This window comes from Pseudomonas syringae pv. coryli str. NCPPB 4273, from assembly GCF_000972175.1.
GTDB classification, from domain to species: Bacteria; Pseudomonadota; Gammaproteobacteria; order Pseudomonadales; family Pseudomonadaceae; genus Aquipseudomonas; species Aquipseudomonas syringae.
Genome location: NZ_AWQP01000019.1, coordinates 1 through 115,343, shown reverse-complemented (window position 1 = coordinate 115,343; position 115,343 = coordinate 1). Strand labels below are relative to the sequence as shown.

Genomic DNA, 115,343 nt, shown 5'->3' with positions numbered 1-115,343 from the left:
CGTGATGATCCACGCTTCCTCGGCCTGGCTGTACAGCCCGAAGGCGGCCAGCTCGGCATCGTCGGCGTGCGGTGCGATGACCATGACACGCTGTTTTCGCGCATCCGGCTGACGAAACAGCCAGAGCCGCGGCGTGCCGGCCAGACGGCAGCAACGCCCGCGCAGTTTCAGCACACCTGCGGCCAGCGGCTCGCCCAGCCCGGTCAGGTTCAGATAACGCACACCGCTGACGCCGCGCTCGAATGCCTGCTGGTCGTTGAGGCCCTGACCTTGCAGCTCGACCACAGGGTCGAGAAAACGCCCGAGCCAGGTGCTTTTGACCGTCAGCGCCAATATCAGCGTCTCGTCGCCGTTCAGTTGCACAGCGGGGTCGATCAGCAACGTGCCGCCATCCAGGCGCACGCCCGGCACTTCGCTGTCGGCAGCGAAGGTGTACTGATAGTCGTCAGACGGCGAATAGAACAGATGATCGGCGAACCAGGCCTCATGAGCGACCCAGGCACACACGGCCAGCAGCGGCGCCAGCCACCAGGCCACCAGCACGCCCACCGCGATCAACAGGAGCAGCCCACCCAGCAACGCCAGCCGCTTGTTACGGCGATGGCGTTTGAGCAATTGCTGCTTGCGACTCAAATCTGGAACACCGGAACGGGGTTGCACCATCGGTCCTTGTACTCGCGGTCGGCACGACCGAAGGAAAAACGCAGTGATTTGCCCAGCGCGCGGGCGTTCTCCCAGGCGGACTGGGTATTGACGAAGCTGAGCACGCTGCCCGGGCTGAAATCACGGGTTTCGGGATCGACACCGCCGTTGACGTACTCGATGCTGACCCACTGCGGCGCTTCGACGCGATACACCAGTTGAATGGCAATCGGCGCATCGTTGAGAAACACCACCGAACCGATCAGCAGCTCGCGCAACAGTTCGATGACTTCGGCCTTGTGCCGGGCACCGGTCGCTTCGAAGCCCCAGCGACGCTGAAACAGATCGCAGTACATACTCGCCAGTTCGGTGCTGCTGAACTCGCTGACAGGCCTTACCGTACCGCCGGCCTCTTCGAGCAAGCGAAGCTCACGACGCTGGTTGTAACGAAATTTCTTGGACAGTTCTTCAGGGGTACGCGCCATCGCCAGGGATTCGGTCTGTGGCTTGAAGGTACTGACGCGGCCTTCGTTGAGCGAGGACACATAGCGGGCCCGATGCCGGACCGGCACCTGGATATCATCGGCCACCGGCAGAATCAGCTCGGCATTACCCAGGTCGAACAACCCTTTCTTGCCGTGGCGCTTGAGCTCGTCCTTGGACAGCGCCAGCGAGCGCCCCCAGGTGGCAATCGCCGCCTTCACTTCGCCGCCCTGCTCCCAGGCCAGATAACGCACAGCGATGCCGGAAAAGGCCGACAGGCGCGCGACCACCAGCGGATGAGTGGCGACGCTGCCGCCAAACCGCTGCCAGGCCTGCTCGTAGGCAGCCGCATCGATCTGCACCCAGCCACGCTCGCGCCAGCCCTTGAATCGATTGAGCATCAGGCCCCCGCTGTCAGGCTGGAGACTTGTGGCAGACGCCAGAAGACATTGCGCACAGCGTGATCGGAAAAACGTTCGCGCAAGCGCAACAGCATGCGCTCGGCACAATCCTGACGTTGTTCGGCATCGAGGCCGGCCATGTGCACCAGGCCGTGTGCCAGGCTGTGCACATCACCCAGCGGGAACAGCAGGCCAACGTCTTCGACCACTTCCTTGGCGCCGCCGCATGAGGTTGCAACCAGCGGCACACCGGCGACCATCGCTTCCAGCAGGACCATGCCGAACGGTTCGTGGTCCGAGCTCAGGGCGAACACGTCGAAGGCCTTGAAGTAGCGGCGCGCGTCAGGCACTTGCCCAAGGAACAGCACCTGCGGGCCGATGCCCAGTTCCAGCGCCAGCGCCTTGAGGTCTTCTTCCAGACGCCCCTTGCCGAGAATCACCAGTTGGCTGTTCTCGGGAAGATCGGGCAGCGCTTCGGCAAAACCGCGCAACAGCGTGGCCTGATCCTTGTCGGGATGCAGACGACCGACATTGGCGACGATCCAGGCCGACGCCGACAGGCCCAGCTCTGCGCGGGCATCTTCAGCGGAAAACTGACTGCCCTGCAGTTGCTCGACATCGATCCGGTTGTACAGGGTCTGAATGCGCTCGGCCGGCCACTTGGGCAGGCTGCTGCGCATGTCGTCGCGAACCGCGTCGGAAACACCGAGCAGGCTCAGGCGCTTGCGAAACAGGTTGGCGAACAGCTTGCGACTGCGCCGGTGGTAATCGCCGAACGCATGATGCACACCGATCACCGGCAGCTTCGTTGCCAGCAGGGCGATGTACACCGGTTTGAAGCGGTGCGCGATGCAAAAGCTGAACGAACGCGTCGCGGCGATCTTGCGCAGGTCACGGATGGCGCCCAGCTTCAGGCCACGAATGGCACTGGAGCTGTACTCCATGAACAGCACTTCGTCCGAACCGCAGTCAGCGACGACATCCGGATCGGCGGCACCGGTCAGAAACACCGTCGTGACCCGATAGCCCTTGCCGGCGAACAGGCTGGCGTATTGCCGCGCGCAGTCCAGAAACGGCCCGTCATAGCCGTGGCAGAACTGCAGTACGTGACGTTCAACCGAGCGTGTCATAAGCCTCGACGCCCTCTTTGACCACCAGGATGTCTTCCATGATCAGGTACTCGAGGTCCGAGCCGAAGAACATGTTCAGCGCGTCGGTCGGCGAGCAGATCATCGGTTCGCCACGGCGGTTCAGCGAGGTGTTCAGGGACACGCCATTGCCGGTTAGGTTTTCCAGCGCTTTCATCATGTCGTAGTAACGCGGGTTGTATTCGCGCTTGAGCACCTGGGCACGGGAGGTGCCGTCTTCATGGACGACTTCCGGAACGCGGGTTTTCCACTCTTCGGCCACTTCGAAGGTGAAGGTCATGAACGGCGCCGGGTGATCGATCTTGATCATCTGCGGGGCGACGGTGTCGAGCATCGACGGGCAGAAAGGCCTCCAGCGCTCGCGAAACTTGATCTGATGGTTGATGCGGTCGGCAACACCGGTGACGCTCGGGCAACCGATGATGGAACGACCGCCCAGCGCGCGCGGACCGAATTCCATGCGCCCCTGGAACCAGGCAACCGGGTTGCCCTTGACCATGATCTCGGCAATCCGCTCCGGCGTGTTGTCGATCTGGCGCCAGACCGGCTTGCTCGGGTGACGGGCACAGGCCGCGATCACGTCTTCGTTGCTGTACGCAGGGCCGAGGTAGACGTGTTCCATCTTCTCGACCGGCACACCGCGGGCGTGCGAAACATAGGCCGCAGCGCCCACCGCCGTACCGGCATCGCCGGACGCAGGCTGCACGAACAGCTCCTTGACTTCAGGACGGGCGATGATGCGCTGGTTCAGTTTGACGTTCAGCGCACAGCCACCGGCGAAAGCGATCTTGCCGGTTTCCTTGAGGATGTCACCCAGGTAGTGATCCATCATCTGCAGCGCGAGCTTTTCGAACAGCGCCTGCATACTCGCGGCGTAGTGAATGTAGGGTTCATCGGCCACGTCGCCAACGCGTTTCGGGCCGAGCCATTCGATCAGCTTCGGCGAGAAATAGAAGCCCTTGCCGTTCTCTTTATAGCGACGCAGGCCGATGACGTTGGCCAGCTCGGTATTGATGACCAGCTCGCCATTCTCGAAGGTCGCCAGACGCGAAAAGTCGTATTTGCTGGCATCGCCGTACGGCGCCATGCCCATGACCTTGAATTCGCCGTCGAGCATCTCGAAACCGAGGAACTCGGTAATCGCGCCGTACAGGCCGCCCAGCGAGTCCGGATCGAAGAATTCCTTGATCTTGTGGATCTTGCCGTTTTCGCCATAGCCGAAGAAGGTCGTGGCGTACTCACCTTTGCCGTCGATGCCCATGATCGCGGTTTTCTCGGTGAAACCGGAGCAGTGATAGGCGCTGGAAGCGTGGGCCAGGTGGTGCTCGACCGGCTCGATCTTGATCTTCTTCGGATCGAAGCCCAGTTGCTCGAGGCACCAGACAATCTTGTTGCGGTAGCGCTTGTAACGGCGATTGCCCATCAGCAGCGCATCGAGGGCGCGATCCGGCGCGTACCAGTAACGCTTGGCGTAATGCCAGCGGGCCTTGCCGAACAGGCTGATCGGGGCGAACGGAATCGCGACCACGTCAACGTCCGAAGGCTTGATGCCTGCCTGTTCCAGACAGAACTTCGCCGACTCGTAGGGCATGCGGTTCTTTGCGTGCTTGTCACGAACGAAGCGCTCTTCTTCGGCCGCTGCTATCAGCTTGCCGTCGATATAAAGCGCTGCGGAAGGATCATGGCTAAGGGCGCCGGACAGGCCAAGGATCGTCAATGCCACTAGTGTCTAGCCTCTTTAGTCTGCATGCAGGCGCAGGGCGCCCGAGAAAAGGTGTGCCCCCGCACAGCGGGCTGAGGGCAGCTAAAGGGCGGGATTATAACGTAATGACCAAGGATTGGCTCGACGCGCTGAAATGTCACTCAAGGCGGCCCGCCAGACGGTGTACGAAACGTCTCTTTCGCCACGCTGCATATTTATCTAAGGCGTCGCTGCCCGTCGCATCTGATTAATTGAGGCCTTTAGTCGCTGCCCCCGAGGCCGTCGATCAAACCTCAGCGCCTGGCGCAATGGAAAGCCTGTCATGACACAAACATCACCCTCTCTGAATTTCAACCTTTCAACGCCGAGCCCGGTACCGATGACGCCCAGCGATACCTGGCCTGGCGCGTCCGCAGCGCTGAAAAGGCTCGACGAACTGCGCACCCTTCTGGCCAGGGAACTGGACGCGCTGCCACGGGCTGGCGAGGCCTTGTTGAGCGCCCTCGACGGCGCTGACGTGTCCGAGCGCGAACTGGAAATTTTCAGTCTGTTGCAGCAGATCGACGACTACTGGACGGACCCGGGCGAAACCGCTGAAAGCCGCCGCGACCGCCTCGTACCGGCCTTGCAACGGGCCATGCTTGACGAAGCCCGCGTCAGGATTCACGAGCGCGACCTCGACAGTGGCTACCTGGCCTGCCTGCCCGACTCGCCCGAGCAGACCCAAGGCCCGGCGCTCACCTACTCGACGGTGCGGGTGCAGCTGCATGATGACGAACAGATTGAAATGGCCGGCGTGCTGGTGATTTCCCAGGATCAGGGGCGCACGTTATTGATGCTGCCAGGGCTCGGCATCACCGGTTTTGCCACGCCGGCCATAATGGTCGCAACCCTTGCGCAGTGGCTCAACACGCCAACGTTGCGCGATGCACTGCTCAGCAATGCGCAACGACAGCATCAGGACCGGCTGGCCAAGATAGTTCAGGACGCCGACCTGTACCTGGAGCCCTTCACGGCTGCCGATGTGCAACTGCAGCCCGTTACCACGGCACCGTTCATTCACGCGTTCGACCGGTTGCTGAACAAGCAGCGCAACGACATCCGTTACGCCTGTGAACAACCCGGCATAGCGGATCGGTTCAAGCGTCAGTCGCTGATCCAGCAGGCCATCGACATGCCTGGCCTGTTAGGCCCCGCCGCCATGCTCGAGCTGCGGGAACTGACCAACAGACAACGTCAGTACCAGCGCAACTTGCCCGAGTGGATGAAGATCGCCAGCGCGGCGGATCTGCAGACCTATGCCCGGCACCTGCAACGCTACGACGCGGCGCATACTGCGATGCTGAGTGTTCTGGGCAGCGCGGCATCGCCGGAGCGGTTTGCCGAAATGCAGTTGCGCACGCGCCTGGCCAATGACCTGAGCCATGATCTGGACCCGCGGGCCTTGATCATCGACACCCGTCGCACGCTGCCAGCGACGAGCGAGACCTACCGCGTGACGCTGCCGCTGACCGAACTGGCGCTCTATGGTCTGCATCCGGGCGACGAGGCAGCAGGCTCGGACTTCCTCGACCAGACGCTCATCACCCTTGATGGCCAACCGCTGGACGCCGCCTACTCGGCCTTGAACCCGGCCTACCTTGCCGGAGTGATTGACCAACTCGACCTGCGCGCGGTGTTTGGCAAGTTTCAACGCGAGGCCTATCAGCAGCCACACAACCAGCAGATGCTGCGCGCACTGGCGCGGACCCGACTGACCACGCTTGGCTGGGCGGCGAAGATGCAGGGGCATATCCAGCCCGATGATTTTGCCATTGTCGCAGCGCTGACCGGCACGGCGGCGAGTGCGCCTGATCCCACGGTGCGCGTGCAGCAGATCAAACTGAACGACCGCAACGTAATGGCCAGAGTGCTGGTGTTTCGCAAGCAGGACGCTCAAGGCCGGACGCAGCGGCTGATCATGTTCGCCAGCGAGGCGCCTGGGCAGCACTATTTCAAGGCCTTCGACACCGACACCCAACTGCTGCACGAGGTGGTTAGCTGGACAGCATCGCCGGCAATGACGGCCTGGCTGCTCGATCAGGTAGAGGTCGATGCCCGCCCGGAACTAGAAGCGCAACTCACGGCCCTTCGCGAGAAACCCCAGCCTGCAAAGAACTTTCTGCAATTCATCGATCACCCCGATTGCGAGACGGCGTTGCGCAGTTTTACCGACGAGCAGACCCGCGTGTTGCTCTCCGAGCAGGCCCGCCATACCCCGGACTGGTACCTGCGCGCCAGCCGTGCCCAGCGTCGGGAATTACTGGCCCTTGAACACGCCATCGGTGGCGCGCTCGGCAACTATCAGGCCCAGCCGCACACCAGGGTTCAGTCGTTCCAAGACTACGTACACCAGCGTGCCAGCCAGCAGATCGGCAAACTGCTGGGCGTCCCTGCCGGCACGGTAGACCCTGACCTGATCGTGATCACCAGCGAGCGCGAAACGCTGACCTACACCACCATGCTGCTCCAAGGCTACAACGACAGCATCGACCCCTTGCGCACGTCAGCAGCCACCGACGCCACGTTCAGCGGCCCGCCAGGTATCGACCTGAGCGCGCTGTCACCTGCAGCTGTCGCAGGCTCGGTACGCGGCCAGTGGCTGGCGGACGAGTACATTGCGCTGATCAGAAACACCCTGCTGAACAGCAAAAACGATGGCTATGCCTACCGTCGCCAGTGCAGCGTGATGATCACCCAATTGCAGATGAAGGCCGCTGCACTGCGCAGCCTGCTGAAAGGTCATGTCGAGCCCGCGCAGTATGTCTGGCTCAAGCAATCACTGGATAACGCGCACCTGAGCGACTCGGCCTCACGCGAGCGTTTCCCCCTTTACCCCCTGCAAATACATGTGGATAAACCGCTGATCGCCTCGGGACTGACCGATGTCAATCAACTGGTTATCCCCAGCCCGCTGCTGACCCACATCGAAACCGTTCAGGGTTGCCTGATCATTTTGCCGACGCAGATCCGGCACGCCGCGCTGCTCTATACGCCGCAGGCACCTGACGGCCTCGAATTCCGTCTGTTCAGCGACTTCGTGAGCTCGCTGAACAGCGAAGGGATGATCGATTACTACAAGGATCGCTGCCGCATCAAGGCGCGCCGGACCCTGTCGTTCTTCCTGCGGGACATGCAGAAAGGCAACGCCAACAAGCCTCCGGTCATCCCCAGGGCATTCATTTCAGACGTTGCCGATACCTGCTTCAACCGGCCACTGGAGCGCAGGTTGCGTGATGTGGAAGAAACCACCACCGGCCGCCACGACATGCTGGCCAAGCTGATCTGGGTCAGTGTCGAAATCATTGCCACGGCCCTGACCCTGCCCTTCCCGCCGGCAAGCTTTGCGGTGGGCAGTCTGCTTTCATTGCATGACAGCGGGCAGGCACTTGCCGCGCTGAGTGCAGGCGACCGGGAGCGCGCCACGAACTACATGCTGTCGGCACTGTTCAACGGCCTCGGTGCAGGCAGCGATTTGCTGCTGGGCCTGAAAGGACTGGGCGTTTTGCACCAGCTTGAGAACGGCCAGCATTCGACCCCGGTGTTGCGCTCGTTCCAGCGCCAGCCTTCCCTGCCGCGTTACGAGGATCTGTACCCGGTAGAGCTGCAAGAGCAGGTATTTCTGCTCGGCAAGCCCAACGTCCACGGGCATGCGGCGGTGTTCCATGCGCCCCATGTCGCTTCGGCACCACCGCTGGCAACCGGTCAGTTCGCGGCGCGCGAGGTCGGTGGCGCCTGGCAGCCGCTTCCTCCACTGCACCCGGCAGCGCAGCGCGCGCCGTCAGCTTTACGCGTTGACCTGGCGGTCGACATTTCGCTGGATAACGTGCCGCGTATCGCCGATGGTCACGCGAAAGGCGTGCATGCGATCAATGGAAAACACTATATCCAGCTGTCAGACCGGGCCTTCGAGGTTCAGTACGACGCACACTGGCGCTGCTGGCAGATCATCGACCCGGCCAATCCGTTCGCCTTCTTCGGCAAACAGCCGGTTCGCCTGAATGATCAGGGCCAGTGGCTGCTCGTCGAACGGCAGCGCCTGCGCGGCGGCGGGCTGGACACGCCGGGCACTTATCGACCGCTACCTGAGGAAGCCAGCGCAAGCTCAAGCTCGCTGAACACCTTGAGCGACTATGAGATGCCGAGCGGCATGCGCGCGCACCTGGACATCGTCATCAACAAGGAAGTCTTCGACCCGACCGGCGCAGGCCTTGAAGTCTATTTCGAAACGTATTTCACCGAGGTGCGCCAGACCTTCACGGCGCGTAGGGAAAATCTCTATCAGGACGCCCAGGCCTTTTTTGCCCGCTTCACGCCTCCACCCAGGCCGACCCTGCCCGCCTACAGCCTGCCCGGCAGCGTCGACACACTGATCGAGCACATCTTCAGCCACACTAACGGGCTGGTGTTCAGCGAGGCCCCGAAGTCGGTGGCCAGCAAGCGTCTGCTGCTGCTCAACATGCCCGTGCTCGCAGAGCAGCGTGTCGAGGTGCTTTACATCGAGCACCTGCTGATCGACAAACACCTGCGCAAGCTGGCCCGGTATCGCCAACTGGGCAAAAAGAGTCGCTCCGGCTCTCATGAACTCAAGTATTACCTGCAAGAGACCAATCGCGGCGCCCTGAACAACGCCAGCAGCGAATTCGATTACTACCACCTGATCAAAACAGCCCACCGTTACGGGATCGAGGTGCGCCCGTTCAGTTCATCGATCAGCTATCCGTTTCTCGGCCATCCGGTGCTGGCGGCTGCCGATGACCCGACAGCGGCCATGAAAATGAGCAATTTCTTCGGTCACAAGCTCATCAGCCACGATATCGAGCCGGCCTCTGCCAAGCGCTGGGTAGCGCTGCTCGACCAGAAGCTGGCCACGACCCACGATCAGCTGCCCGGCATCGCTGAAATGCAGGGGGCCGTCAGTGTGCATATCCAGGACATCCCCGCCGGCCGGCCAACCCGCATCAGGCAAGGCGCGGGTGGGGCGCATGAACACACGCCGATTCACTGCGACTTCAGCGTAGCGTTTGCCGATCCGGCACTGCCCGCCAAGCCACTGCCCCCTGCCACTGCGCTGGATAACCTGTTGATCCGCGAGCTGGGCGACCCGGCCGCGATTGCCGAGGGTGAGCGCTGGGCCGGCGAGTATGGGTTTGTCCTGGACGACAACGATACCTGGCTGCGCGTGGAGCCCGATGACTGGAACGTTGACCGGCCGATGACGGCCATCCAGCAATCGCTGACCGATGCCACCTACGAAATGCCGCTGGAGACCCGAACAACGCTGCATAGCCTGGCGAACTTCGAAAAGAAGGGCCTCGATATGGAGTATTTTTTTGAAGACATCGAACTCGACACTGTGCGCAATACATTCGACCTGCTGCGCAGGAATCTGCAACAGGACGCCGCCCGGATCAGTGCCGCTCAACTGCCGCCTCGCCCGACATTGCCAGCCGTCGAACCGCAGACAAGCACTGCCGGGCTGCTTGAAACCCTGTATCGCCATACCGGAGGCCTGGTTATTGGCGAGTCGCACGCTTCGCTCGCCAGCAAAAAGCTGATCATCGACAACCTGCCGTTGCTGTCACAGCAGAACGTCAAAACGCTGTACATGGAGCACCTGCTGAGCGATCTGCATCAGGCGGACCTGGATCGTTTCCTCGAAACCGGGCAGATGAGCAAAACCCTGCTGCATGACCTGAAAACCCTGGACCGCGGGCATCACACCGACCCGGACGGGGTCTACACCTTCGAGCGGCTGATCATCAAGGCGCGGCAGCAGGGCCTGGAGATTCGTGCCATCGATTGCGCAGGCAGTTACCACCTCAAAGGCATCGCCGAGGATGAGTCCCTGATCCGCCAGCAAATGATGAATTACTTTGCCTCACGCACGATCCGCAGGCATCAGGAGGTGATGGGCTCGCACAAGTGGATCGCGCTGGTCGGCAACAGCCATTCCAACACCTACCAGGGCGTCGTGCCGGGCATGGCCGAACTGCAAGGCGGGATCGGCCTGCGGGTCGTCGATGTGGCACCGGGGCATTCGAGGGGAGTAACGCTGGATCCGGGGGAGCTCGTCTCGGGCGGCATAGCGGATGACAAGGTGTACATCAAAGCTGATTATCGGGTGGAGATGGAGGTGTTGCGGTCACAGCCGGTCAGGCTGCCGAGCATCGAAAACCGCCTTTCCAGGCCGGGAATGTTTCTGGTGCAGGAGGGTGAAGGCAACCTGCCAACCATCATTCATCGCGCACGCGACACCTGGGTTCACCACACACCGGTGCTGCGCAATGAAGAGGGCAAGCTGTACATCGAGCGTCTGCGCTGGCCGCGCATCCACCTCAAACCCTTCGACGACATCGATGCACTGGTGGCAGCACTCGAAGCGATGAACCTCAAACGCATCACTTGAGCATTGGCGCGAGAGTCAGCCACTACCGATGATCGTTCCCATGCTCCGCGTGGGAATGCCTTTCGTGACGCTCTGCGTCACCCAGAGGACGCGGAGCGTCCGGAACGGCATGCCAACGCGGAGCATTGGCACGATAATCTACACCTACCGATGAGCGCTCCGCGCTGGCACGAGGGTCAGCCGGGCTCAGTCCGTCGCAAGCTTCGGCAAGCGCTGTTCCAGCAACTGGTGCAGCGCGCTCTGCGCTGGCCAGTTGCGCATGAAGCGGGCACGGTCTCGGGCGTAGGCGGCAGCGAATGACGACTGCGAGCTGTGCTGCTGCATGGCGTCCAGGTCGATCATCGCCCAGCGATCGACGTGCCAGAACAGGTTATGCCCCTTGAAATCACCATGGCTGATGCGTGCCTGGATAAGCTGCGCAAAAAGCCGATCCAGCGCCAACAGTTCGACCTCTGGCGCATCACCACTTTCCACATACGCAGCGAAGCGTTCGATGATGTCCGGCCCATCGATGAACTCGGTCACCAGCCAGGCCTTGCTGCGCAAGCCAAGAAAGCGCTTTTCCTGCACGGCCAGCGGTTTGGGTGTGGCGATACCGAGGAACATCAGCCGGTTGCCTTCGCGCCACGAATGCCAGGCCCGGCTGGGGCGCCAGAAGCGCTTGAGCCAGTGGCTGAAATTCTTGATGTTGTAGCGCTTGATGACCAGCGGACGACCATTGACCTCAACCCGCCCGACACTCGCAGCGCCACCGGTCTTGTACAGATGGCCCTTGTCGAGCAAGGCATCCGCCTGACTCAGCACCGGCAGCATCGCGGGTTCTTCCTCACGACGAATGGCGCGGAACACCGAAGCGCTGTCCTCGACACTGAACAGACTGCAGTCGCGCACGGTTTTGCTCATGAAGTCCTTGAGCCGCCAGCTGCGAACCTTGTCGATCTGCTTTTGCAGCGCTTCCATCGGCAAACCATGCTCGGCATTGCTCAACAGGTAATGCACCAACAGCTCTTCAGTAAACGGTTCAAAAGACCTGGGCAACTGGGCAAAGAACACGCCGAGGTTTTCCAGCACTTTTTGCCGGGACAACGGCGTACCGGCCTGTTCAGCACGAATACCGGCGCCATCGATCAGGTACAGCTGCCCCTTGTGGCGCAGCAGGTTGTCCAGGTGCAGGTCTTCCTGCCACAGGCCCTTTGCGTGCTGCAGGGCAATGGCCGATAGTGCCTCGCCGAGCACCGCTTGCTGCTCGTCTGCCAGCGGTGCCAGGTGCTGAACAGCGTTCCACGCATCGCCCAGGCTTGGCGCCTGTTCCAGAAACTCGAACAACAGCCAGCCACCCTCGCCGTCCTGCAGACCGTCGGCCAGCAGCAGCGGTGTGGTCAGGCCCTGTTCGGCAAGCAGCCTTACCCCGGCCAGCTCACGCTGAAAGTGTCGGGCCGCCTTGTCGCCCACCAGCAGTTTTGCCAGCACCGTTCGGCCTCGCCAGACACCGGCCCCGACATAGCGTTGCCCCGGCAAGACACGCAGCAGGGTCAGCAATTGCAGTTCAGCCGATCCGGCAGCATCGGCCAGCGTCAGGCTCATCGGCAACTCGGGGGTACGTCCGGCGGTCTTGAGTTCAGACAGGCGCATCAACGGGTCTCTTTATCATCGCGGTGTTGAAGGTCTCGTTTGTGAGCGCCGCGCTTGCCAAGGCGCGCACTCCAGGCGTCGACCAGCAGGCTGTTCGGCGTGGCGTGCAGGTAAGCCGCCAGCAACTCGCGCCGATCGGTTTCATTCCACATGGGCGCACGGCGCAGCAGCGGTTCGAGGTCGCGGGCAAGGTCACGCTTGCCGAAGATCACCGGGCGGGTTTTTTCCAGGTCGATCAGTTGCGCCTGATACCCCGTACCGGCTGCCTGAAGAAAAATATGTTTGGGGTAGAAGCAGCCATGCACCTGTCCGGCGCCGTGCAGCGTGCGCGCCAGCTGGCCGCAGGCGTGCAGTATTGCCTGACGCTGAGGAGCGTCCATCTGGTTCCACTGCTGCAACAGTTCGTCGAGATCGGTCCAGCCGTCCAGCGCACGCGTCATCAGGATCGCCCGGCGTTCGCCGTCGACCTTGCGCTCGCCATAGAACACCGCCTGCAACGCCGGGATGCCCAGCTTGCGATAGCGACTGATGTTACGAAACTCGCGCGAAAACGACGGTTCGCCAAACGGGTGATGCAACGTGTGAGTCAGGTAATTGCTCTGACGCTTGAGGTAAAAACCCTGACCGTCCAGGTCGAGGCGGAACACACTGCTCCAGCCACCGCGCCCGGTATTGGGTTCATCGACCGCATCGAGTCGGATGTTCCAAAGCGATTCAAAATCAGCCAGGTTGTGACGCGCCAGTAAAGGCTGGTCGGCACTGGCAATAAAAACGCTCATTCACGGCCCTCGAAAAAGCTGACGATATGTCGAATACGTTTTTTGTCGGAGGCGTTCAAACGCGTTCGCTGGCGGTATTGCAGGTAGAAGCGCAGGCGCTGGGTGGCCGACAAATGATACTTCGCGACCTTGTCCAGGCAGGCCAGATCCTTGGTGATCCGATAGCGCAGCATGAAGCTCCACCAGAATGCACCATTGGGGCAATCGATGAAAAACAGCTTGCCTTCGTTATCCACCAACAGGTTGCGCCATTTCAAATCGTTATGCGTGAAATGGTTGTCGTGCATGATCCGGGTAAAGGCAGCCAGCTGGCGACTGACTGCATCGACCCAGTGGCGGTCGGCCAGTCGCGGATCCTTGCGTTGCGCCAGTGCCGACAAGTCTTCGGTGTTCGGCAAGCCACGCGTGATCAATGCGCCGCGATCATACGCCGCGCCATTACGCTCCAGCCCCCAGGCCACGACTTCTGCGGTGGGGATGCCCCATTTGGCAAAGCGCTTGAGGTTCTGCCACTCGGACTTGACCCTCGGCTTGCCCATGTAGCGACGCAGGCCCTTGCCCGCACCCACGTAGCGTTTGACGTAGTAATAAACCCCGGCGCGCTCGACGCGGATCACGTCGGACAGCGGATCGCGGGTCAACTGCTGCCCCTGCAAGGCAAATACGGCATCCAGGCTGCCAAATTCCGGCTCCAGGAACGCGTACTCGGGCTCGAGCTTCCAGCCCGCCATCAGAGTGCGTCTCCGTAGCGCACTTTACGCTGATACAACTTGTCGGCTTTTTTATCCAGCCAGGTCAGCAGCGTCGCTTCCTTGAGCAGGATTTCGCGCAACGGCTTCTGGAAATAGCCCTGGAGAAAACGCAGTTTGTCGCGGCGGGTCAGGCCGATGTCCAACGCTGAAAAATACAGCGCGGCCAGGTCCTTGTTGCGCCAGCGTGGCGTGATCGCACGGCGGGTCTGGGCACGGTGCAGGTCGATGACCGAGAGTTTGAAATCGTCAGCGGTCACCGGTTTGTCGGTGTGCAGCAAAAAATGGCAGATGTAGCAGTCGCGATGATTGACACCGGCGCGGTGCATCATGCCGACCATGCGGGCGACTTCGGCAATGAAGGCTCTCTTCAGACGCGGCTCGGGCGGCTCGTTGCGCCAGTTGAGGCTGACGTCTTCAAGGCTGGTGGTCGGTGCGAGTTCTTCGGTGACGATGAACGAGTGCTGCGCGGCAGGGTTGCTGCCACGCTCACCATAGGCCACGGCGGTCATGGTCGGGACGCCGACTTCATGCAGACGCTCGATGGCGTCCCATTCCTTGCCCGCGCCGAGTACCGGCAGCTTGGCGGTTGCCAGATTCTTGGCGATCTCGCCCCAGCCAATGCCGCGGTGGATCTTGACGAAGTAACCGCGCCCGTCGACCTCGGTGCGCAGCGTGCGGCGCCCTTCCAGCTCGCGGTAGACCTCACCGCTCAGGCCTTCGACCTCGACGAACGCATCGCGCCCCGCCCACAGGCTCTTGAACGGCTCAGCAAGGAACAGCTTCATCAATAGTGCTCCGCCAGAATCACATCCGCAGCGTGTTGCGGCATGCTGTAAAGGTCTGCCGTGTCGGCAAAGGTCAGGCCATTGCGCGACCACGCGCTGCGGGCGGCATCGTCCTCAAGCATCTGCGCTAGGTAGCGATTGAGCTGCGCCTGCTCGAACGGCTCATCCAGCACACGCCCGCAATCGGCCTCGGCAATATAGTGAGCGTAACCACAGACCGCACTGACCAGGACCGGCAAACCGGCAACCAGCGCTTCGAGCAGCACGGTCCCGGTGTTTTCGTTGTAGGCCGGATGAATCAGCAGGTCGGCGCCCAGCAGAAAACGCGGAATATCGCTGCGCCCTTTCATGAAGGTCACCTGATCACCCAGGCCGAGCGCCGCGCTCTGCAATTGGAATACTTTGGGGTCGTCCTGACCGATTACAAACAGCCGCGTGCGCTTCTTCAGTTCAGCGGGCAGAGCCGCAAGCGCCTTGAGGCTGCGATCCACGCCCTTGGTCTTGAAACCGGAGCCGATCTGCACCAATAACAGGTCATCGTCGCCAAGGCCGAATTCCTTGCGAAAGCCTGCACGGATCTCAGGCGCATCCGGCGGCGCGCGGCGATCCTGGGAAATGCCCGGCGGCAGCAAATGGAAGCGCGACGGCGGGGTGTCGTAATGCTTGATGAACAGCGGCTGCTGCACTTCGGAAATCATCAGCACCTGGGTTTTCGAGTCTTTGGCGAACACCGCGCGCTCGTAGTCGGCAAAGTGGCGATAACGGCCCCACTTGCGATACAGCGGGCTGCGCAGGTTCTGCGCCTTGTCCTCGAAACAGCCGTCGGCGGCGTAATACACATCCAGACCGGGCATCTTGTTGAAACCGATCAGGCGGTCCACCGGGCGCTTGGCCAGGTCCGCTTCCATCCAGGCGCTGAGCTTTTCGTTGCGCCGATGATTGAAGAACGCCTTGACCGGCGCCACCAGCACCTCGAAACCGGGCGGCACATCGCCTTCCCAGATCAGGGTATAGACGCGGATCTGATGGCCGCGCTGCTGGCACTCCAGCGCGATGCGCATGAAGTCGCGTTGCAGGCCGCCGAACGGGAAGTATTTGTAGAGTACAAAAGCCAGTTGCATCAGCCAGGTTCCTTTGCCAGCAACAGCGCGCCCAATTGGCTCGCTACTCGCTCGGGATTCAAGCGAGTGAAGCACATTGGCCACTCGCGCTTAAGGTCGAACCGGCGCTGATCGTCGGCGGTCGGTTGGTACGTGCATTTCTTTTGCAGGCACGGCGTGCAGCCCGGGTAGTCGCTGGCCAGATGCACCTGCGACTTGCCGTAGGCCCCGGTCAGGCCCGGATTGGTCGGGCCGAACAGGGAAATGGTCGGCACATCCAGTGCTGCGGCCAGGTGCCCGATGCCGGTGTCTACCGCGACGCACGCCTGCGCGCTGGCCAGCACCCGCGCAACCCCTGCCAGATTGAGCTTTGGCAGCACGTGCGCACTGCTCAGCCCCTCGGCAATACGCTCGGCGCGAGCTTTCTCTGCCGGATTGCCCCACGGCAACTGCACCTGCAGACCGCGCGCAGCCATCAATTCGGCCAGTTGCCGCCAGTACAGCTCGGGCCAGTGCTTGGTGTCCCAGGTCGTGCCATGCAGGAACAGCACGAACGGGGCCTGCAAACTGTCATCCAGGGTCGCCAGTGGCTTGAGACCGTAATCGCCCATGCCGGACGGCTGTGGATAACCCAGCGCCTGAGCGAACAGCTGACGCAGCCGCTCGACCGCATGCTGCCCGCGTGCCACTGGAAAAGCGCGATCGTAAAAGCGACTGGCGACCGGCTCGCGTGCCGAATCGCGGTCCAGACCGGCCACCGGCGCATCGACATAGCGTGTCAGCCAGGCACTTTTGAACAGGCCCTGCGCATCGATCACCAGATCATAGCGCTGTTCGCGCACCTGCTGTTTGAAGCGTCGCCATTCCCTGGACCTGAAGGTCTGCCAGAGGTGCTTGCGCCAGCGGCGAATCGCCACCGGGATGACCCTGTCGACCGCCGGATGCCAGGCGGGAATTTCCGCGAAGCCTTCCTCGACCACCCAGTCGAAGCGAATGCCGGGCAGCGCGCGCGCCGCATCGGTCAGCGCGGGCAAGGCATGGATCACATCACCCAGTGAAGACGTCTTGATCAGCAGTACCCGCAAAATCAGGCAACCTCCACCGGCGTGCTACTCAGACGGGTCAGCGCCTGAGTCACGGCGTCCGGCTCAAGCAGACGCATGCAGTTGTAATGGCCGAAACGGCAGGTGCGCTCGAAGCACGGGCTGCACTCGATGCCCAGACGCACCACCTCCACTGCGTCGGCCAGCGGCGGCGTGAAGCCCGGCGAGGTCGAACCGTAGACAGCCACCAGCGGACGGTTCAGCGCTGCGGCCACATGCATCAGGCCGGAATCGTTGGACACCACCGCGTCGGCGCACGACAGCAGGTCAATGGCTTCGGCCAGCGTGGTCTCGCCACTGAGGTTGACGGACTCCTCGCGCAGGCCGGGAATCAGCTCCTGGCGAATGCTCTCACCGACCGGGTGATCCTTTTTCGAGCCGAACAGCCAGACCTGCCAGCCTTCGCGAATGCTCGCGTCGGCAACCTGTGCGTAATGTTCGGCGGGCCAGCGCTTGGACTCGCCGAACTCCGCGCCGGGGCACAGCGCCAGTACCGGGCGATCCAGCGTGAGGCCGAATTTGCTCAGTGCAGCATCGCGCGTGGTCGGGTCGATGCGTAGGCTCGGTCGCGGGTAAGGACGCGGCAACTCGGCGCCCTTGTCGAAGGCCAGGGCCATGAAACGTTCGATCATCAGCGGGTAGCGCTGCTTGTCGAGGGTTCGCACGTCGTTGAGCAAGCCGTAACGAAACTCGCCGCGCCAACCGGTGCGCTTCGGGATACCGGCGAAAAACGGCACCAGCGCGGATTTCAGCGAGTTGGGCAGCAGGATAGCCTGATCGTATTGGCCAGCCAGAGACTTGCCGATCCGGCGACGGGTCGCCAGTTCCAGGGCACCGTGACCCAGCGGAAAACTGAGCGCAGCGCGAACCTCCGGCATGCGCTCCAGTATCGGACGGCTCCACTCAGGGGCCAGCACGTCGATTTCGCACTCGGGATGACGCTGTTTCAGACACTGGAACTGCGTTTGTGCCATCACCATGTCACCGACCCAGCTAGGCCCAACGATCAGAATTTTCATGTTCTATCCAAAAACGACCAGAAACGATCAGGGAGGCCGATCAGACTGCGTGACGTTCCCACACAACCTGTCGCCTCCCTGTCATAGCTTTATAGAGTGTTGCAGCGGAATGTGGCGTTGCCGTGAGGCTCAGCTCAACCCCATCTGCGTCCAGATCCGCATCACCTCACGCCGCTGGGCATGAAACTGATCGCCGCTGACCACGCCCGCTTGCTTCTGCAAGGCCTGGCGATGTGCCGCCGAGCGATACGCCTTATAGGCTTCGCGCAACAGGCCGGCATCCGTATCCGGCAGCAGCCCGGCCTCTTCCAGCCCTTCGAGAATCCGGATGTTATCGGTGTATTGCAGCAGCGCGGGATGCTCTCTGGACCACGCCAAGGCGGCGTATTGCACCATAAATTCGATATCGACGATACCTCCGGCGTCCTGCTTGAGGTCGAATGGCACCGCCGCCTCGAAGGCATTGGCCGCCCTGCCGGCCGCTGTCGCACGGGTACCAAGGTTGTCACGCATCTTGGCGCGCATTTCGCTGACTTCGGCGCGCAGCTTGTCCAGATCGCGTTCGCGCCCCAGTACATCGGCACGGACCTTCTCGAATTGCTCGCCGACATCCCGGCTGCCGGTCATGACCCGCGCACGGACCAGTGCCTGATGCTCCCAGGTCCAGGCTTCATTGGCCTGATAACGGGCGAAAGCGCCCAGAGAGCTGACCAAAAGGCCAGACGCTCCCGAAGGCCGCAGGCGCATGTCGACGTCATACAGCTGACCGGAGTTGGTTTGTGTGGTCAGCAAATGGATCACCCGCTGCCCCAGCCGGGTGAAGAACTGCGCAGTGTCGATCGGTTTGGCACCGTCGGTCTCGGCCTCCAGATCGCCATCATGAATGAACACCAGATCCAGATCGGAGCCGTGCCCCAGCTCGATACCGCCGACCTTGCCGTAGCCGACGATCACGAAGCCCGGATCGCACAACGTGCCGTCCGGACGCAAAGGCGTACCGTGGCGGGCCACGCTGTAGCGCCAGGCCAGCGCGAGCACCTGATCGAGAATCGCCTCGGCCAGCCAGGTCAGGTAATCACTGACTTTCATCAACGGCAGGCTGCCGGATATCTCGGACGCCGCGACGCGCAGGCTGTGCGCCAGCTTGAAATGCCGCAGGGCTTCCATCTGTTGCTCGAGATCGTCCTCAGGGATACGAATCAGCCGCTCGCGCAGCTCGGCCGCCAGTTCCGGGGCCAGCGGCGGATTGAACAGGCGCCCCTCGTTAAGCAACTCATCGAGCAGCAACGGGAAACGCGCGATCTGTTCGGCAATCCACGGGCTGGCGGCGCACAGGGTCAGCAGCTGTCGCAGCGCGTCGGGGTTTTCCGTGAGCAGCACCAGGTACGCCGAGCGCCGCGCGACGGCCTCGACCAAGGGCAGCACACGCTCCAGGACCAGGTCGGGCTTCTCATGTTCCACCGCCTGAGCCAGCAGACGAGGGATGAACGCGTCCAGCCGCTCACGGCTCAGACGCTGCATCGAACGCAGGTTGGGGCTGCTGCGCAGGTTGGCCAGATGTTTCAGCGCCTTCTCGGCATCGACGAAGCCGGCCTGCAACAGTTGGCGACCTGCGGCTTCTTCGTCCTGGGACTCTTCCCACAACGGCAGCCATTCGCCTCCCACCACCACTTCGCCATCTTCATCTTGCTCGTCGTCCGGATCAGCATCGGGGTCAGCAATGACCTGGCGGAAGTGCCAGGCCACACGGCCACGCCAGTACATGAGCCGTTCGTGAAAGGCAGCCCAGTCAGCGAAGCCCATGATCAGGGCAACGCGCGCCTGATCCTGTTCGTTGTCCGGGAGCATCTGCGTCTGACGGTCGGCGATCGCCTGAATGGCGTGCTCGGTATAACGCAGAAACTCGTAGCCCTCGCGCAACTCTTCGGTCACCGCCGAGGGCAGATAACCCTGCCCCTCGAGGGTTTTCAGCACTTTGAACAGCGGCCGCTGCTGCAGACTCAGGTCGCGGCCGCCGTGAATCAGTTGAAAGGCCTGGGCAATGAACTCCACCTCGCGAATGCCACCGGCACCCAGCTTGATGTTTTCCGCCATGCCCTTGCGCTTCACTTCCTGCTGAATGAGCTGCTTCATGGTGCGCAGCGCTTCGATGGCCGAGAAATCCAGATAGCGGCGATACACGAACGGACGCAGCATCGCCAGCAATTCGGCACCGGCCGCCTGATCGCCACCGACCACGCGCGCCTTGATCATCGCGTAACGTTCCCAGTCCCGGCCTTGGTCCTGGTAATACTGCTCCAGCGCATTGAAGCTGAGCACCAGTGCCCCGGAAGAACCGTAAGGGCGCAGGCGCATGTCGACCCGAAACACGAAACCGTCGACGGTCACCGGGTCGAGCGCCTTGATCAGCCGTTGGCCCAGACGAATGAAAAACTCCTGATTGTCCAGCGCACGCTTGGTGCCGACGGTTTCGCCGCCCTCCGGGTAGCCGAAGATCAGGTCTATGTCAGAGGACAGGTTCAGTTCCACCGCGCCAAGCTTGCCCATGCCCAGGATGACCATGTGCTGGGGCTGCCCGGAATGACGACCGGTCGGGGTGCCGAACTGCTGGCAATGCCGGGCGTACAACCAGTGGTAAGCCAGATCGATCGACGCATCGGCCATGTCCGACAGGTCACGGCAGGTTTCGATCAGGTTTGCCTGACGGGTCAGGTCGCGCCAGATAATCCGGACTTGCTGGCGTGCGCGCTGTCGACGTAGATTACGCCCCAGCTCATCCTCGCTGGCGGTGCTCGACAACGCGTCGGCAAGCTGACCGCGCAATTGGCCGGCAGCGAAGCTACGCTCCAGCTCGCCCGAATCGGCCAGTTGCAGAAGCATCTGCGGATCACGGCAGACTTGTTCGGTTACAAAATCACTGGCGGCGCAGACCCGGTCGAAGGCTGCCTGTCGCGCCTCGGGCCAAGCGTTGAAAGAAGCCAGCGCGTCCTCGGACAGGGCAGTCAGCGCAGCCTGAAACATCTGGCGGGCGCGGGTGATCGATGGCAGCAGAATGGCCGGAAATTCGGCCAGTAAAGGTAGGCTCATGGTCTATCCTTGATCGGCGTGCAGACGCCCGTCCGTCGTTACGGCGAGACGCGTCTGCCAGCACCGCTTGTCGAACAAAGGTTATAAATTGCTGGAAAAATCAAATTAGAAGCATAAAAATCCGCTTTTTCCCTGCAAGATATTCAATAGCGATCAACAGTAACGTTTTAAGCTACACGACAACAGGAGCGATTGAGTCGCTTCTCTGTAGTTTTACTACTGGGTCCGATACTCGGAGGGCTGAAATCGTCGTCGACTTGTAGTAAAACTACACGCCGCCGGATCCCACCCTCCGGAAATCCAAGAATTTATGTCGTCTGCCCACAAGGCCAGTCGCAAACTCAGGCAACCGATTCTGGAAGCCTTTCCGCCCTGGAGCAAGCCATGCAAGACCTCGATCCCGTCGAAACCCAGGAATGGCTGGACGCCCTGGAATCGGTTCTCGACAAAGAAGGCGAAGACCGCGCTCACTACCTGATGACCCGTTTGGGCGAGCTGGCCACCCGTAGTGGTTCGCAGCTGCCGTACGCCATCACCACGCCATATCGCAATACCATTCCTGTCACCCACGAAGCACGCATGCCTGGCGACCTGTTCATGGAACGCCGCATTCGCTCGCTGGTGCGCTGGAACGCATTGGCCATGGTTGTCAAAACCAACATCGGCGACCCGGATCTGGGCGGCCACATCTCCAGCTTCGCCTCCAGCGCCACGCTGTACGACATCGGCTTCAACTACTTCTTCCAGGCCCCGACCGACGAACACGGCGGCGACCTGATCTACTTCCAGGGTCACGCATCGCCAGGCGTTTACGCCCGTGCGTTCATGGAAGGCCGCATCACCGAAGAGCAAATGACCAACTTCCGTCAGGAAGTCGACGGCAATGGCCTGTCGTCTTACCCACACCCGTGGCTGATGAAAGATTTCTGGCAGTTCCCGACCGTATCGATGGGCCTTGGCCCGATCCAGGCGATCTACCAGGCGCGCTTCATGAAGTACCTGGAGCACCGCGGCTACATCCCGGAAGGCAAGCAGAAAGTCTGGTGCTTCCTGGGTGACGGCGAGACCGACGAGCCGGAATCCCTGGGCGCCATTGCCCTGGCCGGTCGCGAGAAGCTCGACAACCTGATCTTCGTCGTCAACTGCAACCTGCAGCGCCTCGACGGTCCGGTTCGCGGCAACGCCAAGATCATCCAGGAACTCGAAGGCGTGTTCCGTGGCGCCCAATGGAACGTCACCAAAGTCATCTGGGGCCGTTTCTGGGACCCACTGCTGGCCAAGGACGTCGACGGTATCCTGCAACGTCGTATGGACGAAGTCATCGACGGCGAATACCAGAACTACAAGGCCAAGGACGGCGCGTTCGTCCGCGAGCACTTCTTCAACTCGCCTGAACTCAAGGCCATGGTTGCCGATCTGTCCGACGACGAGATCTGGAAACTCAACCGTGGCGGCCACGACCCGTACAAGGTCTATGCGGCCTACCACGAAGCCGTCAACCACAAGGGTCAACCGACCGTGGTTCTGGCCAAGACCATCAAGGGTTATGGCACTGGCGCCGGCGAAGCGAAAAACACTGCGCACAACACCAAAAAGGTCGATGTCGACAGCCTGCGTCACTTCCGTGACCGTTTCGACATCCCGGTCAAGGACTCCGAACTCGAAGCCCTGCCGTTCTACAAGCCGGAAGAAGGCAGTGCCGAAGCCCGTTACCTGAGCGAGCGTCGTGCTGCGCTGGGTGGTTTCGTACCGCAGCGTCGTGCGCAGAGCTTCAGCCTGCCGACCCCGCCACTCGAGACCCTCAAGGCCATCCTGGATGGCTCGGGCGATCGCGAAATTTCCACCACCATGGCCTTCGTGCGCATCCTGACGCAACTGGTCAAGGACAAGGAAATCGGTCAGCGCATCGTGCCGATCATCCCGGACGAAGCGCGTACCTTCGGTATGGAAGGCATGTTCCGCCAACTGGGCATCTACTCGTCGGTCGGCCAGCTCTACGAGCCAGTCGATAAAGAACAGGTGATGTTCTATCGCGAAGACAAGAAAGGCCAGATCCTCGAAGAAGGCATCAACGAAGCGGGCGCCATGTCCTCCTTCATCGCTGCCGGTACTTCGTATTCCAGCCACAACCAGCCGATGATTCCGTTCTACATCTTCTACTCGATGTTCGGTTTCCAGCGTATCGGCGACCTGGCCTGGGCCGCTGGCGACAGCCGCACCCGTGGCTTCCTGGTTGGCGGCACCGCCGGCCGTACCACGCTGAACGGTGAAGGCCTGCAGCACGAAGACGGTCACAGCCACATCCTGGCATCGACCATCCCGAACTGCCGCACCTTCGACCCGACTTACGGTTACGAACTGGCAGTGATCATCCAGGACGGCATGCGCCGGATGTTCGAAGAGCAGCAGGACGTTTTCTACTACCTGACCGTGATGAACGAGTCCTACGCCCAGCCAGCCATGCCGGCCGGTGTGGAAGAAGGCATCGTCAAGGGCATGTACCTGCTCGAAGAAGACACCAAGGAAGCGGCGCACCACGTCCAGCTGCTGGGCTCGGGCACCATCCTGCGTGAAGTTCGCGAAGCGGCGAAGATTCTCCGTGACGAGTTCAACATCGGTGCCGACGTGTGGAGCGTTACCAGCTTCAACGAGCTGCGTCGCGACGGTCTGGCTGCAGAGCGCAACAACCGTCTGCACCCTGGCCAGAAGCCGCAGCTGAGCTATGTCGAGGAGTGCCTGAACGGTCGCAAAGGTCCGGTCATCGCATCCACGGATTACATGAAGCTGTTCGCTGATCAGATTCGTCAGTGGGTTCCAACCAAGGAATACAAAGTCCTAGGCACCGACGGTTTCGGCCGTAGCGACAGCCGCAAGAAGCTGCGTCACTTCTTTGAAGTCGATCGCCACTTCGTGGTGCTGGCAGCCCTGGAAGCCTTGGCTGATCGTGGCGATATCGAACCTAAAGTCGTGGCTGAAGCCATCGCCAAGTTCGGTATCGATCCTGAAAAACGCAATCCACTGGACTGCTAAGAGTCTGCTTCAAGAGCGCTGATCAGAGCGTGAACAGCCGAGGATGCGGAATTTACTCGACGTAAATGAGCATCCAACGCTGTTTCGTTGTAACTGAGCCAGCGTATTCGTGAGTGAACAGGTTCTCCTAAGGAGAGACATAGTGAGTGAGTTAATTCGTGTACCCGACATCGGCAACGGTGAAGGCGAAGTCATTGAATTGATGGTCAAGGTCGGTGATCGCATCGAAGCCGACCAGAGCGTTCTGACGCTTGAGTCGGACAAGGCGAGCATGGAAATCCCTGCTCCCAAGGCTGGTGTCATCAAGACCATGAAGGTCAAGCTGGGCGACCGCCTGAAAGAAGGCGACGAGCTGTTCGAACTGGAAGTGGAAGGTGAGGCGGCTGCGGCCCCGGCACCTGCTGCCGAACCTGCCGCTGCCCCTGCTGCTGCGGAAAAGCCGGCTGAAGCGGCACCTGCACCTGCGGCCGCCGCCGAGCCTGCTCCGGCAGCCAGCGCCAGCGTTCAGGATATCCACGTACCGGACATCGGTTCGTCGGGCAAGGCCAAGATCATCGAACTGATGGTCAAGGTCGGTGACAGCATCCAGGCCGATCAGTCGCTGATCACCCTGGAATCCGACAAGGCCAGCATGGAGATCCCGTCTCCGGCAGCAGGCGTTGTCGAGAGCATCGAAGTCAAGCTGGACCAGGAAGTCGGTACCGGCGACCTGATCCTGAAACTGAAAGTCGAAGGCGCCGCGCCTGCCGCTGCTCCGGCCCCTGCTGCCAGCGCACCCGCCGCTGCGCCGGCCAAGGCTGAGGCCGCAGCTCCTGCTGCCCCTGCTCCCAAGGCAGAAGCAGCACCCGCGCCGGCTGCTCCAGCGGCTCCGGCCAAAGACGGTGCCAAGGTTCATGCAGGCCCGGCCGTTCGTCAGCTGGCCCGCGAATTCGGCGTCGAGCTGAGCGCGGTCAGCTCCACCGGCCCGCACGGCCGTGTGCTGAAAGAAGACGTTCAGGCTTACGTCAAAACCATGATGCAGAAGGCCAAGGAAGCTCCAGCTGGCGGCGCAAGCGGCGGCTCGGGCATCCCGCCGATTCCGGAAGTCGATTTCAGCCGTTTCGGCGAGATCGAAGAAGTACCGATGACGCGACTGATGCAACTCGGCGCTTCCGGTCTGCACCGCAGTTGGCTGAACATTCCGCACGTCACGCAATTCGACCAGGCCGACATTACCGACCTGGAAGCTTTCCGTGTGGCGCAGAAAGGCGCTGCCGAGAAGGCTGGCGTCAAGCTGACCGTTCTGCCACTGCTGCTCAAATCCTGCGCCCACCTGCTCAAGGAGCTGCCGGACTTCAACGCGTCGCTGGCACCTAGCGGCAAGGCCGTGATCCGCAAGAAGTACGTGCACATCGGCTTTGCCGTGGACACCCCGGACGGCCTGCTGGTCCCGGTCATCCGCGACGTCGACCAGAAGAGCCTGTTGCAACTGGCCGCCGAAGCCGCCGCCCTGGCGGAAAAGGCGCGCAACAAGAAACTGACTGCGAACGACATGCAGGGCGCGTGCTTCACCATCTCCAGCCTCGGCCACATTGGCGGCACCGGCTTCACGCCGATCGTCAACGCGCCGGAAGTGGCGATCCTCGGTGTTTCCAAGGCAACCATCCAGCCCGTCTGGGACGGTAAAGCCTTCCAGCCGAAACTGATGCTGCCGCTGTCGCTGTCCTACGATCACCGCGTGATCAACGGCGCAGCTGCTGCCCGCTTCACCAAGCGCTTGAGCGAATTGCTGGCGGATATCCGCACAATCCTGCTGTAAGCCCTGCAGGCCCGTCCCCGGACGGGCCTTGCTGTACACCTTTGCGAGCTGCCACGCTCGAACCTCAACCCCGCCCTCCAGCGGGGATTTTTTTGTCTGGCTATCGTGCCCATGCTCCGCGCTCATTGCTGGATCCTGTGGGAGTGACCGGGGCGGCGATCCGCATTGCTCACGAACCATCTTCTGGGACTGTAAGAGCCCCTTCGCGAGCAAGCTCGCTCCCACGACCTTTATCGTCGGTGCCAGGTCTGACTGGCGGGTGATACACTACGCGACATTTTTGTTTTGCAGGTTCACCGTCGTGACTAACACCGCTTTCAATTCTCTGCCTCTGTCCGCTGCCATGCTGGCTAACCTGGAGTCGCTTGGTTATGCCGAAATGACACCGATTCAGGCGCAGAGCCTGCCGGTGATCCTCAAGGGCATGGACCTGATCGCGCAAGCCAAGACCGGCAGCGGCAAGACCGCTGCGTTCGGCATCGGCCTGCTCAACCCGATCAACCCGCGTTTCTTCGGTTGCCAGGCACTGGTCATGTGCCCGACCCGCGAACTGGCGGATCAGGTGGCCAAGGAAATCCGCCGTCTGGCGCGCTCCGAGGACAACATCAAGGTCCTGACCCTGTGTGGCGGCGTTTCGTTCGGCCCGCAGATCGGCTCGCTGGAGCATGGCGCGCACATCATCGTCGGTACCCCGGGTCGCATACAGCAGCATTTGCGCAAGGGCTCGCTGGTCCTGGACGGCCTTAACACGCTGATTCTCGATGAAGCTGACCGCATGCTGGACATGGGTTTCTACGACGCCATCGCCGACATCATCGAGCAGACCCCGCAGCGCCGTCAGACCCTGCTGTTCTCGGCGACCTACCCGGTTGGCATCAAGCAGTTGTCCTCGAAATTCATGCGTGATCCACAGACCGTGAAGGTCGAGGCACTGCACGCCGACAGCCAGATCGAGCAGATTTTCTACGAGATCTCCCCGGAGCAGCGCCTGGAAGCCGTGGTCAAGGTACTCGGCCATTTCCGTCCGACGTCCTGCGTGGCGTTCTGCTTCACCAAGCAGCAGGTGCAGGAAGTGGTCGATCACCTGACCGCCAAGGGCATGTCTGCCGTCGGCCTGCATGGCGATCTGGAACAGCGTGACCGTGATCAGGTGCTGGCGATGTTCGCCAACCGCAGCACCTCGGTACTGGTCGCCACCGACGTGGCCGCGCGCGGTCTGGATATCGACGCGCTGGACATGGTGATCAACGTCGAACTGGCGCGTGATTCGGAAATCCACATCCACCGCGTCGGCCGTACCGGCCGCGCGGGCGAGAAAGGCATCGCGGTCAGCCTGGTGGCTCCGTCGGAAAGCCAGCGCGCCCGTGCCATCGAAGAATTGCAGAAAGCGCCGTTGAACTGGCAGCAATACGACAGACTGAGCATCAAGGAAGGCGGCAAGCTGCTGCCCGCCATGACCACGCTGTGCATCGGCTCGGGCCGCAAGGACAAGCTGCGTCCAGGCGACGTCCTCGGCGCATTGACCGGCGAGGCAGGCATCCCGGGCACTCAGGTCGGCAAGATCGCGATTTTCGACTTCCAGGCCTACGTTGCCGTCGAGCGCAGCATGGCCAAACAGGCCCTGGAGCGTTTGAACAACGGCAAGATCAAGGGCAAGTCGCTGCGCGTGCGGATTTTGTAAAGTTTATCGTTGACCCTGATAGTCCCTACACTCCACGCCGAGCGTCATATACAGGCCCCGAAGGTCCTGAAAACGCGGTTTTCAGGCTTCTGCCCGCAGGGCGTAGGAGCGAACTTGTTCGCGAAGACGGTAGTTCAGACGATAAATTTTCGGAGAACCTACCGGCCCTTTCGCGAACAAGTTCGCTCCCACGGCCTTCGGCCAGAAAAAAAGGCTTGTGCATAGCTTGGCGCGGAGCATGGGAACGATCGTGACCTGAAGATCGAGGAACCACGCTGTGCCCGTTACTGACGTTGTAATCATTGGCGCCGGCGCTGCCGGTCTGATGTGTGCGTTCACCGCTGCCGCTCGCGGGCGCAAGGTGATGTTGATCGACCACGCCAACAAACCCGGCAAGAAGATCCTGATGTCCGGTGGCGGGCGGTGCAACTTCACCAATATGTACACCGAGCAGGCCAACTTCCTGTCGCAGAACCCGCATTTCTGCAAATCGGCCCTGGCCCGCTACACCCAATGGGATTTCATCGCGATGGTCGCCAAGCATGGCGTGCCTTATCACGAGAAAAAACTCGGCCAGCTGTTTTGCGACAACAAGTCCAGCGACATTCTGGAAATGCTTCTGGAAGAGTGCCGCCAGGCCGGTGTCAGCCTGCACATGGACACCTCCGTACAGCAGATCGAAAAGACCGACGCCGGCTACAGCCTGCAGACCACGCTGGGCACCCTGAACTGCCAGTCGCTGGTGATTGCCACGGGCGGGCTGTCGATTCCGACGCTGGGCGCCACCGGTTTTGGCTATCAGGTCGGCAAGCAGTTCGGCCACACGCTGCTGCCGACCCGCGCCGGGCTGGTGCCGTTCACCATCACCGATCAGCTCAAGGAGCTGTGCACCGAGCTGTCAGGCACCTCGGTGGATTGTCTGGTGAGCTGCAACGACACCAGCTTCCGCGAAAACATTCTGTTCACCCACCGCGGCCTCAGTGGCCCGGCGATCCTGCAGATCTCCTCGTTCTGGCAGCCCGGTGACACCGTGGAGATCAACCTGCTGCCCGATCATGACGTGCCTGCCTGGCTCAACCAGCAGCAGGCCGAGCGCCCCAACAGTGAACTGAAAACCCTGCTGGGCGAGATGTTCACCAAGAAGATGGCCAACCTGATCGCCGAACACTGGTTCGTTTCCAGACCGATGAAGCAGTACACCCACGCCGAACTGGCCGAGATCGCCGAAAAGCTGGCGAGCTGGCAGGTGGTCCCGGCGGGCACCGAGGGTTATCGCACGGCCGAAGTGACGCTGGGCGGTATCGACACCCGCGAAGTGTCATCCAAGACCATGGAGTCGCTGAAAGCCCCCGGCCTATATTTCGTGGGCGAAGTGCTGGACGTGAGCGGTCATCTGGGCGGTTTCAACTTTCAGTGGGCGTGGGCGTCGGCCTATGCTGCTGCACACTACGTGTGACGTAGTCGCTGATACGCAACATCTCGACACGGCAAACCGGTATAAATTTTGCGAGGCGGATGTACAGCCAGTCATTTGGTCTGTACATATCCTCCTGCACGATCGATCAATTGCGAACAGGGCCGTCAAGCTAACCCATGGCATCGAAATCTCTCCGTCATACATTCCGTCGATTGTGGGCGCTGGATAAATTCAGCTATAGCGTTCGAGTCTTTATCGCACTGACCGGCAGCATGGCGCTGTGCTGGTATCAAAATGAAATGGCGTTACTGATCCCGCTGTTTCTGGGGATTATTGCCTGCGCCCTGGCCGAGACCGACGACAGCTGGCAGGGCCGACTCAACGCACTGGCCGTGACACTGGTGTGTTTCAGCATCGCCGCCCTCGCCGTCGAACTGCTCTTCCCCTACCCCATTCTGTTTGTCTGTTCACTGGCGCTGGCCAGCTTCTGCCTGACCATGCTGGGTGCGCTGGGTGAACGCTATGGCGCGATTGCCTACGGCACGTTGATCCTTTCGGTCTACACCATGATCGGCGTCGATCAGCGTGGCGGTGAAGTGCTGGACTTCTGGCATGAACCGATGCTGCTGGTGGCGGGCGCAGCCTGGTACGGCCTGCTGTCGGTGCTGTGGCAGATGCTGTTTGCCAACCAGCCGGTGCAACAGGCGCTGGCGCGACTGTTTCGTGAGCTGGGCCAGTACCTGAAACTCAAGTCGACCCTGTTCGAACCGATTCGCACGCTCAACGTGGAGGCCCGCCGTCTGGAACTGGCGCAGCAGAACGGCAAAGTGGTCGCCGCGCTGAACTCCACCAAGGAAATCATCCTGCACCGCGTCGGCAGCGGCCGCCCCGGTTCCAAGGTCAGCCGCTACCTGAAGCTGTACTTCATCGCCCAGGACATCCACGAGCGCGCCAGCTCGTCGCATTACCCCTACAACTCACTGGCCGATGCGTTTTTCCACAGCGACGTGCTGTTCCGCTGCCAGCGCCTGCTGCGCCAACAGGGCGCTGCCTGCCAGGCGCTGTCAGAATCCATCCAGCTGCGGCAGCCGTTCGTGTATGACCCAAGCTTCGCCGAAGCCATGGAAGACCTGCACGCGTCCCTTGAGCACCTGCGCATCCAGAGCAACCCTGCTTGGCGCGGCCTGCTGCGTTCGCTGCGCGCGCTGGCCGCCAACCTCGGCACCCTGGATCGTCTGATCAGCGACGCCAGCAACCCGGACGCCGTGGCCGATGCCACCGACAGCAGCCTGCTGGACCGCTCGCCGCGCAACCTCAAGGATGTCTGGACACGCCTGCGCCTGCAGATGACCCCGACTTCGCTGCTGTTTCGTCACGCGCTACGACTGCCGCTGGCATTGACCATCGGTTACGCGATGGTGCACCTGATCCACCCGTCACAGGGCTACTGGATCATTCTGACCACGGTGTTCGTCTGCCAGCCCAGCTACGGCGCCACCCGGCTCAAGCTCGGCCAGCGGATCATCGGCACCGCGATTGGCCTGACGGTCGGCTGGGTGCTGTTCGATCTGGTCACCAGCCCGATTCTGCAATCGATGTGCGCCGTGCTGGCCGGGGTGGTGTTCTTCGTCAATCGCACCACGCGCTACACCCTGTCGACCGCCGCCATCACGGTGATGGTGCTGTTCTGCTTCAATCAGGTCGGCGACGGTTACGGCCTGTTCCTGCCCCGGCTGTTCGATACGTTGCTGGGCAGCCTTATCGCCGGCCTCGCAGTGTTCCTGTTTCTGCCGGACTGGCAGGGACGGCGCCTGAACAAGGTGCTGGCCAACACCCTGACCTGCAACAGCATCTACCTGCGGCAGATCATGCAACAGTACGCCAAGGGCAAGAGTGACGACCTGGCCTACCGACTGGCGCGGCGCAACGCCCACAATGCTGACGCCGCGCTGTCGACCACGCTGGCCAACATGCTCATGGAGCCCGGCCACTTCCGCAAGGAGGCCGACGTCGGCTTTCGCTTTCTGGTGCTGTCACACACGCTGCTCAGCTACCTTTCAGGCCTCGGCGCGCACCGTGATACGCAGTTGCCGAGCGATGTCCGCGAACACCTGATCGATAACGTCGGTGCCACACTGGCCGCCAGCATCGACGAGATCGCTGCAGGGCTGGCCGAGAAGAAGCCGGTTGCGGTACAGAGCGATGTCGAGGAAGAGCTGGCCGCACAACTGGAGCAACTGCCCGAAGACATGGACGAAAGTCAGCGACTGGTGCAGGCCCAACTGGCGCTGATCTGCCGCCAGCTGGCCCCGCTGCGTACCCTCGCCGCGCACTTGATCAAAGCTCCGGAGACTGCTGCAACCCATGCAGTCTGAGCAGTTCATCGTAGGTGCCATCCGCTTTCATGGCGGTAATTTCGCGATCGAAGTCGGCGACGATCTTGTCGTGGTGGGGATTTTTCAGGCTGACCAGAATATGCAGGCTGTTCTCGCTCAACGAGCCCGGTAGAAACTCGACCCGGTCACGCACCTCGTCCGGCTCCATCGCCAGGTTGTAACGGGCCACGTATTCGTCTTCCAGGGTCAGGTCGACACGCTCGGCGGCAAGCATGCGTATGGCGGTGGAGAAGTTTTGCACCGGGACTTTCTGCAGCTCGGTGTCGTTGTCAAACGCAGGGGCATAAGCGTAACCCCGGACCACTGCGATGACGTACCTGTGCAATTGCTCATGGGTCAGGGTGCCAATCGGCGAGTCCTTGCGCTTGATGAAGCGCACCCGATTGAGCAGGTATTGTGCAGAAAACTGGCCAACTTTCGTACGCTCCTCGCTGAACCAGGCATTGATCAATACATCATGACGCCCCTGGCTCAAGCCCAGCATCGCTCGCGCCCATGGCACTTGCTCGTACAGCGTGGTGTACCCGGCACGGCGTAGCGCCGTATTGACGATATCGGTCGCCAACCCGCCGTTGAGCAGCAGCGCGTCGGTAAAGGGAGGCCAGGGGTCGGCTACAAGACGCAGCTTTTCAGCTGCGTTGGCCTGCGCCATTAGCAGAACGACCAGCAACCCCACCGCTCGAAGCGACTGCGACATGCTCAGGTTCCTGAAAGGGGCGGCATACCCAATTTAATCCTATCGGCAGGGAAACGCTCGCGCGTTAAAGCGCCTGCCGTTTTTAATTGAAGACCTCAAGCAGGCAGTAGACAAGCCGGGCAAGCAACATGCTCAACCGGCGCAGCATTCATAACGTTGACGGCGTTTATTGGGAATGTCGCCGGATACGTTTAGACTTCGCTTCTGGTTTCCCTGCGAGTCTGCGACATGTCTATCAAATGGATCTGCAAACATCACACCGAGCTGAGCATCCAGCAGCTCTATGCCGTGCTGCAACTGCGTGCCGAGGTGTTTGTGGTCGAGCAGCAATGCGTGTATCTGGACGTCGACGGACAGGACCTGACGGGCGACACCTGCCACCTGATGGCGTGGCAGGAAGACAAGCTGGTCGCCTACCTGCGTTTGCTCGACCCCATCCAGCAAGGCGGCGACGTGACCATCGGCCGCGTGGTGACAGCGCCTTCGATTCGCAGCAGGGGCATCGGCCATGAACTGATGGAGCAGGCCCTGGAGAACGCCGAACGCAAATGGCCCGACCAGCCCATCTATCTATCGGCCCAGGCGCATCTGCAAGGCTATTACAGCCGCTACGGCTTCAATCCGGTGGGCGAGGTCTACCTGGAAGACGACATTCCGCATATCGGCATGCGTCGCGATCTGGACTGAAAACCGCTCAGGGGTACTCCAGCACAGCCTTGATGCGCGGCAGATTGTCGGCGATCCAACCCTTGTCAACGGCGCCCCAGTCACGGATCCGGTAGCTGCCGGCGTGATTGCGGCCGCCTTCGAGCTGCTCGAAGTCACACACAATGTCCAGATCGGCAAGCGCACTGATAGTGTCCTGCGCGGTACGACGCGGCATGCCGGTTGCCGCCATCAGTTCAGGGACACTGCTGGCGACCTGTGAATCGATCAGGTACGCCACGTACAGGCGGCGATAGAAACTGCTTTTGGTCTTGCTGACCTGCATCGTCGAATCCTTTTTCAGTGCCTGGCTCAGCATGGCGCTCGTGCGGCCTGCAGATCGCGGTACGTCAGGTACACGCGCAAATCGAATTCCAGTTGGTGATAACCGGGCAACATGTGCTCGCACAACTGGTAGAACGCCTTGTTGTGGTCCGACTCACGAAAATGAGCCAGTTCGTGCACCACGATCATTTTCAGAAACTCCGGCGGCGCTTCCTTGAACAGCGCGGCCACACGAATCTCGTTACTGGCCTTGAGCTTGCCACCCTGCACTCTGGATATCTTGGTGTGCAGGCCCAGCGCGCGATGGGTCAGGTCCAGGCGATTGTCGAAAAGAACCTTCTTGATGGCTGGCGCGTTGCGCAGGTGATCCTGCTTGAGCGCCAGCGCATAGGCGTAAAGGGCCTTGTCGCTCTGGACCTGATGCCGCGCGGGGTAGCGCTGCTGTAGATAATCCGCCAGACGATCCTCGGCAATCAGCTGCTGCACCTGATCCTGCAGGGCCTGCGGATAGGCCTGCAGGTATTTGAGCGGAGCATGGCTGGACGCAGTCATGGGGCCTTTGCATGAGATCGAAAAACGCCATTCTACAACAATCTGCTCTGCCTCAAGCCCGCCACGTCAAAGTGCCCGGGAAAGCGCAACGCGTCCTCCGGCACCATCGGATGAGCGATCAGAAAGCCCTGTATGACCTGACAGCCGTTGTCGGCCAGCCATTGATACTGCTCGGCTGTCTCGACGCCTTCGGCAATGACCAGCATATCGAGGTTGCGGCTCAGGTCGATGATACTGCTGGCCATCGCCGCCTCGCGCTTTGATCCGACGATGTTGGCCACAAAACGCCTGTCCAGCTTCAAGGTGTCGAGTTGCAGATTGCGCAGGTGCGACAGCGAGCATTCGCCCGTACCGAAGTCGTCGAGCGCAATGCGCACACCGACGTCATGCAGCAACTTCAGCTGTTTATGGCTGTGTGTCAGGTTGTTGACCAAAGCGGTTTCAGTGATTTCCACCTCGATCTGCCCCGGCTTCAGCTCGAAGCGATCCATGGCGCGTTTCAATTCCGAAGCCAGATTGGGCAGACAGAATTGCGTGGGACTGACGCAGACACTCAGCACCATGTCAGGCGCGAAGATCCGGCTCCATGCCTGACGCTGCTCGGCGCCCTGATCAAATATCCAGCTGCCGAGCCGGTTGATCAGTCGGGTCTCTTCCAGCAGCGGAATGAACAGCGCAGGCGGCACCTCTCCGACCGCAGGATGCTGCCAGCGCAGCAAAGCCTCGAAACCCCGCAAGCGACCATCCGCCACGTGAATCTGGGGCTGGTACACCACTGAAAAATCCCGGCCGTCGATGGCCGTACGCACGCTTTCCTCAAGCATCAGTCGCGAGCGGGCGCGCCCGTTCATGTTCTGATCATAGAACCGATATTGCTGCCGTCCGGCACGCTTGGCTTCGTACATGGCGATATCTGCCGCGCGCAGCAGACCGTCCAGATTCGAGCCGCAGTCCGGAAAGGTTGCAATGCCGACGCTGGCACCCAGCGTGATCTCGACGCCGTCGACCTGACGTCTTCCGGATACGCGCTCAATGAGCTTTTCGGCGATCTTGGCCGCCTGTTCGGGGTAATCGAGCCCGTCGATCACCACCGTGAACTCGTCGCCGCCGATGCGCGCCAGCACATCGTAGGGGCGCATGCTGTCCTTGAACTGCTCGGCGACCCAGAGCAATACCTGATCACCCGCTTCATGGCCCAGCGCATCATTGATCTGCTTGAAGCCATCCAGATCCATGAACAGCACGACCAGGTATTTATCGGCCCGCTCGTTGCGCAACAGCATGCTTTCAACGGCCTGATAAAGCCCTCGGCGATTGAGCAGGCCTGTCAATGCATCGGTGACGGCCTGTTTTTCAAGTTGCTGATAAAGATCACGGACCACCGACATATCGAGAACCGTCAGCACCATTGCTTTCTGTTCGGCAGGCAGCGCCGCGCAGGACAACGCCACTGGCAGTTGCGTGCCTTGCGCCGTACGCAGAATGGCGTCGTGCACCCGATAGGTGTCGGACTTGCGATAGTGCTGATAGAAACCAGAATCCAGCCAGTGGCCCACCTTCGGCTCGATGATGTAGTCCAGCACCTGGGTGCCGCGAAGGTGATCGACCGAGGTGTTCAATAACTGGCAGATAGCCGGGTTGGCAAAGCTGATAGTGCCCGCTTCGTCAACGACCAGAATACCTTCGGCGACGTTGGCCAGCACCGATGCATTGAACGCACGAGCCGATTCCAGCTCCAGCGACAGCTGTTGCAGCGCACGGCGATTGCGCTGCTGTTCAAGCAGGGTCTGCACCTTGGGCTTGAGCACATTAGGGTCGAAGGGTTTGAACAGATAATCCGTCGCACCATTCGCATAGCCCTTCTGCACCGCATCCTGGGTCTGCTCATTGGCGGTGAGAAATATAATCGGCGTCAGGCGGGTACGCTGACTGCCGCGCATCAGCCGCGCGACCTCGAAACCGTCCATGCCCGGCATTTGCACATCCAGCAAAACCAGGTCGACTTCCTGCTCGAGAAGTACGGTCAATGCTTCAATTCCGGAACTTGCAGTCACGATGTGCCAGTCCGTTCTTTGCAGAACAGCGCACATCGTCACCAGATTCTCCGGGTAATCATCTACAACAAGTAAAACTGAAGAGCCATCATCTGGCTGGGTTGGCACGCGTTCCATGCTGCTTCTCTTTGTGGGCATGACGCCTGAGACTCAGGACGACCGTCATACTTTGGAATAACTCTAGCCTCGTCTCGCCAAAAGCAGAAGCAAGGCGCCTCTTCCCTACTGTCAAAGTTCGATCTAGCCGACTAACGGTCATTCTCTACACCCCTTGCAGGCTCTGCCCTGCAGAAGAAGTGACAGCACTTTGACGCCATCCGTTCGACATTTTTTTATTAACAAATTGTCCTACGAGCCGTATAAAAGTCGGCTGAAGCCTCGCGCCAGAGGCTTTTCCATGAGCGATACAAAGACATTTACGGACGGAGACAAAATGGTAGATCTTGGATCGTGGAATCTCAGCATCCCGGTGGGGTCACCCCCCAAGACCATCGAAACCGCTCAGTTAGTAAAAGGCTACGACGGTAAATATTTCAAATCCAAAACCGACTCCATTGTGTTCTGGTCGCCCGTCACCGGCACTAAAACCGAGAACGCCAAATATTCCCGTAGCGAACTTCGGGAAACGTGGTCCGACGGTTCGCTGCATAACTGGGTATATCCGGATGCCGACAACTATCTGAACGCCAAACTGGAAGTCGATCAGGTACCTTCCACCGGCAAGGTGGTCATCGGACAAATACACGCATACGAGAGCACAGAGCCGCTCCTGAAAGTCGAGTTTCAATACAAGGAAGACACCAAGACCGGCGATATCGTTGCAAAAGTTCGCAACCGCTATGACGATGACGAAAGCAAGGTTTACACCATCGTAGAAGGGGTGAAGCTGAATGAGACATTCAATTACGTCATTCACCTGAGCAAAGGCGGCAAACTGTCCGTCAGCGCCAAGGATCAGGACTGGAGCACGCGCATCAGCGAGACCTGGCGGGACAAGCCTCTGTACTTCAAGGCGGGGGTGTATACCCAAGACAATACCGGATACACCTCGGAGGGCGGCAAGGCGACGTTCTACAACCTCGACATCGATCACAACCAGAGCTGACCGGCACGCTGCTCCCGGCGCACATACAGAACGGCCCGCGCTTCACGAAGAAGAACGGGCCGTTTGTGTTTCAGTCAGACCTCTCAGCGGTTGGCTTTGAAATCCTGCTCGGCTGCCAGGAAACGGGTCTGCATGGATGCAGAAGCAGGCTTGCCGATCAGGCTGAACACCACGATGGCGATGCTGGCCAGAATGAACCCGGGGATGATTTCATACAGCCCCATCGTACTGAACTGTTTCCAGAGCACCACGGTGGCCGCACCCACAATGACCCCGGCCAGAGCGCCGTTACGGGTCATGCCCTTCCACAGCACCGAAATCAGCACCACAGGGCCGAAAGCTGCGCCGAAACCGGCCCAGGCGTAACTCACCAGGCCCAGCACGCGGTTTTCGGGATTGGCCGCCAACAGAATGGCAATGATCGCGATCAGCAGCACCATTGCCCGACCGACCCAGACCAGCTCGATCTGCGAAGCGCTTTTGCGCAGATAAGCCTTGTAGAAGTCCTCGGTCAACGCGCTGGAGCACACCAGCAACTGGCAGCTCAGCGTACTCATCACCGCAGCCAGAATGGCCGACAGCAGCACGCCCGCAACCCATGGGTTGAACAGCAGCTTGGCCAGCTCGATGAACACCCGCTCCGGGTTTTCAGTCACCGGCCCGGCAACATCCGGGTGCGCCGAGAAATAGGCGATGCCGAAGAAACCCACCGCCACGGTGCCGCCCAGGCACAGGATCATCCAGGCCATGGAGATGCGTCGGGCGCTGGCAATCGACTTGACCGAATCGGCCGCCATGAAGCGTGCCAGGATATGTGGCTGACCGAAATAGCCCAGGCCCCAGCCGAGCAGGGAAATGATGCCGATGAAAGTCGTGTTCTTGAACATGTCGAAGCTGGTCGGATCTTTCGCTTCAATGGCCAGAAAGGTGGTATCGACGCCGCCCGTTGCCAGCAGGACGATGATCGGCGTGAGGATCAGCGCGAAGATCATCAGCGTGGCCTGCACGGTGTCTGTCCAGCTCACTGCGAGGAAACCACCGACGAAAGTGTAGGCGATGGTCGCCGCAGCACCGGCCCACAGGGCGGTTTCGTAGGACATGCCGAAGGTGCTTTCAAACAGACGCGCCCCCGCAACGATGCCCGAGGCGCAATAGATGGTGAAGAACACCAGAATCACGATGGCCGAGATGATGCGCAGCAGGCCGCTGCTGTCTTCGAAACGGCTGCTGAAGTAATCCGGCAGGGTCAGCGCGTCGCCGTTGTGCTCTGTCTGCACACGCAGACGGCCAGCCACGAACAGCCAGTTCAGGTAGGCGCCGATGATCAGGCCGATGGCGATCCAGCTTTCCGACAGGCCGGACATGTAGATGGCACCGGGCAAGCCCATCAACAGCCAGCCGCTCATGTCAGAGGCACCTGCTGAAAGAGCGGTGACCACGCTGCCAAGACTGCGTCCGCCGAGGATGTAATCTGAAAGGTTGTTGGTAGAGCGATAGGCCATCAGGCCGATCAATACCATTGCCGCTATATAGATCACGAACGTGATCAAGGTAGGGTTGCTGACACTCATGAGTTCTGCCTTGGCATTATTTTTATGTTGGCACCCGATGCCAAAGGGAATGGCGACCGATATTCGGCACATCCCTGCTTTTGCACCCGACACCGCGTTGACTGATCGCTCCGCAAGGATTGGCAATCAATGACTGGCGGTTGCACCGCAGGAACGAATCCTATTAAACAAAGCAAACAAGGTGCAACCCATTTCATCCTGCAAGTTGCACCTGTTACAAAAAACCTGACGCAGATGCATTTACGCGCCATTTTAGGGCGTTTTCGATGCAATCTACAAAAAATCGCGCACCAGCATTGAGCGTAGCGCTGTTTTTATGAGCTGCTCGCCAGGAGCGTCACAAAATATTCTCCAAATCGGGTTGCACCCGGTTGCACCTCACCCCGTCCCGAGGCTAATCTGCGCCAAAGCCGATGCCACCTCCGCGTGGCTATAAAGAGGACAACACATGGCCACCACCACTCTTGGCGTCAAACTTGACGACCCTACCCGCGAGCGATTGAAAGCCGCAGCCCACTCCATCGACCGTACACCGCACTGGTTGATCAAGCAGGCGATTTTCAATTACCTGGAAAAGCTCGAGAGTGGTGCAACCCTGTTGGAGCTCAATGGGTCTGCCGGGAAGGAAAACGATGACCGCGGCGAGCTGGCAGAAGACGCGGGGCTGCAATGCTTCCTGGATTTTGCCGAGAGCATTCAACCGCAATCCGTATTACGTGCAGCCATTACTTCCGCCTACCGTCGCCCCGAGCAGGAAGTGGTGCCGATGCTGCTCGAGCAGGCGCGCCTGAGCGCCCCGGTTGCCGAAGCCACCAACAAGATGGCCGCGTCGATTGCAGAGAAACTGCGTAACCAGAAAAGCGCGGGCGGTCGCGCAGGCATCGTTCAAGGCCTGTTGCAGGAGTTTTCACTGTCCTCTCAGGAGGGCGTTGCGCTGATGTGCCTGGCCGAAGCGCTGCTGCGTATTCCGGACAAGGGCACCCGCGATGCGTTGATTCGCGACAAGATAAGCAACGGCAACTGGCAGCCGCACCTGGGCAACAGCCCGTCGCTGTTCGTCAACGCCGCCACCTGGGGCCTGCTGCTCACCGGCAGACTGGTTGCCACTCACAATGAGGCGGGCCTTACGTCCTCGTTGAGCCGCATCATCGGCAAAAGCGGCGAACCGATGATCCGCAAGGGCGTCGACATGGCCATGCGCCTGATGGGCGAGCAGTTCGTCACCGGCGAAACCATCGGTGAAGCCCTGGCCAATGCCAGCCGCTTCGAAGCCAAGGGCTTCCGCTATTCCTACGACATGCTGGGTGAAGCGGCGCTGACCGAACATGACGCGCAGAAGTACCTGGCGTCCTACGAGCAGGCCATCCACTCCATCGGCAAGGCCTCCCACGGTCGCGGCATCTACGAAGGCCCGGGGATTTCCATCAAGCTGTCGGCACTGCATCCACGCTATAGCCGCGCCCAGTACGAGCGGGTGATGGATGAGCTGTACCCGCGCCTGCTGTCGCTGACCCTGCTGGCCAAGCAATACGACATCGGTCTGAACATCGACGCCGAAGAAGCCGATCGCCTGGAGCTGTCGCTGGATCTGCTCGAGCGCCTGTGTTTCGAACCACAGCTCACCGGCTGGAACGGCATCGGCTTCGTGATTCAGGCGTATCAGAAGCGCTGCCCTTACGTGATCGATTACGTGATCGACCTGGCACGCCGCAGCCGCCATCGTCTGATGATCCGCCTGGTCAAGGGCGCTTACTGGGACAGCGAGATCAAGCGCGCCCAGGTCGAAGGCCTGGAAGGCTATCCGGTGTACACGCGCAAGGTGTACACCGACGTGTCCTACATCGCCTGCGCCCGCAAACTGCTCGCGGCACCGGAAGTCATCTATCCACAATTCGCTACGCACAACGCCCATACCCTGGCGGCCATCTACCAGATTGCCGGTCAGAATTATTACCCCGGCCAGTATGAATTCCAGTGCCTGCACGGCATGGGCGAGCCGTTGTACGAGCAGGTCGTGGGCAAAGTCGCCGACGGCAAACTGAATCGTCCTTGCCGCGTGTACGCCCCGGTCGGCACCCATGAAACACTGCTGGCCTATCTGGTGCGTCGCCTGCTGGAAAACGGCGCCAACACCTCGTTCGTCAACCGGATTGCCGACCACTCGATCTCGATTCAGGAGCTCGTCGCAGATCCGGTCAGCCAGATCGAACGCATGGCAACCCAGGAAGGCGGTTTCGGCCTGCCGCATCAGCGCATTCCGCTGCCGCGTGATCTGTACGGAACCGAACGCGCCAACTCCAGCGGCATCGACATGGCCAACGAGCATCGTCTTGCTTCGCTGTCTTCGGCCCTGCTGGCTACCGCGCACAACGACTGGAAAGCCGCCCCTATGCTGGGCTGCCCGGCCAGCGCTGGCACGCTGAGTGCTGCGCTCAACCCATCGGACCTGCGTGACGTGGTCGGTCATGTACAGGAAGCGTCCCTGCCAGATGTCGATAACGCCATCCAGTGCGCCTTGAGCGCCGGTCCGATCTGGCAGGCCACTCCGCCTGTCGAGCGCGCTGCGATTCTGGAGCGTGCCGCTGACTTGATGGAGGCTGAAATCCAGCCGCTGATGGGCCTGCTGGTCCGTGAAGCGGGCAAGACCTTCGCCAACGCCATCGCCGAAGTGCGCGAAGCCGTGGACTTCCTGCGTTACTACGCCGTGCAGGCGCGCAATGACTTCACCAACGACGGCCATCGTCCGCTGGGGCCGGTGGTCTGCATCAGCCCGTGGAACTTCCCGCTGGCAATTTTCAGTGGTCAGGTGGCTGCTGCACTGGCTGCGGGTAACCCGGTGCTGGCCAAACCTGCCGAGCAGACACCGCTGATCGCCGCACAGGCCGTGCGCCTGCTGCTTGAAGCGGGCATTCCGGAAGGCGTGGTGCAATTGCTGCCGGGTCGCGGCGAAACCGTAGGTGCCGGGCTGGTCGGCGACGAGCGTGTCAAAGGTGTCATGTTCACCGGTTCCACCGAAGTCGCCCGCCTGCTGCAGCGCAACGTGGCAGGTCGCCTCGACTCACAGGGTCGCCCCATTCCGCTGATCGCCGAAACCGGTGGCCAGAACGCGATGATTGTCGACTCTTCGGCGCTGACCGAGCAGGTGGTGATCGACGTGGTGTCCTCGGCATTCGACAGCGCCGGTCAACGCTGCTCGGCACTGCGCGTGCTGTGCCTGCAGGAAGATTCTGCCGACCGCGTCATCGAAATGCTCAAGGGCGCGATGGCCGAGAACCGCCTCGGCAATCCGGAGCGCCTGTCCGTGGACATCGGCCCGGTGATCGACGCAGAGGCCAAGGCCGGTATCGAAAAACACATCCAGGCCATGCGCGACAAGGGCCGCACCGTCTATCAGGTAGCCATCGCCGACAGCGCCGAACTCAAGCGTGGCACTTATGTGATGCCGACCTTGATCGAACTGGAAAGCTTCGATGAGCTGCAACGCGAAATCTTCGGTCCGGTACTGCACGTGGTGCGCTACAAGCGCAAGGAACTCGGCCTGCTGATCGATCAGATCAACGCTTCCGGTTATGGCCTGACCCTGGGCGTGCACACCCGCATCGACGAGACCATCGCCAAGGTCATCGATAACGTCAATGCCGGCAACGTCTACGTCAACCGCAACATCGTCGGCGCCGTGGTGGGTGTTCAGCCATTCGGCGGCGAAGGCCTGTCCGGCACCGGCCCCAAAGCCGGTGGCCCGCTGTACCTGTATCGCCTGCTGTCGACGCGCCCGCAGGACGCTATCGAGAAATCGTTCGTCCGCAGCGATGCGCTGTCTGCACCGGATACGCGCCTGCGTGAAGTCCTCGGCAAGCCGTTACAGGCACTCAAGGCCTGGGCTGCCAGCAATCAGCAAAGCGATCTGGACGCACTGTGCAGTCAATACGCCGAGCAATCACAAAGCGGCATCACCCGCCAGCTGGCTGGCCCGACCGGCGAACGCAACAGCTATGCGATCCTGCCGCGTGAACACGTACTTTGCCTGGCTGACGACGAGAACGATCTGCTGATTCAACTGGCGGCCGTACTGGCGGTCGGCAGCTCTGCCGTGTGGTCGGAAACCGACATCAGCAAACCGCTCCGGGCTCGCCTGCCAAAGGACGTTCAAGCGCGCATCAAGCTGGTACCTGACTGGGCCAAGGACGAAGTCACCTTCGACGCCGTCCTGCACCACGGCGACTCCGATCAGCTACGTGCCATCTGCCAGCAGATCGCACAACGCAGCGGTGCCATCGTCGGCGTCAACGGGCTGTCCCACGGCGAAACCAACGTGCCACTGGAACGCCTGGTGATCGAGCGGGCATTGAGCGTCAACACCGCGGCGGCGGGTGGCAATGCGAGCCTGATGACGATCGGCTGATGCCGTGCGTTAACAGATGACGCGGAGCGTCACGAACGGCATTCCCACGCTGGAGCGTGCGGAACGAGAGGTGTCTGAAAGACACCGACCGTTCCCATGCTCTGCAATGAATATCGTGCCACTCAGCGATGGCACGCAGTTATGGACGCTCTGCGTCAACAATCTTCAAACTGTCGAGAAAGACAAACGTAACCGAGGCGAACCTGCAGTCGTGCAAGATCCAGCAACTGAGGCACTCATGATCAACATTAAATACAGTACGTATAGACCGCCGCTACCACAGCCACGAACATTTCCTATGAACAATACCTGGTCCTGACTCGAGATACTCCCCCCCGCTTATAGCCATGAGGGGGAATTTTTCAAAAACGGCATACATAGCTGCACCTCGCCATGCGGCACTTTCCGGCTTAGGATCAAGCGTCATACCAATCAGTACTCCCTTGGGCGCTTTTTCAGTAATACTCTTTTTAAGCTTCTCATAAAACCCTGACTCATTAACTCTGCTACCTGACAGCACCAGGTTTTTATAAAGCAATGAGCGAATACCAACATCAGTTCTTTGCACAGCCAGCACAATCGTATCGGCCAAGATATTAATAGAATCGTCAGACAGTGCGAGCTGAGGATCGAACGAGCTTCCCCAATTATTTTTGGTCAATTTCAGTGCCGCCGAAGGAAGTAGTACATCCTGAAAAACAGGGTCAACCGTGATGATAGCCGTTTTTTTATCCGTCCTTATTGCGACCCCGTTCACCTCCGGAACCGCTTTACCCTCCAGCGTCGTTTTTGTACGATCCAATGAAAAAAGAATTGCAGAAGCAGCCGACTTCAGAAAAACCCCCTGCAGCCTATATTTGTCGTCGTCAAAGCTTAGATCAAGAAGTTTTTCCTTGCCCGCCTTCGGCATCTTAGATGGGACAACATATATAACCGTCACCTCGTCACTGTCTGACCACTTAAACTTATCCAGCAGTACCGTATCCAACAGCGCTGAAAGTGCCCCCCACTCGACAACCTCTCCCTCTCCATTGAAAAGCTTTTCCGGCACCGGGAGGTCAACACTGGGCACAGCCTCTCCCCTCCAACCTGCCTGAATAGTAGCCGGACTTATATCCATTACAATAACCTTTGAGTCCATAACCCTTCTCCTTGATAGTCGTAGCTCATTAACTTACGCCTATACTCTGAAATAAAAATCGGGCAGGAGAACCTGATAAAAATACCAGTAGTTAGATTTTTTCCGACAACAGATGCGTGGAAAGCTGACGGCCGATTTCCAGGCGTGTCCTTTTTACACCCCCATCACGCTCGTCAATCCTCCTGTTCATCGCGTACGCCCGGCTCTAGACTCGGAAGATTCCAAAAACCAGGTACGCCATCATGTCCGAGTCGCTGCTCAGTTCCCGAAATCTGGCTTTCGAGCTGTATGAAGTGCTGGACGCCGAAGGTCTGACGCGTCGCGAGCGCTTTGCCGAGCATTCGCGGGAAACCTTTGATGCGGCGCTGGGGACGGCGCGCGCCATTGCGGAAAAGTACTTTGCACCGCACAACCGCAAGGCCGACGAAAACGAGCCACGCTATGAAAAGGGCGAAGCCATCCTGATACCGGAAGTCAAACCCGCGATAGACGCGTTTCTCGAGGCCGGCTTTCTCAATGCATCACGCGATTTCGACGCAGGCGGCATGCAGTTGCCTACGCTGCTGTCGCAAGCCTGTTTTGCCCACTTTCAGGCGGCCAATGTCGGCACCACGTCGTATCCGTTCCTGACGATGGGCGCGGCCAATCTGATTGAGAGTTTTGCCGACGACGAGCAGAAGCAGCGTTTTCTGCAACCCATGATCGAAGGACGCTTCTTCGGCACCATGGCGCTGACCGAGCCGCATGCCGGTTCATCGCTGTCAGATATCCGCACACGCGCCGAGCCGGCAGGCGACGGCACTTATCGGTTGCGTGGCAACAAGATATTCATTTCCTGCGGTGATCATTCGCTGTCGGAGAACATCGTGCACATGGTCCTGGCAAAACTGCCGGATGCGCCAGCCGGGGTCAAAGGTATCTCGCTGTTCATCGTGCCCAAGTTTCTGGTCAACGATGACGGCAGCCTCGGCAAACGCAATGATGTACTGCTGGCGGGTCTGTTTCACAAGATGGGCTGGAAAGGCACCACCTCCACCGCGCTGAATTTCGGCGATAACGGTGAGTGTGTCGGCTATCTGGTGGGCAAGCCTCATCATGGCCTGAATTACATGTTCCAGATGATGAACGAAGCGCGTATCGGCGTGGGGCTTGGTGCGGCGATGCTGGGTTATTCCGGCTACCTTTATTCACTGGAGTACGCCCGCGAGCGGCCGCAAGGGCGCTTGCCGGACAGCAAAAGCCCGGACAGCAAACCGGTCCCCATCATTGAGCATGCTGACGTGCGGCGCATGCTGCTGACCCAGAAAGCTTACGTAGAAGGCGCGTTTGACCTGTGCCTGTACGCCTCGCGGCTGTTCGATGACACACAGACCGGCGAAAGCGAAGACGATCGCAAGCACGCGCATGAATTGCTGGACCTGCTGACCCCGGTGGTCAAGTCATGGCCGTCGGAGTTCTGCCTGAAGGCCAACGAACTGGCGATCCAGGTCCTGGGCGGCCACGGTTACACCCGCGAATACCCGGTCGAGCAGTATTACCGGGATAACCGCCTCAATGCGATCCATGAAGGCACTCACGGCATCCAGTCGCTCGACCTGCTTGGCCGCAAGCTGGCGCAGAATGGCGGCACCGGCCTCAAGCAACTGCTGCGCCTGATCTCGGCGACCTGCGAACGCGCCCAGACTCATCAGGCACTCGACGAACTGCGCCAGCCTCTGCAGCAACTGGTCGCACGCGTGCAGGCCGTCACCCTCGGGCTGCTCACCGATCTGGCACAGGGCAAAATCACCAGCACGCTGGCCAACTCGGCGCTGTACCTCAAGGCATTCGGCCATACGGTAGTAGGTTGGCGATGGCTTGAGCAGGCGGTCCGCGCAGAAGAAGGCTTGAGTGGCGGCAATCAGGCCGACGGCGACTTTTACCGCGGCAAACTGCAGGCAGCCCGGTACTTCCTGACGTGGGAAGTACCGGGCTGCCATCACGAACTGGCGATTCTGGAAAGCCGTGATGACACCTGCCTGGCAATGCGCAACGACTGGTTCTGATAAAAACCTGAATAGCGCTTGATCAGTGAAAGCCGAACAGATCCGCCAGTGGCTCCTGCGGGAAAAACCGGTCGACCAGTGGCTTGGCATCGTTACCCAGCTTGAGTGCGTACTGCTCTCGGCTGAAGGGCTCGCCCGTGCGCATGTCGTAAAGCGCGCGTCCTTGAGCAGGACGATCCACCTCCTGCATCTGGATTTTCATGATGCGGTAAAACTCGCCGCTCACCTCTTCGATGCTGTCGATCTGAAAGTAGCAGCCGGGCAAAAAGATTGATTCGGCTTCCTCGGGCGAGGCTGAAAACGGTGCAATCGGTGTGGCCCGCAGGTATCGGCCCTTGGGCAGAACGAAGACTACCGAGGTGTCATCGAAGGTTACCGGCCCGATCATGGCGTTAGCGGGTGCACCAGCCCGGCTGCTGGCGAAGGCGCTGACCACATAGGGATTTTCGCTGAACGAGGTGACATCGGTATTGACCAGCACATCACCGACCTTGATCTGCCCGCTGCGGAACACGGCACCCGAAGTCCCGCGATCACCACTGCCGCCGCGGTACAACTCGACATCATTGTTGTACCCCACCACCTGGATGTCATCGGCCAGTCGTTCGATGAGTCGTACCTGATTGGCCCTTTTGCTCTCGCCCGTGCGCAGGAACTGATTGAATTCAGCGTCATCCTGGGTGTAGAGCATGATATTTCTGCCGTAATAGTCGTCCTCACCGAGCTTGAAAACCCGGTGTTTGCCATGCCAAGGGTCTTTGTACACCTCGTCGCCGTCGGGTGATGAGTCCGACATAGGGGCCTCCTCAGGGCCTGGCTCCCAAATCGTCATCACGTCTTTCTGCCGAGCCAACGCCACTTCGGCATAGTGCTGCTCATTGAACAGATCGGTTTGCAGATACCTGTCCCAAAAGGCCGAGTGTATGGTCACATAAGGCTTGCCCGTCGCGGCGGATGCACTGCTTGACGGCACCGGCACATCCATCGGGGCACCGCCCTGCAGACCGGGCGAGTCAAGTAACGCCCACTCCCCGTCGGCACTCAGACGCACCGGCTTGCTGCCTGCGAATGCAAACGGGTTGTCCGGGTTGACGATAAACCAGCACTGCTGCTGCTCATTGAACATCACGCGATAGGGCAGTTGCGCTAGCTTGATCCAGGTTTCGCCATTGCCCAGCGTGTAGATACCGCGAAACCTGCCCTCCGCAGCTGAAGGCGTCAGGCTGTCGAGCAGCAGGTTGCCTTCCATATTGTCCAGTGGATGGGCCGGCGCGCTGCTGCTTTCCAGCACCTCGCTGGAGATCGGCAGCCCTTCGGTTGCAGCCACCGGCACAGGCTGAGGGACGGCACGTATGGACATCAACAGAGGCAGATTGAACAGCAGATAAATGATGTTGATGATCGCGCCCAGCACGCCCGCCTTGCGCTGCGCAGCGGTCTTGCCATTGACCGCCTGGTCGATGTTCAAACCGGTATTGGCGAGACTTGCGCCAACCAGCGTCAAGGCGATCGGCCAGCCCAACGGCGCAAGCCCGCCAAACGCCTGCATGAACGCGCCCAGGTAGCCGATCCACATCTGTTTGCGCAGATCCGCATTGGATGTCAGCAGTTCACGCGCATCAGCGGTCATTCCCTGTCGGGCGACGTCTCGCAGATACACGAAGGGATCACCCGCGATAGGCGCCTGCACCAGATTGACGAGTCGAACATCGGCGCGCCAATCTTGCTCGAGCAACTGGCTCACCGCGCGAAAGAATCGATCGCTATCCTTGGTCCGGGACGCCTCACCACGCAGAAACTGACGTGTTATCGCCTTGTCGGCGTGCTCGCCCATGAACCGGGCCTTGAGCCAGCGGTACACCGCACGTTCGCTATCGAACGCCATGAACGGCTGCTCGGCATCGGGCCAGTAGATGATCTCGCGGCCAGCGGCGGTGACGATACGCAAAATGTCATGGGCCTTGATGCCGTCGATATCCAGCGTGTGTACCGTGACACCGGGAGTCGCAGGAAGCGGACCCTGCAACGCCTTCAGCGTAGGGGTCTGCAAAGGATCGGCAGTGACGACGCACGTGACGTGCTTGAAATCATCGGCTGAAAGCTGGCCCTTGCGCAGGCAGTGACTGGCCGCAACCAGATAGCGTGCCTTGGCCAGGGTGCAAAAGTTCTCGCTATGCAGGCTCCAGAAACGCTCCATACGGCGGGTGTACAGCGCGCTGAAATCAAGCGTCCACATGTCTCTGAGCACGTCCTGAGGAAGCATGGGCACCTCGTTGCGCTCGTCGAAAACCCCATGATCCGGGCCATCGGTATAGAAACCGCCGTACAGGGAAAGCTCGTCGCTGGCTTCCTGATCGTGGGCGCTGAAGTGCCGCATGAGCAGCTCGATCAAGGTCATCGACTGCACCGGCGTTCCGGAATGCTGCCAGCCGGTAAACGTGCGCGGACTGCTGCTGGCACTGCTGAAACGATGCCAATACACCTGCTCCGGGGCAAACACACGCTGGGTGTGCTGCAGAATGATCCTGCTGGCGGCGGTATGGGCCAGATCGTAGAGATCGGGATAATCGAGAACGAACTGCTGCGCACGTTCGCGCAACAGTTGCTGGTCGGTTTGGGGTGTTTCCAGGGGGTTAGGTGTCATGACGTCTTCCTGTATGAGAGAAGTCATGCACGTAATCATTCATCAGAGCGTTGGTGGCGCTAACTATCTATACCCTTCATCTGACGTTGAATGCATGCAGCGGCTCAGCCGACGAGCCGCTGCAAACATCGAAGGCTACCAACCGTTCGCAGCGCCTGCAGTGATTATTGCCTTGGCCTTGAAGGGGAAATAGAAGTCCACTGCATCATTCAGATAGGCGTTGTATATCGGAGACACGACTTCACCAGGTGCAAGATAGGAGCGCTCCAGCAGGTCGAAGCAGTCAGGCCGCAGCGTTCTCAGCACATCTGACATCAATTTAGGGCCGGTCAGGTACGAAATCCGCGTCATATAAGGCGTCATTCTTGTTTTCGATGCAGCTTGCGAAGCTTCATCGGTACGGTCGATGTAAGGTCTGCGAGTGCTGAAGAAGGACTTGTTCGTCTGCTTCTCACTGTCAAAACGTATTTTAATTTCTTTGAGCATCCGCTTTAAAACCGGATTGTCCGGGTGACTGGCGAAGTGGCTATTGTTTGGCCCGGTGTAGCTCAATTGCCGAGCGTCTACGCGCCCTCCTAACAGTACGTCATTCGGACCGGCCTTCAATGGGACCTCCGCGAAAGGGACATTGATCGTATCGTCGCAGTCGAGATAGATGCCGCCATACTCGTCAATCAACCGATAACGCAGAATATCCGAAGCAGCCGCGTAATTACGGTTATCCGAATACCTGAAATAGTTGAATGCCTCGGCATTTTTACCCGTCAGGAACTCGGAATAGAACGGTTCTTCCTTGAGAAAGGAAATGTGCATTTGCGGGTGTTCAAAAAAGTGATCGAACAGTTGCTCATACGCCGCCGGATCATCGATATCAATATGCAGTTGAAAGCGTAAATCCGGACTGGTGCGCATGTTGTGCAGCATGTTGTCCAGAAGATCTGCACCCGGCATTCGCTCCCCCATCCAGATGTGATGAACCATGCGACTGACGGGTTTGGCGTCTGCAGGCAGCCTCGGGACACGAGGAAAAGAATAGAGCTCAAAACGATGGCTCTGGGGCAGTTTTGCCTCCACTTTCAAGAATGCGTCTTTTGAACCGCGGTTCCACACCCCGTCGCGATCCCGCCACACCAGACCGACTTTGTCAGATGGGTCAGTTCGCCAGCAGCGACTGTCGGGGTCGTAATAGACATTTGTCTTTGCCCCCTTGAGATGAATGAAATATTTCTCTACGACCGTCCCTTTCGACTGGCTCAGGACTTCCTCAATGAGGATTCCGTCCAGAGGCAACTCCACCTGCACCTTGGGGCCCCAGCGCTGAATCTCGACGGCTGGCTCGTCAGGCACGACTGCCACCACGGCGCTGTCTGCCTCACTGGCCGGCGGCAATCGCGAGCCGTCGAAGCTTTCCCCGCCACGCAACCCGAGCTTGAGGTCCAGGTCCCAATAGCCGGTGTCGATAGTCTTCACATAGGGCCCCCAGACACGCGGATCAGAATCAGAGCGAATCCGGTACTGCTTTTCCTGTGGCACCCACTCGACCCGAAACGCCTGATCATGCAGCTCGATGTAACTTTTGCCTTGCAGCGGATAAATACCCGCCACTTCGCCCGAGGCCAGTCCTGGCAGGTCTTGAGCCACTTCGAGCGCGCGCAACAGACGGCGCATTTTGGCATCGAGCGAACGCAAGGCCGGTGGTTCTTCCCTGAACACCGGAATCGGCTCGACCTCGACAGCAGGGTCGATCGGGGTGGTTGGGCCAGGAACCTCATAACCGTCTCCCGCCTCGTCAATCAGCCCGGTTTCGGTGCCCGCCTCGACCGCAGCGCCCTCCTCGGCAAGGATCGGCAACGCGTTCAATACCCCGAAGGCAATCCGCCCAAGCCCCGCCTGGCGCTCGTCCAGCGTGCGGCCATTGACAGCCGCATCGACGCCCAGCCCGACCAGCGCGAGAGACAGCCCCGCGATGACCGGAATCAGCTCAGGAAAGACGATCGCGACGCCGCCCAGGACAGACACGCACTCACTCAGCCCGCTGCTGACTTCCTCTTTCCAGTAATCGCCATGGCTGCGTATTTTTTGCAGCGCGTCCGCTTCAGACTTCGCCTTGACCCGATACTTGAAGTGCGAGAACGGCCAGGGCTGCAGCGGCTCGCCGAACTGCACCAGTTTGCGCGGGTTCCACGCGCCGGTCGCTGAGTCCAGCAGTTTCGGGTAGACAGCGAAGCCTCTGAGGGCGGTGGCAACGCCACTGTAGAAAAAGCCATCGACGTCATCCGCAGCACTGAAATGCCCCTCGAGAGACCGGCGTTTGCCTGGATCCTTGCACATCAGCGCGATCCAGTCCTTGAGCGCGTCGGCGTTGGCGAAGGTATGAATCGGTGACGAGTTGCCGGGGATATAGAGCAGCACGGTCGGCGAATCGGCACTGCGTATGACCATGATGTCGGCCGCGCTGTAGCCGTGCACCTGCAATTCGGAAATCGTCACCCGAGTGGAAATCGGCGCGGCGACAAAAGTGTCGAAACTCAGCTGTTTCCAACCCTGATCAGCGGGCAGCCCGAGCGCCTCCAGCACCATGTCCTTGTGCTCGGCCTTGAGCGTATTTTCCTCGGCTTGCAGCCAGGCCGCCCTGAACAGACCGGCCTTGAGCATCAGGTTGTAGTCTTCTGCGTGCGCCTGCCAGAACTGTTTCAGGTAGGCGAGATAGCCGGCTTGCAGGTTGTGATCCCAGATGTATTGCTTGAACGCCTCGGCCGTCAGGCGCAGTTGCGTCGTCGAATCGTAGTGCTGCGGATCGGATTTCCGGTACACCGCCTCATAAGCGACGCAGTCATAGGGCGGTAGTTTTTCATCCACGACCTGACAGTCGAGACCGTCCTCATGATGGGGCTGCAAATGCCCGAGGTGATCAAACCAGTCACCATTGCCCTTTTGCTGCCAGTTGCGCAGCAGCGCCTCGGTCAGCGTCATCGAGTGAGCGACATTGGCGCGGTGAGGGGCGGGGTAGAGCTTCGGGTCTTCGATATACAGCGTCGCGATCAAGGTGTCGTCCGGATCGATCTCGATACCCCACCTTGACTGGCATTCCTGTGCCACATCCCGCGCAGCAAGGGCGGCAGGTGACTGCAGGTTGATCGGGTGAAGCCGGAAGTGATCGCTGACCGAAAAGTCCTCGCGCTCACGCGTCAAGGACTCTGCGTCAGAGTCATCATCGCCATCCCTGTCGCCATCGTCGAAGTTGTAATGTGCTGCAAAATCATCGTCCATGATGAAGAACCTTCTTGGTGATTGGAGCCCTGACAGTAGGGAGCAAGAAGGCCTGGTCTGCGGTATATAACTATGTGTCAGCCGCTGGATTGCAACCAATCGTGAGCCCGGGAGCGCCGATCTGCGTCAATCGCTCGAAATTGCTCTTTGACAGCCAAGCAATTCAACAGGTTAAATCCCTTGGCACGCGGACTGCATGGTCAGCTTTCGCCCTTCCCGCTTCAATTCAGTTTTCTACGGAGTACCGCCTTTGGACGCCACCACCATCAACAGCCTGTTCCTGATCGGCGCGTTGCTGGTAGCCGCGAGCATCCTGGTCAGTTCTCTTTCGTCGCGCCTCGGCATTCCGATCCTGGTCATCATCCTCGCAGTGGGCATGGTGGCTGGCGTCGATGGCGGCGGGATCATCTTTGACAACTATGCGACCGCCTACCTGGTGGGCAACCTTGCGCTGGCGGTGATCCTGCTCGACGGCGGGCTGCGAACGCGGGTGGCCAGTTTCCGGGTTGCGCTGTGGCCAGCCTTGTCGCTGGCGACGGTGGGCGTGCTGATCACCACCGTACTGACCGGCATGATGGCGGCGTGGCTGTTCAATCTCAGCGTTATCCAGGGCCTGTTGATCGGCGCGATCGTCGGCTCCACAGACGCTGCGGCGGTGTTCTCGCTGCTGGGCGGCAAAGGCTTGAACGAGCGCGTTACCGCCAGCCTCGAGATCGAGTCGGGCAGCAACGACCCCATGGCCGTGTTCCTGACCGTCACCCTGATCGGCATGCTCGCCAGTGGGCAGACCGGGTTGCACTGGGGACTGCTGGGGCACCTGATCCAGGAATTCGGTATCGGCAGCTTCATCGGTCTGGGCGGCGGCTGGATCCTGCTGCAGCTGGTCAACCGCATCAATCTGGCGGCAGGTCTCTACCCGATTCTGGTGATTGCCGGTGGCCTGGCGATCTTCGCCCTGACCAACGCCATCCACGGCAGCGGTTTTCTCGCGGTCTACCTGTGTGGCCTGGTGCTCGGCAACCGGCCGATTCGCAGTCGCCACGGCATCCTGCACATGCTCGATGGCATGGCCTGGCTGGCGCAGATCGGCATGTTTCTGGTGCTGGGCCTGCTGGTCACGCCGCACGATCTGCTGCCGATTGCGATACCGGCGCTGGGTCTGGCGCTGTGGATGATTCTGGTGGCACGCCCGCTGTCGGTGATGGTCGGCCTGTTGCCGTTCAAGGCCTTCCATGATCGCGAAAAAGCCTTTATCGCCTGGGTCGGCCTGCGTGGCGCGGTGCCGATCATCCTCGCGGTGTTCCCGCTAATGGCCGGCCTGCCCAACGCACAGCTGTACTTCAACCTGGCGTTCTTTATCGTGCTGGTTTCGCTGTTGCTGCAAGGCACCAGCCTGCCGTGGATGGCCAAACTGCTGAAAGTGACGGTTCCACCTGATCCCGCGCCGATTTCCCGGGCCGCGCTGGAGGTGCACGTCACCAGTGAATGGGAGTTGTTCGTCTACCGCCTGGGCGCTGAAAAGTGGTGCATCGGCGCGGCGCTGCGCGAACTGAGGATGCCGGAAGGCACGCGTATCGCAGCACTGTTCCGCGGTCAGCAACTGCTCCACCCGTCCGGCAGTACGACGCTGGAAGTGGGTGATCTGCTGTGCGTGATCGGCCACGAACACGACCTGCCGGCGCTGGGCAAATTGTTCAGCCAGGCGCCGCAGCGTGGGCTGGACCTGCGTTTCTTCGGCGACTTCGTGCTCGAAGGCGACGCAAGGCTGGGTGAAGTGGCCGCCCTGTATGGTCTGAAACTCGATGGCATAGACCCAGGAATGCCGCTGAGCCAGTTCATCGTGCAGAAGAACCGTGGCGAGCCGGTGGTCGGCGACCAGGTTGAATGGAATGGAACTATTTGGACCGTTGCCGTCATGGACGGGAACAAGATCCAGAAAGTGGGCGTCAAATTCCCCGAAGGAACCCGCCCGGGCCCCGGACTGTTCCTTTAAACTGCCAACCCACACGTATCATCATGCGACCGGTGTCTATGTTTTCCCTGCGTTCCTTTTGTGCTGCCGCACTGTTTGCGCTCTGCCTGTCTTCTTTCCCGGCGCTTGCCGCCGATCCGCCCAGCAGCGACGCTGTTCAGCAAAGCCTCGACAAGATTGCCGACCGCAAGCTGCCAGACGCCGAGCAAAAGGCACTGCAACAGGTCCTCGAGCAGACACTGGCATTTCTGAACAGCAAGCAGGACAGCGAGCAGAAGCTCGAAGCGCTCAAACAGCAGCTCGCCCAGGCGCCAAAACAGACTTCGGAAAACCAGCGTGAACTGGCCCGCCTGAAAGAAAGCAAAGTGGTGCCCGTAGCCCAGCGCTACGGCGGCCTCGACGTGCCACAGCTGGAGCAACTGCTCAGTCAGCGCAGCACCCAGCAGAGCGATCTGCAGAGCGAACTCAACGACGCCAACAGCCTGGCCATTACCGCGCAAACGCGGCCGGAGCGCGCCCAGACAGAAATCAGCGCCAACCAGACGCGCATCCAGCAGATCAACGCCATCCTCAAGAATGGCAAGGACAACGGCAAGACCCTGAGCGCCGACCAGCGCAACCTGCTCAATGCAGAGCTGGCCTCGATCAACGCCCTCAACCTGCTGCGTCGCCAGGAACTGGCCGGCAACAGCCAGTTGCAGGATCTGGGCAACAGCCAGCATGACTTGCTGACCGAGAAGGTCGCGCGCCAGGAACAGGAAATTCAGGACCTGCAGACCCTGATCAACGACAAGCGTCGTGCCCAGTCGCAGAAAACGGTTGCCGACCTGTCTCTGGAAGCGCAGAAGTCCGGCGGCAGCAGCCTGCTGGCGACCGAAAGCGCCGCCAACCTCAAGCTGTCAGACTACCTGTTGCGCGGCACCGATCGCCTCAACGAGCTGACCCAGCAGAACCTCAAGACCAAGCAGCAACTGGACAACCTGACCCAGACCGATCAAGCCCTCAGCGAGCAGATCAACGTGCTGAGCGGCAGCCTGCTGCTGTCCAAGATTCTCTACAAGCAGAAGCAGGCGTTGCCGCATCTGGAGCTGGACAAGGGTCTGGCCGACGAAATCGCCAACATCCGCCTGTATCAGTTCGACATCAACCAGCAACGCGAACAGATGAGCACGCCGACCGCTTACGTCGAAAAGCTCCTCGCCACCCAGCCGCCTGAAAACGTCACCCCGCAACTGCGCCGGACGTTGCTGGACCTGGCCATCACCCGCAGTGACTTGCTTGAGCGCCTCAATCGCGAGCTGAGCGCATTGCTCAACGAATCCATCACCCTGCAACTGAACCAGAAGCAGCTGACCAGCACCGCGCAGGGGCTGCGCGCCACACTCGACGAGCAGATGTTCTGGATCCCCAGCAATAAGCCGCTAGACGTGGAGTGGTTTCAGAATATCTGGCCGCGCTTGCAAAAGCAGGTCGCTACGCTGCCGTGGACATCCAGCCTCAGCGAACTGTCAGATGGCCTGACCCAGCGGCCGCTGCTGTTTCTGCCCTTGCTGCTGTTGATCGGCATACTGACCTGGCGGCGCAAGGCGCTGTACCAGAAGCTCAATCGCCTGCACGCCGACATCGGTCACTTCAAACGTGACAGTCAATGGAAGACGCCACTGGCGCTGCTGATCAACGTGCTGCTGGCCATGCCCGTCGCACTGGGGCTGGCCCTGTGCGGCTACGCGCTGCAGATCGACGCCCGCGGTCAAAACGCCAACCTGGGCGAGGCCTTGCTGCAGATCGCCCTCGCCTGGCTGGTGTTCTACACCGCCTATCGCGTGCTCGCCCCGTCAGGTGTTGCGCAGTTGCACTTCCGCTGGGAGACCGCACAGGTCGAGTTCCTGCGTGGCTGGGTGCGTCGCCTGGGGCTGGTCGTTCTGGCCCTGGTGGCGGTGGTGGCCGTCGCTGAACACCAGCCTGCCGCACTGGCCGACGACGTGCTGGGGATCGGCGTGGTGCTGACCTGTTACGCCCTGATGACCTGGCTGCTCGCTCGCCTGCTGATCTCAAGCCCGACGCATCACAACGCTTCACTGTTCCGCAAAACCGTCGGATTGGTGTTCACGGCGTTGCCGGTCGCGCTCTTCCTCGCGGTTTGCTTTGGCTACTATTACACCGCGCTCAAGCTCAGCGACCGCCTGATCGACACCCTGTACCTGATGATGATCTGGCTGATGGTCGAGGCGACGTTCGTCCGCGGCCTGAGCGTGGCCGCCCGGCGTCTGGCCTATCAGCGCGCGCTGGCCAAGCGTCAGGCAGCCAGAGAAAACGGCGACAGCGACATTCCGGTCGAAGAACCCAAGCTGGACATCGAACAGGTCAACCAGCAGTCGCTGCGCCTGATCCGTCTGGCCCTGCTGGCCGGATTCGTCGGCGCACTGTACCTGGTGTGGGCCGAGCTGATCACCGTGTTCGCCTACCTGGACAACATCATTCTCTACGAATACACCAGTGGCACCGGTGCCAACATGAGCATGGTGCCGATCAGCCTGAGCGACTTCCTCGGTGCGGGGGTGATCATCGTCATCACCTTCGTACTCGCCGGCAACCTGCCCGGCCTGCTGGAAGTGCTGGTGCTGTCACGCATGAACCTCGCGCAGGGCAGTGCCTACGCGACAACCACGCTGCTGTCGTACACCATCGCCGGTGTCGGCTTCGTCACCACGCTGTCGACGCTGGGCGTGAGCTGGGACAAATTGCAGTGGCTGGTCGCGGCGCTGTCGGTGGGTCTGGGCTTCGGTATGCAGGAAATCTTCGCCAACTTCATTTCCGGCATCATGATCCTCTTCGAACGTCCGGTGCGGATTGGCGACACCATCACCATCGGCGCCCTGTCGGGGACGGTCAGCAAGATCCGCATCCGTGCCACGACCATCACCGACTTCGACCGCAAGGACATCATCGTCCCGAACAAGACCTTCATCACCGGCCAGCTCATCAACTGGTCGCTGACCGACACCGTCACCCGCGTAACCCTCAAGCTGGGCGTGGATTACGGCTCGGACCTGGACCTGGTGCGCTCCCTGCTGCTGCAAGCCGCCCGGGAAAACCCTCGGGTGCTCAAGGAACCAGAGCCGATCGTCTACTTCCTGAACTTCGGCGAAAGTACCCTCGACCACGAACTGCGCATGCACGTACGCGACCTGGGCGACCGCAACCCGGTGCTCGACGAGATCAACCGCTTCATCAATCGCGAGTTCAAGAAGCAGCACATCAACATCTCGTTCCGCCAGATGGAGATCTACCTCAAGAACACCCAGGGCCTGGAATACAAACTGGTGCCCGCAGAGCCGAGCGACAAGCATGGCGCACCGGCTGGGCAGACGACCCTGCAACCAGTGAATACCCAAGTGGCCCCGGCGACCAAAGATGCGCCCGAGCCGCCTGAGTTGCGGCTGGATTGAGAAGAGTGAAAGTGTGTGTCGACCGGGCTACCGTCCGGTCGACACGCGCTAGCGATTAAATCAGGCCTCAACCCGCCCAATCACCACCTTCGCCTCCAGATACCCCCCAGGCTCCTTGCTGATCTGCACGGTTCCGGCACACGGCGCCAGTATCGATGTTTCCATCTTCATCGCTTCCATGATGGCGATCACCTGTCCCTTCTCTACCGTCGCACCGTCCTCAACCGCCCAGGCATGCAGATTGCCCGCTACCGGTGTCAGCACTGCGTGCGGGTCCGGGGCATCGGCCGCTGGCTGGGTGGCGTCAGCCGGGGCGGCAGCGTTCAGGCTCATGCCGGCCAGCAGCGCAGCAGGCAGGCCCAGTTCGTGGCGTTTGCCGTCGATTTCAACGAAGGTGCGCAGCACGCCGGGATCGACCGGCTCTGCGTTGCGCGGGGCAATGGTGACGTGCTCGGCGAAGTCGGTTTCGATCCAGCGGGTGTGGACGGCGAAGGTATTGGCCGCGGTGAAGTCGGCATGGTCCATGACCGCCCGATGGAACGGCAGCACGGTGGCCACGCCTTCCACCTTGAACTCGGCCAGCGCACGGCGGGCGCGGCTGATGGCCTGTTCGCGGGTTGCGCCGGTGACGATCAGCTTGGCGATCATCGAGTCGAAGTTCGGTGAAACCCGTGAGCCTTCTGCAACGCCGGTGTCCAGGCGCACGCCCGGACCGGACGGTGGCTGAAATAAAGTGATAGACCCCGGCGTCGGCAGAAAGCCGTTGCCCGCGTCTTCGGCGTTGATGCGGAATTCAAAGCTGTGGCCGCGTGGCACAGGCGTGCCATCGAACGACAGCGGCAGGCCGTCGGCGACGCGGAGTTGTTCGATGACCAGATCGACACCGCTGGTTTCTTCCGTCACTGGGTGTTCGACCTGCAAGCGCGTGTTGACCTCCAGGAACGACAGGGTGCCATCGCCGCTGAGCAGGAACTCCACCGTACCGGCACCGACATAGCCCGCTTCGGCGCAGACCGCGCGAGCCGACTCGTGAATGCGCTGGCGCAGTTCGTCATTCAGATAAGGCGCTGGCGCTTCTTCGATCAGCTTCTGGTTGCGACGCTGCAACGAGCAGTCACGGGTGCCGACCACAACCACCCGGCCATGACGGTCGGCGATGATCTGCGCTTCGATGTGCCGTGGGCGGTCCAGAAAGCGCTCGACGAAGCACTCGCCACGGCCAAACGCCGAAACCGCTTCACGCACCGCAGACTCGTACAGCTCGCTGACTTCATCGAGCTTCCAGGCGACTTTCAGGCCGCGACCACCGCCGCCAAAGGCTGCCTTGATGGCAATCGGCAGGCCATGTTGCTCGGCAAACGCGACCACTTCAGAGGCATCGTTTACCGGGTCTTCCGTACCGGCCACCAGCGGTGCGCCGACTTTCAGGGCGATGCGCCGGGCCTGGACCTTGTCGCCCAGTGCGTCGATGGTCGCAGGATCGGGACCGATCCAGATCAGACCGGCGTCGATCACCGCGCGGGCGAATTCGGCGCGCTCCGAGAGAAAGCCGTAGCCTGGGTGAACCGCGTCGGCACCGGCACGAGCGGCAACCGCCAGCAGCTTTTCGATATTCAGGTAGGTGTCGGTCGGGCGCTCGCCCTGCAGCCCATAGGCTTCATCGGCCTGACGCACGTGCAGCGCGTCGATATCGGCATCGGCGTACACCGCCACCGAGGCGACTCCGTAGTCACGGCAGGCACGGGCAATACGAACGGCAATTTCGCCACGATTGGCAATCAGAACCTTTTTCATCTGTTCTTGGTCTCGTCTGAAGTGGCGGGGCACACTGGCTCGAAGGCGCTCAGCGGATTGAAGCGAATGCGGGCATTGACCGGAATCTGCCCGGCCTTGTCCAGGTGGTAAGTGGCGACTGCGCCGATGACCGGGTAACCGCCGGTCAACGGGTGATCGGCCAGAAACAGTACCGGCTGGCCACTGGGCGGCACCTGAATGGCGCCGACCGTGGTGCCCTCGCTGGGCAACTCGCCATCGACGGCACGTTGCAGCGATTGCTCGCCCGCCAGGCGAATGCCGATACGATTGGATTGCGGCGTTACCAGCCAGGTCTGTTGCGCCAGCAGTTGCTGGGCTTCGGCGCTGAACCAGTCACTGCGCGGGCCCATGACCACATCCAGGGTGATGACCTCATCGCTACGCGGCATCTCGAAGGCCGGTTGTTCGGCAGTCGACACCGCAGAGCCTCCGGTTCTGCGCGTGAAACCCAGCCGGTCACCCGCTGCCAACGCGGCGGGCCCGACCTGGGCCAGCGTGTCGGTGGACAGGCTGCCGAGCACCGGCTCATGAATGAAACCGCCACGAACCGCCAGATAATTGCGCAGGCCGGCGCTGGGCGAACCGATGCTCACCTGATCGCCGCTTTGCAAAGCCAGCGGTGCATACAAGGGCGCCTGCAACTTTTGCCCTTCGGCGGTCTGCACTTCGACGCCGACCTGAGCACCGGTAATCGCCACAACGGTCTGCCCCTGACAGGTGAAGGTCAGGCCGCCCATGAGAATTTCCAGGCACGCCGTCGCCGGATCGTTACCCACCGCGCGGTTGGCAGCGCGCAAGGCGCCGCGATCCAGCGCGCCCGATGCGGAAACACCCTGCCCCGCGCGACCGGGACGGCCCAGGTCCTGAAACAGGGTCTGCAGACCTGGCGTCTCGATCTGCAGATAGTCTTCGCTGACTGTCGTCGCCTGCGGCCGGACAGGTGCGGCAACCTGCACACGGGTCTCCGGGAGCGGACCGGCATCCTGGAAACGCACGCGGTAGCCGGGCTGGAGCAAGGCGGGCTCGTCGCGACCCAGATCCCACATGGTTGAGGTGGTCACCCCGATGATCTGCCAGCCGCCGGGGCTGGCCTGTGGATAAATGCCACTGAAACCGCCGGCCAGTGCCACTGCGCCAGCCGGAATACGCGTGCGCGGCGTGCTGCGCCGTGGCACCACGAACCCGGCGCCACCGCTGAGGTAGGCAAAACCGGGTGCAAAACCGCAGAACGCAACGTTGTAGTCGCTGCCAGTGTGGCGCTTGATCACTTCCTCGACGCTGATGTCCAGCTCACGGGCAACATCGGCCAGGTCTTCGCCGTTGTAATGCACAGGTATTTCGATCAGCTTGCCCGCCTCGCGTGCCTTGCCACGAATGTCGCGCGAGGCGATCTGTGTGGCGAGCGCTTCGAAACCGATGGCTGACGGACGAAAGTGCACCAGCAACGTTCGGGCGGCCGGGACGATTTCCTCGACGCCAGCGATGGGCATCTGCTGTAACGATTCGAACAGGGCCAGGGTCTCGTCCAGATTCGACAGTTCAACCAGGAGTGCATCCAGGTTGGCCGGGTAGAAACGCATGAGCCTCTCCTATACGTGGTAGTAGCTGTCCGGAATATCGGTAATGAACATGTGGCCGGGCGCGTGGGAAATCGCAAACGGCACACGGGACGCCATGACCACTGCCTGCGGGGTCACGCCGCAGGCCCAGAACACCGGAATCTCGCCGGGCCTGATCGTCACCGCATCACCAAAATCAGGGCTCGCCAGGTCGTTGATGCCGAGCAGTCCAGGCTCGCCGACGTGTACTGGCGCGCCGTGCACACCGGGATAGCGCCCGGTGATGCGCGCCGCTTCGGCCACCCGGTCCGCCGCGATCGGGCGCATCGACACCACCATATTGCCCTGCAGGCGCCCGGCCGGGCGGCAGACGCGGTTGCTGCGGTACATCGGCACATTGCAGCCTTCGCTGATGTGGCGCACATCGATGCCGGCGTGCATCAGGTCGGTTTCGAAGGTGAAACTGCAGCCAATCAGAAAGCTGACCAGATCAGTGTGCTGCGCCCAGATGTGGCTCACGTCACTCAGTTCTTCGGCCAGTTCCCCGTCGCGCCAGACCCGGTACAGGGGCAGGTCGGTGCGCAGATCAGCCTGCTCGGCCAACAGCGTGGTGTGGCTGCCGGGCTCGGTCACATCCAGTACCGGGCAGGCTTGCGGGTTGCGCTGCGCGAACAGCAGAAAGTCATACGCCCATTCACGTGGCAGCGTGATCATGTTGCACTGGGTCAGACCGGGCGCCTGGCCAGCGGTCGGCGCGACGAATCCCTGGCGATAACGGGCACGGGCGGCGCTGGCTGCCTCGCGGGCGAGTTGCAGTGAGTTCATGATCAGCCTCGATTGAATGCGCGGACAGTGACGCCAGCGTCGTGCAAACGGTCTTTCAGAATACGCGCGATGTTCACCGCGCCCGGACTGTCGCCATGCACGCAGATCGAATCGGCCTGCAGGCTGATTTCGCGGCCATCTTCAGCCTCGATGACGCCTTCGCGCACCAGGCGCAGCATGCGCTCGGCGATCAGTTCGGCATCGTGCAGCACGGCACCGGGCCGCGAGCGCGAGACCAGCGTGCCTTCAGCGGTATAGGCGCGATCGGCGAACGCTTCGGCAACGCAGGAAAGCCCGGCTTCGCGTGCCCAGTCGAGCAGCGGCGAGTTGGCCAGGCACACCAGTTTCAGCGCGGGATCAATGCGCAACAGCGCCTGAATGACCGCCGTGGCCTGACGCTGATCACCGGCGATGGTGTTGTACAGCGCGCCGTGAGGCTTGACGTAGCTCACGCTGGTCCCGGCGCTGCGGGCCAGGCCCTGCAGTGCGCCGATCTGATAAATGACATCGGCGGTCAGTTGGTCGCTCGGGATGTCCATGTTGCGGCGGCCGAACCCTACCAGGTCCGGGTAGGCCACATGCGCGCCGATGGCAACGCCCCGGGCCGCAGCGGCCTCGAGGGTGCGCAGGATCCCGGCCGGGTCACCGGCATGGAAACCGCAGGCCACGTTGGCGCTGCTGACCACATCGAGAATGGCCTCATCGTCGCCCATGCTCCAGGCGCCGAAGCTTTCACCGAGATCACTGTTGAGGTCTATCGCAGGCATTTTTATTCTCCGAAATCAGGCTGCATTGATGAAGGCAAAGATGGCTCCCGCCGATTTAAACGCCATGTACCACGACAGCAGGCAGGTCAGCACGCCCAGCACCAATAGCCAGCGCGGGTAGTGGTAGCCGTCCATCATGTCGGACCGGCGCCAGCCGACGTACATGAAAATGCTCAGGCCCAGCGGCAGGATCAAGCCGTTGAAGCCCCCGGCAAAGACCAGCAGCGCGGCCGGTGGTTTGCCCCACATGACGTATACGACCACGGTGATCAGAATAAAGCCGACCGTCGCCAGGTTGCGCGCGCGTTCAGTGATGCGTTTGGAAAACACCGTGATGAACGACATCGACGTATAGGACGCGCCGATCACGCTGCTGATGCCGGCCGCCCAGAGCACCAGGCCGAACATGATCAGGCCGAAGTTGCCAGCGGCAGCGGTGAACGCCTGGGCCGCAGGGTTTGCGCCCTTGCCGGACACATCGATGACGACGCCGCTGGCGACCACGCCGAGGATCGCCAGAAACAGTATGTAACGAACAACCCCGGTGACCAGAATACCGGTCAGCGCCGCCTTGGACACCACATCGATGTTCTCGACCCCGACAGTGCCGCGATCCAGCAATCGGTGAGCACCGGCGTAAGTGATATAGCCGCCGACCGTGCCACCGACAATGGTGGTGATGGCCGCGAAATCGACCATGTCCGGCAAGATGGTCTGGCGCAGCGCTTCACCCAGCGGCGGATGCGAGGCAAAGGCGGCGAACAGAATCAGGCAGACCTTCAGGGTGCCCAGCACCATCATGATGCGGTCCATGGCGATGCCGGCGCGGTGCGATGAGAAAATCGCGATGGCGATCAACGCGCTCAAGGCGCCACCCCATTTGGGGTCAACACCGGTCAACGCATTCAAGCCCAGGCCCGCACCCGCGATGTTACCCAGACTGAACACCAGGCCGCCGAAGATCACCAGTACCGCCAGCAGATAACCGCTGCCCGGGATTGCCGCGTTGGCCAGATCGGCCGCGCGCATTCTGGTCAGCGTGACGATGCGCCAGACATTCAGTTGCACCACGAAGTCGATCAGGATCGAAGCCAGGATGCCGAAGGCAAACGCCGCCCCCAGCGTCGCGGTAAACGTGGCTGTCTGGGTCAGAAAGCCAGGACCGATGGCAGAGGTCGCCATCATGAAGATCGCGGCGATCAAAGAGGCGCGGCGCGCCTTGGTGAACTCATTGGCAGTCTGTGTCACGGCGGCATTCCTGAGATGAGAGGTATTCTGCCAGAGCAACGACCATGCCAAAGGTCATTCAGGCGCGCCAAGTTGTAGATACACAAAGATAATATTGTTGAACAATGTAGATAGCATGGATCAACCATGTGCACCATGTTGTTACGCAGGGACTCAGGTGTGCTACCTGATGAAGCATCTGCTGACCTTCGTCCTTGCCAGCCAATGAGCTGTCGTGGAATATCGACCTGGCTTTTCTTTCTCTGGACCCTTTATGAACGACGCTGCCTCTGCCCTCCCTCGCACCCTCGGAGAATCGATCACCACTGAGCTTCGCAGAATGCTGGTCGAGGGCGAGCTGGTACCCGGTCAGCGCCTCTCGGAAGCCGCTCTGGCCGAGAGTCTGAATATTTCCCGTAACACTCTGAGAGAAGCCTTCAGAGTGCTGACCCGGGAAGGACTGCTGACCCACGAACCCAATCGTGGCGTCACCGTGGCCGAGCCTGATATGGCTTCGATCATCGATATCTACCGCATTCGACGCTTCATCGAATGCGGGGCGATTGCTCAGGCTTATCCACAGCATCCCGGTGTGCTGCACATGCGCAATGCGGTCGAGGCCGGCGTGCAGGCGCGTGAAGCGAAGGACTGGATTGCCGTGGGCACCGCCAACATGATGTTTCACAAGGCCATCGTCGAGCTGTCCGACAGCCCGCGACTGGTGGCGTTTTATGCACAGATATCGGCAGAGTTGCGACTGGCCTTCGGCCTGCTCAACAACCCCGAGCTGCTGCATTCGCCTTATCTGGACATGAATGCTGCGGTACTCGGGCGCCTGGACGCGGGCAAGACCGATGAGGCGACGCGCATGCTCGAGGATTATCTGGTGCAATCGGAACGGACGATTCTGGCCGCCTTCGAGCGAAGCCGGAACCGGTAGTCCGGGCGCAGGCCCGATCACCAGAACTACCACCCAGGGACCCGGTCTACGGGTTCTGACCGTTGCAACACGCCCGACGAGCCAGGCAGGCCGCCGCTTCGTTGAAAGCCTGAAATCCCCCTCTGGAGGCGATACGTTTTGAAAGCACTCGACGAACTCATTTTCGACAACCGCTTTGCCCGTCTGGGCGACGCGTTCTCCACTTCCGTGCTGCCTGAACCCATCGATGCGCCGCAGCTTGTGGTTGCCAGCCAGTCAGCGCTGGCGCTGCTGGACCTGGCGCCTGAACAGGCCGATCTGCCGTTGTTCGCGGAAATCTTCAGCGGTCACAAGCTGTGGTCCGAAGCAGAGCCTCGGGCGATGGTGTATTCCGGGCATCAGTTCGGCTCCTACAACCCGCGCCTGGGCGACGGTCGCGGGCTGTTGCTCGGCGAGGTGTACAACGACGCCGGCGAGCATTGGGATCTGCACCTGAAAGGCGCGGGCCAGACACCGTACTCACGGATGGGTGACGGGCGCGCCGTACTGCGCTCGTCGATCCGCGAGTTTCTGGCCTCCGAAGCCCTGCACGCACTGGGCATCCCCAGCAGCCGCGCGGGGTGTGTGGTCAGCTCCAGCACGCCGGTATGGCGCGAAACCCAGGAACATGCCGCCATGGTGCTGCGCTTGGCGCAGAGCCATGTGCGCTTCGGCAGTCTGGAATACTTTTTCTACACCAAGCAGCCAGAGCAGTTGAAGACCCTCGCCGAGCATGTGCTGACGATGCATTACCCGCACTGTCAGGAGCAGCCGGAGCCGTATCTGGCGATGTTCCGGGAAATCGTCGAGCGCAACGCCGAGCTGATTGCCAAGTGGCAGGCCTACGGCTTCTGCCATGGTGTGATGAACACCGACAACATGTCGATTCTGGGCATTACCTTCGATTTCGGACCGTTCGCGTTTCTGGACGATTTCGATGAGCATTTCATCTGCAACCACTCCGATCATGAAGGTCGCTACTCCTTCAGCAATCAGGTGCCTATCGCGCAATGGAACCTCAGCGCGCTGGCACAGGCGCTGACCCCGTTCATCAGCGTGGAAGCGCTGCGTGAGGCCATCGGTTTGTTTCTGCCGTTGTATCAGGCCCACTACCTGGACCTGATGCGCCGCCGACTGGGCCTGACCGTTGCGAATGATCAGGACGAACAACTGGTCAGCCAATTGCTGAAATTGATGCAGAACAGTGGCGTGGATTACACCCTGTTCTTCCGCCGCCTGGGTGACCAGCCAGCCGCCGAGGCGTTGCGCACGTTGCGTGACGACTTCGTCGATATCAAGGGCTTCGATGGCTGGGCGCACGCGTATCAAGCGCGTATTGCCCTTGAAGACAACGGCACCGAGCAAGAGCGTCAGACCCGCATGCATGCGGTCAACCCGCTGTACATCCTGCGCAACTACCTGGCGCAGAACGCCATCGCTGCTGCGGAAAAAGGCGACTACGAAGAAGTCCGCCGCTTGCATCAGGTGCTCTGCACCCCCTTCAGCGAACAACCCGGCATGCAAGGCTACGCCCAACGCCCGCCGGACTGGGGCAAGCACCTGGAAATCAGCTGTTCGTCGTGAGGCTTTGATTCCCTATCGTGCCCATGCTCAGCGTGCTCCGCGCCCTGTCTTGAGTGTGCGGCGCGGCACAGATCTGTGACGCGGAGCGTCACGCACGGCATTCCCACGCTGGAGCGTGAGGAACGATCCTCACACTATCGTGCGGCGCTCCGCGTCGCATGCAGTTCTGGACGCTCCGCGTCCTATCCGGAATGTGCGGCGCGGCACAGACTTGTGACGCGGAGCGTCACGCACGGCATTCCCACGGGAGCGTGAGGAACGATCATCACACTATCGTGCGGCGCTCCGCGTCGCATGCCGTTCTGGACGCTCCGCGTCCTATCCTGAATCTGCGGCGCGGCGCAGATCTGTGACGCGGAGCGTCACCCACGGCATTCCCACGCTGGAGCGTGAGGAACGATCATCACACTATCGTGCGGCGCTCCGCGTCGCATGCAGTTCTGGACGCTCCGCGTCCTATCCGGAATGTGCGGCGCGGCACAGATCTGTGACGCAGAGCGTCACGCACGGCATTCCCACGCTGGAGCGTGAGGAACGATAATCCTGTAACTATCGTGCGGCGCTCCGCGTCGCATGCAGTTCTGGACGCTCCGCGTCCTATCCGGAATGTGCGGCGCGGCGCAGAGTTGTGACGCGGAGCGTCACGCACGGCATTCCCACGGGAGAGTGAGGAACGATCATCACACTATCGTGCAGCGCTCCGCGTCGCATGCAGTTCTGGACGCTCCGCGTCCTCTTTAACTATGACAGCCCTGCATCCACCAGCCATTGCTCCAGCCCTTCGAGGTCGGGAATGCGGGCTACGGTTTCGCCGATCTGTACGGCGGCCAGTTCCAGTTCGGCTAGCGGGACGTCGACGTAGCTCAACTGGCTGTCGACCTTGCACGAACGCGGGATGCCCTGGGTCAGCAGGGCGATGAACCTGACGTCGTTGCGTCCGCCCAGCGCGTTGAGCACCACGATCCGGGCTCGACCGCCAACGCGGGTGCGGCCTCCGCAGGCGGCTTCGAAGCTGAGCAGCGGCAAGGTCAGTTCGCGCCAGCTGATCGGCCCCAGATACCACTCGGGGGCGTCCGGCTCTGCGCTGCAATCCTGGTAATCGATCAACTCGGCGACCGCGACATTGGGCAGCAGCAGATGCCGGTCACTCAACGGCACCAGCAAGCCAGTCAGGCTGGTCAGACGGCTGGTCTGGAACGTACCTTCAGACATGCACCTGGCTCCAGTAAGCGATGCTCTCCAGCAACACGTTTTCCTGATACGGCTTGCTCAGGTACTCGTTGACGCCCACTGCCATCGCCCGATCGCGATGCTTCTGGCCCGAGCGGGAGGTGATCATGATGATAGGCAGGTCCTTGAGCTGTTCGTCCTGGCGGATCTGGCTGGCCACTTCAAAGCCGTCCATGCGCGGCATTTCGATATCGAGCAGCATGATGTCAGGCGTGTGCTCCTGCAACAGGGTCATGGCATCGACACCGTCCTTGGCGGTCAGCACATGCATGCCGTGGCGTTCCAGCAAGCGGCTGGTAACTTTACGCACCGTCACCGAATCGTCCACCACCATCACCAGCAACGGTCTGGCATGCTCGGCTTCGTGGTAGGCAGGTGCCAACCCTCTGAAAGGCAAGCCCTGCAAGGTACGAATCTGCGCCATCAGATCAAGAATCAGCACCACGCGGCCGTCACCCAGAATGGTCGCCCCGGAAATGCCCTGCACCCTGGAGAACTGCGTACCCAGGCTCTTGACCACGATCTCGCGCGAGCCTGCCAGCGCATCGACCTGCACCGCCACCCACTGATCCTGCAGATGCACCAGCAACACTGGCAGCGGCTGCAATTGCCCGGCCAGCCTGGGCGGACTGCTGCCCAGCAACTCGCCCAGATAACGCAATTCGTAACTGCGCCCGCCATATTGATAGCGCGGCGGGGTGGTCTGGTAATAGCCGTCCAGCTCATTGGCCATGACGCGCACGATGCCATCGACGGTATTGAGCGGTACCGCATACTGTTCTTCGCCGCACGTGACCATCAACGCGCGGTTGACCGACACCGAAATCGGCAGACGGATACGGAAGCGCGTGCCCTGGCCCGGTACCGAGTCGATGACCATCGAACCGCCCAGTTGCTTGACCTCGGCGTGCACCACATCCATGCCCACGCCACGGCCGGAAATCTGGGTGATGATCTCGCTGGTGGAAAACCCCGCCTGCAGGATGAACGGCAACACTTCATGGTCGGACAGATCGGCATCCGGATGGATCATGCCGCGCTTGATGGCCTTGCGACGTACTGCAGCAAGGTCAACGCCAGAGCCGTCATCGCTCAGTTCGATGACCATATCGCCGCCTTCGTACATCAGCTCCAGACTGATATGGCCCTGTTCCGGCTTGCCGACAGCGATGCGTTTTTCGGTGCTTTCAAGCCCGTGATCGACGGCGTTGCGCAGCATGTGCTCCAGTGGCGCGACCATTCGCTCCAGCACGTTGCGGTCCATTTCACCGTCGGCGTTGCCCACTTCGAAATGGACTTTCTTGTGCAGTTCCGAGGCCACCTGGCGCACCACGCGACGCAGGCGCGGCACCAACCGTTCGAACGGCACCATGCGCGTACGCATCAGGCCTTCCTGAAGCTGAGTGTTGACCCTGGCCTGTTGCGACAGCAGCGTTTCCGCGTCGCGAGCGCGCGCACCGAGGGTTTCCTTGAGGTCCATGAGGTCGGACGCCGATTCGAACAACGCGCGTGACAACTGCTGCAACTGCGAATGACGGTCCATTTCCAGCGGGTCGAACTCTTCATAGCCCAGTCGCTCGGCCTGGACCTGCTCACGGCTGAGAATGCGCCCCTGGGTTTCCATGTCCAGACGACGCAACTGATCGCGCATCCGCTCGATGGTGGTTTCCATCTCTACCAGAGCGATCTGTGAATCAATAATCTGCTGTTCGATACGTCCACGAAAGATGGAGGTTTCGCCGGCCAGGTTGACCAGGTCTTCCAGTTGCTCGGCAGGCACCTTGACCATTTCCGGACCGCTGCGCTCGGCCTCCCCTTCGGCGACCGGGGCCACGGCGACCACCGACTCCGGATGGACCTCCAGGTCCTGCGCAGCCAGCACAGCGCCCGACGGCTCGTCGGTGGCCAGTCTGCGAATGCTCTCAATCAGCAAGGTCGCGTCAGGCAGCGGCTTGTCACTGCGCACGGCATCGAGCATGTCGGCCAGCACATCCTGACCGCTCTGCAACAGCCCCATCATCAACGGCGCGGGCTGCAGGCTGCCGGCGGAAAGCCCCTCGTAAAGCGTCTCCAGCTCGTGGGCCAGATCGCCTATCGGAGCAATTTCCACCATCCGCGCGCCGCCCTTGAGGGTGTGCAGGTCGCGCAGCAGGTTTTCGACTTCCAGCATGTTGTGCGGATCGGCCTGCCAACGCGCCAATGCCGCGCCCGAGCTTTCCATGATGTCGAAACCTTCCTCGAGGAAGACTTCACGCAGCTCGGTGTCATGTTCGGGAAGATCTTCACTGGCGGCAGGCGAGGCTTGCACCTCGGGTCCGGCGCTCTCGAGCGTGCGGCAGTTGCGCAGCGCGTCGATCAAGGCCGAAGGGTCGCTGAGCGCTTCCTGCCGATACAGTTGCTCGAGCATAATCGCCAGATGGTCGTGGCTCTCGTGCAGCAGCTCGGCCAGCGCCGGCGAATGGTTGAAGCGCCGGTCGATCAAGCCTTCGTAGAGGTTTTCCAGTTCGTGGGCCAGATCGCCCACCTCGGCCACCTCAGCCATCCGCGCACCGCCCTTGAGGGTGTGCAGGTCGCGCTGCAAGGAGGCCAGCGGCGCAGGGTTTTCCGGATCGGCCAGCCAACGCTGCAAGGCTTGGCCGGCGCTGTCGAGGATATCGACGGCCTCTTCCAGAAATATCTCGACGATTTCGTCGTCCGGCCCGGCAACTTCAGTCTCAGTGTGCCCGGCCTCGCTGGCCAGCTGCGCGGTGGCGGCGTTGAGCTCGGTAACGCTCAAGGTGCGGTGGCCGTCGCTCTTGACCAGCCCGGTCGCCGACGGATCAAGCGCCTGATCCAGCAACTGGTTCAAGGCGCGCACGCATTCGGGACGTGGCTCGACATCCTGACCGGCAGCCACCTGATCAAGCATGTTGATCAGCGCTTCGTGAGCATTTTCTGCAACATCAAAAAACCGCTCGCTGACCGCCAGACTGCTTTCCTCGACCGCGCCGTAGAGGTCGAGCAAGGCTTCGCACAGCTCATCAACCTGCGGCAGGTCGGCCAGGTGCGCGCCATGACCGAGGGTGGTCAGTTCGTCGAGCAGCGCGCTCAGTTCCTGGCGTTCGCCGGGGTGCTGCCGCCAGCGCTGCAGCAGGTTCTCCGCGTCCAGCACGATGTCCATGCCCTCGGCCAGAAAACCGGCGAGCAGCGTGGGGTTGCGCTTGATCCGCAGGCCGCTGTCCGACTCGCGCAGCACCACGGTGAGGCGGTCGTTGAGCATCGCCAGGGCAGCCTCGATCAGCGGCGCGGCACCCGGAATATCCGCCAGCGGCGTGCTGTCCAGTTGTTCGAGGCCCTTGTGCAGCAACGGTTCGGCGCTGCGCAGCAGGACGAGCTCCGGTGAACCGATATCGATGAGGTTGGCCTTGTATTCACGCACTAACTGGTCGAGCGGGCTGGCCAGTTCGGCAATCGGCAGCACCCCGGCCATGTGCGCGCTGCCCTTGAGCGTATGCAGCGCACGCAGCACCGCGTCGCTGATCGCCGGCGACGCTGCTTGTTCGGCGTTGTCGAGGAAGCGACCGAGGGTGTTCAGATGGCCGAGCGCTTCCTGCCGGAAAATCTCCAGCAACTGTGGATCGAGCGGTTCGTCGGCAACAGGCTTGCCTGGCGCAGGGTCATCCACGGCCGACAGCGTCGGTGGCTCCAGCCCGTTGGCCAACGCATGGGCGCGAGCCGCCAACAGGTCGACATCGTCGCGCTGGCGCTGCGCATCTTCGGCAAAGTCGCGGATGACCGACGGCAGCAGCGCCTGCACTTCGCTCATCAGTTGCTGGACTTCGAGGCCCGGCATTACATCGCCTTCCAGCACCCGGTTGAGCAGGTTCTCCACCGACCAGGCCAGCTCGCTGAGGATCAGCGCACGCACCATCCGGCCGCTGCCCTTGAGGGTATGAAACGCACGGCGCACTTCGGTCAGCGCCGTGCTGTCCCAGTGGCCGTCGCGGCCGAGCGAGGCGAACCAGCGCGGCAGGTACTCACGCAGCGCGTCGAGCACCTCGTCGGCCTCTTCGAGAAACACATCGCGCAACTCTTCGTCCACCGCCTCTTCCCCGGCCGAGGGCGGCAACAGGCTGGTGGGTACGTTACGGGCGGGCGGGTTGACCGCCGAGACCGGGCTGGCGAGGACCTGGGCAATGGTTTGCGTGGGGCTGACCAGCGCCTTGCGGTCATCCAGTTCGAGCAACTCGTCCTGAGTGATGATCTCTTCGAGCAACGGCACTTCGAGGGTGTCCGCAGCGGGCGTATAGCCCAGCCGTGCCAGGCTTTGCTGGGCCATGTCCAGCACCTGGTCGCCCGGCGCCTGATGGTCTTCGAGCATGCGCTCCAGGTAATATTCGATGCCGGTGATGGTGTCGGCCAGGCAATCGAGCTGAACCCAGGTGGGACGGGTTTCGTCCACCAGCAGGTGTTCCTGAATGTATTCGTTGCAGGCGGCCAGCAGGCTGGCCGCACGGGCCAGCGGGATCATGGCCAGCGCACCCCGAACCTGCACGATCAGCGCGCACAGCGGATCGAGCCGCTGTCGGTCCCACTCGCCGTCGATGTAATCGAGGATCACGTCCTTGGCCTGCTGCAACACCGTGCGGGCTTCGCGAATCACCAGTTGATGAATCTGCGTCAGGTCGGTGGTCGGCAGGCGGCTTTCTTCGCGGCTGACCTGCTCGTGGCTCCCGGCCATGCCGGCAAGGGTCGATTCGACGTAGAGCAAGGCACCCGCGACATCCATCAGCGCAGCGTCGCTAGGCTCGCGCTGCCCCTGCGCCAGACCGAGGACCACAGACAACTGATCGATGATCACCTTGCGCGGCTGGCCGAAACCCAGAACCGCCAGGGTATCGGCAATCTGCCGCAACGGCGGCAGCAACGCGTTGAGCTCGCTGACATGCTGACGGTCGCCGCGCACGAACACGTCGAGCCGTTCCTTGACCCTGACCAGCCCTTCGCACAAGGCCACGATCACCGAACGCATGGCGTCTCGGTCCGGACCGGCCATGCGGGCGCGCTCTTCGTTGACCACGTCGTTGCCGGGCAAGGCATCGGCCAGCGCGTACTGGTCCTTGAGGTCGAGCATCTTCGGCGCCAGGCTGTCGGACTTGGCGATGTAGAACAGCAGGCTTTTCAACAGCTCTTCGGGGGCGGGCTGATTGATGCCGATGACGCCCTGCTCGGCCAGCCGCTTGAGTTCCTTGTCGGCGTCCTTCAACAGGCTGCGCAGCGCCGGGCTGTTGGTGAAGTTGCCGTTGAGCATGGTTTCAACCAGGGCCGAGGCGATCCGCCAAAGCGCACCGAGCGGCGCGTCTTCGCACAACTGCTCAAGCCGGGCAAACACCTTGGCCATGTAACCGAGCTGGGTCTGCACGCCCTGCTCGCGCATCAGGCCGGCCAGCGCCGCCTGCAGGGTCTGGCGCAGCTTGCGCAGCAGGTTGGGCAATTCCGGGGTATTGCGCCGCGCCAGCTCCTCTTCATCAAGCGCCGGCACGACGACCAGCTGCGGGGCGAACAGGCTGGTTTCCGAGAGCAGACTTTCGCCCCGCGCGCTACGCAGGTCATTGAGCAGTGGCAAGACCACGAGCGGCAGGTCGCGGCGCGCGGAATGAATGCGCTCCAGGTAAACCGGCAACTGACTCATGGCCTGGATCAGCAGTTGCTCGGACTCGATCGGATGGCTGACACGGTTCTGCTGGACCGCCAGCGCCAGTTGCTCGATTTCCTCGGCCAGCAACGCGGCGCCGTAGAACTCGATCATCTGCAGACTGCCGTGAACCTGATGCACCAGGTTCAGGCACTCGGCCATCGCCGCAGCGTTGGCCGGGTCTTCGATGAACAGGTCCAGCGACTGACGGGCCTGGCGCAACGTTTCGGCGATCTCGCCCTTCAGCCACTCAAGAGCAACGTAATCGTGACGATCAGCCATGACGAGTACCGTCCGTTACCCAATCAAGGTTGTTCATGAGCGGCACATCATCCGGCTTTTTTCGATGACGGCAGGGCAAAGCCCGATACCGAGCGGCGCATTTCGCTGGCCATCTTCGCCAGATTCCCGATGCTTTCAGCGGTGGCCGAGGTGCCCGAGGTGGTCTGCGATGTGGTCTGCTGAATGACGGTCATGATCTGCGAAATCTGCCCGGCAGACTCGGCCTGTTGGTGGGCGGCATCGGTGATACTTTCGATCAGCTCGGCCAGCACCCTGGACACCCCTTCGATTTCCCCCAGCGCCACCCCGGCGTCCTGCGCCAGGCGTGCGCCGCGCACCACTTCGCTGGTGGTCTGCTCCATGGAGATAACCGCCTCGTTGGTGTCGTTCTGGATGGCCCGGACCAGCGTTTCGATCTGCTTGGTCGCAGACGACGAACGCTCGGCCAGCCGCTGTACTTCGTCAGCCACCACGGCAAACCCTCGTCCGGCATCACCGGCCATCGACGCCTGAATGGCAGCGTTCAAGGCCAGAATATTGGTCTGGTCGGCAATGTCGTCGATCAGGCTGACGATGTCGCCAATCTCTTGGGATGACTCGCCCAGACGTTTGATGCGCTTGGAGGTGTCCTGAATCTGCTCGCGAATGTTGTCCATGCCATGAATGGTGTTTTGCACGACCTCGTTGCCTTTATTGGCAATCGTCACGGAACGCTCCGCCACGGCCGAGGACTCCGAGGCGTTGGTCGAAACCTGATCGATGGACGCCGCCATGTCGTTGATCGCCGTCGACGCCGCACTGATCTGCAACGCCTGATGCTCTGAGGCAGCCGACAACTGCATGGCCGTCGCCTGGGTTTCGGTCACCGCAGCCGCCACCTGCTCGGCGGTCAGGTTGATGGTTACCACCAGCTCGCGCAATTGATCGATGGAGTAATTGATGGAGTCGGCAATCGCCCCGGTGAAGTCCTCGGTCACCGAGGCCGTGACCGTCAGGTCGCCGTCGGCGAGGTTCTCGATCTCGTCCAGCAGACGCATGATCGCCGTCTGGTTGCGCTCGCTCTTCTGCGCGGTTTCGCGCAACTGGCGATTGGTCTCACGCACCATGACCAGACCGATGAGGATGATCGACGCCAGTGCCAGCAAGCCCAGCACATAGCCGCCGACGGTGTTCACGGTGCGGCGCTTGGCGAGGTTTTCCAGGCTGTTGGCGAGTACCGAGGTCTCATCCAGCAGGGTTTGTGAGGTGTTGAAGATGTTGCCCGAGGCCTCGCGCACCTGATACAGCTCGGGCGAGGTTTCGAGAATCTCGTCCACGGAGCCTGAGACGAATTCGAACAGTTCGGCGATCTCCGCCAGCCGCGCCCGCGCATCGCGGTCCTCGACCTGGGATATGCGCAGCGTGGCGTTGCCCTCCAGCATGCCGTTGAGCACACGCCCGAACTGACTGGCGTCGCGGCCAAAGGCATCGGCGGCCTGCACAGCCGTTTCATCACCGGCCAGCACGGTGTTGACCGAGCCGAGAATCCGTTCTGCGAGCAGCGCCTGGCGCTGCGCAACCACCACCTGTGCGGCAGGGGCACGGCTTTGCAGGAGGTTCTCGACGACTTTTTCGTATTCGGCCTGCAATTGCGGAATGGTTTCGGCCAGCGTTGCCGCCACCTGATGCAGCGACAGAACGGTTTGTTCGCTGGCCAGAATCACGTCGGTGCTCTTGCGCAGCCCTTCCCAGTCACGTTGCACGGTGCGCAATTCGTCGCGTATCAGATCAGGAGCCGCAGGCAAGCCGGTGGCCGGGTCGCCTTTTCTCAGGTAGCCCCAGCGCACGTCGAAATCGTTTCGCGCATCGGCCAGCAACTTGAACGCCTGGGTTTTGCCGGCAGCCGCTTCGGTGGCGTTTTTCGCGATGCGTTGCGACAGGACGCGCAGCTCACCGGCATGCCCGATGTACTGTTTGTCGTAGTTGGACTGAGTGTTGAGGTAGGCGAAGTTGGCGAACAGCAACATGATGAAAACGATAAGCGCCACGAACAGCAGAATAATCTGCGTCCGGCTTCTTGCGCCTTCCCTTGACCGGTCTGTACTACTCATTAATCAGGCCCCCGCCTGGATCAATTGTGAAACACACCAGGCCCGACATGCTAGGACGCCAGGTCCATGAAATCCGCAGACTGCACCAGCGCCCACGGGCTGAATATCTGCCACGCCTGCTCGCGGATAAATTGCCCGCGCAGGAACGGCACCATACGCTGATCCATGTCCTGCGGGGTCTGGGGTATGAGGCTCAACTGACTGAAACGTTGCATGCCGAACACTTCATCGACCAGCAGACCGGCAAATACGTCATGGTGCTCGACCACCAGCACCCGGCGCTGTTTGCGCACCGGCGCCAGTTCGTGGCCGAAAAACCCGCACAGATCCATGAGTGGCAGCAACCGACCGCGCAGATTGGCGATACCCGCCACCCAGAACTTCACACCGGGCATTACCGCATGATGGGGTTCGTGAAGGATTTCGGCGATCTCGCCGATCGGCGCGACAAAGCGTTGCTCGCCCATGCGAAAGCCGATGCCGACCCAGTCCTGCTGATGGGCTTCCTGCAGCGGCAGGCCCGCCGCCAGCGAACGACAGCGTCGATCCATATCCAGAAGCAGTTCAAAAGCGGTGCGCGGCTCGGCCATGGCGATTCCGGCAATCAGCCGGCCAGCACCGCATTCAGGGTTTTCATCAGGGTTTCTTCGTCCACCGGCTTGGTCAGGTAATCCCGCGCGCCCTGGCGTTTGCCCCAGACCTTGTCGGTCTCCTGATCCTTGGTAGTGATCATGATCACCGGGATCATGCTGGTGTCGGCATCCTTGGTCAGCTGGCGCGTGGCCTGAAAGCCGTTGAGCCCCGGCATGACGATGTCCATCAGCACGGCATCGGGCTTTTCCTGACGGGCCAGGGCCACGCCATCAGCGCCGTTTTCGGCCTTGAGCACTTCATGACCGTGCTTTTCCAGCATGCCGGTGAGTTTGTACATTTCAGTCGGCGAATCATCGACGATCAATATTCGAGCCATGGGTGTTCCCCGTCAGATTACGAGCGCGCGACATCAGGCGCGGGCGTCATGATATGTGTTGTTCTGCTGCAACGAAGCCCGGCACATGAGCCTTGATCGCGCTGAGCAGTTCTTCCTTGCTGAAAGGCTTGGTCAAAAACTGATCGGAACCGACAATCCGCCCCTTGGCCTTGTCGAACAGGCCGTCCTTGGAGGACAGCATGATGACCGGCGTCGACTTGAATGCCCGATTGTTCTTGATCAGCGCGCAGGTCTGATAACCGTCCAGACGCGGCATCATGATATCGACGAATATGATTCGCGGGTGGTTATCGGCAATCTTGGCCAGCGCGTCGAAACCGTCTATCGCAGTGATGACTTCACAGCCTGCGTTCTTGAGCAGTGTTTCGGCGGTGCGGCGGATGGTCTTCGAATCATCGATGACCATGACTTTCAGGGCGGAGGCGTGTTGTTCCATAGCTGCTCTTCCATCGCCGCAGCGAATTTTTGCGCATTCTGCGAGGCACTGGGAGCCTGACGGTATCGCTTCGTTGATCGACTGGGACCGAAGACCGGATGCCGAGCCTTTTTAGCACACTCTCCAGACGCAATCCATAAAGTGCACCTTGGCGCATCACGGCAGGCCTGCCCCTTGACCGGGAGCAATCGGAGCGCCACCCTGATGCCAATTTTACGGCCGTTGCGGCCCTTACCGATCAGAGGATATTGCCCATGAGCGTTCGCCTAGGGATTGTCATGGACCCCATTGAGCGCATTTCCTATAAAAAGGACAGCTCGCTGGCCATGCTGCTTGCCGCCCAGGAACGCGGCTGGTCGCTGTTCTATATGGAACAGAAAGACTTGTATCAGAACGCTGGTCAGGCCCGCGCACGCATGAAACCGCTCAAGGTGTTTGCCGATCCGGCCAAGTGGTTCGAGTTCGAAGCCGAAGTCGACGCAGGTCTGGACGACCTGGACGTGATCCTGATGCGCAAGGATCCGCCGTTCGATATGGAATTCGTCTACGCCACCTACCTGCTGGAGCAGGCCGAGCGTGCCGGGGTACTGGTGGTCAACAAGCCGCAGAGCCTGCGCGACTGCAACGAGAAGCTGTTCGCCACGCTGTTTCCGCAGTGCACGCCGCCGACGCTGGTCAGCCGCCGCGCGGACATCATCCGTGAATTCGCCGAACAGCATGGCGACGTGATCCTCAAGCCGCTGGACGGCATGGGCGGCGCGTCGATCTTCCGCCACCGTGCGGGCGATCCGAACCTGTCAGTGATCCTCGAAACCCTGACCGCCCACGGCACGCAGCAAATCATGGCGCAGGGTTACCTGCCGGCCATCAAGGACGGCGACAAACGCATTCTGATGGTCGATGGCGAACCGGTCCCGTATTGCCTGGCGCGCATCCCGGCAGCCGGCGAAACGCGTGGCAACCTGGCAGCAGGCGGACGTGGCGAGGCCCGTCCGTTGAGCGACAAGGACCGCTGGATCGCCGAACAGATCGGCCCGACCCTGCGTGAAAAAGGCCTGCTGTTCGTAGGCCTCGACGTGATCGGTGAGCACCTGACCGAAATCAACGTCACCAGCCCGACCTGCATCCGCGAAATCGACAACGCCTTCGGCACCAACATTGGTGGCCTGCTGATGGACGCGATCGAGAAGAAGCTGCAAGCGCGCAAGGGCTGATCAGCCGCTGACGCCGCTGGCCACGGACAACACCGTGCGCCACGGCGCCAGATCGATTCCCTTCGTCCGATCCGCAGCAGAGCGGCGCGGCACATTGCGTTATCATGCGCCACCTGTAACACGACACGGATTTTGACATGCAGGCTGACGAGATGCTGAACCGCCAATGACATCGATGGCCAACAACGACCTCCCCCTGGAACTCGCCAACGCCGGTGTGCGCCCTGCCGATCGCCTGGGCTTTACCATGATGATCGCGGCGCTGATTCACCTCGCGGTGATCCTTGGCGTGGGCTTCACCTATGTAAAGCCGGAGCAGATCTCGCAGACGCTGGAAATCACCCTGGCCACCTTCAAAAGCGAAGAAAAGCCCAAACAGGCTGACTTTCTGGCGCAAGACGATCAGCAGGGCAGCGGCACTCTGGACAAGGCCGAAACGCTCAAGACCACTGAGCTGGCGCCCTATCAGGACACCAAGGTCAACAAGGTCACGCCGCCCCCGGCCAGCAAGCCGGTGGTCAAACAGGAAGCACCTAAGACTGCCGTCGCGACCACCGCGCCCAGCCAGCAGAAAACCGTTGCCAAGCGCGACGAGGTCAAGCCCGAGCCCACCACCAAGGCCGCACCGACCTTCGACAGCTCGGAACTGAGCAACGAAATTGCCAGCCTGGAAGCCGAACTGTCGACCGAACAGCAGCTTTACGCCAAGCGCCCGAAGATCCACCGCCTCAATGCGGCATCGACCATGCGCGACAAAGGTGCCTGGTACAAGGATGACTGGCGCAAGAAGGTCGAGCGGGTCGGAAACCTGAACTATCCTGAGGAAGCACGACGCAAGCAGATCTACGGTAATTTGCGACTTCTTGTGTCAATCAATCGGGACGGCTCGTTGTATGAAGTGCTGGTGCTCGAATCTTCAGGACAGCCTTTGCTGGATCAGGCCGCACAGCGGATCGTGCGTCTGGCGGCGCCTTTTGCGCCGTTCACCGGCGATCTGGCGGATATCGATCGACTGGAGATCATTCGCACCTGGAAATTTGCACGCGGAGACAAGCTGTCAAGCAACTGAACTTTTTGCCAGCTGACGCCCGACACCCACACGTGTCAGTTGTCAGCCGGGCAAGGCAACGCCAAACTAGGGCTCATGAAAAAAGTCTCTCCGAGTTATCTCAAGCATCATTTCCTCATCGCCATGCCTCATATGCACGATGAGAACTTTGCTCAGACCTTGACCTACATTGTCGAGCACAACGCCAATGGCGCCATGGGGCTGGTGATCAACCGCCCGCAAAGCCTGACCCTGGCCGATGTGCTCGAACAACTGCGACCGGAACTTCCGGCACCGAGACACTGCCAGGACATCGTCATTCATACCGGCGGGCCGGTGCAGACCGATCGCGGCTTTGTGCTGCATCCCAGCGGCCAGAACTTTCAGGCGACGGTCAATCTTCCGGGCGGGATTTCCTTGTCGACCTCTCAGGATGTGCTGTTCTCCATCGCCGATGGCTACGGGCCTGATCAAAATGTGATCACCCTGGGTTACGCGGGCTGGGACGCCGGTCAACTGGACGCTGAAATGGCCGACAATGCCTGGCTGACCTGTTCGTTCGACCCGGCCATCCTGTTCGATGTCGACAGCGAGCAGCGTCTGGATGCTGCCGCCAGACGCCTGGGCATCAACCTCAACCTGATCTCGACCCAGGCGGGGCACGCTTGATGGCCGCCTTACGGCTGCTGCTGGGCATTGATTACGGCACCAAACAGATCGGCGTTGCGGTCGGCCAGGCGATTACCGGTCAGGCACGTGAACTCTGTACGCTCAAGGCGCAGAATGGCGTGCCGGACTGGGACAAGGTCCAGGCGCTGATCAACGAATGGAAACCTGATGCGATCGTGGTGGGTCTGCCGTTGAACATGGACGGCACACCCAGCGACATGAGCGCGCGCGCGGAAAAGTTTTCGCGCAAGCTCAACGGACGCTTTGGTGTAACGGTCTACACCCATGATGAACGCCTGACCACCTTCGAAGCCAAGGGCGAGCGCATGGCGCGCGGCGGCCAGAAAGGCAGCTATCGCGACAATCCGGTGGACGCCATTGCCGCTGCGCTGTTGCTGCAAGGCTGGCTGGATGAGCACCCCGAACTGTTGAATGTGTGACTTTTTCTGCCTTTATCGCTTCGAGATACCCGGATTCCACGTTATCGCTTGAGCATCGCGCCACGGACCGACGCTGCCCGAGCCTCTAAGGAGCAACCATGAGCCTGCCCGATCCCGCCGAACTGATTCGTCAGATGGCCACTGACCTGAACGCTCACCTGAGCAAGCGCGGCATCAGCGACCCTCGTTTCATCGGCATCCGCACTGGCGGTGTCTGGGTTGCCCAGGCGCTGCTCAAGGCATTGAACGACCCCGCTCCGCTGGGCACGCTGGACGTTTCGTTCTATCGCGATGATTTCAGCCAGAACGGCCTGCACCCTCAAGTGCGCCCTTCTGAACTGCCGTTCGAGATCGAAGGCCAGCACCTGGTGCTGATCGATGACGTGCTGATGAGCGGCCGTACCGTCCGCGCCGCACTCAACGAACTGTTCGATTACGGCCGCCCGGCCAGTGTCACGCTGGTCTGCCTGCTGGACCTGGACGCCGGTGAACTGCCGGTACGTCCGAACGTGGTCGGCGCCACTCTGTCGCTGGCACCGAATGAACGCATCAAGCTGTCCGGCCCCGAGCCGCTGGCGCTCGAACTTCAAGACCTCTCCACCGCCCTTTAAGAGTCCATTGCGATGACGCCTCTCGACGCCAAGCGCCCGCTGCAGCTCAACCACTTGGGCCAGCTGCGCCATTTCCTGTCTCTGGACGGCTTGCCCCGCGAGCTGCTTACCGAAATTCTCGACACGGCCGACTCGTTCCTCGAAGTCGGCGCCCGGGCGGTCAAGAAAGTCCCGTTGTTGCGCGGCAAGACGGTGTGCAACGTGTTCTTCGAGAACTCCACGCGCACCCGCACCACGTTTGAACTGGCGGCCCAGCGCCTGTCAGCCGACGTGATCACGCTGAACGTCTCGACCTCGTCCACCAGCAAGGGTGAAACGCTGTTCGACACCCTGCGCAACCTCGAAGCGATGGCCGCCGACATGTTCGTCGTGCGCCACGCGGACTCAGGTGCGGCGCACTTCATTGCCGAGCACGTCTGCCCGGACGTCGCGATCATCAACGGCGGCGACGGCCGCCATGCTCACCCGACCCAGGGCATGCTCGACATGCTGACCATCCGCCGTCACAAGGGCGGTTTCGAGAACCTGTCGGTGGCCATCGTCGGTGACATCCTGCATTCACGGGTGGCACGCTCCAATATGCTTGCGCTCAAGGCGCTGGGCTGCCCGGACATCCGCGTGATCGGACCGAAAACCCTGCTGCCGGTGGGCGTCGAACAATACGGGGTCAAGGTCTACACCGACCTCAACGAAGGTTTGAAGGACGTGGACGTGGTCATCATGCTGCGTCTGCAGCGCGAACGCATGACCGGTGGCCTGCTGCCCAGCGAAGGCGAGTTCTATCGCCTGTTCGGCCTGACCACTGCGCGTCTGGAAGCCGCGAAGCCGGATGCGATAGTCATGCACCCCGGCCCGATCAACCGCGGCGTGGAAATCGAATCGGCAGTGGCCGACGGCGCGCATTCGGTGATTCTCAATCAAGTGACTTACGGTATCGCGATCCGCATGGCGGTGCTGTCCATGGCCATGAGCGGACAGAACGCACAACGCCAATTCGAACAGGAGAACGCCCAGTGAAGCTCAGCATCCTCGGCGCTCGCGTCATCGACCCGGTCAGCGGGCTGGATCAAATCACTGACCTGCACCTCGAAGCAGGCAAACTCAGCGCCATCGGTTCGGCACCGGCAGGTTTCGAGCCCACCCAGACCATCGACGCTACCGGGCTGGTTGCAGCACCGGGCCTGGTCGACCTCAACGTATCCCTGCGCGAGCCTGGCTACAGTCGCAAGGGCAGCATCGCCAGCGAAACCCGCGCGGCGGTGGCAGGCGGCGTGACCAGCCTGTGCTGCCCGCCACGTACCAAGCCGGTGCTCGACACCTCGGCAGTGGCCGAGCTGATCCTGGATCGCGCCCGTGAGGCCGGATTCAGCAAGGTGTTCCCCATCGGGGCGCTGAGCAAGGGCCTGGAAGGCGAACAGCTGGCAGAACTGATCGCCCTGCGCGACGCAGGCTGCGTGGCCTTCGGCAACGGCCTGAGCAGCTTCAGCAACACCCGTACGCTGTGCCGGGCGCTGGAATATGCGGCGACCTTTGACCTGACGGTGATTTTCAACTCGCAGGATCGTGATCTGGCCGAAGGCGGTCTGGCGCACGATGGTCCGACGGCCAGCTTCCTGGGCCTGGCGGGCATTCCCGAGACGGCCGAGACCGTGGCGCTGGCTCGCGACCTGTTGCTGGTCGAACAGAGCGGTGTACGCGCGCACTTCAGCCAGCTGACCAGTGCACGTGGCGCGGCGCTGATCGCCCAGGCGCAGGCGCGCGGCCTGCCGGTGACGGCGGATGTCGCGCTGTATCAGTTGATTCTGACTGACGAGGCGCTGATCGACTTCTCCAGCCTCTATCACGTGCAGCCGCCACTGCGCACCCGCGCTGACCGCGATGGCCTGCGTGAAGCAGTGAAGAGCGGTGTCATCCAGGCGATTTCCAGCCATCACCAGCCGCACGAACGCGATGCCAAGCTGGCACCGTTTGGTGCTACGGAGCCGGGCATCAGCAGCGTCGAACTGCTGCTGCCGCTGGCCATGACGCTGGTGGATGACGGCCTGCTGGACCTGCCGACCCTGATCGCCCGCCTGAGCAGCGGCCCTGCCGCCGCGCTGCGCCTGCCGGCCGGCAAGCTGAGCGCAGGAGCGCCGGCCGACATCGTCCTGTTCGATCCTGCCGCCTCGACGGTTGCAGGCGAGACCTGGCTGTCAAAAGGCGAAAACTGCCCCTTCATCGGCCACTGTCTGCCGGGCTCGGTACGCTACACACTGGTGGATGGACGGATCAGCTACAGCCGTTGAGCCCGCTCCGGGCTCTCGCTCCCGCACAGAGCGCTCATCGTTATACACAAGTCCGCTTTTGATTCTGGCCGAAGGCCGTGGGAGCGAACTTGTTCGCGAAGGGTTTCGACTACCGTGCGACGCTCCGCGTCGGCATGCCGTTCTGGACGCTGTTCTGCGTCGAGTCTTGGGCATGCGGCGCGGCGCAGATTTGTGACGCGAAGCGTCACGACAGGCATTCCTAAGCAGAGCGTGAGGAACGATAGGTGTCCGGGCCGCGCTCTGCGTCAGCCCTTCGTCCCAGCCTTACCCGCGTCGGGCGTTCTTCATCGAGATCTGGTCATTCAATGTCCAGAAGTCATAAAGGATGCCGACCAGAAACAGCCCGCCGGTGAACAGGTAGATGATCCCGGTGATCCACTTGCCCTGATACATTCGGTGCACACCGAACAGGCCGAGGAAGGTCAGCAGCACCCACGCCACGCTGTAGTCGGTGGAGCCGGGTGTAAATCGCAGGTCGGCGTCACGGTCCATCGACGGGATCAGGAACAGGTCGATCAGCCAGCCAATTCCAAACAGACCGAACGTGAAGAACCAGATGGTCCCGGTAACCGGTTTGCCGTAGTAGAAGCGATGCGCTCCCAGGAAGCCGAAAATCCACATCAGGTAGCCCATGACCTTGCTGTGTGTGTCTGAACGATAGGCGTTCATTTTTGCCCTCTTTGCGCTGATAGAAAAAAATACATAACAAAATTGTGACTTGGTTTCCCTATTCCGACGCATGGCACATGAGGCGGTTTAATGCCGCCAAGCCCTTGTCGCTAAAGGGATTAGCCCGAAAAAAGAAAGAGTCTGTCGCATAAAACGCAATGATGCCACTGTGATGCGCTCGACAAATGGGGTCAGTTTTTTTGAAAAAGCTGTTATAAAGTTGCGCGCTGACCACCATGAGCCCTGCCGAATGCGTCCTTTTTTCAAGACATGGCTAACCATTTGCCTATTTATGCCTCTGGCCGCCCACGCCACCAATCGTGAGCAACAACTTCCTGCGAGCTTCTCGGGCTACACCGCCAAAAGCCACTCTTCACCGGCACTCGCGACTCGCAATGCACCCAAGGAAGCCACCACCACCCGAACTCAGTACGGCGCTACCAGCGCTGTCCAGAAGCCACTTTCACGCAAGAACGCCAAGAAAGTCGCGGCCTTGCAGGCTCCCGCCCCCGCCAAGCAAGGCAGCGCCGTTGTAAAGCGCGCCTTGCAGGCTGTGGGCACGCCTTATCGCTGGGGCGGCACCACGCCCGGCAAAGGCCTGGACTGCAGCGGACTGGTCAAATACGCCTACACGGATGTCCGTGAGGTCGACCTGCCACGCACCTCCAATGCCATGGCCCAGGGTCGCGGTCAGACGGTGGATCGCAAGGACCTGAAACCCGGTGATCTGCTGTTCTTCAACATCAAGAGCCGCAACATCAACCACGTCGCCATTTACCTGGGCGACAACAAGTTCGTTCATGCGCCGCGCCGTGGCAAGGCCGTAACTGTCGATACGCTGAACAAACCGTATTGGAACAGCCACTACAAGATCGCCAAGCGTGTGTTGCCCAAGCAACCAGGGCAAATGCGTGTGGTTCAGCGCTGATACTGGCCTGAATCCGCGGTCTGCAAGCCGCATCTGAAAAAGGGGTCTTGAACGCGTTCAAGACCCCTTTTTCGTTCCTGCAGTATCCCTGCGATCAGAAGTTGTCCGGCACCTTGGCGCGTTCGCGTGCGCTTTCGCGGGTGATCAGCCCCTTCTTCACCAGATCGGCCAGGCACATGTCCAGCGTCTGCATGCCCATCGAGCCGCCCGTCTGGATCGACGAATACATCTGCGCCACCTTGTCCTCGCGAATCAGGTTACGGATCGCCGGGGTGCCCATCATGATTTCGTGCGCCGCCACGCGTCCGCCGCCGACCTTCTTGAGCAACGCCTGCGAGACCACGGCGTGCAGCGATTCGGAGAGCATCGAGCGAATCATCGATTTTTCCTGAGCAGGAAACACGTCGACGATCCGGTCGATGGTCTTGGCCGCTGACGTGGTGTGCAGCGTGCCGAATACCAGATGGCCGGTCTCAGCAGCGGTCAGCGCCAGGCGGATGGTCTCCAGGTCACGCATTTCACCGACCAGAATCACGTCCGGGTCTTCACGCAACGCCGAGCGCAGCGCCTCCGAGAAGCCCAGCGTGTCGCGGTGCACCTCGCGCTGGTTGACCAGGCACTTCTTCGACTCGTGGACGAATTCGATCGGGTCCTCGATGGTCAGGATATGGTGATGCTTGTTGCAATTGAGGTAGTCGATCATCGCCGCCAGGGTGGTCGACTTGCCTGAGCCGGTCGGACCGGTGACCAGAATCAGGCCTCGCGCCACGTCGGTAATCTTGCGAAACACATTGCCCATGCCCAAGTCTTCCATGCTCAGGATTTTCGAGGGAATGGTCCGGAATACCGCGCCGGCACCGCGATTCTGGTTGAAGGCGTTGACCCGAAACCGCGCCACGCCCGGCACTTCGAAGGAAAAGTCGGTTTCCAGACGCTCTTCGAAGTCTTGCCGTTGCTTGTCGTTCATGATGTCGTAGATCAGCGCCTTGACCTCCTTCGCGTCCAGCGGGGGCAGGTTGATACGCCGTACATCGCCGTCGACGCGGATCATCGGCGGCAGACCTGCAGAGAGGTGCAAGTCCGACGCGCCCTGTTTGGCACTGAAGGCCAGCAGCTCGGTAATATCCATACAGCTCCTCAATCACATAGAATGCCGCAGACTTTAGCCCTGCTGGCGCAAATCAATGTCTACGATAGCAGCGAACATTTCAACGCTCGAACAGCGAATTCGCGACGCAGCGCTTGCCGCTGAGCGCGATCCGACGTCCGTCGGCCTGCTGGCGGTGAGCAAAACCAAGCCCGCCAGTGACCTGCGTGAAGCTTACACCGCAGGTTTGCGCGATTTTGGCGAAAATTATCTACAGGAAGCACTGGGTAAACAGCTCGAACTGAGCGACCTGCCCTTGTGCTGGCACTTCATTGGCCCCATTCAATCGAACAAGACGCGAGCTATCGCCGAGAACTTCGACTGGGTACATTCCGTGGACCGCCTGAAAATCGCTCAACGCCTGTCCGAGCAACGCCCCGAAGCGCTTGAACCGCTGAACATCTGCATTCAGGTGAACGTCAGTGGCGAAGCCAGCAAGTCGGGCTGCACGCCTCAGGACCTGCCTGCGCTGGCCGCTGCCATCATCGCCCTGCCGCGACTCAGATTGCGCGGCCTGATGGCCATACCCGAGCCCACAGACGATCCTGCGGCGCAGGACGCATCCTTCGCCGCAGTGCGCGTGCTGCAGGAGCAGTTGAACCTGTCGCTCGACACACTTTCCATGGGCATGAGCCACGACCTGGAAGCCGCCATTGCACAAGGCGCGACCTGGGTGCGCATCGGCACGGCTCTTTTTGGCGCCCGCGACTATGGTCAGCCATAACCTCTTCATAAGGACCCCTTCATGAGCAAGACCCGTATTGCCTTCGTCGGTGCCGGAAACATGGCCGCCAGCCTGATCGGCGGCCTGCGCGCCCAGGGCGTGGAGGCGGCACTGATCAGTGCCAGTGCGCCGGGTGCCGAAACCCGCGAGCGCATCGCCAACGATCACGGTATCAAGGTGTTCGCCGACAACGCCGAGGCGATCCAAGGCGCCGACGTGGTGGTACTGGCGGTCAAGCCGCAGATGATGAAAAACGTCTGTCAGGCCTTGAAGTCCAGTCTCGAACCTCACCAGCTTATTGTTTCGGTCGCGGCCGGCATCACCTGCGCCAGCCTGACGCAATGGCTGGGCGAGCAGCCGGTGGTGCGCTGCATGCCCAATACCCCCTCGCTGCTGCGTCAGGGTGCCAGCGGGCTGTACGCGACCGACAACGTCACGCCAGAGCAGCGTGAGCAGGCCGAGGCGTTGTTGGCCGCGGTCGGCATCGCGGTCTGGGTCGAGCAGGAAAAACACATGGACGCCGTTACGGCAGTGTCCGGCAGCGGTCCGGCGTATTTCTTTCTGATGATGGAAGCGATGACCGCGGCAGGCGTGAAACTGGGTCTGCCGGAGGACATCGCTAAAAAGCTGACCCTGCAAACAGCGCTGGGCTCGGCCTTGATCGCGACGGGCAGTGATGCAGGCGCGGGCGAGCTGCGTCGTCGTGTCACTTCGCCGGGCGGGACCACCGAGGCGGCTATCAAGGCATTTCAGGCGGGCGGCTTCGAGGCACTGGTGGAAACGGCACTGACTGCCGCAGACCATCGTGCAGCCGAGCTGGCTGAACAACTGGGCAAATAATTTTCGGGTTTTCTGGAGCAGATCGATGATCGGATTGAACACCGCTGCAATTTACGTCCTGCAGACGCTTGGCAGTCTTTACCTGTTGATCGTGCTGTTGCGCTTTGTCCTGCAACTGGTACGGGCCAACTTCTACAACCCGCTGTGCCAGTTCATCGTGCGCGCCACCCAACCGCTGCTCAAGCCGCTGCGGCGCATCATCCCCAGCCTGTTCGGGCTGGACATGTCGTCGCTGGTGCTGGCGATCATCGTGCAGATGATCCTGATGGCCCTGACCCTGCTGCTGATGTTCGGCACCACGGGCGACCCGCTGCACCTGCTGCTGTGGTCGATCATCAGCGTCACCGCGCTGTTCCTGAAGATCTTCTTCTTTGCCCTGATCATCAGCGTGATTCTGTCGTGGGTCGCACCGGGCAGCCATAACCCTGGCGCGGAACTGGTCAACCAGATCTGCGAACCGGCACTGGCACCGTTCCGCAAGATCGTCCCGAACCTTGGCGGCCTGGACATCTCGCCGATCCTCGCATTCCTGGTGCTCAAGCTGCTGGACATGCTGGTCATCAACAACCTCGCCGCCATGAGCGGCATGCCGGATGTGCTGAGGCTGTTGATGTAAGCACTCTTGTTCCCACGCTCCAATGCTCGACGTTACACACAAGTCCGCTTTTGATTCTGGCCGTAGGCCGTAGGAGCGAACTTGTTCGCGAAGGGGTAGGTACATCCAAAGAGGATATATCGACCCAAGCAACGCCTTCGCGAACAAGTTCGCTCCTACAACAGCCTTAACTATCGTGCCGTTGATTTACGCCTCACAACATCCCTTATTGCCGCTGCACCCCGCGGTCTTTAGACTTACGCCTCATTCACGCGAGAGCAGGGTCGATGCCCACGGTATTCCCCCACGATTCTGTCGGACTGGTCACACCGCAAACGGCGCATTTCAGCGAGCCTCTGGCGCTGGCCTGCGGTCGTTCGTTGCCAGCCTATGACCTGATTTACGAAACCTACGGTCAACTCAACGCCGCACGCAGCAATGCCGTGCTGATCTGTCATGCGCTGTCCGGGCATCACCATGCCGCAGGCTTCCACAGCGCCGATGACCGCAAACCCGGTTGGTGGGACAGCTGTATCGGTCCCGGCAAGCCTATCGACACCCAAAAATTCTTCGTCGTCAGCCTGAACAATCTGGGCGGTTGCAACGGTTCGACCGGGCCGAGCAGCATTGATCCGGACACCGGCAAGCCGTTCGGCGCCAACTTCCCGGTGGTGACCGTGGAAGACTGGGTCAACAGCCAGGCCCGGCTGGCCGACCTGCTCGGTATTGACACCTGGGCTGCGGTGATTGGCGGCAGCCTGGGCGGCATGCAGGCGCTGCAGTGGACCATCAGCTATCCGCACCGCGTGCGCCATTGCCTGGCAATCGCCTCGGCGCCCAAGCTGTCGGCGCAGAACATCGCGTTCAACGAGGTGGCCCGCCAGGCCATTCTCACCGACCCGGAATTTCACGGTGGCTCGTTCCAGGAGCGCGGTGTGATTCCCAAGCGCGGTCTGATGCTGGCGCGGATGGTCGGGCACATCACCTACCTGTCGGATGACTCGATGGGCGAGAAATTCGGCCGTGGCCTGAAGAGCGAAAAACTCAACTACGACTTCCACAGTGTCGAGTTCCAGGTCGAAAGCTATCTGCGCTATCAGGGTGAAGAGTTTTCCGGGCGTTTCGACGCCAATACCTACCTGTTGATGACCAAGGCGCTGGATTACTTCGACCCTGCGGCGAACTTCAATGACGACCTGGCCAAGACATTCGCCAACGCCACCGCCAAATTCTGCGTGATGTCGTTCACCACCGACTGGCGCTTCTCGCCGGCCCGCTCGCGGGAACTGGTGGACGCGCTGATGGCCGCGCGCAAGGACGTCTGCTACCTGGAAATCGACGCACCGCAGGGCCACGACGCTTTTCTGATCCCGATTCCGCGCTACTTGCAGGCTTTCGGCAATTACATGAACCGAATTTCGTTGTGAGGACGCCATGAGAGCCGATCTGGAAATCATTCAGGAATGGATTCCCGCGGGCAGCCGCGTGCTCGACCTGGGCTGCGGTGACGGCGAATTGCTGACCTGGCTGCGTGACCACAAGCAGGTCACCGGCTACGGACTGGAAAACGACGCGGCCAACATTGCCGAGTGCGTCGCCAAGGGCATCAACGTCATCGAGCAGGACCTCGACAAGGGGCTGGGCAACTTCGCCAGCAACAGCTTCGACGTCGTGGTCATGACCCAGGCCCTGCAAGCGGTGCATTACCCTGACCGAATCCTCGACGAGATGCTGCGCGTGGGTCGCCAGTGCATCATCACCTTCCCGAATTTCGGCCACTGGCGCTGCCGCTGGTACCTGGCTAGCAAAGGCCGCATGCCGGTATCCGAATTCCTGCCGTATACCTGGTACAACACGCCGAACATTCACTTCTGCACCTTCGGCGACTTCGAAGAGCTGTGCCGCGAGCGCGACGCGCAGGTGCTCGACAGGCTGGCGGTCGATCAGCAGCACCGTCATGGCTGGGCCAGCAAGCTCTGGCCCAATCTGCTCGGCGAGATCGGTATCTACCGCGTCACCAGCCCCGGGTTGACGGACCACAGGATTGCCGTTTAATCGACCGTTTTCATGCATCACGACAGGCCAACCATGAACCTCACACAACTCGTACTGGCCAGCCACAATGGCGGCAAGCTCAAGGAACTCCAGGCCATGCTCGGCGGCAGCGTAACGCTGCGCTCGGTCAGCGAATTCAGCCTGATTGAGCCGGAAGAAACCGGCCTGTCATTCGTCGAGAATGCAATCCTCAAGGCACGCAACGCCGCGCGCCTGTCCGGCCTGCCTGCGCTGGCCGACGACTCGGGGCTGGCAGTGGACTTTCTCGGCGGTGCGCCGGGTATCTATTCCGCCCGCTACGCCGACGGCCAGGGCGATGCTGCCAACAACGCCAAGCTGCTGGAGGCGCTGAAAGACGTGCCGGACGACCAGCGTGGTGCGCAGTTCGTCTGCGTGTTGGCGCTGGTACGCCACGCCGACGACCCATTGCCGATCCTCTGTGAAGGGCTGTGGCACGGGCGCATTCTGCATGCCGCCAGCGGTGAACACGGCTTCGGCTATGACCCGCTGTTCTGGGTGCCGGAGCGCAACTGCTCGAGCGCCGAACTGGGCCCGACCGAGAAAAACCAGCTCAGCCACCGCGCCCGCGCGATGGTCCTGTTGCGGCAACGCCTGGGTCTGCAATGACCCACGATTCGCCTGCGCAGCCGCTGTTTCTCGGCGAGAGCGGCTTCTCGTCAGAGAGCCCGCGCCCTGCACTGCCGCACCTGCCGCCGCTGGCGCTGTACATCCATATTCCGTGGTGCGTGCGCAAATGCCCGTACTGCGACTTCAACTCGCACACCGCCAGCCCGGTGCTGCCGGAACAGGAATACGTCGACGCCCTGCTCGCCGACCTTGACCTTGACCTGCCGCACGTCTATGGCCGCGAGCTGCAATCGATCTTCTTTGGTGGCGGTACGCCAAGCCTGTTCAGCGCCGATGCGCTGGGGCGCCTGCTAAAAGGCGTCGAACAGCGCATCCGCTTTGCCAGCGACATCGAGATCACCCTGGAAGCCAACCCCGGCACCTTCGAACAGGCCAAGTTCAGCGCCTATCGCGGCTTGGGCATCAATCGACTGTCGATCGGCATCCAGAGCTTCGAAGAGTCCAAACTCAAGGCGCTGGGCCGCATTCACAACGGCGACGAAGCGATTCGTGCCGCCGACATGGCGCGCCAGGCCGGTTTCGACAACTTCAATCTGGACCTGATGCACGGCCTGCCGGATCAATCCCAGGACGAAGCGCTGGCGGATCTGCGCCAGGCCATTGCCCTCGCACCGACCCACCTGTCCTGGTATCAACTGACCCTGGAGCCCAACACGGTATTCTGGAATCAGCCACCGGTGCTGCCCGAAGACGACATTCTCTGGGACATTCAGGAAACCGGACAGCAGTTGCTGGCCACTCATGGCTACGCGCAATACGAAGTGTCAGCTTATGCACAGCCCGGGAAACCGGCGCGGCATAACCTCAACTATTGGGCGTTCGGTGATTTCATCGGCATCGGCGCAGGCGCACACGGCAAGCTGAGCCACCCGGACGGGCGCATCATGCGCACCTGGAAAACCCGGCTGCCCAAGGATTACCTGAACCCGGACAAGCCGTTTCAGGCCGGTTCCAAGCTGTTGCCGCTGGACGAATTGCCGTTCGAATTCCTGATGAACGCACTGCGACTGACAAATGGTGTGGACGCTGCGTTATTTCGCGAAAGAACCGGTCTAAGCCTCGATTCGCTGGCCGAGGCGCGTCGACAGGCTGAAAAAAAGGGGTTGCTGCACCAGGACCCGACACGCCTGATCGCCACGCCACAAGGCCAGCTGTTCCTCAACGACCTGCTGCAATACTTTCTGATCTAAGGACCCTGCATGGATTTCGTACTCGATTTGCTCGCCACCGTCTCGCGCTGGAGCCGCAGCAATCTCTCGGAAATCGCGCTCGCGCTGGTGGGCTGCCTGCTGGTGCTGTTCGGCTCGGACATCAAAGGCTGGCTGGAACAGCGAATCAGCGGCATGACCGGCGCCCTGCGCATCCCGCTCATCGCCCTGCTGTGCGCAGTCGGCAGTGGCGCAGCGCTGATCTACGCCACGCCGTGGGTGGTACGCGGCCTCAGCCAGTTCAACAACTACAGCCTGGCACCGGTGCTGCTGGTGGTGCTGGTGCTGATCGGGGTGATTGCCGACCGCAAGTGAGTGCAGCTTTTCAAACACAGCAAAAAGCCCGGCATCTCTGCCGGGCTTTTTAGTGTTGCCGATGCGGATCAAGGCACCAGCTTGTCCAGCAACGCCTTGTCACGCACCGCGCCCTTGTCGGCGCTGGTCGCCAGCAGGGCGTAGGCCTTGAGGGCGGTGGTCACTTTGCGTGGACGCGACTCGACAGGCTTCCAGCCTTTCTTGTCCTGTTCGGCGCGACGCTCGGCCATTTCGGCATCGTCAATCAGCAGGTTGATCGAGCGGTTAGGGATGTCGATCAGCACCTTGTCACCGTCGCGCACCAGACCGATCGCTCCGCCTGCCGCAGCTTCCGGTGAGGCGTGACCAATGGACAGGCCGGACGTACCGCCCGAGAAGCGGCCGTCAGTCAGCAGCGCGCAATCCTTGCCCAGCCCCTTGGACTTCAAGTAGGACGTCGGGTAGAGCATTTCCTGCATGCCCGGACCGCCTTTCGGGCCTTCGTAGCGGATGATGACAATGTCGCCCGCTTTGACTTCGTCAGCGAGAATCCCGCGCACCGCGCTGTCCTGGCTTTCGAAGATCTTCGCGTTGCCTTCGAAGACGTGGATCGACTCGTCGACACCAGCGGTTTTCACCACGCAGCCGTCCAGTGCGATGTTGCCGTACAGCACGGCCAGGCCACCTTCTTGTGAATAGGCGTGCTCGACACTGCGGATGCAGCCGTTTTCACGGTCGTCATCCAGGCTTTCCCAGCGGGTCGACTGGCTGAACGCGGTCTGCGTCGGGATGCCCGCCGGGCCTGCCTTGAAGAAGGTGTGCACGGCATCGTCGTCCGTCTGGGTGATGTCCCATTTGGCGATGCCTTCGGCCAGGGTCTTGCTGTGTACGGTCGGCAGGTCGGTGTGCAGCAGACCGCCACGGGCCAGCTCGCCGAGGATGCTGAAGATCCCGCCCGCGCGGTGCACGTCTTCCATGTGGTACTTCTGGATGTTCGGCGCGACCTTGCACAGCTGCGGCACCTTGCGCGACAGATGATCAATGTGGCGCAGGTCGAAGTCGATCTCGGCTTCCTGAGCCGCCGCTAGCAAGTGCAGGATGGTGTTGGTCGAACCGCCCATGGCGATGTCCAGCGTCATGGCGTTCTCGAACGCCTTGAAGTTGGCGATGTTGCGCGGCAACACCGAGTCATCGTTTTCCTTGTAGTACTGACGGCACAGGTCAACGATGGTGCGGCCGGCCTGCAGGAACAGTTGCTCGCGGTCGCTGTGGGTGGCGAGTGCGGAACCGTTGCCTGGCAGGGCCAGGCCCAGTGCTTCGGTCAGGCAGTTCATCGAGTTGGCGGTGAACATGCCGGAACACGACCCGCAGGTCGGACAGGCGCTGCGCTCGTACTCGGCGACTTTTTCGTCACTGGCGGTAGAATCGGCGGCGATGACCATCGCATCGACCAGATCCAGGCCGTGGCTGGCCAGTTTGGTCTTGCCCGCTTCCATCGGACCACCGGAGACGAAGATCACCGGAATGTTCAGGCGCAACGACGCCATCAGCATGCCCGGGGTGATCTTGTCGCAGTTGGAAATGCACACGATGGCATCGGCACAATGCGCGTTGACCATGTATTCGACCGAGTCGGCAATGATCTCGCGGCTCGGCAGCGAATAGAGCATGCCGTCGTGGCCCATGGCGATGCCGTCGTCGACCGCAATGGTGTTGAATTCCTTGGCCACGCCACCGGCGCGTTCGACTTCACGCGCGACCAGCTGGCCCATGTCCTTTAGGTGGACGTGGCCTGGCACGAACTGGGTGAAGGAGTTGGCGATGGCGATGATCGGTTTCTTGAAGTCTTCGTCCTTCATGCCCGTGGCGCGCCACAGGGCACGGGCGCCGGCCATGTTGCGGCCGTGGGTAGAGGTTTTCGAGCGGTAATCAGGCATTGGAGCACTCCGGCAAAAATAAGGCTGATCAGGAAGGGAGTGAGCTTCTATTGACGTCGCGGACGAGCGGCAGTGACCGCAGGCAGCGAAGAAACCGAACACCACGGGATCACCGTGTACTCGGCCTGAGCTCATAAACCCGCCGGGGATGACTGGCGATGAATAGCGCCGATTCTACACCGCCGGGTGGTTTGGTGGGGTCCGAATATCGGTCTTGGCACGGCGTTGCAAATCCCGATGGACAAAAGGCTATCAGCCCATCTATCTTCCTCGGCAGGCCGCCTCATGTGGCCACGTCGCTCGGACGGTTCCGGGCGCTTACGTACGCGAGATACTCATGGCAGACCAAGGTTCGCCGCGCCGCTTTGCGCGCATCGATCGACTCCCCCCTTACGTGTTCAACATCACCGCCGAGCTGAAAATGGCTGCTCGTCGTCGCGGTGAGGACATTATCGACCTGAGCATGGGCAACCCCGACGGGGCCACACCGCCGCACATTGTCGAAAAACTGATCACCGTCGCCCAGCGCGAAGACACCCACGGCTACTCCACCTCGCGCGGCATTCCGCGCCTGCGTCGGGCGATTTCCAACTGGTACAAGAAGCGCTACGAGATCGACATCGACCCTGAAAGCGAAGCGATCGTGACCATTGGTTCCAAGGAAGGCCTGGCCCACCTGATGCTCGCCACGCTGGATCAGGGCGACACGGTGCTGGTGCCCAACCCCAGTTACCCGATCCACATCTACGGTGCCGTGATTGCCGGCGCCCAGGTGCGATCGGTACCGCTGGTGCCGGGCGTGGACTTCTTCGACGAACTGGAAAAAGCCATTCGCGGCTCGATTCCCAAGCCGAAGATGATGATTCTGGGCTTCCCGTCCAACCCGACTGCGCAATGTGTGGAGCTGGATTTCTTCGAGCGCGTGGTGGCCCTGGCCAAACAGTACGACGTGCTGGTGGTGCATGACCTGGCGTACGCCGACATCGTCTACGATGGCTGGAAAGCCCCGTCGATCATGCAGGTGCCGGGTGCCAAGGACATTGCCGTCGAGTTCTTCACCCTGTCCAAGAGCTACAACATGGCAGGCTGGCGGATTGGCTTCATGGTCGGCAACCCCGAACTGGTGAATGCGCTGGCGCGGATCAAGAGTTACCACGACTACGGTACCTTCACGCCACTGCAGGTGGCGGCGATTGCCGCGCTGGAAGGCGACCAGCAATGCGTGCTCGACATTGCCGAGCAGTATCGCCAGCGCCGCAATGTGCTGGTCAAGGGCTTGCACGAGCTGGGCTGGATGGTCGAGAACCCCAAGGCTTCGATGTACGTCTGGGCGAAGATCCCCCAGGCTTACGCGCACCTGGGTTCGCTGGAGTTCGCCAAGAAGCTGCTGGCCGAAGCCAAGGTCTGTGTCTCGCCGGGCATCGGTTTCGGCGAGTACGGCGACGATCACGTGCGCTTCGCCCTGATCGAGAATCAGGACCGCATCCGCCAGGCCGTTCGTGGCATCCGCAGCATGTTCAGGGCCGACGACAAGCTCAAGTCCTGAGTCCCCTCTGAGACACCGCGCCTGCTGACCGACTGCGCTCGGCAGGCGCGGACTCTGCAGCCGACTGCCTGCCCACACCTGACCGACAGTCGCCTCGGCAATTTTTGATTTCTGCAAATCGCTGCGGACCGGTATGATCGCGCGCCCCGATACACCCGGAAGCCTGACCTGAAATGAAACCCACCTTGATCGCCGCCGCAGAACTCGATCGCATCGACACCTGGGCCAAATACTCCAGCCACATGTGCGGGGGCTGCGTGTCCAGTTGCTGCACGTTGCCGGTCGAAGTGAAGATCAAGGACCTGATCCGCATCGGCATCGTCGATGAGTTCGAACGCGGCGACCCGGCGAAGAACATCGCCAAGCGTCTTCAGAAAGAAGGCATCGTCGAGCGCTACAACCAGAAGTCCGAGATCTTCACCTTGCAGCGCATGAGCAACAACGACTGCCTGTACCTGGACCGCAAGAGCCGCCTGTGCACCATCTATGACAAGCGCCCGGACACCTGCCGCAACCACCCGAAAGTCGGGCCGCGCCCTGGTTATTGCGCGTACAAGCCCAAAGAAGTCGTGCGTCAGGAAAGCGGCTCGCTGAGAAACGCCACCAGCGCGCCAGTGCCGAAATTCTGATTCGTCAAAGGCGGCGCAGCACGCCGAACATGGTCATTGTCAATCAAGCCCCGCACAGGGGCTTTTTTGTGCGCGATGGAAAAAGCCTATCGATGTTAAATTTTGTGAAAAATAAAAATACTTCACATTATTTACTCATTGATTCACTATCCGATTCACAGATCAGAACAATAACGTCCGAATGTCGGCTTCACAGGCATCGGCACTGACTTCGAGGATTACTGCATGACTGGCAAAAACGTTGGCGTTATCGGCCTGGGTGCGATGGGTCTGGGCATTGCCCGCTCGTTGCTGCGTAGCGGCTTCACCGTGCATGCCTGTGATGTGCGCACCAGTGTGACCGAAGCATTCGCTCAGGAAGGCGGGGTTGCCTGTGATTCTCCGGCCAGCATGGCCGCTACCTGCGATGTGATCATCACAGTCGTGGTCAACGCCGAACAGACCGAAACCGTGCTGTTTGGCGAAAACGGCGCCATTGCCGCGCTGCGTCCGGGCTGCCTGGTCATCGGTTGCGCCACCGTCGCGCCCACTTTCGCCGTCGAACTGGGCGAGCGTCTGGCCGCACAGAACCTGCTGTACCTCGATGCGCCGATCTCCGGCGGTGCCGCCAAGGCTGTCGCTGGCCAGATGACCATGATGACCTCCGGCCCGACCGAGTCCTACGCCAAGGCAGAAGCCATCCTCAACGGCATGGCCGGCAAGGTCTATCGCTTGGGCGACGTCCACGGTCTGGGTTCGAAAGTCAAAATCATCAATCAGTTGCTCGCTGGCGTACACATCGCAGCCAGTGCCGAAGCCATGGCTCTGGGCCTGCGCGAAGGTGTCGACGCTGACGCGCTGTATGAAGTGATCACCAACAGTGCCGGTAACTCGTGGATGTTCGAGAACCGCGTGCCGCACATCCTCAATGCCGATTACACGCCGCTGTCGGCCGTGGACATCTTCGTCAAGGACCTCGGTCTGGTGCTGGATACCGCACGCAGCAGCAAATTCCCGCTGCCACTCTCGGCCACCGCGCACCAGATGTTCATGCAGGCATCCAGCGCCGGCTTCGGTCGTGAAGATGACTCGGCCGTGATCAAGATCTTCCCGGGCATCGAGTTGCCGAAAGCCAAGCCAGAAAAAGCCTGAGGAGCGACTGATGAGCCTGAATAACGCTCGCCCGCTGCTGGGCTGCATTGCCGATGACTTCACCGGCGCCACCGACCTGGCCAACATGCTGGTGCGGGGCGGCATGCGCACCGTACAGAGCATTGGCATCCCCAGCGCCGAGATGGCTGCCGGTCTGGACGCCGACGCGATTGTCATCGCCCTGAAATCGCGTACCACGCCCAGCGCCGACGCGGTGGCTGAATCCCTGGCGGCTCTGGAATGGCTGCGCGAACGCGGCTGCGAGCAGATCTTCTTCAAATACTGCTCGACCTTCGATTCCACTGCCGCGGGCAACATCGGCCAGGTCAGCGAAGCACTGCTGGAGCAACTGGGCAGCGATTTCACCCTCGCCTGCCCGGCCTTCCCGGAAAACGGTCGCACGATCTTCCGTGGTCACCTGTTCGTGCAGGACCAGCTGCTCAGCGAATCGGGCATGCAGAACCACCCGCTGACGCCGATGACCGACGCCAATCTGGTGCGTGTGCTGCAAGCGCAGACCCGCCACAAGGTCGGCCTGTTGCGCTACGACAGCATTGCCCAGGGCGTCGAAGGCGTGCGTAACAGAATTGCCGAGCTGCGCGCCGAAGGTGTGAGCATGGCGATCGCCGATGCCCTGTCGGATGCGGATTTGTACACCCTTGGAGAAGCCTGCGCCGACTTGCCGCTGCTGACCGGTGGCTCGGGTCTGGCGCTGGGCCTGCCGGGCAACTTCCGCAAGGCGGGCAAGCTGCGCGACATCGATGCCGCCAAACAGATCGCCATCAGTGGCGGCGAAGTGGTACTGGCGGGTAGCGCATCGGTCGCCACCAATGGTCAGGTTGCGGCCTGGCTGGAAGCCGATCGCCCTGCGCTGCGCATCAATCCGCTGGACCTGGCCGCTGGCAAGCCGGTGGTCGAGCAGGCGCTGGCCTTCGCCAAAGATGCCGGGCAGACCGTATTGATCTACGCCACCAGCACCCCGGACGAAGTCAAAGCCGTGCAGAAAGAACTGGGCGTTGAACGCTCCGGGGCCATGGTCGAAGCCGCACTTGGTGAAATCGCCAAAGGGCTGCTGGACGCAGGCGTACGCCGTTTCGTGGTTGCCGGTGGCGAAACCTCCGGTGCCGTGGTTCAGGCACTGGGCGTGCAGTTGCTGCAGATCGGCGCACAGATCGACCCGGGCGTTCCGGCCACGGTGAGCAGCGGCGCACAACCGCTGGCCCTGGCCCTCAAATCCGGCAACTTCGGTGCGCGCGACTTCTTCGCCAAGGCGCTCAAGCAACTGGCGGGGGCTGCCTGATGATCGATGAAAACGCACTGCGTCAGGAAATCTGCGACGTCGGCCGCTTGCTGTATGGCCGTGGCTATACGGTGGGCAGCGCCGGCAACATCAGCGCACGACTCGACGACGGCTGGCTGATTACCCCCACCGACGCCTGCCTGGGCCGCATGGACCCGGCCGATATCGCCAAGGTCAATCTGGCCGGCGAATGGGTGTCCGGCAGCAAGCCGTCCAAGACCCTGGCCCTGCACCGCGAAGTCTACGACCGCAACCCGCAGGTCGGCGGCGTGGTGCACACGCACTCGACGCATCTGGTCGCCCTGACCCTGGCCGGAGTGTGGCAGGAAGACGACATTCTGCCGCCACTGACGCCGTATCAGGTCATGAAGGTCGGGCATATCCCCTTGATCCCTTACGAACGTCCGGGCTCGCCGAAAGTCGCCGAGCGCGTGGCGGAACTGGCCAACAGCGTGCGCGGCGTGATGCTCGAGCGCCTCGGTCCGGTGGTCTGGGAAAGCTCGGTAGCCAAGGCCTGCTATGCCCTGGAGGAGCTGGAAGAGACTGCCCGTCTGTGGCTGATGAGCAACCCCAAACCTGCACCGCTGGACCCGGCGGCGCTTGAAGAGCTGCGTCAGGTGTTCGGCGCCAGGTGGTAACGAACACACGGTGATCGGGGAGCGCATTGCGCCTCCCGGTCGAACAACAATAACAACAGGAATCGAGAGCATGACTCACCCCTACCCCGCTGTTTCGTTGTCAGTCTTTACCGCCATTGACCGGAGTGCACGGGCATGACGCCGCTCATGTTGATGGTCGTGGCCGGTGCGGGCATCGCACTGCTGTTGTTTCTGGTGCTCAAGTACAAATTCCAGCCCTTTGTCGCCCTGATGCTGGTCAGCATTATCGTGGCGCTGGTCGCCGGTGTTAAACCGGCCGACCTGGTTGCCACCATCGAAGGCGGCATGGGCAAGACGCTCGGCCATATCGCGATCATCATCGCCCTGGGCGCAATGATCGGGCGCATCATCGAGCTGTCCGGCGGGGCCGAAGCGCTGGCCAAGACCCTGATCAACCGCTTCGGCAACAGACGCACGCCACTGGCGCTGACCGTTGCCGGCTTCATGGTCGGTATTCCGGTGTTCTTCGAGGTCGGCGTGATCATTCTCATGCCGCTGGCCTACGGTGTCGCACGGGCGGCACGCAAGCCGCTGCTGATTTTCGCGCTGCCGATGTGCGCCGCACTGCTCGCCGTGCATGCGTTTCTGCCGCCGCATCCTGGCGCTGTCGCCGCCGCCAGCCAGTTGGGCGCGGACCTGGGCCGGGTACTGATGCTGGGCATTCCGATCGTTGCCGTGCTGTGCATGATCGGCTACTTCGTCGCGGGTCGCATGACCCGCAAGACTTACCCGATGACCGATGACATCCGTGCCGAAGTCTATGGCCCGCATGTGACCAACGAAGATCTGGAAGCCTGGGCGCGCAACGATTATTCCGCTGTGCGTGAAGCGACCGAAACCCGAACAATGGGCGTCGAAGAGAGCGCCAGCAGCCTGGCAAGCAAGCTGCCGCCCGCGCCCGCACCGGGTTTCGGACTGATCATCGCGCTGATCCTGCTGCCGATCGTGCTGATTCTGATGGGCACGCTGGCCACCACCATGCTGCCAGCAACGTCCACGCTGCGCGCGGTGCTGACCGTGCTGGGCGCGCCTCTGGTTGCGCTGCTGATCGATACCCTGCTGTGCGCCTGGCTGCTGGGCTCACGTCGCGGCTGGAGCCGTACCCAGGTGTCCGATGTGATCGGCTCGGCCTTGCCGGGTGTCGCGATGGTGATCCTGATTGCAGGCGCCGGTGGCGTATTCGGCAAGGTGCTGGTCGACACCGGCATTGGTGCCGTGGTTTCCGAAGCGCTGCGCAACACCGGTCTGCCGGTACTTGCGCTGGGCTTCCTGTTGACCCTGCTGCTGCGCGCCGTTCAGGGCTCGACCACCGTTGCACTGGTCACCACCGCAGGCATTCTCAGCCCGCTGATCGCCACGCTGGACCTGAGCGCCAATCACCTGGCCCTGCTGTGTCTGGCCATGGGCGGTGGCGGTCTGGCCATGTCGCACATCAACGATGCCGGTTACTGGATGTTCACCAAGCTGGCGGGCCTCAACGTCGCCGACGGCTTGCGCACCTGGACCGTACTGGTCACGCTGCTGGGCACACTGGGCTTCGTGATCACCCTGCTGCTTTGGCCATTCGTCTGACCTTTTGAAGACTGGAGTTAACATGCCTCGTTTTGCCGCCAACCTCAGCATGCTGTACCCGCAGCATGATTTTCTTGAGCGCTTTGCCGCAGCCGCTGCCGATGGTTTCGGCGCGGTCGAGTACCTGTTCCCCTACGCCTACAGCACTCAGGAGCTCAAGCAGCGCCTGAGCGACAACGGTCTGGTGCAGGCGCTGTTTAATGCCCCGCCGGGCGACTGGGAGGCAGGCGAGCGAGGCATTGCCACGCTGCCGGGCCGTGAAGCGGAATTTCGCAGCGGTATCGAGCGGGCCCTGGAATATGCGCAGGTGCTGGGCAATGACCGTGTGCACGTCATGGCCGGCCTGCTGCCCAATGAAGGGTTGCGTGAGCGTCATCAGGCGGTCTACCTGGAAAACCTGGCGTTCGCGGCTGAGCACGCCAAGGGCGCAGGCGTCACGATTCTGATCGAGCCGATCAACACCCGCGACATGCCGGGCTTCTTCCTCAATCGTCAGGATCAGGCGCAGGATATCTGCAAGCTGGTGGGCGCCGACAACCTGAAAGTGCAGTTCGACTGCTACCACTGCCAGATCGTCGAAGGCGACCTGACCAGCAAACTGCGTCGTGACTTTGCAGGCATCGGCCACATCCAGATCGCCGGGGTACCGGATCGCCATGAGCCGGACCTGGGCGAACTGAACTACGAGCACCTGTTCAACGTCATCGACGAGCTGGGCTACAGCGGCTGGATCGGCTGCGAATATCGCCCGAAAGGCGATACCAGCGCGGGTCTGGCGTGGTTGCGCGCGTTACAAGCCAAGGGCTGAACCCTGCTTTTATGGATGACGCGGAGCGTCATGAACGGCATTCCCACGCGGAGCGTGAGGAACGATCATTCTGTAACTGTCGTGCCCATGCACGGCAGGTTTACGCAAGAACACTATCGTGCCCATGCTCCGCGTGGGCATGCTGTTCTGGACGCTCCGCGTCCGATGTTCAGCGACCTGAGCGTCAGTCCTCTTCGTCGAACTGGTCCTTGATGTAGCGGATTTCAGTCCGGCCATGCGGCGCAGGCTGGCCGTCTTCGTCGAGGTTGACGAAGACAATCTTGTCGACGGTCAGAATGCTCTTGCGGGTGATCTTGTTGCGCACCTGGCATTTGAGGGTGATCGAGGTGCGACCGAATTCTGTGGCGGTGATGCCCAGCTCTATGATGTCGCCCTGACGCGAGGCACTGACGAAGTTGATTTCAGAGATGTACTTGGTGACCACCCGCTGATTACCCAGTTGAACGATCGCGTAGATCGCCGCCTCTTCATCGATCCAGCGCAGCAGGCTGCCACCGAACAACGTGCCGTTGGGGTTGAGGTCTTCGGGCTTTACCCACTTGCGGGTGTGGAAATTCATGGTCACTCCTGAGCGTCTGGCCGATGGATAGCTGCATGATGGCAGAGCCGGCGACCCGCGCCCATGCCTGCATCATAGCGACTGTGCATCGACCCTATTACAGACAGATGGCAATTGGATGGCCTTTAAACCGACAGAAAGCCTTGGGAAGAATCGCGAGCACCGCTATACTGCCAAACGTTTCAAAACGGTCATCTACGCTTGATACCGTTCCCGCCACCTGTCCGAGGGGCGCTGCAGCAGGTTTTCCCTGTCAGGCTCGGATGGGGCGTTGTTTGCCAGGACGATCCTCGACCGGCAAACCTTAAACGCACAACGGCGCCCATTCGCATTTTTATGGAATGGAGACTCTCAATGAGTGCTGTAATGACGCCCGCAGAATTCAATGACTACAAGGTTGCTGATATTTCCCTGGCCGCATGGGGCCGCCGCGAAACCATCATCGCCGAATCCGAAATGCCTGCCCTGATGGGTCTGCGTCGCAAATACGCTGGTGATCAGCCGCTGAAAGGCGCGAAGATTCTCGGCTGCATCCACATGACCATTCAGACCGCCGTACTGATCGAAACCCTGGTTGCCCTGGGTGCCGAAGTTCGCTGGTCGTCGTGCAACATTTTCTCCACTCAGGACCAGGCTGCTGCGGCCATCGCTGCTGCCGGCATTCCTGTGTTCGCCTGGAAAGGCGAAACCGAAGAAGAGTACGAGTGGTGCATCGAGCAGACCATCCTCAAGGATGGCCAGCCATGGGACGCCAACATGATCCTCGACGACGGCGGCGACCTGACCGAGATCATTCACAAGAAATACCCGGCGATGCTGGACAAGATCCACGGTGTCACCGAAGAAACCACCACTGGCGTGCACCGCCTGCTGGACATGCTGGCCAAGGGCGAGCTGAAAATCCCGGCCATCAACGTCAACGACTCGGTGACCAAGAGCAAGAACGACAACAAGTACGGCTGCCGTCACAGCCTGAACGACGCCATCAAGCGCGGCACCGACCACTTGCTGTCCGGCAAGCAGGCGCTGGTGATCGGCTACGGTGACGTGGGCAAGGGCTCGGCCCAGTCCCTGCGTCAGGAAGGCATGATCGTCAAAGTGACCGAAGTTGACCCGATCTGCGCCATGCAGGCCTGCATGGACGGTTTCGAGCTGGTTTCGCCGTTCATCGACGGTGAAAACGACGGCACCGAAGCGAGCATCGACAAGGCCCTGCTGGGCAAGATCGACCTGATCGTGACCACCACCGGTAACGTCAACGTTTGCGACTCCAACATGCTCAAGGCGCTGAAAAAGCGTGCTGTGGTGTGCAACATCGGTCACTTCGACAACGAAATCGACACCGCTTTCATGCGCAAGAACTGGGCATGGGAAGAAGTGAAGCCACAGGTTCACAAGATCCATCGTACCGGCCCAGGTTCGTTCGACGCACAGAACGACGACTACCTGATTCTGCTGGCCGAAGGCCGTCTGGTAAACCTGGGCAACGCCACTGGCCACCCAAGCCGCATCATGGATGGCTCGTTCGCCAACCAGGTTCTGGCGCAGATCTTCCTCTTCGAGCAGAAGTACGCCGACCTGGCACCGGCCAAGAAAGCCGAGCGTCTGACCGTTGAAGTACTGCCGAAGAAACTCGACGAAGAAGTGGCCCTGGAAATGGTCCGCGGCTTCGGTGGCGTTGTGACCAAGCTGACCAAGACCCAGGCCGATTACATCGGCGTGACCGTCGAAGGTCCGTTCAAGCCAGACGCTTATCGCTACTGATTGAGCCGGTTCGATCCGCTTCTTACGCAGAAGCGGATCGAGCGTCATCAGCCATCACCGGCAGCGCTCGCTACGCCGGTGATGTTCAGTATCTGAAGGTCGCCCCGACCTTTTCGCGAACACGTTCGCTCCTACGACGAGATCGGCTCCATGTCTCAAGAACGCCGCTTCAGCTTCGAGTTCTTTCCTACCAAAACCGACACTGGACACGAAAAGCTGCTGACCGTCGCTCGTCAGTTGGCCACGTACAACCCCGATTTTTTCTCCTGCACCTATGGTGCCGGTGGCTCGACCCGCGACCGCACGCTCAATACCGTGCTACAGCTGGAAAACGAGATCAAAGTCCCTGCTGCGCCGCATTTGTCCTGCGTGGGCGACAGCAAGGACGACCTGCGCAACCTGTTGGCGCAGTACAAGGATGCGGGCATCAAACGCATCGTGGCACTGCGCGGCGACCTGCCTTCGGGCATGGGCATGGCCAGCGGTGAGCTGCGTCACGCCAATGACCTGGTGAGCTTCATTCGCCAGGAAAGCGGCAGCCATTTCCATATCGAAGTTGCCGCCTACCCGGAAATGCATCCGCAAGCGCGCAATTTCGAAGACGACCTCAAGCACTTCGTCAACAAGGCCAATGCCGGCGCCGACAGTGCGATCACTCAGTACTTCTTCAACGCCGACAGCTATTTCAACTTCGTCGAGCGTGTCGAGAAGATGGGCGTCAGCATTCCGATCGTGCCGGGCATCATGCCGATCACCAACTACAGCAAGCTGGCGCGCTTCTCGGATGCCTGCGGTGCGGAAATCCCGCGCTGGATCCGTAAACAGCTGGAAGCCTACGGCGATGACGTGCAAAGCATCCAGGCGTTCGGCGAAGAAGTCATCACGCAGATGTGCGAACGACTGCTGCAAGGCGGCGCCCCCGGTCTGCACTTCTACACGCTGAACCAGGCAGAACCGAGCCTGGCGGTGTGGAACAACCTGCAACTGCCGCGCTGAAAACGGCTGCGGCACCGCGATCCAACCGGCAGTTTCCGGGGGATCGCGGCCTCATACACCGTTGGGCAGCAGGAAAGCGGCGTATTGCGCTCGCTCTGTTATACTCCAGCCTTCCCGCCAGGCTTACGCCCGGACGCCCGGTCTTGCAATCGTCATCCGTTCACGCCAACAGCGCAATTTTCATCAAGCGCAGACGTCACGGAATGCACTGAAGACCCGGCAGGACCGGACGGGATCGCGTTGTCTTTACACGCCATTCGCGCCAGGCAAGACATCCCTTGAGCTTAAGCTCCAACAGAACAGGATTACTCATGTCCTTTGCTTCCCTCGGTCTCTCCGAGGCTTTAGTCCGCGCCATCGAGGCAGCGGGCTATACCCAGCCTACCCCCGTGCAACAGCGGGCCATTCCCGCCGTGTTGCAAGGTCGCGACCTGATGGTTGCGGCACAGACCGGTACTGGTAAAACCGGTGGTTTCGCCCTCCCTATTCTGGAGCGGCTGTTTCCCAATGGTGTTCCGGACAAATCCCAGCGTCACGGCCCGCGTCAACCACGCGTTCTGGTCCTGACCCCGACCCGCGAACTGGCCGCACAGGTGCACGAGAGCTTCAAGCTCTATGCCCGCGACCTGAAGTTCGTCAGCGCCTGCATCTTCGGCGGCGTCGGCATGAACCCTCAGGTTCAGGCCATGTCCCGTGGTGTGGACGTCCTGGTGGCCTGCCCTGGCCGCCTGCTCGACCTGGCCGGTCAAGGCAGTGTCGACCTCTCCCACGTCGAAATCCTGGTGCTCGATGAAGCAGACCGGATGCTCGACATGGGCTTCGTGCATGACGTCAAGAAGGTCCTCGCGCGGCTGCCGGCCAAGCGTCAGAACCTGCTGTTCTCGGCTACCTTCTCCAATGACATCACGTCGTTGGCTGGCAAGCTGCTGCACAACCCCGAGCGCATCGAAGTCACGCCGCCGAACACCACGGTCGAGCGTATCGAGCAACGGGTTTTCCGCCTGGCAGCCAACCACAAGCGTTCGCTGCTGGCGCACCTGATTACCGTCGGTGCCTGGGAACAGGTGCTGGTCTTCACCCGCACCAAGCACGGCGCCAACCGTCTGGCCGAGTACCTGGACAAGCACGGCCTTGCGGCTGTCGCCATCCACGGCAACAAGAGCCAGAACGCCCGTACCAAGGCACTGGCCGACTTCAAGGCAGGTGATGTACGCATCATGGTCGCGACCGATATCGCCGCACGCGGCCTGGATATCGATCAGTTGCCGCATGTCGTCAACTTCGAGCTGCCCAACGTCGACGAAGACTACGTTCACCGTATCGGTCGGACCGGCCGTGCCGGTCGTTCAGGTGAAGCCATTTCGCTGGTTGCGCCGGACGAAGAGAAGCTGCTCAAAAGCATCGAGCGCATGACCAAGCAGAAGATCGCCGACGGCGACCTGATGGGCTTCGACATCACTGCAGTCGAGGCTGAGAAGCCTGAAGTGCGTGAGCGTCCGGATGTTCGCAACTCGCGTGGCGCACGCCCTGCACGTGGCGATGGCGACAAGAACAACGGTGGTCGTCGCGACAAGGGCAAGGATAAAGGCAAGGAAAAACCTGCTGCTGCCTCCGCCACTGGCGAACGTCCTGCAAGGCAGCCACGCGAAAAAAAACCTCGTGAGGGCACGCCTCGCAGCGAACAGCGTGCATCGCAACCCGCCACACCGCGTCCGGCAGCCGATCGTGCCCCTGACGAGTTCCGTGACGATGAAGTAGACAACTTCGGCAACCGCGCTGACTACGTCAGTCCTTATCAGGGCAAAGGCCAGAACCGTGGTCGTCGCCCTGCTGCCGCGCCTGGCGCAGCCGCACCGGCCGCTGGCGGCGCTGCTCGCCCGGCCAATCCGGGTCGCCCTGCAGGTGGTGCGCGCAACGGCTCGGGCAGTGGCGCGCCAAAGCGCAACGGCTCGGGCTCATCGGCACCCCGCTCGCGCGATGGTCAGCCACGTGGCCGTCGCCCGGCACGTGAAGAGCAACCCTTGCCACGTGAAGGTCAGGAGCCAGTCGCACGCGCACCCCGCGACGGCCAGCCTCAGCCGAAGATCGTGCACAAGGAATCCAAGATCGACCGCTTCCCGTCTGCCGAGCAACTGGACCAGTTGCCAAGCCGTCCACGCGGTGAAAAACCGGCCCTGCTGACCCGCAACCGCGACAGCTGATAGCCACGCAACACTAAAAACGCCCCGACTTGCTCGGGGCGTTTTTGTTTGTTGTATCGATGATCGTCGTGCGAGATGATCGCTCCCGCACTCTGCGTATACGTAAATCTGTTTTTGATTCTGGCCGAAGGCCGTAGGAGCGAACTTGTTCGCGAAGGCTTCAGCTCAGACGATGCATTTTCGGTGAATATACAGGCCCTTTCGCGAACAAGTTCGCTCCCACGCCCTGCGGGCAGAAACCTGAAAGCGCCGTCCTCCGAGCTTTTCAGGGCTTGTATATGAAGATAAGCGCTCCGCGTAGTAGCGCAGCCTTGGACGCTCCGCGTTCGATCCTGGGCAGCACCAACAAAAACGCCGACCCAAGGGTCGGCGTTCTGTCGATCAAGCGTGCAATTACTTCTTCTGTACGCCTTCGAAGCTGATGTCCAGATCCAGCGTCTGCGACGTTGGGCCTGGGCCTTTGATGCCGAAGTCGTTCAGGTTCAGCGTCGAAGTACCGTTGAAGCCGGCACGGTAGCCGCCCCATGGATCCTTGCCTTCGCCGTTGAAGGTTGCCTTGATCACGATTGGCTTGGTCACGCCGTGCAGGGTCAGGTCGCCAGTGACGTCAGCCGTTTTCTCGCCAGTCGATTTGACTGCGGTGGAAACGAATTTGGCCTCAGGGTATTTGGCAACGTCCAGGAAGTCTTTGCTGGAGATGTGTTTGTCGCGCTCAGCGTGGTTGGTGAACAGGCTGGCGGTTTTCAGATCGACATTGATTTTGCTGGCTTCAGGCTTGGCAGCGTCGAAGCTGAACGTGCCGCTCCAGTCCTTGAAGGTACCGTAGATGAAGCTGTAACCCAGGTGGCTGATCTTGAAGTCAACGAATGCGTGTTGACCTTCCTTGTCGATAACGTAGTCGGCAGCCATGGCCTGGCCAGCAGACAACAGTGCGGTACCCAGAGCCAGAGCGGCGAGAGACTTCTTCAACATGCTTTTCTTCCCGTTTTTGGTTGAACAATCAATTACGACCCAGCATACGCTTGAGGGTCACATCGCGATCGATGAAGTGGTGTTTCAATGCAGCAAGACCATGGAGCCCCGCGAATATCACGATGACCCAGGCCAGATACAGGTGAATCCAGCCAGCCGTTTCTGCCTGATCAGGAAGGCCCGAAACCAGCGCGGGCACATCGAACAGGCCGAATATCGGAATCCCCACGCCGTCGGCGGTGGAAATGAGATACCCGGCGAACATGACGGCAAACAGTGCGACGTACAAAAACAGATGGCCGAATGCGGCACCGATGCGCGTCAACTTGCTGTAGCTGGTCAACGGCGGCGGTGGCGGACTGAGCAGACGCCAGACCACGCGGATCAACATGACCGCAAACAGCGTGATGCCGATGCTCTTGTGCAGATCAGGGCCCGCCTTGCGCCACGTATCGTAGTAATCCAGCCCGACCATCCACAGCCCCAGCGCAAACATTCCAAACACGACAGCAGCCACACCCCAGTGCAGCACCATGCTGACCAGACCGTAGCGAGAGGATGAATTACGTAGCTGCATTACCAGTACCTTGTCAGAAGTGTTACCAGACTAGCTTTTTATCTATCGAATGAAAGCGCAAAATTTCGCTCGGACGTATCGAACAATACGATAGGTCTGGTGGGCAGTTCGTACCTCGATTCTGTTGCTTCCCTCAACACCTGAACCTCTGTTCAGCGATGTCAGGCTGTCCGCGCTGCAGCAGCATCCCGATAATTTGCCGTCAGTAACACTTTGCAATGACCATCGGCCTTTCGATACCGATGAACGGCACGATCAGGCCCGACAGGGGCTACCCACAGGGATAGAACGAATCGAGCGCGCATAAAAAAAGGGATGCGGTATGAACCGCATCCCTTTCAGTCAGCCATCGGACGGTCAGTTATTGGCGTCTGCAGGCGCTGCTTCCGCGGGGGTCTTGGCTGGAGCCGGTTTGCTCTGAGCCTTTTTCGCGGCCTCTTTTTTCGCCGCTTCCTTCTTCGCAGCCTCTTTTTTCGCCGCTTCTTTCCTGGCCGCTTCCTTGCTCTGCACTTTCTTCGCAGGCTCGGCCTTGGTCGCCGGCTTCTTCGCTGGCTCGGCTTTTACCGGTGGCTTGGCAGGCTGGACAGCCGGCGCAACCACGGGTGCCGGAGCGGCAGCCGGTACAGGCGCTGGAGCAGGCTCTACAGCTTTCTCTACCGGAGCAGGTGCCGGGGCCGGTTGTTCACCGCCACCGAACAGGCGCGAGAAGAAACCTGGTTTGTCAGCCTGCGGCTTGGCAGGTTCAGCCGGCTTGTCGGAGGAGCCGCCGAACAGGTTGCTGAAGAAATTACCTTCGGACTTCTGCGAAGCAGGGGCCGGTGCTTTCGGCGGTGCAACCTTGACCGGTTCGAACGACTTGCCAGCGGCCAGATCCTGCACCTGACCGGCTGCACGCTGACCACTGCGCAGGGCGCCTTCCAGAGTGCCGGGGTACAAGGTGTCGGTGTGCTCGCCAGCAAAGGCTACACGCAGAATCGGCCGTTCCCACAAGCGCCAGTATTTGCTGATCTGGCCGGGACCGAATGCCAGGTAAGAGCCGCCGGTGGACGGATCGACGCTGTAGCGGCGGATTTCATAGCCGGTGTACGCACCGCGTGCCTCAGGGTAGAACGCATGCAGACGGATCAGCACCTGATCGACCATCTGCTTGTCACCGAAGGCCTGCATGATGCGCGCGTTGTCGCCAGACAGGTTGATCACCACGTTGGCGCCACCTTTAAGCGCCGGCTCGACCCACAACATGCCCAGACCGGTGTTACTGAACACTTCACCGGACATGCGCGCCTTGCTGTCCCAGACCGGAGTCTTGAACTTGAGCATGATCTGATCGCGCCAGCCGTAGTTGGTGCTCTTGATCGCGCCCATGTGCTGCGCGTCCAGTGCAGGCGTCATCTGGATCTTGCCCAGCGAACGCAACGGCACGGCCATCACTACATAGTCTGCTGTGTAGCTGGTGGCGCCAGCCTTGACCGTGACCTTGTCCTTCTCTTGAATGACTGCCGTCACCGGCGAGTTGGTCTTGACGGTCTTGAGTTGCTTGACGAACGCCTGGGTCAGCACCGCACTGCCACCGGGCAGGCGCGCAGCACGCAAGTCACGCTCGTCGACCGAGCGATACACCCGCGATTGCTGGGCGAGGTACAGCAGCGACAGGCGCGAAGGCTCGTCGTAGCGGGTACGGATCTGCTGATTGATCAACTGACGCGCCGTGACAGGCAGGTTCAGGCGGTCCAGCCAGTTGGCGACGTTGATCTGGTCGAGCGCAAACAGCGTGCTGTTGGACGCCGGGTTTTCCGGGTCATCAACCGAACGCGCGAGGTTGTCCAGGGTGTCGTTGTAGCGCTTGATGGCTTCGGCGGTCGCCGGCTGTTTGACGGCCAGGTCAGCCTGGGTGAAGTACACGCCGTCGATCAGGTAGCTGGGCGTGCGCACGAATTCAGGCGCGGGCACGGTCGTCAGCTTGAAGCTGTCCAGGTAGCGGTTCAGCACAGGCTGAGCCTTGGTGTTGCCGATCCACTCGCTGGTCGCCAGACCGGAGCGTCCGCCCAGGCTCGGTTTGGCTTCCAGCACCGTCACCTGCCAGCCTTTGGCCTGCAGTTCATAGGCAGCAGTCAAACCTGCCAGACCACCACCGACGACAATGGCGGTTCGTTGTTTTTCATCGGCGAGCGTCGAAACGCTGACCAACCCTGCCACTATCAGCGCACAGGCGCGCAGCCAACCAGAAAGCATTCGGCGAACTCCAGAAAACATAGGGAAGATAGGGCAAGTCAGCCCGACACATCGACTCGCTGCGCAGGATACGCGAGCCATCAAATAGCCGCCAGCAATGTCCATCGACCGTTAAAACTGCATCAAAGGTTGTTCCGCAGCCGGGCATTGCATAGGCTTGCGCGATTGTTCGTCCTCGCATCAGGCGAGTCGCTACCCGGAGATTGAAAATGGGCCTCAATGACCAGTGGATGCAGCGTGACCTGAAGGTCCTGTGGCACCCCTGCACCCAGATGAAAGACCACGAAAATCTGCCGTTGATACCGATCAAGCGTGGTGAAGGCGTATGGCTTGAAGACTTCGAGGGCAAGCGTTATCTGGACGCTGTCAGCTCCTGGTGGGTCAACGTTTTCGGACACGCCAACCCGCGCATCAATCAGCGCATCAAGGACCAGGTCGACCAGCTCGAGCACGTGATCCTCGCCGGTTTCAGCCATCAGCCGGTGATCGAGCTGTCCGAACGGCTGGTCAAACTCACGCCTGACGGCCTGACCCGCTGCTTCTACGCCGATAACGGCTCATCGTGCATCGAAGTCGCGCTGAAAATGAGCTTTCACTACTGGCTCAATCGCGGCCAGCCGGACAAGAAACGCTTCGTCACCCTGACCAACAGCTACCACGGCGAGACCATGGCGGCGATGTCGGTCGGTGACGTGCCGCTGTTCACCGAAACCTACAAGGCGCTGCTGCTCGACACCATCAAGGTGCCGAGCCCCGATTGCTACCACCGCCCGGACGGCATGAGCTGGGAAGAGCATTCGCGCAACATGTTCGCCGCCATGGAGCAGACCCTCTCCGAGCACCACGCCAGCGTCGCGGCAGTGATCGTCGAACCGCTGATCCAGGGCGCGGGCGGCATGCGCATGTATCACCCGATCTACCTCAAGCTGCTGCGCGACGCCTGCGACCGCTATGGCGTGCACCTGATCCACGATGAAATCGCCGTCGGTTTCGGCCGTACCGGAACCATGTTCGCCTGCGAACAGGCCGGCATTCGTCCGGACTTCCTGTGCCTGTCCAAGGCGCTGACCGGTGGCTACCTGCCGCTGGCCGCCTGCCTGACCACCGATGATGTGTACGACGCGTTCTACGACGACTACCCGACCCTGCGTGCGTTTCTGCACTCGCACAGTTACACCGGCAACCCGCTGGCCTGTGCGGCGGCGCTGGCGACCCTGGATATCTTCGAGCAGGACAACGTCATCGAGAACAATAAGGCCCTGGCGCAACGCATGGCGACGGCCACTGCGCATCTGGTCGATCATCCGCACGTCGCGGAAGTGCGTCAGACCGGCATGGCCATCGCCATTGAAATGGTTCAGGACAAGGCCACCAAGACCGCCTACCCGTGGCAGGAACGCCGCGGCATGAAAGTCTTCCAGCACGCACTGGAGCGTGGCGCACTGCTGCGGCCACTGGGCAGTGTGGTGTATTTCCTGCCGCCGTATGTGATCACGCCGGAGCAGATCGACTTCCTCGCCGAGGTGGCCAGCGAAGGTATTGATATCGCGACACGCAGCAGTGTCAGTGTTGCCGTGCGCGAGAACTTTCATCCGGATTTCAGGGATCCGGGTTAAGGGCTAGAACTGAATGCAGCCGGACTGGCGCCTTCGCGAGCAAGCTCGCTCCCACTGGCAGGGGCCTGTCCGGGCGACCTTCGTTTGCTCGCGAATGCGTCATCCCAAAACGAACACTGGAACCGAGACACACCATGAGACTGTCGCGCTTTTTTACTGAAACGCCGCTGAGTCTGGGCGAGCATGAACTGCCTGAGGCCCAGGCGCATTACATCAGCCGCGTGCTGCGCATGACCGAAGGTGACGCGCTGCAACTGTTCGACGGGTCGGGCCAGGAGTTTCGCGGCACCTTGCTGGAAGTCGGCAAGAAGCGCGTGCATGTGCAGCTCACTGAAAGCTTCGCGGGCCAGGTGGAGTCAGGCCTGCGCATTCATCTCGGTCAGGGCCTGTCGCGCGGCGAGCGGATGGACTGGGCCATTCAAAAGGCCACCGAGCTGGGCGTCAGCGAAATCACACCGATTGTCAGCGAACGCTGCGAGGTGCGCCTGAAAGACGAGCGTGCCGAGAAGCGTCAGGCGCACTGGCAGCAGATCGCAATCAGCGCCTGCGAGCAATGTGGTCGCTCCGTGGTGCCGGTGATTCATGCGCCGATGCCGCTGGCCGAGTGGATCAAGCACACCGAGGCCGACCTGAAACTGGTGCTGCACCCGGTGGCCGAACCCCTGACCAGCCATGACAAGCCCGCCAGCCTGGCCTTTCTGATTGGTCCGGAAGGCGGTCTGAACGATGCGGAAGTCGCCCAGGCGCAAGACGCCGACTTCCACGCCGCACGCCTCGGCCCGCGCGTGCTGCGCACTGAAACCGCTCCCGTGGTCGCGCTCAGCGTGGCGCAACAGCTGTGGGGCGATTTTTGATCATTTGATGCGTCCTCAAACGCGCTGCACGCTCAGAGTCAGACACCGGCTCGCTCCCACAAGGATTTGCATTTACACAGCCATTGACGCCTGAACCTGGCCACTTTCACAGCACATAAAAACAAATCGCCACGAAGTGCATCAAACTGCCGCCGATGACGAACAGGTGCCAGATGCCGTGAAAGTGGCGGATCTGGTCGTAGGCGAAGAACAGGATGCCGACGGTGTACAGCACGCCGCCTCCGGCCAGCCAGATGAAACCCGATACACCGAGCGCAGCCAGCAGTGGCTTGACGGCCACTAGCACGATCCAGCCCATCACCGCGTAGATCACGATGGACATGATGCGCGCTTCGGAGCGCGGTTTTATCTCTTGCAGGATGCCGATCAGCGCCAGCACCCAGACAATTCCGAACAGGGTCCAGCCCCACGCACCGCGTAATGTCACCAGACAGAACGGGGTGTAGCTGCCGGCAATCATCAGATAGATCGAAAAATGATCGACCTTCTGCATGATCGATTTCGAGCGTCCCTTGACGCTGTGGTAGACCGTCGAGACGCTGTACAGCGTCACCAGACACACACCATAAATGGCCATGCTGACCACTTTCCAGACATCACCATGCAGACACGCCATGACCAATAACCAGATCGCACCGACGGCCGCCAGTACGGCGCCAACCAGGTGCGACCAGGCGTTGAATTTTTCTCCGTAGTACATCCGCTCAATACCCCTCTCAATGGCGAAAACACTGGAAACAGAGACTCCGGGTTATTGAAACAAACCGCAACACCTGTGTCAGTGACGGATATTTTAAGCAGCTATCGACGCATGAGTTGTGCACAATCAGCGCACCTCAACCATAAGCGCCACGACATGCAGATCGATGACGAACTGACGCTCAAGAAACTGGAAATATTCCTGGCCTTCATGCGCACCGGCAATCTGGCGCGGGCGGCGGAGGAGCTGCAGACCAGTAACGTCAGCGTGCACCGCGCCATTCACTCGCTGGAAAGCGCGCTGCGTTGCCCGTTGTTCAAGCACGAGGGACGCAACCTGACGCCGCTGGAAAGCGCGTATGTGCTGGAAGAACGAGCACAGAAACTGATCCAGGATGTGCTGGCCACGGTAGAGCTGACGCGTCAGGCAGCAGGCTTTTCAGCGGCGCGGTTTCGGCTGGGGGCGTTGTATTCGCTGACGGTCAAGACGGTGCCGCAGTTGATCATGGGCCTGAAGATCCGCCGCAGCGAGCTGAATATCGACCTGATTCTGGGCTCGAACATGGACCTGCTCTACAAGCTCAAGAACATGGAAGTCGATGCGATGCTGGTGTCGCTGGATGAAAGCACCCATGACCCGGACTGCGAGCACCTGGCGCTGTTTTCCGATGACATCTTTCTCGCCGTCCCTACCGACTCACCGTTCGCCGAACACCCTGAAGTGGACCTGGGCGACCTGCGCGAAGCGACCTTCATCACCCTGACCCAAGGCTTCGCCACGCACCGCGACGGGATCCGGGTGTTTCAGCAGGCCGGTTTCGAGCCCAAGGTGGCGATGCAGGTCAATGACATCTTCACCCTGCTGAGCATGGTCAGCTCCGGCGTCGGCTATGCACTGCTGCCGGGAAGAATCGCCGCGGTCTATGAAAACCGCGTGCGCCTGATTCCGTTGCAGAGCCGCTACCGGATGCAGCAACACATCGGCATTGTTTTTCTCAAATCCAAACAGCGCGATCCCAACCTGCTCGCGCTGTTGGCCGAGTGCCGGATGTACACCAACCGGCTGCTGGAACAGACGACCTGACCTAGGCTCTGTACAAAAAGTCGGCGAGCGAAGGTC

Annotated in this window: 82 protein-coding genes and 1 riboswitch (1 of these 83 running past the window's edge); of the genes, 43 read left to right on the top strand and 39 right to left on the bottom strand. The window is 61.0% G+C overall.

Features of this window, described 5'->3' with window-relative positions; translation table 11 throughout:
- The 4 genes in view from P406_RS09575 to P406_RS09560 are tightly spaced (each overlapping or abutting the next) and all read right to left on the bottom strand, a layout consistent with a single transcriptional unit that may run on beyond the window.
- Nucleotides 1-633: the start of a PIG-L deacetylase family protein gene (locus P406_RS09575; protein WP_046236057.1), read on the bottom strand. The gene continues 777 nt to the left of window position 1, outside the view; 633 of the gene's 1,410 nt are visible here — the first part of the coding sequence; it begins with the start codon at nt 631-633; the stop codon falls past the left edge of the window.
- Entirely contained in the window at nt 630-1,526 is an 897-nt protein-coding gene (locus P406_RS09570; RefSeq protein ID WP_046236056.1) for an antimicrobial resistance protein Mig-14, read from the bottom strand. The genes P406_RS09575 and P406_RS09570 overlap by 4 nt, the downstream gene beginning before the upstream one ends.
- Entirely contained in the window at nt 1,526-2,656 is a 1,131-nt protein-coding gene (locus P406_RS09565) for a glycosyltransferase (RefSeq protein WP_004409426.1), read from the bottom strand. Before P406_RS09565 ends, P406_RS09570 begins: the two co-directional genes overlap by 1 nt.
- On the bottom strand, nt 2,640-4,397 hold the full coding sequence (locus P406_RS09560; RefSeq protein WP_003431977.1) for a carbamoyltransferase family protein: 1,758 nt from the start codon (nt 4,395-4,397) through the stop codon (nt 2,640-2,642). The genes P406_RS09565 and P406_RS09560 overlap by 17 nt, the downstream gene beginning before the upstream one ends.
- A gap of 301 nt (nt 4,398-4,698) precedes the next feature.
- Between P406_RS09560 and P406_RS09555 the strand changes: the two genes are divergently transcribed.
- Nucleotides 4,699-10,824 (top strand): membrane-targeted effector domain-containing toxin, encoded by a 6,126-nt coding sequence (locus P406_RS09555; RefSeq protein WP_046236055.1) that lies wholly within the window; start codon nt 4,699-4,701, stop codon nt 10,822-10,824.
- Between the two features lie 186 nt (nt 10,825-11,010).
- Here the strand turns inward: P406_RS09555 and P406_RS09550 are convergent, their stop codons facing one another.
- From P406_RS09550 to glnE, 8 genes are all read right to left on the bottom strand, one after another.
- Complete coding sequence (locus tag P406_RS09550; protein WP_046236054.1) at nt 11,011-12,456, bottom strand: lipopolysaccharide kinase InaA family protein; 1,446 nt, start codon at nt 12,454-12,456, stop codon at nt 11,011-11,013.
- Nucleotides 12,456-13,235 (bottom strand): lipopolysaccharide kinase InaA family protein, encoded by a 780-nt coding sequence (locus P406_RS09545; protein WP_046236053.1) that lies wholly within the window; start codon nt 13,233-13,235, stop codon nt 12,456-12,458. Before P406_RS09545 ends, P406_RS09550 begins: the two co-directional genes overlap by 1 nt.
- Nucleotides 13,232-13,966, bottom strand: a complete 735-nt coding sequence (locus tag P406_RS09540) for a lipopolysaccharide kinase InaA family protein (protein WP_003414408.1) — start codon at nt 13,964-13,966, stop codon at nt 13,232-13,234. The genes P406_RS09545 and P406_RS09540 overlap by 4 nt, the downstream gene beginning before the upstream one ends.
- Nucleotides 13,966-14,772, bottom strand: a complete 807-nt coding sequence (rfaP, locus tag P406_RS09535) for a lipopolysaccharide core heptose(I) kinase RfaP (RefSeq protein WP_016567036.1) — start codon at nt 14,770-14,772, stop codon at nt 13,966-13,968. Before rfaP ends, P406_RS09540 begins: the two co-directional genes overlap by 1 nt.
- On the bottom strand, nt 14,772-15,893 hold the full coding sequence (locus P406_RS09530) for a glycosyltransferase family 4 protein (RefSeq protein WP_046236052.1): 1,122 nt from the start codon (nt 15,891-15,893) through the stop codon (nt 14,772-14,774). Before P406_RS09530 ends, rfaP begins: the two co-directional genes overlap by 1 nt.
- Nucleotides 15,893-16,957 (bottom strand): lipopolysaccharide heptosyltransferase I, encoded by a 1,065-nt coding sequence (gene waaC / locus P406_RS09525; protein ID WP_046236051.1) that lies wholly within the window; start codon nt 16,955-16,957, stop codon nt 15,893-15,895. Before waaC ends, P406_RS09530 begins: the two co-directional genes overlap by 1 nt.
- 2 nt (nt 16,958-16,959) lie before the next feature.
- Nucleotides 16,960-17,994 (bottom strand): lipopolysaccharide heptosyltransferase II, encoded by a 1,035-nt coding sequence (gene waaF, locus P406_RS09520; protein ID WP_046236050.1) that lies wholly within the window; start codon nt 17,992-17,994, stop codon nt 16,960-16,962.
- Nucleotides 17,995-18,123: 129 nt separating this feature from the next.
- On the bottom strand, nt 18,124-21,081 hold the full coding sequence (gene glnE, locus P406_RS09515; protein ID WP_046236049.1) for a bifunctional [glutamate--ammonia ligase]-adenylyl-L-tyrosine phosphorylase/[glutamate--ammonia-ligase] adenylyltransferase: 2,958 nt from the start codon (nt 21,079-21,081) through the stop codon (nt 18,124-18,126).
- Nucleotides 21,082-21,465: 384 nt separating this feature from the next.
- Between glnE and aceE the strand changes: the two genes are divergently transcribed.
- The 5 genes from aceE (at nt 21,466) to yccS (ending at nt 31,382) form a co-directional block, all read left to right on the top strand.
- Complete coding sequence (aceE, locus tag P406_RS09510; RefSeq protein WP_003392156.1) at nt 21,466-24,111, top strand: pyruvate dehydrogenase (acetyl-transferring), homodimeric type; 2,646 nt, start codon at nt 21,466-21,468, stop codon at nt 24,109-24,111.
- 142 nt (nt 24,112-24,253) lie between these two features.
- Nucleotides 24,254-25,909, top strand: a complete 1,656-nt coding sequence (gene aceF / locus P406_RS09505; RefSeq protein ID WP_046236048.1) for a dihydrolipoyllysine-residue acetyltransferase — start codon at nt 24,254-24,256, stop codon at nt 25,907-25,909.
- Between the two features lie 301 nt (nt 25,910-26,210).
- Nucleotides 26,211-27,590 (top strand): ATP-dependent RNA helicase DbpA, encoded by a 1,380-nt coding sequence (gene dbpA / locus P406_RS09500; RefSeq protein WP_046236047.1) that lies wholly within the window; start codon nt 26,211-26,213, stop codon nt 27,588-27,590.
- Nucleotides 27,591-27,867: 277 nt separating this feature from the next.
- Nucleotides 27,868-29,046: a BaiN/RdsA family NAD(P)/FAD-dependent oxidoreductase gene (locus P406_RS09495; protein WP_046236046.1), complete on the top strand. Its 1,179-nt coding sequence runs from the start codon at nt 27,868-27,870 to the stop codon at nt 29,044-29,046.
- Between the two features lie 137 nt (nt 29,047-29,183).
- Nucleotides 29,184-31,382, top strand: coding sequence for a YccS family putative transporter (gene yccS, locus P406_RS09490; RefSeq protein WP_032697710.1), 2,199 nt, complete (start codon nt 29,184-29,186; stop codon nt 31,380-31,382).
- Here the strand turns inward: yccS and P406_RS09485 are convergent.
- Entirely contained in the window at nt 31,345-32,100 is a 756-nt protein-coding gene (locus P406_RS09485) for a substrate-binding periplasmic protein (protein ID WP_003414394.1), read from the bottom strand. The genes yccS and P406_RS09485 overlap by 38 nt on opposite strands.
- A 228-nt stretch (nt 32,101-32,328) precedes the next feature.
- On the opposite strand from P406_RS09485, the gene P406_RS09480 reads away from it, so the two are divergent.
- Nucleotides 32,329-32,787 (top strand): GNAT family N-acetyltransferase, encoded by a 459-nt coding sequence (locus P406_RS09480; RefSeq protein ID WP_002551760.1) that lies wholly within the window; start codon nt 32,329-32,331, stop codon nt 32,785-32,787.
- Between the two features lie 7 nt (nt 32,788-32,794).
- On the opposite strand, the gene P406_RS09475 is transcribed toward P406_RS09480, so the two are convergent.
- The 3 genes from P406_RS09475 to P406_RS09465 are packed head-to-tail and all read right to left on the bottom strand — an operon-like array spanning nt 32,795 to nt 35,813.
- Nucleotides 32,795-33,091: a winged helix-turn-helix domain-containing protein gene (locus P406_RS09475; RefSeq protein WP_046236099.1), complete on the bottom strand. Its 297-nt coding sequence runs from the start codon at nt 33,089-33,091 to the stop codon at nt 32,795-32,797.
- A 26-nt stretch (nt 33,092-33,117) separates the two neighbouring features.
- The gene (locus P406_RS09470) at nt 33,118-33,642 is read right to left on the bottom strand and encodes a M48 metallopeptidase family protein (protein ID WP_004409397.1); all 525 of its coding nucleotides are present in this window, start codon (nt 33,640-33,642) and stop codon (nt 33,118-33,120) included.
- 32 nt (nt 33,643-33,674) lie between these two features.
- On the bottom strand, nt 33,675-35,813 hold the full coding sequence (locus P406_RS09465) for a two-component system response regulator (RefSeq protein ID WP_003414388.1): 2,139 nt from the start codon (nt 35,811-35,813) through the stop codon (nt 33,675-33,677).
- 316 nt (nt 35,814-36,129) lie between these two features.
- Here P406_RS09465 and P406_RS09460 point away from each other — a divergent pair, with 316 nt between their 5' ends.
- Complete coding sequence (locus tag P406_RS09460; protein ID WP_003414386.1) at nt 36,130-36,801, top strand: polysaccharide lyase family 7 protein; 672 nt, start codon at nt 36,130-36,132, stop codon at nt 36,799-36,801.
- Nucleotides 36,802-36,884: 83 nt separating this feature from the next.
- On the opposite strand, the gene putP is transcribed toward P406_RS09460, so the two are convergent.
- Complete coding sequence (putP, locus tag P406_RS09455) at nt 36,885-38,372, bottom strand: sodium/proline symporter PutP (protein WP_046236045.1); 1,488 nt, start codon at nt 38,370-38,372, stop codon at nt 36,885-36,887.
- A 448-nt stretch (nt 38,373-38,820) separates the two neighbouring features.
- Between putP and putA the strand changes: the two genes are divergently transcribed.
- Nucleotides 38,821-42,774 (top strand): trifunctional transcriptional regulator/proline dehydrogenase/L-glutamate gamma-semialdehyde dehydrogenase, encoded by a 3,954-nt coding sequence (gene putA, locus P406_RS09450; protein ID WP_046236044.1) that lies wholly within the window; start codon nt 38,821-38,823, stop codon nt 42,772-42,774.
- A 274-nt stretch (nt 42,775-43,048) separates the two neighbouring features.
- On the opposite strand, the gene P406_RS09445 is transcribed toward putA, so the two are convergent.
- Nucleotides 43,049-43,915 carry a syringactin gene (locus P406_RS09445; protein ID WP_046236043.1) on the bottom strand — a complete coding sequence of 289 codons (867 nt, stop codon included), beginning with the start codon at nt 43,913-43,915 and terminating at the stop codon, nt 43,049-43,051.
- Between the two features lie 242 nt (nt 43,916-44,157).
- Here P406_RS09445 and P406_RS09440 point away from each other — a divergent pair, with 242 nt between their 5' ends.
- On the top strand, nt 44,158-45,960 hold the full coding sequence (locus P406_RS09440) for an acyl-CoA dehydrogenase (protein WP_046236042.1): 1,803 nt from the start codon (nt 44,158-44,160) through the stop codon (nt 45,958-45,960).
- 22 nt (nt 45,961-45,982) lie between these two features.
- Here the strand turns inward: P406_RS09440 and P406_RS09435 are convergent, their stop codons facing one another.
- Together P406_RS09435 and P406_RS09430 are read right to left on the bottom strand one after the other, a co-directional pair.
- Complete coding sequence (locus P406_RS09435) at nt 45,983-48,604, bottom strand: dermonecrotic toxin domain-containing protein (RefSeq protein ID WP_046236041.1); 2,622 nt, start codon at nt 48,602-48,604, stop codon at nt 45,983-45,985.
- 135 nt (nt 48,605-48,739) lie between these two features.
- Nucleotides 48,740-51,874 (bottom strand): dermonecrotic toxin domain-containing protein, encoded by a 3,135-nt coding sequence (locus tag P406_RS09430; protein WP_046236040.1) that lies wholly within the window; start codon nt 51,872-51,874, stop codon nt 48,740-48,742.
- A gap of 250 nt (nt 51,875-52,124) precedes the next feature.
- Between P406_RS09430 and P406_RS09425 the strand changes: the two genes are divergently transcribed.
- On the top strand, nt 52,125-53,867 hold the full coding sequence (locus P406_RS09425; RefSeq protein WP_046236039.1) for a potassium/proton antiporter: 1,743 nt from the start codon (nt 52,125-52,127) through the stop codon (nt 53,865-53,867).
- A 38-nt stretch (nt 53,868-53,905) separates the two neighbouring features.
- Nucleotides 53,906-57,295 carry a mechanosensitive channel MscK gene (mscK, locus tag P406_RS09420; RefSeq protein WP_046236038.1) on the top strand — a complete coding sequence of 1,130 codons (3,390 nt, stop codon included), beginning with the start codon at nt 53,906-53,908 and terminating at the stop codon, nt 57,293-57,295.
- A 60-nt stretch (nt 57,296-57,355) separates the two neighbouring features.
- Here mscK and P406_RS09415 read toward each other — a convergent pair whose 3' ends face one another.
- The 5 genes from P406_RS09415 to P406_RS09395 are packed head-to-tail and all read right to left on the bottom strand — an operon-like array spanning nt 57,356 to nt 63,509.
- Complete coding sequence (locus P406_RS09415; protein ID WP_046236037.1) at nt 57,356-59,089, bottom strand: ATP-binding protein; 1,734 nt, start codon at nt 59,087-59,089, stop codon at nt 57,356-57,358.
- Nucleotides 59,086-60,690 (bottom strand): 5-oxoprolinase subunit B/C family protein, encoded by a 1,605-nt coding sequence (locus P406_RS09410; protein WP_046236036.1) that lies wholly within the window; start codon nt 60,688-60,690, stop codon nt 59,086-59,088. Before P406_RS09410 ends, P406_RS09415 begins: the two co-directional genes overlap by 4 nt.
- A 9-nt stretch (nt 60,691-60,699) precedes the next feature.
- Nucleotides 60,700-61,494: a putative hydro-lyase gene (locus P406_RS09405; protein ID WP_004409380.1), complete on the bottom strand. Its 795-nt coding sequence runs from the start codon at nt 61,492-61,494 to the stop codon at nt 60,700-60,702.
- A gap of 2 nt (nt 61,495-61,496) precedes the next feature.
- Nucleotides 61,497-62,261 (bottom strand): LamB/YcsF family protein, encoded by a 765-nt coding sequence (locus tag P406_RS09400; protein ID WP_046236035.1) that lies wholly within the window; start codon nt 62,259-62,261, stop codon nt 61,497-61,499.
- Between the two features lie 15 nt (nt 62,262-62,276).
- A complete protein-coding gene (locus P406_RS09395) occupies nt 62,277-63,509 on the bottom strand; it encodes an NRAMP family divalent metal transporter (RefSeq protein ID WP_046236034.1) in 1,233 nt (410 codons plus the stop codon).
- 253 nt (nt 63,510-63,762) lie between these two features.
- Here P406_RS09395 and P406_RS09390 point away from each other — a divergent pair, with 253 nt between their 5' ends.
- Nucleotides 63,763-64,428, top strand: a complete 666-nt coding sequence (locus tag P406_RS09390; RefSeq protein WP_082100752.1) for a GntR family transcriptional regulator — start codon at nt 63,763-63,765, stop codon at nt 64,426-64,428.
- A 138-nt stretch (nt 64,429-64,566) separates the two neighbouring features.
- Complete coding sequence (selO, locus tag P406_RS09385) at nt 64,567-66,030, top strand: protein adenylyltransferase SelO (RefSeq protein ID WP_004409376.1); 1,464 nt, start codon at nt 64,567-64,569, stop codon at nt 66,028-66,030.
- Between the two features lie 741 nt (nt 66,031-66,771).
- Here the strand turns inward: selO and P406_RS09380 are convergent.
- The 6 genes from P406_RS09380 to pilG are packed head-to-tail and all read right to left on the bottom strand — an operon-like array spanning nt 66,772 to nt 76,733.
- On the bottom strand, nt 66,772-67,242 hold the full coding sequence (locus tag P406_RS09380; RefSeq protein ID WP_003392217.1) for a chemotaxis protein CheW: 471 nt from the start codon (nt 67,240-67,242) through the stop codon (nt 66,772-66,774).
- Nucleotides 67,235-73,216, bottom strand: coding sequence for an Hpt domain-containing protein (locus P406_RS09375; protein WP_046236032.1), 5,982 nt, complete (start codon nt 73,214-73,216; stop codon nt 67,235-67,237). Before P406_RS09375 ends, P406_RS09380 begins: the two co-directional genes overlap by 8 nt.
- A 47-nt stretch (nt 73,217-73,263) precedes the next feature.
- Nucleotides 73,264-75,306: a methyl-accepting chemotaxis protein gene (locus tag P406_RS09370; RefSeq protein WP_003414357.1), complete on the bottom strand. Its 2,043-nt coding sequence runs from the start codon at nt 75,304-75,306 to the stop codon at nt 73,264-73,266.
- A gap of 50 nt (nt 75,307-75,356) precedes the next feature.
- Complete coding sequence (locus P406_RS09365) at nt 75,357-75,896, bottom strand: chemotaxis protein CheW (RefSeq protein ID WP_003316742.1); 540 nt, start codon at nt 75,894-75,896, stop codon at nt 75,357-75,359.
- 14 nt (nt 75,897-75,910) lie between these two features.
- On the bottom strand, nt 75,911-76,276 hold the full coding sequence (gene pilH, locus P406_RS09360; protein WP_003316741.1) for a twitching motility response regulator PilH: 366 nt from the start codon (nt 76,274-76,276) through the stop codon (nt 75,911-75,913).
- Nucleotides 76,277-76,322: 46 nt separating this feature from the next.
- Complete coding sequence (pilG, locus tag P406_RS09355; RefSeq protein ID WP_002551738.1) at nt 76,323-76,733, bottom strand: twitching motility response regulator PilG; 411 nt, start codon at nt 76,731-76,733, stop codon at nt 76,323-76,325.
- A 254-nt stretch (nt 76,734-76,987) separates the two neighbouring features.
- Here pilG and gshB point away from each other — a divergent pair, with 254 nt between their 5' ends.
- The 7 genes from gshB to P406_RS09320 all read left to right on the top strand — a co-directional run bounded on the left by gshB (nt 76,988) and on the right by P406_RS09320 (nt 83,000).
- Nucleotides 76,988-77,947 carry a glutathione synthase gene (gshB, locus tag P406_RS09350; RefSeq protein ID WP_003316740.1) on the top strand — a complete coding sequence of 320 codons (960 nt, stop codon included), beginning with the start codon at nt 76,988-76,990 and terminating at the stop codon, nt 77,945-77,947.
- A 166-nt stretch (nt 77,948-78,113) separates the two neighbouring features.
- Nucleotides 78,114-79,016 carry an energy transducer TonB gene (locus P406_RS09345; RefSeq protein ID WP_004414710.1) on the top strand — a complete coding sequence of 301 codons (903 nt, stop codon included), beginning with the start codon at nt 78,114-78,116 and terminating at the stop codon, nt 79,014-79,016.
- 75 nt (nt 79,017-79,091) lie between these two features.
- Complete coding sequence (locus P406_RS09340; RefSeq protein WP_046236031.1) at nt 79,092-79,664, top strand: YqgE/AlgH family protein; 573 nt, start codon at nt 79,092-79,094, stop codon at nt 79,662-79,664.
- Complete coding sequence (gene ruvX / locus P406_RS09335; protein ID WP_002551734.1) at nt 79,664-80,104, top strand: Holliday junction resolvase RuvX; 441 nt, start codon at nt 79,664-79,666, stop codon at nt 80,102-80,104. The genes P406_RS09340 and ruvX overlap by 1 nt, the downstream gene beginning before the upstream one ends.
- A gap of 98 nt (nt 80,105-80,202) precedes the next feature.
- Nucleotides 80,203-80,715 carry a bifunctional pyr operon transcriptional regulator/uracil phosphoribosyltransferase PyrR gene (gene pyrR, locus P406_RS09330; protein ID WP_004409370.1) on the top strand — a complete coding sequence of 171 codons (513 nt, stop codon included), beginning with the start codon at nt 80,203-80,205 and terminating at the stop codon, nt 80,713-80,715.
- Between the two features lie 12 nt (nt 80,716-80,727).
- Nucleotides 80,728-81,732: an aspartate carbamoyltransferase catalytic subunit gene (locus P406_RS09325; RefSeq protein WP_003316734.1), complete on the top strand. Its 1,005-nt coding sequence runs from the start codon at nt 80,728-80,730 to the stop codon at nt 81,730-81,732.
- Nucleotides 81,729-83,000, top strand: a complete 1,272-nt coding sequence (locus tag P406_RS09320; protein WP_003366140.1) for a dihydroorotase — start codon at nt 81,729-81,731, stop codon at nt 82,998-83,000. Before P406_RS09325 ends, P406_RS09320 begins: the two co-directional genes overlap by 4 nt.
- 285 nt (nt 83,001-83,285) lie before the next feature.
- Here P406_RS09320 and P406_RS09315 read toward each other — a convergent pair whose 3' ends face one another.
- Nucleotides 83,286-83,690 (bottom strand): NINE protein, encoded by a 405-nt coding sequence (locus P406_RS09315; protein WP_003345171.1) that lies wholly within the window; start codon nt 83,688-83,690, stop codon nt 83,286-83,288.
- Nucleotides 83,691-83,940: 250 nt separating this feature from the next.
- Between P406_RS09315 and P406_RS09310 the strand changes: the two genes are divergently transcribed.
- Nucleotides 83,941-84,618 (top strand): C40 family peptidase, encoded by a 678-nt coding sequence (locus P406_RS09310; protein WP_046236030.1) that lies wholly within the window; start codon nt 83,941-83,943, stop codon nt 84,616-84,618.
- Between the two features lie 94 nt (nt 84,619-84,712).
- Here the strand turns inward: P406_RS09310 and P406_RS09305 are convergent, their stop codons facing one another.
- Entirely contained in the window at nt 84,713-85,747 is a 1,035-nt protein-coding gene (locus P406_RS09305; protein ID WP_003345166.1) for a type IV pilus twitching motility protein PilT, read from the bottom strand.
- A 55-nt stretch (nt 85,748-85,802) separates the two neighbouring features.
- On the opposite strand from P406_RS09305, the gene P406_RS09300 reads away from it, so the two are divergent.
- The 8 genes from P406_RS09300 to P406_RS09265 all read left to right on the top strand — a co-directional run bounded on the left by P406_RS09300 (nt 85,803) and on the right by P406_RS09265 (nt 92,150).
- The gene (locus P406_RS09300; RefSeq protein WP_029571657.1) at nt 85,803-86,489 is read left to right on the top strand and encodes a YggS family pyridoxal phosphate-dependent enzyme; all 687 of its coding nucleotides are present in this window, start codon (nt 85,803-85,805) and stop codon (nt 86,487-86,489) included.
- A gap of 21 nt (nt 86,490-86,510) precedes the next feature.
- On the top strand, nt 86,511-87,329 hold the full coding sequence (gene proC / locus P406_RS09295; RefSeq protein WP_004409360.1) for a pyrroline-5-carboxylate reductase: 819 nt from the start codon (nt 86,511-86,513) through the stop codon (nt 87,327-87,329).
- A 25-nt stretch (nt 87,330-87,354) separates the two neighbouring features.
- Nucleotides 87,355-87,945 (top strand): YggT family protein, encoded by a 591-nt coding sequence (locus tag P406_RS09290; RefSeq protein ID WP_003345162.1) that lies wholly within the window; start codon nt 87,355-87,357, stop codon nt 87,943-87,945.
- A gap of 266 nt (nt 87,946-88,211) precedes the next feature.
- Nucleotides 88,212-89,351, top strand: coding sequence for a homoserine O-succinyltransferase MetX (gene metX / locus P406_RS09285; protein WP_003316725.1), 1,140 nt, complete (start codon nt 88,212-88,214; stop codon nt 89,349-89,351).
- 7 nt (nt 89,352-89,358) lie between these two features.
- Nucleotides 89,359-89,979 (top strand): methionine biosynthesis protein MetW, encoded by a 621-nt coding sequence (metW, locus tag P406_RS09280; RefSeq protein ID WP_003316724.1) that lies wholly within the window; start codon nt 89,359-89,361, stop codon nt 89,977-89,979.
- 33 nt (nt 89,980-90,012) lie between these two features.
- Nucleotides 90,013-90,606: an RdgB/HAM1 family non-canonical purine NTP pyrophosphatase gene (rdgB, locus tag P406_RS09275; RefSeq protein ID WP_003422453.1), complete on the top strand. Its 594-nt coding sequence runs from the start codon at nt 90,013-90,015 to the stop codon at nt 90,604-90,606.
- Nucleotides 90,603-91,817, top strand: a complete 1,215-nt coding sequence (gene hemW, locus P406_RS09270) for a radical SAM family heme chaperone HemW (protein ID WP_046236029.1) — start codon at nt 90,603-90,605, stop codon at nt 91,815-91,817. Before rdgB ends, hemW begins: the two co-directional genes overlap by 4 nt.
- Nucleotides 91,818-91,826: 9 nt before the next feature.
- Nucleotides 91,827-92,150, top strand: coding sequence for a DUF3392 domain-containing protein (locus tag P406_RS09265; RefSeq protein WP_003345154.1), 324 nt, complete (start codon nt 91,827-91,829; stop codon nt 92,148-92,150).
- A gap of 68 nt (nt 92,151-92,218) precedes the next feature.
- Here the strand turns inward: P406_RS09265 and ilvD are convergent, their stop codons facing one another.
- Nucleotides 92,219-94,066, bottom strand: coding sequence for a dihydroxy-acid dehydratase (ilvD, locus tag P406_RS09260; protein WP_046236028.1), 1,848 nt, complete (start codon nt 94,064-94,066; stop codon nt 92,219-92,221).
- Nucleotides 94,067-94,403: 337 nt separating this feature from the next.
- On the opposite strand from ilvD, the gene alaC reads away from it, so the two are divergent.
- The 7 genes from alaC (at nt 94,404) to otnI (ending at nt 101,711) form a co-directional block, all read left to right on the top strand.
- Nucleotides 94,404-95,612 carry an alanine transaminase gene (gene alaC / locus P406_RS09255; protein ID WP_003392250.1) on the top strand — a complete coding sequence of 403 codons (1,209 nt, stop codon included), beginning with the start codon at nt 94,404-94,406 and terminating at the stop codon, nt 95,610-95,612.
- A 173-nt stretch (nt 95,613-95,785) separates the two neighbouring features.
- Complete coding sequence (locus tag P406_RS09250; protein ID WP_002551717.1) at nt 95,786-96,241, top strand: YkgJ family cysteine cluster protein; 456 nt, start codon at nt 95,786-95,788, stop codon at nt 96,239-96,241.
- A gap of 225 nt (nt 96,242-96,466) precedes the next feature.
- Complete coding sequence (gene ltnD / locus P406_RS09245) at nt 96,467-97,372, top strand: L-threonate dehydrogenase (protein WP_046236027.1); 906 nt, start codon at nt 96,467-96,469, stop codon at nt 97,370-97,372.
- 10 nt (nt 97,373-97,382) lie between these two features.
- Nucleotides 97,383-98,672 carry a 3-oxo-tetronate kinase gene (otnK, locus tag P406_RS09240; RefSeq protein WP_046236026.1) on the top strand — a complete coding sequence of 430 codons (1,290 nt, stop codon included), beginning with the start codon at nt 97,383-97,385 and terminating at the stop codon, nt 98,670-98,672.
- On the top strand, nt 98,672-99,310 hold the full coding sequence (gene otnC, locus P406_RS09235) for a 3-oxo-tetronate 4-phosphate decarboxylase (RefSeq protein WP_003392253.1): 639 nt from the start codon (nt 98,672-98,674) through the stop codon (nt 99,308-99,310). The genes otnK and otnC overlap by 1 nt, the downstream gene beginning before the upstream one ends.
- A gap of 135 nt (nt 99,311-99,445) precedes the next feature.
- Complete coding sequence (locus P406_RS09230; protein WP_046236025.1) at nt 99,446-100,903, top strand: GntT/GntP/DsdX family permease; 1,458 nt, start codon at nt 99,446-99,448, stop codon at nt 100,901-100,903.
- A 22-nt stretch (nt 100,904-100,925) separates the two neighbouring features.
- Nucleotides 100,926-101,711 carry a 2-oxo-tetronate isomerase gene (otnI, locus tag P406_RS09225; RefSeq protein ID WP_046236024.1) on the top strand — a complete coding sequence of 262 codons (786 nt, stop codon included), beginning with the start codon at nt 100,926-100,928 and terminating at the stop codon, nt 101,709-101,711.
- A gap of 184 nt (nt 101,712-101,895) precedes the next feature.
- Here otnI and P406_RS09220 read toward each other — a convergent pair whose 3' ends face one another.
- A complete protein-coding gene (locus tag P406_RS09220; protein WP_003414326.1) occupies nt 101,896-102,291 on the bottom strand; it encodes an acyl-CoA thioesterase in 396 nt (131 codons plus the stop codon).
- Nucleotides 102,292-102,511: 220 nt separating this feature from the next.
- A riboswitch (S-adenosyl-L-homocysteine riboswitch) is annotated at nt 102,512-102,622 on the top strand.
- A gap of 23 nt (nt 102,623-102,645) precedes the next feature.
- Between P406_RS09220 and ahcY the strand changes: the two genes are divergently transcribed.
- The 3 genes from ahcY (at nt 102,646) to rhlE2 (ending at nt 107,252) form a co-directional block, all read left to right on the top strand.
- Nucleotides 102,646-104,055 (top strand): adenosylhomocysteinase, encoded by a 1,410-nt coding sequence (gene ahcY, locus P406_RS09215; RefSeq protein ID WP_003392259.1) that lies wholly within the window; start codon nt 102,646-102,648, stop codon nt 104,053-104,055.
- 150 nt (nt 104,056-104,205) lie between these two features.
- Nucleotides 104,206-105,051, top strand: coding sequence for a methylenetetrahydrofolate reductase [NAD(P)H] (metF, locus tag P406_RS09210; protein ID WP_046236023.1), 846 nt, complete (start codon nt 104,206-104,208; stop codon nt 105,049-105,051).
- A gap of 311 nt (nt 105,052-105,362) precedes the next feature.
- Entirely contained in the window at nt 105,363-107,252 is a 1,890-nt protein-coding gene (gene rhlE2, locus P406_RS09205) for an RNA helicase RhlE2 (RefSeq protein ID WP_003316710.1), read from the top strand.
- A 393-nt stretch (nt 107,253-107,645) separates the two neighbouring features.
- Here the strand turns inward: rhlE2 and P406_RS09200 are convergent, their stop codons facing one another.
- The 3 genes from P406_RS09200 to P406_RS09190 form a co-directional block, all read right to left on the bottom strand.
- Nucleotides 107,646-108,224, bottom strand: coding sequence for a YceI family protein (locus P406_RS09200; RefSeq protein WP_046236022.1), 579 nt, complete (start codon nt 108,222-108,224; stop codon nt 107,646-107,648).
- Nucleotides 108,225-108,252: 28 nt separating this feature from the next.
- Entirely contained in the window at nt 108,253-108,801 is a 549-nt protein-coding gene (locus P406_RS09195; RefSeq protein WP_011266415.1) for a cytochrome b, read from the bottom strand.
- A gap of 357 nt (nt 108,802-109,158) precedes the next feature.
- The gene (locus P406_RS09190; RefSeq protein ID WP_046236021.1) at nt 109,159-111,033 is read right to left on the bottom strand and encodes a flavin monoamine oxidase family protein; all 1,875 of its coding nucleotides are present in this window, start codon (nt 111,031-111,033) and stop codon (nt 109,159-109,161) included.
- A gap of 209 nt (nt 111,034-111,242) precedes the next feature.
- On the opposite strand from P406_RS09190, the gene P406_RS09185 reads away from it, so the two are divergent.
- Nucleotides 111,243-112,649, top strand: coding sequence for an adenosylmethionine--8-amino-7-oxononanoate transaminase (locus P406_RS09185; protein ID WP_046236020.1), 1,407 nt, complete (start codon nt 111,243-111,245; stop codon nt 112,647-112,649).
- A 134-nt stretch (nt 112,650-112,783) separates the two neighbouring features.
- Nucleotides 112,784-113,503: a 16S rRNA (uracil(1498)-N(3))-methyltransferase gene (locus tag P406_RS09180; protein ID WP_046236019.1), complete on the top strand. Its 720-nt coding sequence runs from the start codon at nt 112,784-112,786 to the stop codon at nt 113,501-113,503.
- A 106-nt stretch (nt 113,504-113,609) separates the two neighbouring features.
- Here the strand turns inward: P406_RS09180 and trhA are convergent, their stop codons facing one another.
- Nucleotides 113,610-114,224 carry a PAQR family membrane homeostasis protein TrhA gene (gene trhA, locus P406_RS09175; RefSeq protein ID WP_046236018.1) on the bottom strand — a complete coding sequence of 205 codons (615 nt, stop codon included), beginning with the start codon at nt 114,222-114,224 and terminating at the stop codon, nt 113,610-113,612.
- A gap of 156 nt (nt 114,225-114,380) precedes the next feature.
- Here trhA and P406_RS09170 point away from each other — a divergent pair, with 156 nt between their 5' ends.
- Complete coding sequence (locus tag P406_RS09170) at nt 114,381-115,307, top strand: LysR family transcriptional regulator (protein WP_046236017.1); 927 nt, start codon at nt 114,381-114,383, stop codon at nt 115,305-115,307.
- The last annotated feature ends 36 nt before the right edge of the window (nt 115,308-115,343 follow it).

Bases quoted from the DNA above. Each gene is read 5' to 3' on its own strand.
- P406_RS09570 (WP_046236056.1), bottom strand. From the start codon at position 1,526: ATGCTCAATCGATTCAAGGGCTGGCGCGAGCGTGGCTGGGTGCAGATC.
- P406_RS09565 (WP_004409426.1), bottom strand. From the start codon at position 2,656: ATGACACGCTCGGTTGAACGTCACGTACTGCAGTTCTGCCACGGCTAT.
- P406_RS09555 (WP_046236055.1), top strand. From the start codon at position 4,699: ATGACACAAACATCACCCTCTCTGAATTTCAACCTTTCAACGCCGAGC.
- P406_RS09550 (WP_046236054.1), bottom strand. From the start codon at position 12,456: ATGCGCCTGTCTGAACTCAAGACCGCCGGACGTACCCCCGAGTTGCCG.
- P406_RS09545 (WP_046236053.1), bottom strand. From the start codon at position 13,235: ATGAGCGTTTTTATTGCCAGTGCCGACCAGCCTTTACTGGCGCGTCAC.
- P406_RS09540 (WP_003414408.1), bottom strand. From the start codon at position 13,966: ATGGCGGGCTGGAAGCTCGAGCCCGAGTACGCGTTCCTGGAGCCGGAA.
- rfaP (WP_016567036.1), bottom strand. From the start codon at position 14,772: ATGAAGCTGTTCCTTGCTGAGCCGTTCAAGAGCCTGTGGGCGGGGCGC.
- P406_RS09530 (WP_046236052.1), bottom strand. From the start codon at position 15,893: ATGCAACTGGCTTTTGTACTCTACAAATACTTCCCGTTCGGCGGCCTG.
- waaF (WP_046236050.1), bottom strand. From the start codon at position 17,994: ATGAAAATTCTGATCGTTGGGCCTAGCTGGGTCGGTGACATGGTGATG.
- glnE (WP_046236049.1), bottom strand. From the start codon at position 21,081: ATGAGCCTACCTTTACTGGCCGAATTTCCGGCCATTCTGCTGCCATCG.
- aceE (WP_003392156.1), top strand. From the start codon at position 21,466: ATGCAAGACCTCGATCCCGTCGAAACCCAGGAATGGCTGGACGCCCTG.
- yccS (WP_032697710.1), top strand. From the start codon at position 29,184: ATGGCATCGAAATCTCTCCGTCATACATTCCGTCGATTGTGGGCGCTG.
- P406_RS09485 (WP_003414394.1), bottom strand. From the start codon at position 32,100: ATGTCGCAGTCGCTTCGAGCGGTGGGGTTGCTGGTCGTTCTGCTAATG.
- P406_RS09480 (WP_002551760.1), top strand. From the start codon at position 32,329: ATGTCTATCAAATGGATCTGCAAACATCACACCGAGCTGAGCATCCAG.
- P406_RS09475 (WP_046236099.1), bottom strand. From the start codon at position 33,091: ATGCAGGTCAGCAAGACCAAAAGCAGTTTCTATCGCCGCCTGTACGTG.
- P406_RS09470 (WP_004409397.1), bottom strand. From the start codon at position 33,642: ATGACTGCGTCCAGCCATGCTCCGCTCAAATACCTGCAGGCCTATCCG.
- P406_RS09465 (WP_003414388.1), bottom strand. From the start codon at position 35,813: ATGGAACGCGTGCCAACCCAGCCAGATGATGGCTCTTCAGTTTTACTT.
- P406_RS09460 (WP_003414386.1), top strand. From the start codon at position 36,130: ATGGTAGATCTTGGATCGTGGAATCTCAGCATCCCGGTGGGGTCACCC.
- putP (WP_046236045.1), bottom strand. From the start codon at position 38,372: ATGAGTGTCAGCAACCCTACCTTGATCACGTTCGTGATCTATATAGCG.
- putA (WP_046236044.1), top strand. From the start codon at position 38,821: ATGGCCACCACCACTCTTGGCGTCAAACTTGACGACCCTACCCGCGAG.
- P406_RS09445 (WP_046236043.1), bottom strand. From the start codon at position 43,915: ATGGACTCAAAGGTTATTGTAATGGATATAAGTCCGGCTACTATTCAG.
- P406_RS09440 (WP_046236042.1), top strand. From the start codon at position 44,158: ATGTCCGAGTCGCTGCTCAGTTCCCGAAATCTGGCTTTCGAGCTGTAT.
- P406_RS09435 (WP_046236041.1), bottom strand. From the start codon at position 48,604: ATGACACCTAACCCCCTGGAAACACCCCAAACCGACCAGCAACTGTTG.
- P406_RS09430 (WP_046236040.1), bottom strand. From the start codon at position 51,874: ATGGACGATGATTTTGCAGCACATTACAACTTCGACGATGGCGACAGG.
- mscK (WP_046236038.1), top strand. From the start codon at position 53,906: ATGTTTTCCCTGCGTTCCTTTTGTGCTGCCGCACTGTTTGCGCTCTGC.
- P406_RS09415 (WP_046236037.1), bottom strand. From the start codon at position 59,089: ATGAAAAAGGTTCTGATTGCCAATCGTGGCGAAATTGCCGTTCGTATT.
- P406_RS09410 (WP_046236036.1), bottom strand. From the start codon at position 60,690: ATGCGTTTCTACCCGGCCAACCTGGATGCACTCCTGGTTGAACTGTCG.
- P406_RS09405 (WP_004409380.1), bottom strand. From the start codon at position 61,494: ATGAACTCACTGCAACTCGCCCGCGAGGCAGCCAGCGCCGCCCGTGCC.
- P406_RS09400 (WP_046236035.1), bottom strand. From the start codon at position 62,261: ATGCCTGCGATAGACCTCAACAGTGATCTCGGTGAAAGCTTCGGCGCC.
- P406_RS09390 (WP_082100752.1), top strand. From the start codon at position 63,763: ATGAACGACGCTGCCTCTGCCCTCCCTCGCACCCTCGGAGAATCGATC.
- P406_RS09380 (WP_003392217.1), bottom strand. From the start codon at position 67,242: ATGTCTGAAGGTACGTTCCAGACCAGCCGTCTGACCAGCCTGACTGGC.
- P406_RS09375 (WP_046236032.1), bottom strand. From the start codon at position 73,216: ATGGCTGATCGTCACGATTACGTTGCTCTTGAGTGGCTGAAGGGCGAG.
- P406_RS09370 (WP_003414357.1), bottom strand. From the start codon at position 75,306: ATGAGTAGTACAGACCGGTCAAGGGAAGGCGCAAGAAGCCGGACGCAG.
- P406_RS09365 (WP_003316742.1), bottom strand. From the start codon at position 75,896: ATGGCCGAGCCGCGCACCGCTTTTGAACTGCTTCTGGATATGGATCGA.
- pilH (WP_003316741.1), bottom strand. From the start codon at position 76,276: ATGGCTCGAATATTGATCGTCGATGATTCGCCGACTGAAATGTACAAA.
- pilG (WP_002551738.1), bottom strand. From the start codon at position 76,733: ATGGAACAACACGCCTCCGCCCTGAAAGTCATGGTCATCGATGATTCG.
- gshB (WP_003316740.1), top strand. From the start codon at position 76,988: ATGAGCGTTCGCCTAGGGATTGTCATGGACCCCATTGAGCGCATTTCC.
- P406_RS09345 (WP_004414710.1), top strand. From the start codon at position 78,114: ATGACATCGATGGCCAACAACGACCTCCCCCTGGAACTCGCCAACGCC.
- P406_RS09340 (WP_046236031.1), top strand. From the start codon at position 79,092: ATGAAAAAAGTCTCTCCGAGTTATCTCAAGCATCATTTCCTCATCGCC.
- ruvX (WP_002551734.1), top strand. From the start codon at position 79,664: ATGGCCGCCTTACGGCTGCTGCTGGGCATTGATTACGGCACCAAACAG.
- pyrR (WP_004409370.1), top strand. From the start codon at position 80,203: ATGAGCCTGCCCGATCCCGCCGAACTGATTCGTCAGATGGCCACTGAC.
- P406_RS09325 (WP_003316734.1), top strand. From the start codon at position 80,728: ATGACGCCTCTCGACGCCAAGCGCCCGCTGCAGCTCAACCACTTGGGC.
- P406_RS09315 (WP_003345171.1), bottom strand. From the start codon at position 83,690: ATGAACGCCTATCGTTCAGACACACACAGCAAGGTCATGGGCTACCTG.
- P406_RS09310 (WP_046236030.1), top strand. From the start codon at position 83,941: ATGCGTCCTTTTTTCAAGACATGGCTAACCATTTGCCTATTTATGCCT.
- P406_RS09305 (WP_003345166.1), bottom strand. From the start codon at position 85,747: ATGGATATTACCGAGCTGCTGGCCTTCAGTGCCAAACAGGGCGCGTCG.
- P406_RS09300 (WP_029571657.1), top strand. From the start codon at position 85,803: ATGTCTACGATAGCAGCGAACATTTCAACGCTCGAACAGCGAATTCGC.
- proC (WP_004409360.1), top strand. From the start codon at position 86,511: ATGAGCAAGACCCGTATTGCCTTCGTCGGTGCCGGAAACATGGCCGCC.
- P406_RS09290 (WP_003345162.1), top strand. From the start codon at position 87,355: ATGATCGGATTGAACACCGCTGCAATTTACGTCCTGCAGACGCTTGGC.
- metX (WP_003316725.1), top strand. From the start codon at position 88,212: ATGCCCACGGTATTCCCCCACGATTCTGTCGGACTGGTCACACCGCAA.
- metW (WP_003316724.1), top strand. From the start codon at position 89,359: ATGAGAGCCGATCTGGAAATCATTCAGGAATGGATTCCCGCGGGCAGC.
- rdgB (WP_003422453.1), top strand. From the start codon at position 90,013: ATGAACCTCACACAACTCGTACTGGCCAGCCACAATGGCGGCAAGCTC.
- hemW (WP_046236029.1), top strand. From the start codon at position 90,603: ATGACCCACGATTCGCCTGCGCAGCCGCTGTTTCTCGGCGAGAGCGGC.
- P406_RS09265 (WP_003345154.1), top strand. From the start codon at position 91,827: ATGGATTTCGTACTCGATTTGCTCGCCACCGTCTCGCGCTGGAGCCGC.
- ilvD (WP_046236028.1), bottom strand. From the start codon at position 94,066: ATGCCTGATTACCGCTCGAAAACCTCTACCCACGGCCGCAACATGGCC.
- alaC (WP_003392250.1), top strand. From the start codon at position 94,404: ATGGCAGACCAAGGTTCGCCGCGCCGCTTTGCGCGCATCGATCGACTC.
- P406_RS09250 (WP_002551717.1), top strand. From the start codon at position 95,786: ATGAAACCCACCTTGATCGCCGCCGCAGAACTCGATCGCATCGACACC.
- ltnD (WP_046236027.1), top strand. From the start codon at position 96,467: ATGACTGGCAAAAACGTTGGCGTTATCGGCCTGGGTGCGATGGGTCTG.
- otnK (WP_046236026.1), top strand. From the start codon at position 97,383: ATGAGCCTGAATAACGCTCGCCCGCTGCTGGGCTGCATTGCCGATGAC.
- otnC (WP_003392253.1), top strand. From the start codon at position 98,672: ATGATCGATGAAAACGCACTGCGTCAGGAAATCTGCGACGTCGGCCGC.
- P406_RS09230 (WP_046236025.1), top strand. From the start codon at position 99,446: ATGACGCCGCTCATGTTGATGGTCGTGGCCGGTGCGGGCATCGCACTG.
- otnI (WP_046236024.1), top strand. From the start codon at position 100,926: ATGCCTCGTTTTGCCGCCAACCTCAGCATGCTGTACCCGCAGCATGAT.
- P406_RS09220 (WP_003414326.1), bottom strand. From the start codon at position 102,291: ATGAATTTCCACACCCGCAAGTGGGTAAAGCCCGAAGACCTCAACCCC.
- ahcY (WP_003392259.1), top strand. From the start codon at position 102,646: ATGAGTGCTGTAATGACGCCCGCAGAATTCAATGACTACAAGGTTGCT.
- metF (WP_046236023.1), top strand. From the start codon at position 104,206: ATGTCTCAAGAACGCCGCTTCAGCTTCGAGTTCTTTCCTACCAAAACC.
- rhlE2 (WP_003316710.1), top strand. From the start codon at position 105,363: ATGTCCTTTGCTTCCCTCGGTCTCTCCGAGGCTTTAGTCCGCGCCATC.
- P406_RS09200 (WP_046236022.1), bottom strand. From the start codon at position 108,224: ATGTTGAAGAAGTCTCTCGCCGCTCTGGCTCTGGGTACCGCACTGTTG.
- P406_RS09195 (WP_011266415.1), bottom strand. From the start codon at position 108,801: ATGCAGCTACGTAATTCATCCTCTCGCTACGGTCTGGTCAGCATGGTG.
- P406_RS09190 (WP_046236021.1), bottom strand. From the start codon at position 111,033: ATGCTTTCTGGTTGGCTGCGCGCCTGTGCGCTGATAGTGGCAGGGTTG.
- P406_RS09185 (WP_046236020.1), top strand. From the start codon at position 111,243: ATGGGCCTCAATGACCAGTGGATGCAGCGTGACCTGAAGGTCCTGTGG.
- P406_RS09180 (WP_046236019.1), top strand. From the start codon at position 112,784: ATGAGACTGTCGCGCTTTTTTACTGAAACGCCGCTGAGTCTGGGCGAG.
- trhA (WP_046236018.1), bottom strand. From the start codon at position 114,224: ATGTACTACGGAGAAAAATTCAACGCCTGGTCGCACCTGGTTGGCGCC.
- P406_RS09170 (WP_046236017.1), top strand. From the start codon at position 114,381: ATGCAGATCGATGACGAACTGACGCTCAAGAAACTGGAAATATTCCTG.